The sequence below is a fragment of the Nocardioides sp. Z40_12 genome, assembly GCF_058215795.1.
Map to the genome: position 1 here is coordinate 332,257 of NZ_JBZAJA010000004.1, position 94,273 is coordinate 426,529.

At 72.3% G+C, this 94,273-nt stretch carries 98 protein-coding genes and 3 pseudogenes (1 of these 101 cut by a window edge); 55 read left to right on the plus strand and 46 right to left on the minus strand.

Annotated features, from left to right (window positions below; genetic code table 11):
- Nucleotides 1–1,824 carry the 3' portion of an FAD-dependent oxidoreductase gene (locus AC4BG9_RS10145; RefSeq protein ID WP_490570976.1) on the plus strand. Its footprint begins 249 nt before the window's first position, so only the last 1,824 of its 2,073 coding nucleotides appear in the window; the start codon falls outside the window, past its left edge; it ends in the stop codon at nucleotides 1,822–1,824.
- A gap of 18 nt (nucleotides 1,825–1,842) precedes the next feature.
- Here AC4BG9_RS10145 and AC4BG9_RS10150 read toward each other — a convergent pair whose 3' ends face one another.
- The 3 genes from AC4BG9_RS10150 to AC4BG9_RS10160 form a co-directional block, all read right to left on the minus strand.
- On the minus strand, nucleotides 1,843–2,403 hold the full coding sequence (locus AC4BG9_RS10150; RefSeq protein WP_490570977.1) for a hypothetical protein: 561 nt from the start codon (nucleotides 2,401–2,403) through the stop codon (nucleotides 1,843–1,845).
- Nucleotides 2,400–2,534 carry a hypothetical protein gene (locus AC4BG9_RS10155; RefSeq protein ID WP_490570978.1) on the minus strand — a complete coding sequence of 45 codons (135 nt, stop codon included), beginning with the start codon at nucleotides 2,532–2,534 and terminating at the stop codon, nucleotides 2,400–2,402. The genes AC4BG9_RS10150 and AC4BG9_RS10155 overlap by 4 nt, the downstream gene beginning before the upstream one ends.
- A 62-nt stretch (nucleotides 2,535–2,596) precedes the next feature.
- The gene (locus AC4BG9_RS10160; RefSeq protein WP_490570979.1) at nucleotides 2,597–3,358 is read right to left on the minus strand and encodes an N-acetyltransferase; all 762 of its coding nucleotides are present in this window, start codon (nucleotides 3,356–3,358) and stop codon (nucleotides 2,597–2,599) included.
- A gap of 119 nt (nucleotides 3,359–3,477) precedes the next feature.
- Between AC4BG9_RS10160 and AC4BG9_RS10165 the strand changes: the two genes are divergently transcribed.
- Genes AC4BG9_RS10165 through AC4BG9_RS10175 form a run of 3 tightly spaced genes read left to right on the plus strand, consistent with a single transcriptional unit; the run spans nucleotide 3,478 to nucleotide 6,166 of the window.
- Nucleotides 3,478–4,638 carry a nucleotide sugar dehydrogenase gene (locus tag AC4BG9_RS10165; RefSeq protein WP_490571074.1) on the plus strand — a complete coding sequence of 387 codons (1,161 nt, stop codon included), beginning with the start codon at nucleotides 3,478–3,480 and terminating at the stop codon, nucleotides 4,636–4,638.
- A 26-nt stretch (nucleotides 4,639–4,664) separates the two neighbouring features.
- Nucleotides 4,665–5,255: a dihydrofolate reductase family protein gene (locus AC4BG9_RS10170; RefSeq protein WP_490570980.1), complete on the plus strand. Its 591-nt coding sequence runs from the start codon at nucleotides 4,665–4,667 to the stop codon at nucleotides 5,253–5,255.
- Between the two features lie 53 nt (nucleotides 5,256–5,308).
- Nucleotides 5,309–6,166 carry an SCO6745 family protein gene (locus tag AC4BG9_RS10175; protein WP_490570981.1) on the plus strand — a complete coding sequence of 286 codons (858 nt, stop codon included), beginning with the start codon at nucleotides 5,309–5,311 and terminating at the stop codon, nucleotides 6,164–6,166.
- 14 nt (nucleotides 6,167–6,180) lie between these two features.
- On the opposite strand, the pseudogene AC4BG9_RS10180 reads toward AC4BG9_RS10175, so the two are convergent.
- A pseudogene (locus AC4BG9_RS10180) lies at nucleotides 6,181–6,378 on the minus strand (calcium-binding protein); the annotation flags it as partial.
- A gap of 39 nt (nucleotides 6,379–6,417) precedes the next feature.
- Here AC4BG9_RS10180 and AC4BG9_RS10185 point away from each other — a divergent pair.
- Both AC4BG9_RS10185 and AC4BG9_RS10190 read left to right on the plus strand, forming a co-directional pair.
- Entirely contained in the window at nucleotides 6,418–6,573 is a 156-nt protein-coding gene (locus tag AC4BG9_RS10185; protein WP_490570982.1) for a hypothetical protein, read from the plus strand.
- A gap of 25 nt (nucleotides 6,574–6,598) precedes the next feature.
- Nucleotides 6,599–7,387: an endonuclease/exonuclease/phosphatase family protein gene (locus AC4BG9_RS10190; protein ID WP_490570983.1), complete on the plus strand. Its 789-nt coding sequence runs from the start codon at nucleotides 6,599–6,601 to the stop codon at nucleotides 7,385–7,387.
- On the opposite strand, the gene AC4BG9_RS10195 is transcribed toward AC4BG9_RS10190, so the two are convergent.
- From AC4BG9_RS10195 to AC4BG9_RS10215, 5 genes are read right to left on the minus strand one after another with little or no spacing between them, the layout of a single operon-like run.
- The gene (locus tag AC4BG9_RS10195) at nucleotides 7,388–8,995 is read right to left on the minus strand and encodes a glycosyltransferase family 2 protein (protein ID WP_490570984.1); all 1,608 of its coding nucleotides are present in this window, start codon (nucleotides 8,993–8,995) and stop codon (nucleotides 7,388–7,390) included.
- Nucleotides 8,995–10,809, minus strand: a complete 1,815-nt coding sequence (locus AC4BG9_RS10200; protein ID WP_490570985.1) for a glycosyltransferase family 2 protein — start codon at nucleotides 10,807–10,809, stop codon at nucleotides 8,995–8,997. Before AC4BG9_RS10200 ends, AC4BG9_RS10195 begins: the two co-directional genes overlap by 1 nt.
- Nucleotides 10,806–11,774, minus strand: a complete 969-nt coding sequence (locus AC4BG9_RS10205; RefSeq protein ID WP_490570986.1) for a hypothetical protein — start codon at nucleotides 11,772–11,774, stop codon at nucleotides 10,806–10,808. The genes AC4BG9_RS10200 and AC4BG9_RS10205 overlap by 4 nt, the downstream gene beginning before the upstream one ends.
- On the minus strand, nucleotides 11,764–12,831 hold the full coding sequence (locus AC4BG9_RS10210; protein WP_490570987.1) for a sulfotransferase family protein: 1,068 nt from the start codon (nucleotides 12,829–12,831) through the stop codon (nucleotides 11,764–11,766). Before AC4BG9_RS10210 ends, AC4BG9_RS10205 begins: the two co-directional genes overlap by 11 nt.
- A gap of 37 nt (nucleotides 12,832–12,868) precedes the next feature.
- On the minus strand, nucleotides 12,869–14,236 hold the full coding sequence (locus AC4BG9_RS10215) for a GH1 family beta-glucosidase (RefSeq protein WP_490570988.1): 1,368 nt from the start codon (nucleotides 14,234–14,236) through the stop codon (nucleotides 12,869–12,871).
- A 17-nt stretch (nucleotides 14,237–14,253) separates the two neighbouring features.
- On the opposite strand from AC4BG9_RS10215, the gene AC4BG9_RS10220 reads away from it, so the two are divergent.
- A complete protein-coding gene (locus tag AC4BG9_RS10220; protein ID WP_490570989.1) occupies nucleotides 14,254–14,961 on the plus strand; it encodes a pirin family protein in 708 nt (235 codons plus the stop codon).
- A 29-nt stretch (nucleotides 14,962–14,990) separates the two neighbouring features.
- On the opposite strand, the gene AC4BG9_RS10225 is transcribed toward AC4BG9_RS10220, so the two are convergent.
- Both AC4BG9_RS10225 and AC4BG9_RS10230 read right to left on the minus strand, forming a co-directional pair.
- A complete protein-coding gene (locus AC4BG9_RS10225) occupies nucleotides 14,991–15,908 on the minus strand; it encodes a diacylglycerol/lipid kinase family protein (RefSeq protein ID WP_490570990.1) in 918 nt (305 codons plus the stop codon).
- Entirely contained in the window at nucleotides 15,905–17,500 is a 1,596-nt protein-coding gene (locus AC4BG9_RS10230; RefSeq protein WP_490570991.1) for an FAD-binding oxidoreductase, read from the minus strand. The genes AC4BG9_RS10225 and AC4BG9_RS10230 overlap by 4 nt, the downstream gene beginning before the upstream one ends.
- A 47-nt stretch (nucleotides 17,501–17,547) precedes the next feature.
- Between AC4BG9_RS10230 and AC4BG9_RS10235 the strand changes: the two genes are divergently transcribed.
- Together AC4BG9_RS10235 and AC4BG9_RS10240 are read left to right on the plus strand one after the other, a co-directional pair.
- Entirely contained in the window at nucleotides 17,548–18,156 is a 609-nt protein-coding gene (locus tag AC4BG9_RS10235) for a TetR/AcrR family transcriptional regulator (protein ID WP_490570992.1), read from the plus strand.
- A 16-nt stretch (nucleotides 18,157–18,172) separates the two neighbouring features.
- Nucleotides 18,173–19,744 (plus strand): glycerol-3-phosphate dehydrogenase/oxidase, encoded by a 1,572-nt coding sequence (locus AC4BG9_RS10240; RefSeq protein ID WP_490570993.1) that lies wholly within the window; start codon nucleotides 18,173–18,175, stop codon nucleotides 19,742–19,744.
- Nucleotides 19,745–19,758: 14 nt separating this feature from the next.
- Here the strand turns inward: AC4BG9_RS10240 and AC4BG9_RS10245 are convergent, their stop codons facing one another.
- The 3 genes from AC4BG9_RS10245 to AC4BG9_RS10255 all read right to left on the minus strand — a co-directional run bounded on the left by AC4BG9_RS10245 (nucleotide 19,759) and on the right by AC4BG9_RS10255 (nucleotide 23,550).
- The gene (locus tag AC4BG9_RS10245; RefSeq protein ID WP_490570994.1) at nucleotides 19,759–21,228 is read right to left on the minus strand and encodes an NAD-dependent succinate-semialdehyde dehydrogenase; all 1,470 of its coding nucleotides are present in this window, start codon (nucleotides 21,226–21,228) and stop codon (nucleotides 19,759–19,761) included.
- Between the two features lie 213 nt (nucleotides 21,229–21,441).
- On the minus strand, nucleotides 21,442–23,247 hold the full coding sequence (gene glmS / locus AC4BG9_RS10250) for a glutamine--fructose-6-phosphate transaminase (isomerizing) (protein ID WP_490570995.1): 1,806 nt from the start codon (nucleotides 23,245–23,247) through the stop codon (nucleotides 21,442–21,444).
- 27 nt (nucleotides 23,248–23,274) lie between these two features.
- Nucleotides 23,275–23,550 carry a hypothetical protein gene (locus tag AC4BG9_RS10255; protein WP_490570996.1) on the minus strand — a complete coding sequence of 92 codons (276 nt, stop codon included), beginning with the start codon at nucleotides 23,548–23,550 and terminating at the stop codon, nucleotides 23,275–23,277.
- 181 nt (nucleotides 23,551–23,731) lie between these two features.
- Between AC4BG9_RS10255 and AC4BG9_RS10260 the strand changes: the two genes are divergently transcribed.
- Nucleotides 23,732–24,328 carry a YceI family protein gene (locus AC4BG9_RS10260; RefSeq protein ID WP_490570997.1) on the plus strand — a complete coding sequence of 199 codons (597 nt, stop codon included), beginning with the start codon at nucleotides 23,732–23,734 and terminating at the stop codon, nucleotides 24,326–24,328.
- Nucleotides 24,329–24,441: 113 nt separating this feature from the next.
- On the opposite strand, the gene AC4BG9_RS10265 is transcribed toward AC4BG9_RS10260, so the two are convergent.
- Nucleotides 24,442–26,226, minus strand: coding sequence for a DEAD/DEAH box helicase (locus AC4BG9_RS10265; protein ID WP_490570998.1), 1,785 nt, complete (start codon nucleotides 26,224–26,226; stop codon nucleotides 24,442–24,444).
- Between the two features lie 254 nt (nucleotides 26,227–26,480).
- Between AC4BG9_RS10265 and AC4BG9_RS10270 the strand changes: the two genes are divergently transcribed.
- Nucleotides 26,481–28,298, plus strand: coding sequence for an FUSC family protein (locus tag AC4BG9_RS10270; protein WP_490570999.1), 1,818 nt, complete (start codon nucleotides 26,481–26,483; stop codon nucleotides 28,296–28,298).
- Nucleotides 28,299–28,308: 10 nt separating this feature from the next.
- Here the strand turns inward: AC4BG9_RS10270 and AC4BG9_RS10275 are convergent, their stop codons facing one another.
- Nucleotides 28,309–29,550, minus strand: a complete 1,242-nt coding sequence (locus AC4BG9_RS10275; protein WP_490571000.1) for a sulfite oxidase — start codon at nucleotides 29,548–29,550, stop codon at nucleotides 28,309–28,311.
- A 180-nt stretch (nucleotides 29,551–29,730) separates the two neighbouring features.
- Here AC4BG9_RS10275 and AC4BG9_RS10280 point away from each other — a divergent pair, with 180 nt between their 5' ends.
- The 4 genes from AC4BG9_RS10280 (at nucleotide 29,731) to AC4BG9_RS10295 (ending at nucleotide 31,866) form a co-directional block, all read left to right on the plus strand.
- Complete coding sequence (locus AC4BG9_RS10280; protein ID WP_490571001.1) at nucleotides 29,731–29,979, plus strand: glycine zipper domain-containing protein; 249 nt, start codon at nucleotides 29,731–29,733, stop codon at nucleotides 29,977–29,979.
- A 94-nt stretch (nucleotides 29,980–30,073) separates the two neighbouring features.
- The gene (locus AC4BG9_RS10285; RefSeq protein ID WP_490571002.1) at nucleotides 30,074–30,286 is read left to right on the plus strand and encodes a glycine zipper domain-containing protein; all 213 of its coding nucleotides are present in this window, start codon (nucleotides 30,074–30,076) and stop codon (nucleotides 30,284–30,286) included.
- Between the two features lie 25 nt (nucleotides 30,287–30,311).
- Nucleotides 30,312–30,833 carry a metallophosphoesterase family protein gene (locus tag AC4BG9_RS10290; protein WP_490571003.1) on the plus strand — a complete coding sequence of 174 codons (522 nt, stop codon included), beginning with the start codon at nucleotides 30,312–30,314 and terminating at the stop codon, nucleotides 30,831–30,833.
- A gap of 7 nt (nucleotides 30,834–30,840) precedes the next feature.
- Nucleotides 30,841–31,866, plus strand: coding sequence for an NAD-dependent epimerase/dehydratase family protein (locus tag AC4BG9_RS10295; protein WP_490571004.1), 1,026 nt, complete (start codon nucleotides 30,841–30,843; stop codon nucleotides 31,864–31,866).
- Nucleotides 31,867–31,884: 18 nt separating this feature from the next.
- Here AC4BG9_RS10295 and AC4BG9_RS10300 read toward each other — a convergent pair whose 3' ends face one another.
- The gene (locus tag AC4BG9_RS10300) at nucleotides 31,885–33,429 is read right to left on the minus strand and encodes an FAD-dependent monooxygenase (RefSeq protein ID WP_490571005.1); all 1,545 of its coding nucleotides are present in this window, start codon (nucleotides 33,427–33,429) and stop codon (nucleotides 31,885–31,887) included.
- A gap of 158 nt (nucleotides 33,430–33,587) precedes the next feature.
- Here AC4BG9_RS10300 and AC4BG9_RS10305 point away from each other — a divergent pair, with 158 nt between their 5' ends.
- Nucleotides 33,588–36,044 (plus strand): excinuclease ABC subunit UvrA, encoded by a 2,457-nt coding sequence (locus tag AC4BG9_RS10305; RefSeq protein WP_490571006.1) that lies wholly within the window; start codon nucleotides 33,588–33,590, stop codon nucleotides 36,042–36,044.
- A gap of 221 nt (nucleotides 36,045–36,265) precedes the next feature.
- On the opposite strand, the gene AC4BG9_RS10310 is transcribed toward AC4BG9_RS10305, so the two are convergent.
- The 3 genes from AC4BG9_RS10310 to AC4BG9_RS10320 all read right to left on the minus strand — a co-directional run bounded on the left by AC4BG9_RS10310 (nucleotide 36,266) and on the right by AC4BG9_RS10320 (nucleotide 41,812).
- Nucleotides 36,266–39,298, minus strand: a complete 3,033-nt coding sequence (locus AC4BG9_RS10310) for a TrlF family AAA-like ATPase (RefSeq protein WP_490571007.1) — start codon at nucleotides 39,296–39,298, stop codon at nucleotides 36,266–36,268.
- Between the two features lie 483 nt (nucleotides 39,299–39,781).
- Nucleotides 39,782–40,087, minus strand: coding sequence for a hypothetical protein (locus AC4BG9_RS10315; RefSeq protein WP_490571008.1), 306 nt, complete (start codon nucleotides 40,085–40,087; stop codon nucleotides 39,782–39,784).
- A gap of 873 nt (nucleotides 40,088–40,960) precedes the next feature.
- On the minus strand, nucleotides 40,961–41,812 hold the full coding sequence (locus tag AC4BG9_RS10320) for an Abi family protein (RefSeq protein ID WP_490571009.1): 852 nt from the start codon (nucleotides 41,810–41,812) through the stop codon (nucleotides 40,961–40,963).
- A gap of 363 nt (nucleotides 41,813–42,175) precedes the next feature.
- On the opposite strand from AC4BG9_RS10320, the pseudogene AC4BG9_RS10325 reads away from it, so the two are divergent.
- Nucleotides 42,176–42,407, plus strand: a pseudogene (locus AC4BG9_RS10325) (transposase); the annotation flags it as partial.
- A gap of 2 nt (nucleotides 42,408–42,409) precedes the next feature.
- On the plus strand, nucleotides 42,410–42,706 hold the full coding sequence (locus AC4BG9_RS10330) for a GNAT family N-acetyltransferase (protein ID WP_490571075.1): 297 nt from the start codon (nucleotides 42,410–42,412) through the stop codon (nucleotides 42,704–42,706).
- Between the two features lie 38 nt (nucleotides 42,707–42,744).
- Here the strand turns inward: AC4BG9_RS10330 and AC4BG9_RS10335 are convergent, their stop codons facing one another.
- Together AC4BG9_RS10335 and AC4BG9_RS10340 are read right to left on the minus strand one after the other, a co-directional pair.
- Nucleotides 42,745–43,284, minus strand: a complete 540-nt coding sequence (locus tag AC4BG9_RS10335) for a hypothetical protein (protein WP_490571010.1) — start codon at nucleotides 43,282–43,284, stop codon at nucleotides 42,745–42,747.
- 122 nt (nucleotides 43,285–43,406) lie between these two features.
- On the minus strand, nucleotides 43,407–43,772 hold the full coding sequence (locus tag AC4BG9_RS10340; protein WP_490571011.1) for a DoxX family protein: 366 nt from the start codon (nucleotides 43,770–43,772) through the stop codon (nucleotides 43,407–43,409).
- Between the two features lie 100 nt (nucleotides 43,773–43,872).
- Between AC4BG9_RS10340 and AC4BG9_RS10345 the strand changes: the two genes are divergently transcribed.
- Nucleotides 43,873–44,250, plus strand: coding sequence for a winged helix-turn-helix transcriptional regulator (locus AC4BG9_RS10345; protein WP_181309956.1), 378 nt, complete (start codon nucleotides 43,873–43,875; stop codon nucleotides 44,248–44,250).
- A 43-nt stretch (nucleotides 44,251–44,293) separates the two neighbouring features.
- On the opposite strand, the gene AC4BG9_RS10350 is transcribed toward AC4BG9_RS10345, so the two are convergent.
- The 4 genes from AC4BG9_RS10350 to AC4BG9_RS10365 all read right to left on the minus strand — a co-directional run bounded on the left by AC4BG9_RS10350 (nucleotide 44,294) and on the right by AC4BG9_RS10365 (nucleotide 46,206).
- On the minus strand, nucleotides 44,294–44,764 hold the full coding sequence (locus tag AC4BG9_RS10350) for a hypothetical protein (RefSeq protein WP_490571012.1): 471 nt from the start codon (nucleotides 44,762–44,764) through the stop codon (nucleotides 44,294–44,296).
- 142 nt (nucleotides 44,765–44,906) lie between these two features.
- The gene (locus AC4BG9_RS10355; protein WP_490571013.1) at nucleotides 44,907–45,344 is read right to left on the minus strand and encodes a hypothetical protein; all 438 of its coding nucleotides are present in this window, start codon (nucleotides 45,342–45,344) and stop codon (nucleotides 44,907–44,909) included.
- A gap of 205 nt (nucleotides 45,345–45,549) precedes the next feature.
- Nucleotides 45,550–45,933 (minus strand): VOC family protein, encoded by a 384-nt coding sequence (locus AC4BG9_RS10360; RefSeq protein ID WP_490571014.1) that lies wholly within the window; start codon nucleotides 45,931–45,933, stop codon nucleotides 45,550–45,552.
- A 90-nt stretch (nucleotides 45,934–46,023) separates the two neighbouring features.
- Nucleotides 46,024–46,206: a hypothetical protein gene (locus AC4BG9_RS10365; RefSeq protein ID WP_490571015.1), complete on the minus strand. Its 183-nt coding sequence runs from the start codon at nucleotides 46,204–46,206 to the stop codon at nucleotides 46,024–46,026.
- Nucleotides 46,207–46,235: 29 nt separating this feature from the next.
- On the opposite strand from AC4BG9_RS10365, the gene AC4BG9_RS10370 reads away from it, so the two are divergent.
- Both AC4BG9_RS10370 and AC4BG9_RS10375 read left to right on the plus strand, forming a co-directional pair.
- Nucleotides 46,236–46,940: a hypothetical protein gene (locus tag AC4BG9_RS10370; RefSeq protein WP_490571016.1), complete on the plus strand. Its 705-nt coding sequence runs from the start codon at nucleotides 46,236–46,238 to the stop codon at nucleotides 46,938–46,940.
- Between the two features lie 76 nt (nucleotides 46,941–47,016).
- On the plus strand, nucleotides 47,017–47,361 hold the full coding sequence (locus AC4BG9_RS10375) for a hypothetical protein (RefSeq protein ID WP_490571017.1): 345 nt from the start codon (nucleotides 47,017–47,019) through the stop codon (nucleotides 47,359–47,361).
- Between the two features lie 632 nt (nucleotides 47,362–47,993).
- Here AC4BG9_RS10375 and AC4BG9_RS10380 read toward each other — a convergent pair.
- The 3 genes from AC4BG9_RS10380 to AC4BG9_RS10390 form a co-directional block, all read right to left on the minus strand.
- On the minus strand, nucleotides 47,994–48,941 hold the full coding sequence (locus tag AC4BG9_RS10380; RefSeq protein ID WP_490571018.1) for a class II glutamine amidotransferase: 948 nt from the start codon (nucleotides 48,939–48,941) through the stop codon (nucleotides 47,994–47,996).
- A 123-nt stretch (nucleotides 48,942–49,064) separates the two neighbouring features.
- Nucleotides 49,065–49,520 (minus strand): hypothetical protein, encoded by a 456-nt coding sequence (locus AC4BG9_RS10385; protein ID WP_490571019.1) that lies wholly within the window; start codon nucleotides 49,518–49,520, stop codon nucleotides 49,065–49,067.
- Nucleotides 49,521–49,585: 65 nt separating this feature from the next.
- Complete coding sequence (locus tag AC4BG9_RS10390) at nucleotides 49,586–50,170, minus strand: hypothetical protein (protein WP_490571020.1); 585 nt, start codon at nucleotides 50,168–50,170, stop codon at nucleotides 49,586–49,588.
- A 132-nt stretch (nucleotides 50,171–50,302) separates the two neighbouring features.
- On the opposite strand from AC4BG9_RS10390, the gene AC4BG9_RS10395 reads away from it, so the two are divergent.
- Together AC4BG9_RS10395 and AC4BG9_RS10400 are read left to right on the plus strand one after the other, a co-directional pair.
- Complete coding sequence (locus tag AC4BG9_RS10395) at nucleotides 50,303–50,449, plus strand: hypothetical protein (RefSeq protein WP_490571021.1); 147 nt, start codon at nucleotides 50,303–50,305, stop codon at nucleotides 50,447–50,449.
- Between the two features lie 4 nt (nucleotides 50,450–50,453).
- Nucleotides 50,454–51,170, plus strand: a complete 717-nt coding sequence (locus AC4BG9_RS10400; RefSeq protein WP_490571022.1) for a glycoside hydrolase family 16 protein — start codon at nucleotides 50,454–50,456, stop codon at nucleotides 51,168–51,170.
- Between the two features lie 39 nt (nucleotides 51,171–51,209).
- Here AC4BG9_RS10400 and AC4BG9_RS10405 read toward each other — a convergent pair whose 3' ends face one another.
- A complete protein-coding gene (locus AC4BG9_RS10405) occupies nucleotides 51,210–51,773 on the minus strand; it encodes a hypothetical protein (RefSeq protein ID WP_490571023.1) in 564 nt (187 codons plus the stop codon).
- A 237-nt stretch (nucleotides 51,774–52,010) separates the two neighbouring features.
- On the opposite strand from AC4BG9_RS10405, the gene AC4BG9_RS10410 reads away from it, so the two are divergent.
- Nucleotides 52,011–52,469 (plus strand): hypothetical protein, encoded by a 459-nt coding sequence (locus AC4BG9_RS10410; RefSeq protein WP_490571024.1) that lies wholly within the window; start codon nucleotides 52,011–52,013, stop codon nucleotides 52,467–52,469.
- Nucleotides 52,470–52,549: 80 nt separating this feature from the next.
- Nucleotides 52,550–53,848 carry an oxygenase MpaB family protein gene (locus AC4BG9_RS10415; RefSeq protein ID WP_490571025.1) on the plus strand — a complete coding sequence of 433 codons (1,299 nt, stop codon included), beginning with the start codon at nucleotides 52,550–52,552 and terminating at the stop codon, nucleotides 53,846–53,848.
- Nucleotides 53,849–53,885: 37 nt separating this feature from the next.
- On the opposite strand, the gene AC4BG9_RS10420 is transcribed toward AC4BG9_RS10415, so the two are convergent.
- Nucleotides 53,886–54,938 (minus strand): tocopherol cyclase family protein, encoded by a 1,053-nt coding sequence (locus AC4BG9_RS10420; RefSeq protein WP_490571026.1) that lies wholly within the window; start codon nucleotides 54,936–54,938, stop codon nucleotides 53,886–53,888.
- A gap of 132 nt (nucleotides 54,939–55,070) precedes the next feature.
- Here AC4BG9_RS10420 and AC4BG9_RS10425 point away from each other — a divergent pair, with 132 nt between their 5' ends.
- Nucleotides 55,071–56,597 (plus strand): hypothetical protein, encoded by a 1,527-nt coding sequence (locus tag AC4BG9_RS10425; protein ID WP_490571027.1) that lies wholly within the window; start codon nucleotides 55,071–55,073, stop codon nucleotides 56,595–56,597.
- Between the two features lie 17 nt (nucleotides 56,598–56,614).
- Here the strand turns inward: AC4BG9_RS10425 and AC4BG9_RS10430 are convergent, their stop codons facing one another.
- Nucleotides 56,615–57,307 carry a GAF and ANTAR domain-containing protein gene (locus AC4BG9_RS10430; RefSeq protein ID WP_490571028.1) on the minus strand — a complete coding sequence of 231 codons (693 nt, stop codon included), beginning with the start codon at nucleotides 57,305–57,307 and terminating at the stop codon, nucleotides 56,615–56,617.
- Nucleotides 57,308–57,387: 80 nt separating this feature from the next.
- Entirely contained in the window at nucleotides 57,388–57,525 is a 138-nt protein-coding gene (locus tag AC4BG9_RS10435) for a hypothetical protein (protein WP_490571029.1), read from the minus strand.
- A gap of 190 nt (nucleotides 57,526–57,715) precedes the next feature.
- Between AC4BG9_RS10435 and AC4BG9_RS10440 the strand changes: the two genes are divergently transcribed.
- The 3 genes from AC4BG9_RS10440 (at nucleotide 57,716) to AC4BG9_RS10450 (ending at nucleotide 61,024) form a co-directional block, all read left to right on the plus strand.
- Nucleotides 57,716–59,305, plus strand: a complete 1,590-nt coding sequence (locus AC4BG9_RS10440; RefSeq protein ID WP_490571030.1) for a hypothetical protein — start codon at nucleotides 57,716–57,718, stop codon at nucleotides 59,303–59,305.
- A 310-nt stretch (nucleotides 59,306–59,615) separates the two neighbouring features.
- The gene (locus tag AC4BG9_RS10445; protein ID WP_490571031.1) at nucleotides 59,616–60,227 is read left to right on the plus strand and encodes an ArsR/SmtB family transcription factor; all 612 of its coding nucleotides are present in this window, start codon (nucleotides 59,616–59,618) and stop codon (nucleotides 60,225–60,227) included.
- The gene (locus tag AC4BG9_RS10450) at nucleotides 60,224–61,024 is read left to right on the plus strand and encodes an SRPBCC family protein (RefSeq protein WP_490571032.1); all 801 of its coding nucleotides are present in this window, start codon (nucleotides 60,224–60,226) and stop codon (nucleotides 61,022–61,024) included. Before AC4BG9_RS10445 ends, AC4BG9_RS10450 begins: the two co-directional genes overlap by 4 nt.
- Here the strand turns inward: AC4BG9_RS10450 and AC4BG9_RS10455 are convergent.
- Nucleotides 61,011–61,778: a DinB family protein gene (locus AC4BG9_RS10455; protein WP_490571033.1), complete on the minus strand. Its 768-nt coding sequence runs from the start codon at nucleotides 61,776–61,778 to the stop codon at nucleotides 61,011–61,013. The genes AC4BG9_RS10450 and AC4BG9_RS10455 overlap by 14 nt on opposite strands.
- A gap of 185 nt (nucleotides 61,779–61,963) precedes the next feature.
- Here AC4BG9_RS10455 and AC4BG9_RS10460 point away from each other — a divergent pair, with 185 nt between their 5' ends.
- The 3 genes from AC4BG9_RS10460 to AC4BG9_RS10470 all read left to right on the plus strand — a co-directional run bounded on the left by AC4BG9_RS10460 (nucleotide 61,964) and on the right by AC4BG9_RS10470 (nucleotide 65,400).
- Entirely contained in the window at nucleotides 61,964–63,706 is a 1,743-nt protein-coding gene (locus tag AC4BG9_RS10460) for a M28 family metallopeptidase (RefSeq protein ID WP_490571034.1), read from the plus strand.
- Nucleotides 63,707–64,001: 295 nt separating this feature from the next.
- Nucleotides 64,002–64,811, plus strand: a complete 810-nt coding sequence (locus tag AC4BG9_RS10465) for a DUF2510 domain-containing protein (protein WP_490571035.1) — start codon at nucleotides 64,002–64,004, stop codon at nucleotides 64,809–64,811.
- A 214-nt stretch (nucleotides 64,812–65,025) separates the two neighbouring features.
- Nucleotides 65,026–65,400: a hypothetical protein gene (locus tag AC4BG9_RS10470; protein WP_490571036.1), complete on the plus strand. Its 375-nt coding sequence runs from the start codon at nucleotides 65,026–65,028 to the stop codon at nucleotides 65,398–65,400.
- Between the two features lie 26 nt (nucleotides 65,401–65,426).
- Here the strand turns inward: AC4BG9_RS10470 and AC4BG9_RS10475 are convergent, their stop codons facing one another.
- Together AC4BG9_RS10475 and AC4BG9_RS10480 are read right to left on the minus strand one after the other, a co-directional pair.
- On the minus strand, nucleotides 65,427–65,789 hold the full coding sequence (locus tag AC4BG9_RS10475; protein WP_490571037.1) for an MmcQ/YjbR family DNA-binding protein: 363 nt from the start codon (nucleotides 65,787–65,789) through the stop codon (nucleotides 65,427–65,429).
- A 6-nt stretch (nucleotides 65,790–65,795) separates the two neighbouring features.
- The gene (locus AC4BG9_RS10480) at nucleotides 65,796–66,263 is read right to left on the minus strand and encodes an SAM-dependent methyltransferase (protein WP_490571038.1); all 468 of its coding nucleotides are present in this window, start codon (nucleotides 66,261–66,263) and stop codon (nucleotides 65,796–65,798) included.
- Nucleotides 66,264–66,503: 240 nt separating this feature from the next.
- Between AC4BG9_RS10480 and AC4BG9_RS10485 the strand changes: the two genes are divergently transcribed.
- On the plus strand, nucleotides 66,504–66,860 hold the full coding sequence (locus tag AC4BG9_RS10485) for a hypothetical protein (RefSeq protein ID WP_490571039.1): 357 nt from the start codon (nucleotides 66,504–66,506) through the stop codon (nucleotides 66,858–66,860).
- A 29-nt stretch (nucleotides 66,861–66,889) separates the two neighbouring features.
- On the opposite strand, the gene AC4BG9_RS10490 is transcribed toward AC4BG9_RS10485, so the two are convergent.
- Complete coding sequence (locus AC4BG9_RS10490; protein WP_490571040.1) at nucleotides 66,890–67,582, minus strand: MOSC domain-containing protein; 693 nt, start codon at nucleotides 67,580–67,582, stop codon at nucleotides 66,890–66,892.
- Nucleotides 67,583–67,751: 169 nt separating this feature from the next.
- Here AC4BG9_RS10490 and AC4BG9_RS10495 point away from each other — a divergent pair, with 169 nt between their 5' ends.
- Nucleotides 67,752–69,293, plus strand: coding sequence for a S8 family peptidase (locus AC4BG9_RS10495; protein WP_490571041.1), 1,542 nt, complete (start codon nucleotides 67,752–67,754; stop codon nucleotides 69,291–69,293).
- A gap of 74 nt (nucleotides 69,294–69,367) precedes the next feature.
- Here the strand turns inward: AC4BG9_RS10495 and AC4BG9_RS10500 are convergent, their stop codons facing one another.
- Nucleotides 69,368–70,675 carry a flagellar hook assembly protein FlgD gene (locus tag AC4BG9_RS10500; protein ID WP_490571042.1) on the minus strand — a complete coding sequence of 436 codons (1,308 nt, stop codon included), beginning with the start codon at nucleotides 70,673–70,675 and terminating at the stop codon, nucleotides 69,368–69,370.
- Nucleotides 70,676–70,838: 163 nt separating this feature from the next.
- On the opposite strand from AC4BG9_RS10500, the gene AC4BG9_RS10505 reads away from it, so the two are divergent.
- Nucleotides 70,839–72,293: a hypothetical protein gene (locus AC4BG9_RS10505; RefSeq protein WP_490571043.1), complete on the plus strand. Its 1,455-nt coding sequence runs from the start codon at nucleotides 70,839–70,841 to the stop codon at nucleotides 72,291–72,293.
- On the opposite strand, the gene AC4BG9_RS10510 is transcribed toward AC4BG9_RS10505, so the two are convergent.
- Entirely contained in the window at nucleotides 72,255–72,707 is a 453-nt protein-coding gene (locus AC4BG9_RS10510) for a hypothetical protein (protein WP_489965316.1), read from the minus strand. The two genes, AC4BG9_RS10505 and AC4BG9_RS10510, sit on opposite strands and share 39 nt — an antisense overlap.
- 62 nt (nucleotides 72,708–72,769) lie before the next feature.
- Between AC4BG9_RS10510 and AC4BG9_RS10515 the strand changes: the two genes are divergently transcribed.
- From AC4BG9_RS10515 to AC4BG9_RS10535, 5 genes and pseudogenes are all read left to right on the plus strand, one after another.
- On the plus strand, nucleotides 72,770–73,228 hold the full coding sequence (locus AC4BG9_RS10515; RefSeq protein ID WP_490571044.1) for a GNAT family N-acetyltransferase: 459 nt from the start codon (nucleotides 72,770–72,772) through the stop codon (nucleotides 73,226–73,228).
- Between the two features lie 117 nt (nucleotides 73,229–73,345).
- Nucleotides 73,346–73,708, plus strand: coding sequence for a YciI family protein (locus AC4BG9_RS10520; protein WP_490571045.1), 363 nt, complete (start codon nucleotides 73,346–73,348; stop codon nucleotides 73,706–73,708).
- A gap of 39 nt (nucleotides 73,709–73,747) precedes the next feature.
- Nucleotides 73,748–73,933 (plus strand): annotated as a pseudogene (locus AC4BG9_RS10525) (RNA polymerase subunit sigma-24); the annotation flags it as partial.
- A gap of 208 nt (nucleotides 73,934–74,141) precedes the next feature.
- Nucleotides 74,142–74,564, plus strand: coding sequence for a hypothetical protein (locus AC4BG9_RS10530; protein WP_490571076.1), 423 nt, complete (start codon nucleotides 74,142–74,144; stop codon nucleotides 74,562–74,564).
- Nucleotides 74,565–74,698: 134 nt separating this feature from the next.
- Entirely contained in the window at nucleotides 74,699–76,039 is a 1,341-nt protein-coding gene (locus AC4BG9_RS10535) for a dipeptidase (protein ID WP_490571046.1), read from the plus strand.
- A 24-nt stretch (nucleotides 76,040–76,063) separates the two neighbouring features.
- On the opposite strand, the gene AC4BG9_RS10540 is transcribed toward AC4BG9_RS10535, so the two are convergent.
- Nucleotides 76,064–77,053 (minus strand): LLM class flavin-dependent oxidoreductase, encoded by a 990-nt coding sequence (locus AC4BG9_RS10540; protein ID WP_490571047.1) that lies wholly within the window; start codon nucleotides 77,051–77,053, stop codon nucleotides 76,064–76,066.
- 132 nt (nucleotides 77,054–77,185) lie between these two features.
- Here AC4BG9_RS10540 and AC4BG9_RS10545 point away from each other — a divergent pair, with 132 nt between their 5' ends.
- Both AC4BG9_RS10545 and AC4BG9_RS10550 read left to right on the plus strand, forming a co-directional pair.
- Entirely contained in the window at nucleotides 77,186–77,857 is a 672-nt protein-coding gene (locus AC4BG9_RS10545; protein ID WP_490571048.1) for a DUF2238 domain-containing protein, read from the plus strand.
- Nucleotides 77,858–77,880: 23 nt separating this feature from the next.
- Complete coding sequence (locus AC4BG9_RS10550) at nucleotides 77,881–78,531, plus strand: sulfotransferase family protein (protein ID WP_490571049.1); 651 nt, start codon at nucleotides 77,881–77,883, stop codon at nucleotides 78,529–78,531.
- Between the two features lie 51 nt (nucleotides 78,532–78,582).
- On the opposite strand, the gene AC4BG9_RS10555 is transcribed toward AC4BG9_RS10550, so the two are convergent.
- The 4 genes from AC4BG9_RS10555 to AC4BG9_RS10570 form a co-directional block, all read right to left on the minus strand.
- The gene (locus AC4BG9_RS10555) at nucleotides 78,583–79,881 is read right to left on the minus strand and encodes an RNA polymerase sigma factor (RefSeq protein WP_490571050.1); all 1,299 of its coding nucleotides are present in this window, start codon (nucleotides 79,879–79,881) and stop codon (nucleotides 78,583–78,585) included.
- 40 nt (nucleotides 79,882–79,921) lie between these two features.
- Nucleotides 79,922–80,290: a YciI family protein gene (locus tag AC4BG9_RS10560; RefSeq protein ID WP_490571051.1), complete on the minus strand. Its 369-nt coding sequence runs from the start codon at nucleotides 80,288–80,290 to the stop codon at nucleotides 79,922–79,924.
- Nucleotides 80,291–80,431: 141 nt separating this feature from the next.
- Nucleotides 80,432–81,142, minus strand: coding sequence for a CPBP family intramembrane glutamic endopeptidase (locus AC4BG9_RS10565; protein ID WP_490571052.1), 711 nt, complete (start codon nucleotides 81,140–81,142; stop codon nucleotides 80,432–80,434).
- Between the two features lie 55 nt (nucleotides 81,143–81,197).
- Nucleotides 81,198–82,109 (minus strand): excalibur calcium-binding domain-containing protein, encoded by a 912-nt coding sequence (locus AC4BG9_RS10570; protein WP_490571053.1) that lies wholly within the window; start codon nucleotides 82,107–82,109, stop codon nucleotides 81,198–81,200.
- A gap of 206 nt (nucleotides 82,110–82,315) precedes the next feature.
- On the opposite strand from AC4BG9_RS10570, the gene AC4BG9_RS10575 reads away from it, so the two are divergent.
- From AC4BG9_RS10575 to AC4BG9_RS10605, 7 genes are all read left to right on the plus strand, one after another.
- A complete protein-coding gene (locus tag AC4BG9_RS10575; protein ID WP_490571054.1) occupies nucleotides 82,316–82,681 on the plus strand; it encodes a PadR family transcriptional regulator in 366 nt (121 codons plus the stop codon).
- Nucleotides 82,678–83,688, plus strand: a complete 1,011-nt coding sequence (locus AC4BG9_RS10580; RefSeq protein ID WP_490571055.1) for a hypothetical protein — start codon at nucleotides 82,678–82,680, stop codon at nucleotides 83,686–83,688. The genes AC4BG9_RS10575 and AC4BG9_RS10580 overlap by 4 nt, the downstream gene beginning before the upstream one ends.
- Before the next feature lie 25 nt (nucleotides 83,689–83,713).
- On the plus strand, nucleotides 83,714–83,836 hold the full coding sequence (locus AC4BG9_RS10585; RefSeq protein ID WP_490571056.1) for a hypothetical protein: 123 nt from the start codon (nucleotides 83,714–83,716) through the stop codon (nucleotides 83,834–83,836).
- Between the two features lie 3 nt (nucleotides 83,837–83,839).
- Nucleotides 83,840–85,030, plus strand: a complete 1,191-nt coding sequence (locus AC4BG9_RS10590) for a cysteine desulfurase family protein (RefSeq protein ID WP_490571057.1) — start codon at nucleotides 83,840–83,842, stop codon at nucleotides 85,028–85,030.
- Nucleotides 85,027–85,419: a DUF3099 domain-containing protein gene (locus tag AC4BG9_RS10595; RefSeq protein WP_490571058.1), complete on the plus strand. Its 393-nt coding sequence runs from the start codon at nucleotides 85,027–85,029 to the stop codon at nucleotides 85,417–85,419. Before AC4BG9_RS10590 ends, AC4BG9_RS10595 begins: the two co-directional genes overlap by 4 nt.
- A gap of 84 nt (nucleotides 85,420–85,503) precedes the next feature.
- Entirely contained in the window at nucleotides 85,504–86,988 is a 1,485-nt protein-coding gene (locus AC4BG9_RS10600; protein ID WP_490571059.1) for a SulP family inorganic anion transporter, read from the plus strand.
- Between the two features lie 55 nt (nucleotides 86,989–87,043).
- Nucleotides 87,044–87,646, plus strand: coding sequence for a dihydrofolate reductase family protein (locus AC4BG9_RS10605; RefSeq protein WP_490571060.1), 603 nt, complete (start codon nucleotides 87,044–87,046; stop codon nucleotides 87,644–87,646).
- A 9-nt stretch (nucleotides 87,647–87,655) separates the two neighbouring features.
- Here AC4BG9_RS10605 and AC4BG9_RS10610 read toward each other — a convergent pair whose 3' ends face one another.
- Complete coding sequence (locus AC4BG9_RS10610) at nucleotides 87,656–88,117, minus strand: hypothetical protein (protein WP_490571061.1); 462 nt, start codon at nucleotides 88,115–88,117, stop codon at nucleotides 87,656–87,658.
- A gap of 118 nt (nucleotides 88,118–88,235) precedes the next feature.
- On the opposite strand from AC4BG9_RS10610, the gene AC4BG9_RS10615 reads away from it, so the two are divergent.
- The gene (locus tag AC4BG9_RS10615; protein ID WP_490571062.1) at nucleotides 88,236–88,817 is read left to right on the plus strand and encodes a DinB family protein; all 582 of its coding nucleotides are present in this window, start codon (nucleotides 88,236–88,238) and stop codon (nucleotides 88,815–88,817) included.
- Nucleotides 88,818–88,858: 41 nt separating this feature from the next.
- Here AC4BG9_RS10615 and AC4BG9_RS10620 read toward each other — a convergent pair whose 3' ends face one another.
- Nucleotides 88,859–89,323, minus strand: a complete 465-nt coding sequence (locus tag AC4BG9_RS10620; protein WP_490571063.1) for an SRPBCC family protein — start codon at nucleotides 89,321–89,323, stop codon at nucleotides 88,859–88,861.
- A gap of 91 nt (nucleotides 89,324–89,414) precedes the next feature.
- Here AC4BG9_RS10620 and AC4BG9_RS10625 point away from each other — a divergent pair, with 91 nt between their 5' ends.
- The 5 genes from AC4BG9_RS10625 to AC4BG9_RS10645 form a co-directional block, all read left to right on the plus strand.
- Nucleotides 89,415–90,752, plus strand: a complete 1,338-nt coding sequence (locus AC4BG9_RS10625; RefSeq protein WP_490571064.1) for an APC family permease — start codon at nucleotides 89,415–89,417, stop codon at nucleotides 90,750–90,752.
- Nucleotides 90,749–91,141, plus strand: a complete 393-nt coding sequence (locus AC4BG9_RS10630) for a hypothetical protein (protein ID WP_490571065.1) — start codon at nucleotides 90,749–90,751, stop codon at nucleotides 91,139–91,141. Before AC4BG9_RS10625 ends, AC4BG9_RS10630 begins: the two co-directional genes overlap by 4 nt.
- A 27-nt stretch (nucleotides 91,142–91,168) precedes the next feature.
- Nucleotides 91,169–91,627, plus strand: a complete 459-nt coding sequence (locus AC4BG9_RS10635; protein WP_490571066.1) for a DUF350 domain-containing protein — start codon at nucleotides 91,169–91,171, stop codon at nucleotides 91,625–91,627.
- On the plus strand, nucleotides 91,627–92,892 hold the full coding sequence (locus AC4BG9_RS10640) for a glutathionylspermidine synthase family protein (protein ID WP_490571067.1): 1,266 nt from the start codon (nucleotides 91,627–91,629) through the stop codon (nucleotides 92,890–92,892). Before AC4BG9_RS10635 ends, AC4BG9_RS10640 begins: the two co-directional genes overlap by 1 nt.
- A gap of 94 nt (nucleotides 92,893–92,986) precedes the next feature.
- On the plus strand, nucleotides 92,987–94,273 hold a 1,287-nt coding region (locus tag AC4BG9_RS10645), incomplete at its 3' end, for a DUF222 domain-containing protein (protein ID WP_490571068.1).

The following is a 94,273-nucleotide window of genomic DNA, read 5'->3' on the forward strand; positions in this document are numbered from 1 at the left end:
CGGCACCAACAGGTCACCGAGGCGGTGCACGCCGAGGGCGGCGCGATCGCGATGCAGATCCTGCACGCCGGGCGCTACGCCTACCACCCGTTCAGCGCCGGCGCCTCGACGCGCAAGTCGCCGATCACCCCGTTCAAGCCCGCCGCGCTGTCGGCCAAGGCCGTCGACCGGACCGCGACCGACTTCGCCAAGTCCGTCGCGCTCGCCAAGAAGGCCGGCTACGACGCGGTCGAGATCATGGGCTCCGAGGGCTACCTGATCAACCAGTTCCTCGCCGCCCGCACCAACGACCGCACCGACGCCTGGGGCGGCAGCGCGGAGAAGCGGATGCGCTTCCCGATCGAGGTGGTGCGCCGCACCCGCGAGCTGGTCGGCGACTTCCCGGTGATGTACCGCATCTCGCTCCTCGACCTGGTCGAGGAGGGCCAGACGTGGGAGGAGACCACCGAGCTCGCGCTGCGCCTGGAGGAGGCCGGCGTCACCGCGTTCAACACCGGCATCGGCTGGCACGAGGCGCGGGTGCCGACGATCATCACCCAGGTGCCGCGGGCGGCGTGGCGCTCGCTCACCGCCCGGCTCAAGGCCGAGGTCTCGGTGCCGGTCTGCGCCTCCAACCGGATCAACACCCCCGAGGTTGCCGAGGAGATCCTGGCCGCCGGCGAGGCCGACCTCGTCTCCATGGCCCGCCCGCTGCTCGCCGACCCCGACTTCGTGGCCAAGGCCGCCGCGGGCCGCGCCGACGAGATCAACACCTGCATCGCCTGCAACCAGGCCTGCCTGGACCACACCTTCTCCAACAAGACGTCGTCCTGCCTGGTCAACCCCCGCGCCTGCCACGAGACCCTGCTGGTGCTCTCCCCCGCCCGCCGCAAGGAGTCGGTCGCCGTCGTCGGCGCCGGCCCCGCCGGCCTGGCCACCGCGGTCAGCGCCGCGGAGCGCGGGCTGGCGGTCACCGTCTTCGAGAAGGCCCCGCAGATCGGCGGGCAGTTCCGGCTGGCCATGCAGGTGCCCGGCAAGGAGGAGTTCGCCGAGACGCTGCGCTACTACGCCCGGCGCCTCGAGGTGCTCGGCGTCGACGTCCGGCTCTCCACCGAGGCCCGCCCCGACGACCTGGCCGGCTTCGACCACGTCGTGGTGGCCACCGGGGTGGAGCCCCGGGTGCCGCAGATCGACGGCATCGACCACCCCAAGGCGGTCTCCTACGCCGACGTGCTGGCCGGCCGGGTCACGGTCGGGCGCCGGGTGGCGGTGATCGGCGCCGGCGGCATCGGCGTAGACGTCTCGCACTTCCTCGCCCACGACCCGGGCGAGACCTTCGACGACTGGATGGCGCAGTGGGGCGTCGGCGACCCGTCGCTGCACCGCGGCGGGCTGACGGAGCGCAAGCCCCGGCCGGTGGTGCGGGAGGTGACGCTGGTCCAGCGCAAGGAGACCCCGATCGGGATCGGCCTGGGCAAGACCTCGGGCTGGGCCCACCGCGCGGTGCTCAAGCAGTCCGGCGTGCGCCAGGTCAGCGGGGCGACGTACGACCGGATCGACGACGCCGGCCTGCACCTGACCGTCGGCGGCGAGCCGGAGCTGCTCGAGGTCGACCACGTGGTGGTCTGCGCCGGGCAGGAGTCGGTGCGCGACCTGTACGACGCCCTGCAGCGCCCGGCCCAGCTCCCCGGCGGTGCCGCTCCGCACCGGGTCGGCGGAGCCACGGTGCATCTGGTCGGCGGAGCCACGGTGCATCTGGTCGGCGGAGCCGACGTCGCCGCCGAGCTCGACGCCAAGCGGGCGATCAAGCAGGGCACCGAGGTCGCGGCCGCGCTGGGCTCCTGACCCGACGCCCGGACCTGCTCAGCGGGTGAGCTCGGCGGTGACGTAGTCGTCGTTGCAGGGCTGGGAGCGGCCGCCCACGATCGGGCACTGCGGGCCGTGGTCCGCACCCTTGGTGACGGTGTAGACGTCGAGGCGCGCCTTGCGGTTGAAGGGCTTCGGGTCCTCGGCGCCGTCCAGCGAGATGGTGACCCGGTTCCTGGTCCGGTCCCACTGGGCCTGCGCGGGCAGCGAGACCCCCTCCTCCTCACCGGCGCGGGTGAAGGTGGCGCGGGTGACGACCTTGCCCGATCGGAAGCGGGTGCGCACCTTCACCGTGCTGCCGTCGGGGTAGTACACGCTGCCGAAGACCCGGGTGCTCTTGCGGTTGATCCGCTCCAACTTGGCCACGAAGACCGTCTCGGCCTCGTCGTAGGTCAGGGTGCCGCGCACCAGCTGGTTGGCTCGGTTCTGCAGACGGGGCCCCGACTCGTCGGTGACGGTCACGCTCTCGGCCCAGGCCGGCTGCGCGGCCGCGAGCAGACCCGCGGTCAGCACCGCGGCGACCGCGCCGGCGCGTCGCCGCCCGGCGGCGCCGCTCACCGCTTGCCCGCTCGCCTGGCCTTGGCCTTCTCTACGGCTGACCTGATCTTCGCCTGGTTGTGAGGCTTGCGCGCCTCGTCGTAGACCTTCTTGGCGACACCGGCCATGGCGAGCTTCCGCATGATCTTCATGGGCCCGTCGTACCCCTGATGCCCCCCTCCTCATGCGTCGGCCGTGCGAGGGCCATGCGTCGTCAGGCGCCGGTGGCGTGCCGGACCCACACGTTCGGCTCCACGTAGACCGCGGTGCCGTGCTCCGCGTCGCAGTGCACGGGCGTCAGGGCTCCCGGCACCTCCACCGGTCCGGTGCGGTCGAACGGCAGGCCGGTCCAGGCCCGCCACTGCGCCAGGGTCCCCGGGATCACCATCGAGCGCGGCGCGACCTTCTCGATCCGGCCACCCACGCGGGCGTGCACCCGCAGCCACGGGTCGACGGGCAGTCCGTCGTCGCGGGTGCGGAAGGCGTAGCGCGCCATCGGCTCGGCGGGGTCCTTCGTGCCGTTGGGTCGCACCGGGGCGAGCAGCTCGCCGAACCCGAGCCGGGCGGCGTTGTCGCGCAGCGCGAGCAGGACCGGACCCGACAGCCCACGGCCCTGCAGGTCGGGGCGGATCGCGATCTCGATCGCGGAGACGTGCGTGGCCGGCTCGCCGGTGAGCCCGGCCTGCACGGCCCGGCGGATCACCCCGTCCCAGCCGTCGTCCGGCAGCTCGTCGCCGGCCAGCGGGAACGGCACCGAGTGGGCCTTGGCCACCATCGCACCGTCCGCGTCGAGGCAGACCAGGACGAACTCGGCGAACCGCTCGAGGTTGCCGTAGTAGATGTTGCCGATCGGGTCGTGGAGCATGAACTCCGGCCACGAGCTCTCCATGTCCCAGAACCGGTCCATCAGGTCCGGGCGCTCGGCCAGGGTCACGATCCCGGCGATCCCGGCGATCCCGGCGATGTCGGCGTTCATGCCGCCATCCTCCCAACCTCCGCCTCGGACTCGGTCCGCGGGCTTCGCCCCTACACTCACTGCTCGTGAGCCAAGAGCCGAGCCGGACCGCCTCCCACGTCGTCGAGGACTGCCCCACGATCGCGGTCGTCGGTCTGGGCTACGTCGGCCTGTCGATCGCGGTGCTGCTCTCCCAGCACTGCGACGTGGTCGGCGTCGAGGTCGACCCCGCCAAGGTCGAGGCGCTCAACGCCCGCCGCTCGCCGATCCACGACGCCGAGATCTCCGACTTCCTGGCCACCCGCGACCTGCGGCTCACCTTCACCCTCGACGGCACCGAGGCCTACGCCGGCGCCGAGTACGTCGTGATCGCCACCCCCACCGACTACGACCCGGCCACCAACTACTTCGACACCTCCTCGGTCGAGACCGTCATCGCCCAGGTCCACGCCGCCAACCCCGACGCGGTGATGGTGATCAAGTCGACCATTCCCGTCGGTTTCGTCGACGACGTCCGGGCGCGCCTCGGCACCGACAACGTCATCTTCTCCCCCGAGTTCCTGCGCGAGGGCAAGGCCCTGCTCGACAACCTCCATCCCTCGCGGATCATCGTCGGGGAGCGCAGCGCGCGGGCCCGGCGCTTCGCCGACCTGCTGCTCGCCGGCTCCCTGGAGTCCGACGTCCCGGTGCTGCTCACCGACCCCACCGAGGCCGAGGCGATCAAGCTCTTCGCCAACACCTACCTCGCGATGCGGGTCGCCTACTTCAACGAGCTCGACTCCTTCGCCGTCACCCGCGGCCTCGACACCCGCGCGATCATCGACGGCGTCGGCCTCGACCCCCGGATCGGCACCCACTACAACAACCCGTCGTTCGGGTACGGCGGCTACTGCCTGCCCAAGGACACCAAGCAGCTGCTCGCCAACTACTCCGAGGTCCCGCAGACCCTGATCTCCGCGATCGTCGAGGCCAACCGCACCCGCAAGGACTTCATCGCCTTCGACATCCTCGACCGGAAGCCCTCCGTGGTCGGGATCCACCGCCTGATCATGAAGGCGGGCTCGGACAACTTCCGCTCCTCCTCGGTGCAGGGCATCATGAAGCGGATCAAGGCCAAGGGCGTGGAGGTCGTCGTCTACGAGCCCGAGCTCACCGACGACACCTTCTACGGCTCCCGGGTCATCCGTGACCTCGACACCTTCAAGGCCGAGGCCGACCTCATCGTCGCCAACCGCCTCACCAACGACATCAAGGACGTTGCCGACCGCGTCTACACCCGGGATCTCTTCGGCTCCGACTGAGGCGGGCGCCACCCGGGCGGCGGTGGATGACCAGGGAGATCAACGCGATGCGACCGCTCCGCTACTCGATCAACGTCACGCTCGACGGCTCCTGCCACCACGAGGCGGGCCTGCCCCCCGACGAGGAGTCGATGCGCTACTGGACCGACGCGATGGCGCGCGCCGACGCCCTGCTGCTCGGCCGGGTGACCTACGAGATGATGGAGTCGGCGTGGCGCCGGCCGGCCACGGGCACCTGGCCGGACTGGATGAGCGAGTGGGAGGTCCCGTTCGCCGAGGCCATGGACACCGCCAGGAAGTACGTCGTGTCGAGCACGCTGAGCGAGGCCGACTGGAACGCCGAGCTCGTGAGGGGCGACCTGGGCGAGACGGTCCGGCGGCTCAAGCAGGAGCCGGGCGAGGGCCTGTGGGTGGGCGGGGTGACGCTGCCCACCGCCCTGGCGGACCTGGGGCTCATCGACGAGTACGAGTTCGTGGTGCAGCCGGTCCTCGCCGGACACGGTCCGACGCTGCTCGCCGGCCTGCGCACGCCCACCCGGCTCGAGCTGGTGGACCGCCACGAGCTCGGGTCGGGGGCGGTCGCCCTGCGCTACCGACCCACGCCGGCTCCGGCCTGAGACGAGGCGCCGAGGCAGACCGGTCGCAGACGCCTGCTCAGTAGTGTCGCGCCATGACCGGTGCCGACGAGCTCGAGCTGACCAAGACCTCCCGCAAGGCCTGGGGTGCCCTGGAGGTGGTGCACGTCCTTGCCCACTTCGCGGCGCCCGTCACCCAGGCCTACGTCGACCTGGGGCTACGGCCCCGGCTCTCCTACTTCGCGGCGCGCTCCGCACCCTTCGGCGCGGTCGGCCCGGCGGTGCCGGCGGCCACCTTCTACGGCTTCGCCCCCTGGCTCTTCGACAAGACCCTGCCCTCCTCCTGGGAGATCGCCTCGCCCGAGGAGGTGCTCGACGCCCAGCGCCGGTCGATCACCGAGGTGATGGCGCAGGTGTCGGCTCCGATCGAGGAGGGGGACGTCGCCGAGCTCGCCGGCCTGCTCCGGACGGTCTGCGACGGCCTGACCGCCCCGGGACGTCCGCTCTACGCCGCCTACGCGGCCCTCCCCTGGCCCGAGGACCGCGGGCTCGCGCTCTGGCACGCGGCCACCCTCATCCGCGAGCACCGCGGCGACGGCCACCTCGCCCTGCTGGTCCGCGCCGAGCTCGACCCGGTGGAGGCGGGCGTCCTCAACGGCCTCTTCGCGGGCACCACGGAGTTCCTCCGGGCCACCCGCGGCTGGAGCGACGAGGAGTACGACGCCGCCCGGGCGCGGTTGGCGGCCCGGGGCCTGGTCGCCGACGGAGCGCTCACCGAGGAGGGCGTGCGCTTCCGCCGCGAGCTGGAGCGCGAGACCGACCGGCTGGCCCTGGAGGGCTGGCGCCACCTCGGCCTCGACGGCACCCGCCGGGTCCTGGAGCTGGCGGTGCCGCTGCGCGACGCCACGCTGGCCAGCGGATTCCTCCCCGACTGGATGACCGGGGGCCGCTGACCGCGCGGGTCAGGTCACGCGCCGGCGCGCTCCTCGGCCCGGAAGGAGTCCCGTCCGCGACCACCCGAGAGGTGGTCGCGCCGGCGGTCGGCCACCAGGACGTCGTTCCCACGCTGGCCGAACATCGAGTCCCGGCCGTAGCCACCCCGGAGCACGTCGTCGCCGGAGCCGCCGCAGAGCAGGTCCTTGCCCGCGCGGCCGGCGAGGATGTCGTCGCCTCATGCTGCGCACACCAGCGGGTACAGGACGCCATGACCACGACACCAGGCGAGCCCCTGACCGACCCCGAGATCGTCCCCAGCGGCGACCCCGCGCCGATCCCAGACCCCGGCGCCCCCATGCCCGGCGAGGACCCGGGAACGATCCCGGACCCCGACTCCCCGGAGACCGAGCCCGCACCGCTCTAGCGTGCTCCCCGGCGCGCTCAGGCTGGTGACCGCCAACGCCGCCGCCGGCCGCAGCGGGGAGGGTCCGCCCGACCTCGCGCCGTTCGCGGCGGCCGCGGCGGCGCTGGACCCTGACGTCCTCGCGGTCCAGGAGGTCGACCACCTGCTGCCGCGCTCCGGGGACGTCGACCAGACCGGACTGCTGGCCCGCACGCTGGCGGCAGGCGGACCGGAGTGGCACGCCCGCTTCGCAGCGGCGGTCCTCGGGTCACCGGGGAACGTCGCCACGATGCGGTCCGCTCCCGCCACCGACCTCGCCGAGCCGTCGTACGGCGTCGCGCTGCTGAGCCGGCACCCGGTGCAGGAGTGGTGGGAGCACCGAATGACGCCGTCGTCGGTGAAGGTGCCGGTGCGCAAGCCCTCGTGGACCGACGAGGAGCACGTCGTCGTCGGCGACGAGCAGCGGGTCGCGCTCGCGGCCCGGGTGGCGGCACCGGGCGGCCCGGTCACCGTGGTCACCACCCACCTCTCGTTCGTCCCGTGGCGGGCGGCGGGCCAGCTGCGCGAGCTGGTCGCCTGGGCCCGGGACCTGCCGCGGCCGCTGGTGCTGATGGGCGACCTCAACCTGCCGGCCGGCCTGGTCACCCGGTTGACCGGCTGGTCACGGGTGCCCTCGGGATCGACCTATCCGGCACACCGGCCGGTCGCCGCGCTCGACCACGTGCTGCTGGCGGCGGGATCCGCGCTGCGGCCGGTCACCGGGGCGACGACCCACCGGCTGGCGGGCAGCGACCACCTGGGCGTGCTGGTGGAGCTGGGCGCCGGGGGGCGCTGACTACCGGCGCCACCAGGGCTTGCGCCCGGCGTCGCCGGGCTCGCCGGCGTCGTCGGGCTCGCCGCCGGGCTGCGGCGCGGACGGCGGGGTCGCCTCGCCGAGCAGGATGGCGCGCGACTCCTCCGGGCTCATGGCGGGCTTCGGCTTGAGCACGAAGCGCGGCACCTCGCGCTCCTCGGTGGGCACGAAGCCGACCTGGGCGGCGTCGTACGAGGCCGTCCCGAAGGCCTGCTCCATCAGCTCGTCGCGGTCGTCGCCGACCTGGGCGACCCGCTCGACCCGCGCCAGCGCGGCGATCCGCTCCAGCCGCGCCTCGGCGCCGTCGGGGTAGACGATGACGCGCCGGCCGTGGTGGGTGCGCTCCAGGTCGTCGAGCAGGGCCTGGAGCGCGTGCGGCAGCGGGGCGTGGGAGGTGTCGGGCAGGGTCAGCCGGAACTCGGCGTCGGTGGCGTCGGGGGTGCCGGGCGGCAGCTCCTCCACCAGCCGGACGCGCGGCTCACCGCGGTAGGAGCGGTGCACGATCCGCAGCTCGAGGGTGGGGTCCTCCACCGGCTGGGTGCGCTCCTCGTGCACCCGGCTCCACGGAGCCGCCAGCAGCACCCGCAGGTCGGAGAACTCCGCGTCGAGCAGGGCGTCGACGCAGCCGATCACCTCGTCGGCGGCCTGCTCGAGCGAGCAGTCGGTGAGCCGTTCGGCCACCGGCACCACCACCTCGAGGTAGGGCACCTCGTAGTTGCGCCCGTGCACCCGGCGCTTGGGGCGCATCGCCGGGACCAGGTTGGCCAGGTAGGGGTCGTTGTAGCGGTTGACCTGGTCGGCGCGGCGCAGCACCTGCGACCGGCCCAGGTGCCACGACCGGGCCTCCCGGTCGACCACGAAGACGGCCCCGACCTGGGCCAGCTCGTGACCCAGCGCCATGTCCTCGCCGAGCCGCAGCGTCGGGTCGAAGCCGCGGGAGGCGCGGTAGAGGTCGCGGGTCACCGACCCGGTCATCCCGATGTGCACCCGCTGGGCCCGCGGCCCGGCCAGGGTGAGGTCGCGGGTGCGGCGCCAGTAGCCCTCCACCCACTTGTGCTCCTCGTGCGGCTGGCCAGGGAAGAAGTCGCCCGCCTCGCCGGCCGCGACCCGGTCGCGCACCAGCGCGGGGTCGAGCTCCAGGACCCACTCGGGGTCCACGAAGCGCTTGTCGCCGCCGGGCACCGCGTAGTCGAGGAGGTGGTGCCACCGCATGTGCGCCTCGACCTCCTCGCGGTAGGGGAGCATGTCGGCGTCGTACCAGTGCAGCACGTCGCCGTCGCTGCCCTCGAAGCCGAGGTGGCAGGCGTTGGCCCGGCCCCAGCCGGCCTCGACCCGCAGGATGCGGGTGTGCTCCGGCCGCACCTCCGGCAGCTCCAGCGGCGGGGTGGACTGGTCGTCGACCACCACCACCTCGAGCAGGTGACCCGGATAGCTCTGCCCGGCCAGCCCGGCCAGCACGTAGGGCAGCGTCCGGTGGTAGTTGAACGCCGGTACGACCACGGAGACCGACAGGCGCGGCTCCCACTCCCCCAGCCGCGGCGGCTCCAGGGAGCTGTAGTCGTTGTGCCGCACCAGCGGCTGTCGTGGCATCAGTCGACTCCCCCGTCGGCTCCTGACTCGATCTCGCTGCTGGGCCGGAAGCCCGACCACTCGGTGTCGATGATCTCGGGTCGCCGGAACTCGTCGTCGTCCCGGGTCCAGGTGTGGCCGTCGCCGACCCGGCGCAGCACGTAGCCGAGCCCGTGGGTGCGGTAGATCCGGCCCCCGGCCGCCTCCACGCCGCTGAGCAGCTGGGTGTCGACGAACCGGCGGACCCGGCGGAAGCCGCCGAGCGAGTCGAGCAGCTCGCGGCTCAGCAGGGTCGTGCCGCCGGCGACGAACCGGTTGAAGACCTCGGAGGGGTGGTTGCGCCGCACCGTGAGGTCGCGCTCGGCGAGGTAGACGAACTCGCTCGGCATCCCGACCACGTCGGCTCCGGAGAAGCGCCGCGCCATCAGCAGGTCGTGGACGGCGTTCGGGGAGTACCAGTCGTCGTCGTCGATCTTGAGCAGCAGCCCGGCCGAGGCGGCGTCCTTGGCGGCGTTGAGGACGTCACCGAAGTAGGCCTCCTCGGGGATCTCCAGCACCGTGGCCGGCACGTCGCCGAGCAGCTCGCGGACCCGGTCGCGGTCGGGCGAGAAGCCGTGGGCGGCGAGCACCAGCTCGACGTCCGCGCCGCGCTGACGGGCGACCTGGCCGAGCACGAACTCCAGCTGGTGCGGCCGGCGGGTGGCGAGCAGGATGCTGACCGGCGGGAGGGCGGAGCGGCTGCCCAGACCGGCCACGGCGGCCAGCCCCGCGCGCCACACCAGCGTGGAGTGGGCGTCGAAGGCGGCGCGCCGCACCCGCAGCGCGTGCTCCTCGCGGGCCAGCGGGTCCTCGAGGTCGCCGGCGCCGTCCAGGGTGGCCCGCAGCACCGGGTCCAGCCGGGGGGCCTCGTGCGGCTGCTGGCCGGTCGCCAGCAGCGGGACGCCGGCCATCGCCAGCCGCAGCACCTGGGCGGCGTCGTCGCGGGACAGGTCGACCCGGACGCCCTGGTGCGCACGGGCTGCGGCGACCACGGCCTCGGTGACGCCGGCCGGGCCGGGTGCGAGGTCGAAGAGGTCCACGACCGGCTTCTCCCACTGCTTGCGCCAGCCGATCGGGTTGAAGACCAGCTCGTCGACCGGGTCGAGCCCCGGGGAGCGGACCACCGTCGGGGCACGGTCGATCACGTGGTGGCTGGCCGGTACCGGCGCGCCCGACTCCACCGATCCGGCTGCCGCCGCGTCGGTCAGCACCACGTCGGGCGGCACGTCGCGCTCCGGGTCGCCGGCCTGCTCGGGGTCGCCCAGGTGCAGGGCGCGCGGGTCGAGGCCGGGCGCCGGCCCGCGGCCGGAGTAGGCCAGCACGAGGCCGTGGTGGGTGGGGTCCGCTGCCGGCACGGACTGGCGGGCCAGCTCGGCGATCACCAGGTGGGCACCGACCGGCTCGGCGAAGCGAGCCACCGTGAGGAAGCCGGCGTGGTCCTGCTCGCCCTTCTCACCGTGCAGCGGCCGCGCGTGCAGGCTGGTCATCAGCGGCCACTCGCCACGCGGGTGCAGCACCAGCGGCGCGCACCCCTCGGTGAGCCAGACGCCGACGGTGCGGCACTGGCCCAGCCGCGGCACCATCGAGGCGGCCCGGCGCAGCGCGGCGCGGTCGGAGGCGACCAGCAGCACGGTCTTCCAGCCCCGCTTGACCGGCTGCCCGGGCTCGACCTGCGACAGCGCGAGCAGCGAGCCCTCGAACCCGACGGGGAGCGCGGCCACCACCGGGTCGTCGCCGGCGACCACCAGCACGGGGGCCGGGGAGTTGGCGAAGAAGGAGTCGAGGGGGTGGGTCACCGGGTGGTCCTCTCACGCGGGGCCCGCTCCCGCAGGGCGGCGGGCAGGCTGTGCTTGACCAGGGGCCTGGGGGCCTGGCGGAGCCAAGTCTGGGTCACGTGGTCGATGACGTGCACGCCGGGCGGGGCGGTCACCTTCGTCAGCCCGCCCAGCTCCTCGGCGCGGCCCTCCCGGATCGCCCGGTCGACCTCGAACTCGCGGAGCTTGCGGTAGAGACGGGTGGAGGTGAAGTCGACCCCCTCGGTGCGCCAGTGGGCGTACTCGTCGGCGTCGAGCCACTTGACCTCCACGACCAGGCCCTGGGGCAGCACCACCCGCTCGATGCCGGGCGGGAACTCGCGCAGCTCCCAGTCGAAGGCCTTGACGAAGGTGAACTCCGGGCCCATCGGATAGACCCACGGCTCGAGGAAGCGCAGGCTCAGGTCGAGCCAGCCGGTGGAGTCGTCGACCACGGTCAGCGGGTGGCGCGGCATCGCCACGATCGCCTCGGTCGCCTGGAGCTGCCAGGAGAGGTCGGCCAGGATCCGCGAGCCCTCCGGGGTGAGCACCATGTCGCCGTCCCACTTCATCGAGTAGGTGGTACGGACCTGGCTGAAGGACCAGTTGTAGAAGTGGGTCAGGGAGTGCACCGAGGTGGCGGGGGTGGCCAGGTGCTCGCCGCCCGCCCGGGCGACCCGGTGGGGGTAGTCGAGCACGGTGAGCCGGTCGGCGGCGCCATGCTCGGCCGCCACCCGGCGGGCCACGTCGGCGGTGCCGTCGTCGGAGCCGTTGTCGACGACCAGCACGTGCTGGACCGCCGCCATGATCGGCGGCAGCACCCACGGCAGGTTGCGGGCCTCGTTGCGGAGCCGGAAGACGCAGGTCAGGCCGGGCTCGAGGGGGCGCGGGCGCCCCTGCTCGTCGTGCCAGGGCCAGTGCACGTCGAAGTCGGGGAGGCCCTCCAGGCAGGCGATGTCAGCGGGCACGCCCCATCGCCTTCCGGATCGTGCGCCGGGCGGAGGCCGGCACCATCGCGCGCACCCGGTGCGGCACCCGGTCGAGCCCGCCGCCCGGCTGCTCGGCTCGGCCCTCCTCGCGTCCCTGGCGCACCCCCTCGCGGCGGGCGGCCAGCACGCTGGAGGCCGCGAACGCCTCCGCCTCCTCGTACTGCTCGCCGTAGGCGGTGCGCAGCTGGTCGCAGGTCCGGTGCGCCTCGGGGGTGTCACCGCCGGGCTCGGCCATCGAGTCGAGCACCCGCCAGGTCTCGTCGGCGAGCTCGCGCAGTCGCGCCGGCACCTGGACGTCGTCCCAGGTGAGGGTGACGCGGCGCAGCGAGGGGTCGATGAAGGAGTGGACGGCGGCGATGTCGGTGGCCATCGCGGTCTTCACCGCGTGGAGGTCGAAGGCCTCGCCGAGGGCGAAGACCGGCACGGTCCAGTCGGCCAGCATGTCGGCGTACCGGACGAAGGCGCGCTGCTCCCCCCGGGTGGCCCGCTCGGTGCCGAGCATCATGTTGACCCACGCGGCGGTGCGGGTGGTGCCGCCCTGCTTGGCGTCGTAGTACTTCTGCTTGCTGCCGACCACCTCGGTGACCGGCCGCAGCATGGTCACGTAGGAGGTGGTGGCCCCGTTGCGCTCGGCCGCGGCGCGCCACAGGCCCAGGAACCAGGCGGCGCGGGGGTCCTTGAGCACCAGCTCGTCGGCGCCCCCGGACGCGGTGTCCAGCTGCTCGGCCAGCCACCCGGTGACCCGCTCGCGGACGGCGTGGTCGGCGCTCACCTGACCGGCGTCGAGCCAGGCACGGGGCCGGGCGTCGGAGACCTGCACCCCCGAGCGGCGCAGCAGCTCGTCGTGGAGGTCGACGAGCCACTGGGGCTCCCCGAACCCCTTGGGGTTGGTGGTGTCGGCGGCCACCTCGGGCTGCGGCACGTGCAGGCCCAGGGTGCGCAGCGTGCCGGCCATCGTGCTGGTGCCGCTGCGCCCCGACCCGACGACGTAGACGACACGACGGGGGCTGCTGGGCGCACTCGGCTCGGCACTCATGCGGGTCAGCGTAGTGGCCTGGCCGCCAGGCTCCGCGTCACCGGTCGGCGGGCTGCGAGGCGATCATGTCGGCGTACCAGCGGAAGGAGCGCTTCGGCGTGCGCCGCTGGGTCTCGAAGTCGACGTGCACCAGCCCGAAGCGGCGCTCCAGCCCCTTGGCCCACTCGAAGCAGTCCAGCAGCGACCAGGCGTAGAACGCGCGGACGTCGACGCCGCGGTTGACCGCCTCGGAGACGGCACGCAGGTGCGAGTCGTAGAAGTCGATCCGCGCCTGGTCGTCGACCACGCCGTCGGCGTCCGGGCCCGTGTCGTAGGCGCAGCCCGCCTCGGTGATGAAGATCGGCGGCAGCGCGGCCCGGTAGCGGGCCCGGAAGATGATCAGCCACTCGCGCAGCGCGTCGGGCACCACCGGGGAGCCGGCGTCGGTCTGCGGGTAGCCGACCACGTCGACGAACTCGAACGGGTTCTCCTGCTCCTCGGGAGCCGCCGCGATGCGCAGCGGGTAGTAGTAGTTGACGCCGTAGAAGTCGAGGGGCTGGCGGATGGTGGCCATGTCGCCGGGCTCGACGACGTCGTCCATCATCGGGGCCAGGTCGACCGGGTAGCGGCCGAGCAGCATCGGCTCCAGGAAGAGCCCGTTCCACATCTGGTCGAAGATCTTGCTCATCCCGGTGTCGGCCACGTCCTCGCTGGCCGGCCAGATGGGTGCGTGGTTGTTGGCGCACCCCACGCTCCGGGCGCCCGCGGCCCGCAGCGCGGAGGCGGCCCGGCCGTGGGCCAGCAGCTGGTGGTGGGCGGTGGGCAGCGAGTCGAAGAGGAGCCCCTTGCCGGGGGCGTGCCGGGTCTCGGCGTAGCCGAGCATGGTGACCACGTTGGGGTCGTTGATCGGCACCCAGTGGGTGACCCGGTCGGCGAGCCGCCCGGCCACCACGGCCGCGTAGTCGGCGAACCGGCCGGCGGTGGCCCGGTTGAGCCAGCCGCCGTCGTCCTCGAGCCCCTGGGGCAGGTCGTAGTGGTAGAGCGTCGCCATCGGCGAGAGGCCCTGCTCCAGCAGGCTGTCGACGAGCCGGTCGTAGAAGTCCAGGCCGGCGGCGTTGACCGGGCCGGAGCCGGTGGGCAGCACCCGGGACCAGGAGACGGAGAAGCGGTAGCCCGGGGCTCCCAGCTCGCCGAGCAGCGCGGCGTCCTCGGCGACCCGGTGGTAGTGGTCGGCCGCCCGGTCGCCGGTGCTGCCGTCGGCCACGTGGCCCGCCTCGTGGGTCCAGGTGTCCCAGACGCTCGGCCCGCGGCCGTCCTCGGCGACGGCGCCCTCGTGCTGGTAGGCGGCGGTGGCTGTCCCGAAGTGGAACCCGGCGGGCAGCAGGGGGAAGTCCCCCGACCCCCGGTTTTGGTTGGGACTGGTCACCCAGAGACGATATCTGGATGCAGATCAGCGTGTACGCCGGTTCGGAAAGGTTCGCCTCACGGCAGCCGGACCGCGTCACCCACCACTCGTTCTCGTTCGGGGAGTTCTACGACCCCGACAACGTCGCCTTCGGCCCGCTGATCGCCCACAACGACCACCACCTCGCCTGGGGGGCCGGCTACCCCGACCACCGCCACTTCGACGTCGAGCTGGTCACCTGGGTGCTGCACGGCGCGCTGGTCCACACCGACTCGCTGGGCACCACCTCCACCCTGCCGGCCGGGACCGTGCAGGTGCAGTCGGCCGGCTCCGGCATCACCCACGCGGAGATGGCCGCCACCGGCGCACAGCCGACCCGGTTCGTGCAGTCGTGGCTGCGGCCCGACGAGCCCGGGGAGCCGCCCGCCCGGTTCACCGCCGCCGGCCTGGCCGGCCCGGGCCTGGTCGCGGTGGCCGGCGAGGGTGGGCAGCTGCCGATCGGCACCCGCGGCGCCACCCTGTGGATCGGCAAGCTGGCCGCCGGCACCGACCACGGGCTCCCCACCAGCCCCCGCCACCACCTCTTCGTGGCCACGGGCACGGCGCGGCTGCTGCTGCCGGCCGGCGAGCCGACCCTGCTGGAGCCCGGCGACGCGGTCCGGCTGTGGGAGGCCGGCGACGAGCGCGACCTGGCGGTGGAGGCGGTCACCGACGCCGAGATCCTGCTCTGGACGTTGCCGGACTGAGGCCGACCCGGGGCCGCCGGGGCCAGGGTTCAGTGGATCAGGGCCAGCGCCTGGGGCTTGAGCTCGATCCGCAGCAGCTCGGCGTGGTCGGGGGCCAGCGTGCCGAGCGGCTCGCCGTCGCCGCCGAGCAGCACCCCGCCCGGACAGTGCGCGGAGAGCTCCACCCGGACCCCGCGCAGCCGGGTGACCTCGGGCAGCCGCACGTGGCCGCCGTCGTAGACCCGCGGCAGCGACCGGATCAGCTGCCAGCGCGAGGCGGCCTCGATCACCACCACGTCGAGCAGGCCGTCGTCGACCACGGAGTCGGGCGAGATCATCATCCCGTTGCCGTAGTAGCGGGAGTTGGCCACCACCACCGTGGCGGCCCGGAACTCGTGCTGCTCCCCGTCGACCCGGATCCGGTGGTGGACCGGGGTGTAGGCGGCCAGCGCCCGGACGGCGGCCAGGGGGTACTGCGCGCGCCGCGGGACGCGCCGCATCGCGGCCACGTGGGCGGCCGCCTGGGCGTCGACCCCGGCATAGACCGAGCCGGCGACGACCCGTCTCCCCTGGGGGCCGGAGACCTCGAGCAGGTCGACCCGGGCCGCCGGGGCGTGCAGCAGGACGTCGGCGACCCCGGCCGGGTCGGAGGGGAGCCCGACCATCCGGGCGAAGTCGTTGCCCCGCCCGACCGGGACGATCCCCAGGGTGCCGCCGGAGTCGGCGACCGGGCCGACCACGCACGAGAGCATCCCGTCGCCGCCGACGGCCACCACCACGTCGCCGCGGGCCACGGCGGCCACGACCAGGTCGCCCGTCGCGGCCGGTCCGGGCGAGTAGGTGATCTCCACCCGGGCCCCGGCCTCCCGGAGCAGCCCGGCGACCGGCAGCACCGCGGCGGGCGCGGCACCGCCGCCGGCAGCGGGGTTGACCAGCAGGCTGAAGCCCCGCGGCGCGTCGTCGTTCACGGGATCAGTATCCCGGGGTTGAGGATGCCCGCCGGATCGAGGCAGTCCTTGACGGCCCGCAGCGCCCGCACCCCCACCGCGCCGACCTCGTCGCCCAGCCAGGGTCGGTGGTCGGTGCCGACGGCGTGGTGGTGGGTGATGGTCGCGCCGGCCGCCACCATCGCGTCGGTGGCCCGCTCCTTGGCCGCCTGCCACTGGGACAGCGGGTCGGGGCCCTGCCGGACGGCGACGGTGAAGTAGAGCGAGGCGCCGGTCTCGTAGACGTGCGAGACGTGGCAGAGCACCAGGGCGCCCTCTCCCAGCGCCCCGGTCAGGGCGCTGCGGACGGCCTCGTGGACCGCGCCGATCCGCGACCAGTAGGTGGCGGTCTCCAGCGTCTCGACGAGCACGCCGGCGTCGAGCAGCGAGTCGCGCAGGTAGGGCGCGTCGAAGCGACCACCGGCCCACCGCTCGCCCGGCTCGGACCCGGCGGGCGCCCCGCCGAGCTCGTCGGCCAGGCCGGAGAGCAGCGCGGTGAGAGCGGTACGCCGGGCGGCGACGGCCTCGGTGCTGCCCTCCTGGCCGACGATCATCAGGCAGCCCGCCCCGTCCCCGCCCCCGACGGCGGCGGGGTCGGCGAGGTTGATCGCGGTCTCGGTCTCGTCGGAGAGGCGCAGCACCGTGGGGAGCAGCCCGGCCTGCACCACCCGGCGCACCGCCTCGGTGCCGGCCGCGAACGAGGGCCACCGCCACCCCTCGTACTCCTTGACCTCGGGCACCGGGCGGACCCGGACGGTGACCGAGGTGATCACGCCCAGCGTGCCCTCGGAGCCCAGCAGCAGCTGGCGCAGGTCGGGTCCCGCGGCGCTGGCCGGAGCCACCCCGAGGTCGAGCGGACCCACGGGGGTGACCGCGGTCAGCCCGGTGACCAGGGAGTCGAAGCGGCCGTAGCCCGCCGACGACTGCCCCGAGGAGCGGGTGGCGGCGAACCCGCCGATCGAGCCGTGCTCGAAGCTCTGCGGGAAGTGGCCCAGCGTCAGCCCGTGCTCGGCCAGCAGCGCCTCGGCCTCGGGGCCGCGCAGCCCGGGCTCCAGGGTGGCGGTCCGCGAGACCGGGTCGACGGCGAGCAGGCGCTTCATCCGGACCAGGTCGAGCGAGACGGCGGCGGTCAGCGGGGCGCCCCGGCCGGCCCCGAGGTCGGCGACCAGACCCCCGGTCACGCAGGTGCCGCCGCCGAAGGGCACCACGGCGACCCGGTGCTCGCCGGCCCAGGCCAGGACCGCGGCCACCTGGTCGGCGTCGGCGGGGCGGACGACGGCGTCCGGGGCCTCCTCGAAGCGGCCGAGCCGGGCCTTGAGCAGGTCGGGGGTCGACTTGCCGCGAGTGCGGAGCCGGCGGGTCTCGTCGTCGACCAGGACGTGCCCGGGCCCGACGAGTGTCCGCAGTTCGTGCAGGCGCGCGGGGTCCAGGCGGATCGGTGGCAGGATCGCCCCGGAGGCGTCGGGGTCGGCGCTGGCCCGGTCCTGGTGACCGAAGGCCAGCTCGACGAGCCCGCGGGCGGATTCCGGCAGGGCTGCGGCACGATCGGGATCGCCCCACCGTGTGGGATGCATCTCATTGAGCCCTACGGGCGGGGTGGTCATGTGACACAATGTGACACATGACGTCACTCCGTCACAATGGTCGGCTGGAGGCCTCGCTGGCCCGCGCCGCCGGGCTCGACCCGCGGCTGGACCCCTACCTCGACGCCGCCCGCGCCTGCATCCTCGACGTCGGGTGGCGGCGTACCACGCTCACCGAGGTCGCCCGCCGTGCCGGGGTGAGCCGGATGACGATCTATCGGGCGTGGCCCGACATGCGGGCGCTGATGGCCGACCTGATGACCCGCGAGTGGGGAGCCGTGGTGGCCGCTGGGGTGGCCACCGGCACCATCGCCGACGGCGTCATCGCCGTCGTGCAGCAGCTGCGCGACAACGAGTTCTTCGCCCGGATCGTCGAGCTCGACCCCGACCTGCTGCTGCCCTACCTGCTCGACCGCCGGGGTCGCAGCCAGCAGGCGATCCTGGAGTCGCTGAGCGCCCGGATCGCCAGGCACCAGGCCACCGGGGAGGTCCGCGCGGGCGACCCCGAGGCGATGGCCCGCGCGCTGCTGCTGATGGGCCACGGGTTCGTGCTGAGCCTGCACACCATGGTCGACGACGACGGCACCGCCGAGGCGGGGATCCTGGCCGAGCTCCACACCATGGTCACCCGGTTCCTGGCACCGTGATCCGGATGCCGGCGCGATGACCCCCGGCGGCCGGCTCGGCCACGGCACCGAAGGCCTGCCCGAGCGGGTCGACGTGCTGGTGGTCGGCCTCGGGGTCACCGGCGCCGGCTGCGCCCTGGACGCCGCCTCCCGCGGGCTGGAGGTGCTCGCCGTCGACGCCCACGACGTCGCCTTCGGCACCTCCCGCTGGTCCTCCAAGCTGGTCCACGGCGGGCTGCGCTACCTGGCCCGGGGGCAGCTCGGCGTCGCCCACGAGAGCGCGGTCGAGCGCGGCATCCTGATGGAGACCACCGCGCCGCACCTGACCCACCCGCAGCCGATGCTGATCCCCCTGACCACGGCCACCCCCCGGCTCCAGGAGCGGCTGACCCGCCTCGGCCTGGCCGGGGGCGACCTGCTGCGCCGGGGCGCCCGCACCGGCCGCGAGACGCTGCCCCCGCCGCGGCGGCTGACGGCGACCGAGACCGCGGCGATGGCGCCCGGCCTGCGCGCCGACGGCCTCCGCGGCGGGCTGCTCTCCTGGGACGGCCGGCTCGAGGACGACGCCCGCCTGGTCCTCACCCTCGCCCGGACCGCCGCGCAGCAGGGCGCCGTGGTGCGCAGCCGGGCGCGGGTCCTCGAGCTCGCCGGCGGTCAGGGGCCGGTCGCGGCCCGGCTGCTCGACACGCTCACCGGCCGTCGCCGGACGGTGCACGCCGCCGCCGTGGTCAACGCCACCGGCGTGTGGGCCGACACCCTGGCCCCCGAGGTCCGGCTCCGCCCCAGCCGCGGCAGCCACCTGGTGCTCCGCGGCGAGACGCTGCCCGGCCTCGGCGCCGCGGTCACCGTGCCGGTGCCCGGCAGCCTCAACCGCTTCGTGCTGGTGCTGCCCCAGCCCGACGGCACCTTCTACGTCGGGCTCACCGACGAGCCGGTCGAGGGCCCGGTGCCCGACGTGCCTGAGCCGACCGAGGCCGAGATCGGCTTCCTGCTCGACGTGGTCTCGGCCGCCTTCGCCCGGCCGCTGCGGCGCGAGGACGTGGTCGGCTCCTTCGCCGGGCTGCGCCCGCTGCTCGAGGTCGACCAGGCGGGGGGCCGGGTCACCGCCGACCTCTCCCGGCGGCACGCGGTGCTGACCGGCGCCGGGCCTTGCGGCCGGGTGGTGACGGTGGTCGGCGGCAAGCTCACCACCTACCGGCGGATGGCCGAGGACGCCGTGGACGCCGCCGTCCGCGCCGGCGGGCTGGAGGCGGCTCCGTGCCGCACCCGGACGCTCCCTCTCACCGGGGCGGCGCCGCGGGCCGCGCTGGCCCGCCTGGAGGCACCGGCCCGGCTGGTACGCCGCTTCGGCACCGACGCCGCGCTGGTGCTGGCCACCGCGCGCGAGGTCACCGGCCTGGACGAGGAGGAGCTGCTCGCCCCGGTCTCCGCCGCGGTGCCGACGACCCTGGCCGAGCTGGTCTTCGGGGTCACCCACGAGGGTGCGCTCGACGTCGACGACCTGCTCGACCGGCGTACCCGGGTGGGGCTGGTGCCCGCCGACCGGGCCGCCGCGGTGCCGCTGGCCGAGCGCGCCCTGGCGCTGGTGGCCGCGGCCGGGGACCGGTAGGTCGGGGAGCGCGGTCAGCGCGGGATGGCCACGTAGGTGGTGTCGAGGTACTCCTCGATCCCCTCGAAGCCGCCCTCGCGGCCGAACCCGCTGGACTTCACGCCCCCGAAGGGGGCCGCGGCGTTGGAGACGATCCCGGTGTTGAGCCCGACCATCCCGAAGGCCAGCGCCTCGCTGACCCGCAGCGAGCGGTCCAGGTCGCGGGTCCAGACGTAGGCGACCAGCCCGTACTCGCTGGAGTTCGCCGCCGTCAGCGCCTCCTCCTCGGTGGTGAACCGGCTGACGGGGGCGACCGGGCCGAAGATCTCCTGCCGGTTGATCTCGGCCTCCGCCGGGACGTCGACCAGCACCGTCGGGGGGTAGAACCAGCCGGGCCCGGCCAGCGGGCTGCCGCCGGTGAGCACCTTGGCGCCGTCGTGGACCGCGTCGGTGACCAGCTGCGCGACCGACTCCACGGCGTCCTGGTCGATCAGCGGCCCGACGTCGACGCCTTCGTCCTGACCCCGGCCCACGGTCAGCGCACCCATCCGGGCCGCCAGCCGCTCGGCGAACTCGTCGGCGACGGAGTCGTGGACCAGGAAGCGGTTCGCGGCGGTGCAGGCCTCCCCCATGTTGCGCATCTTGGCCACCATCGCGCCGTCGACCGCCGCGTCGAGGTCGGCGTCCTCGAAGACGAGGAAGGGGGCGTTGCCGCCCAGCTCCATCGAGACCCGCTGGAGGTGTTCGGCCGACTGCCCGACCAGGCCGCGGCCCACTGGGGTGGAGCCGGTGAAGCTGACCTTGCGGAGGCGCTCGTCGCCCATCAGCGCCGCGCCCACCTCGCGGGAGGAGGTCGTGGTGACGATGTTGACCACGCCCGGCGGGACGCCGACCTCGGTGAGCACCTGGGCCAGCATCAGCATGGTCAGCGGGGTCTGGCTGGCCGGCTTGACCACGCAGGTGCAGCCGGCGGCGAGGGCGGCGCCGATCTTGCGGGTGCCCATCGCCAGCGGGAAGTTCCAGGGGGTGATCATCAGGCAGGGGCCGACCGGCTTCTTCATGGTCAGCATCCGGCTGCCGCCAGCCGGGTTGTCCATCCAGCGGCCGTGGACCCGGACGGCCTCCTCGGAGAACCAGCGCAGGAACTCGTTGCCGTAGGCGACCTCGCCGCGCGCCTCGGTCAGCGGCTTGCCCATCTCCAGGCTCATCACCCGGGCGAAGTCGTCGGCGCGCGCGGCGACCAGCTCGAAGGCCGCGCGCAGCAGCTCGCCGCGCTCGCGCGAGGGGGTGGCCGCCCAGGCGGCCTGCGCGCCGGCGGCCGCGTCGAGGGCCTCGAGGGCCTCACCCGTCCCCGCGTCCGCGACCCGCGCCAGCACCGACCCGTCGGCCGGGTCCAGCACCTCGAAGGTGGCGCCGTCGTCGGCCTCGCGCCACGTCCCGTCGATGAGCAGACGGGTCTCCACGCCCTTCAGGTCGTCGGTGCGCTCGGGCTGCTGGTGCGACATCTTGATCTCCTGGTCCGGACACGTCGGTAAAACCTTGCGTACCACCACAACGGGCGGGGAGCCCGCGGGTAGGGTCCTCCCAGACCCCGTGCTGACCCCATGCAGCACGGGGTCTTCCCATCCTTGCGCGGCTCTCCGGGCAGCCTAGGCGGCGCCGCGCCCGAGGTCGTCGGGCGCAGCGCACAAGGCTGGTGCCCGGGTCGTCGGCAGGCCTCACTCGACGGTGACCGACTTGGCCAGGTTGCGGGGCTTGTCGATGTCGTGGCCCAGCGTCGTGGCCGCGTGGTAGGCCAGCAGCTGGAGCGGGACGGTGAGCAGCAGCGGGTCGAGCTCGGGCTCGGTGCGCGGGACGTCGATGCGGGTGACCTCCAGGTCGCCCAGGTCGACCTCCGCGTGGGTGACGACCACCAGCGGGCCGCCGCGGGCCGCCACCTCGTGGAGGGCGGCCACGTTGCGCTCGGTCAGCTCGTCGTGGGGGACGATCGCCACCGTCGGCAGGGTCGGACTGATCAGCGCCAACGGGCCGTGCTTGAGCTCCGAGGTCTGGTAGGCCTCCGCGTGCCGGTAGCTGATCTCCTTGAACTTCTGCGCCCCCTCCCGGGCCACCGGGAACCCGCGCACCCGCCCGATGAAGAAGAGCGACTCGGCGGTGGCCAGCTCGGCGGCCACCTCGGCGATCCACGGCTCCAGCGCGAGCACCTCCCCGATCTGCTCGGGCAGCCGCTCCAGGGCCTGGACCAACCTGCGGCCGTCGGCGACTGAGAGGTCGCGGACCCGGCCGAGCTGGAGGGCGAGCAGGGCGAAGCCGAGGAACATGTTGGTCAGCGCCTTGGTGCTGGCGACCGCGACCTCGGGGCCGGCGTGCAGGTAGATGCCGCCGTCGCACTCCCGGGCGATCGCGCTGCCGACCACGTTGACCAGGCCGATCACCCGGCCGCCCTTGCGCCGGATCTCCTGCACGGCGAGCAGGGTGTCGATCGTCTCCCCCGACTGGCTCACGGCGATGTAGAGGGTGTCGGGCTCGATGATCGGGTTGCGGTAGCGGAACTCGCTGGCCGGCTCGGCGTCGGCGGGGATCCGGGCCAGCTCCTCGATCAGCCCGGCCCCCATCTGGCCCACGTAGTAGGCGGAGCCGCAGCCGAGGATCTTGACCCGGCGCACGGCCCGGGTCTCCCGGGCGTCCATGTTGAGCCCGCCGAGGTGGGCGGTGCCGAAGCGCGTGTCGAGGCGCCCCTGCAGCATCCGGGCGGCGGTCTGCGGCTGCTCCAGCATCTCCTTCTGCATGAACGAGTCGTGCTCACCGGCCTCGTAGGACTCCGGGTCGATGTCGATGTGGGAGGCCACCTTGCCGGTGGTGGTGGTGAAGCCGGTGGCGGTCACCGAGGCCATCTCGCCGTCGTCGAGCATCACCACCGAGGTGGTGTGGCGGATCAGGGCGGCCAGGTCGGAGGCGACGTACATCTCGCCGTGGCCGACGCCGAGGATCAGCGGGCTGCCGTTGCGCGCCACCACGATCTCGCCGGGGTGGTCGACGTGCAGGACGGCCAGGCCCCAGGTGCCGGAGACCTGGGCGAGCGCCTCGCCGACCTTGTCCTCCAGGGTCTTCGCGGTGGAGCGGGCGACGAGGTGGGCGATGACCTCGGTGTCGGTGTCGCTGGCCAGCTCGACCCCCTCGTCGGCCAGCCGAGCGCGCAGGTCGTGGGCGTTGTCGAGGATCCCGTTGTGGACCACCGCGACCAGCCCCTTGCCGTCGGTGTGCGGGTGGGCGTTGACGTCGTTGGGCGGGCCGTGGGTGGCCCAGCGGGTGTGACCGATGCCGGTGTGCCCGGTGAACCGCTTGGGCAGCGTGGCGGCCAGGTCGCGGACCCGCCCCGCCCGCTTCTCGACGCGCAGCGTGCCGCGGTCGCTGATCACGGCCAGTCCGGCCGAGTCGTAGCCGCGGTGCTCGAGCCGGGCCAGGCCCTCGACGAGCAGCGGCGTGGCGTCCTGCGGTCCCACGTAGCCGACGATTCCGCACATGGTGGTTCTCCTGGGGTTGGACGGCGTTCAGCCGTAGACGATCCGGCGCAGCTGGCGCTCGGTGAGCCGAGGTGCGGCCACCACGCGGGTGGCCAGCTCGGCGGCGATGAGGGGGAAGATCTCGGCGTTCTTGGCGCCGTACGTCTTGAGCTGGGCATGACGGCGACGCACGAGGTCTTCGACGGGCTCGTCGAAGAAGGCGAGCACGTCGCCGACCACCCGACGTACCTGCGACTCGGGGAGTCCGGTGGTCGCCCGTAGGTGACGGACCAGAGCCTCGTCGTGGTTCCCCGGCGTCCGCACCTGACCAGATTCCCTCGCCCACTCGTCCAGGGCAACTTCCTGCCCGAAATCGGGCAGGAATCTCTCGTGATCCAGGTCACATCACGCGACGGAATGTTGCGCGGGCGCATTCGCTTCTAATAGTTGAAGACTTAATCAACTCCAGGCTCGCCGCCTGGCCACCGATCCCAGGGAGTCCCGCATGAGCATCTTCAGCCGCAAGGCCGACAAGTCCGAGTCCTTCGACGCCCCCACCACCGTCCTCGACGACGTGACCGGCGACTACACGATCGACGCGAGCCACTCGCGCCTCGGGTTCTCCGCCCGCCACGCCATGGTCACCACGGTCCGCGGCGCCTTCAAGGAGTTCGAGGGCACCGCCCACGTCGACACCGCCGACCCGGCCGCCTCGTCGGTCAAGGTCACCATCAAGACCGCCAGCATCGACACCGGCTCCGAGGACCGCGACGGCCACCTGCGCTCGGCCGACTTCTTCGACGCCGAGGCCAACCCCGAGATCACCTTCGTCTCCACCCGGGTCGCGCGCGACGGCGCCGACTGGTCCGTCACCGGCGACCTCACCATCAAGGGCGTCACCAAGCCGGTCACCATCGAGTTCGAGGAGACCGGCTCCGCGCAGGACCCCTTCGGCAACACCCGGATCGGCTTCGAGGGCGGCACCACCCTCAACCGCAAGGAGTGGGACCTGACCTGGAACGCCGCGCTGGAGACCGGCGGCGTGCTCGTCTCGGAGAAGATCAAGCTCGAGTTCGACATCTCGGCGATCAAGACCGCCTGAGCCCCGCGCCACCAGGCGCCACCGAGGCGCCACCGAGGCGCACCAAAGAAGAAACTGGTGGGTTGGTGCGCCGGAGGACCCCTCCGGCGACACCTTCCCACCAGTTTCTTGTGTCAGTCCTTGTGCCGCGGCTTCTTCCGCTTGTCGAACCCGCCGTCGCGCTTCTCGTAGCCTCCCTCGCGGGGGGCCGACGAGCGCCGGGGACCGTTGTCCTTGGCCAGCTCGATCAGCTTGCCGGAGATCCGGGTCTCCTTGAGCGCCTCCCAGGTGCCCGGGGGCAGGGTGGCGGGGAGGTCGACCAGCGAGAAGTCGGGCCGGATGTCGATCTTGCCGAAGTCGTTGCGGCCCAGGCCGCCCTCGTTGGCCAGGGCGCCGACGATCTGCCGCGGCTCGACCTTGTGCCGCTTGCCCACCGAGATCCGGTACGTCGCCAGGTCGGCGTCCGAGCCCGCCCGGCGGGGGCCCTTGCCCTCGCGGCTCGGACGCGCGCCACGGTCGCTGCGACCGCCCCGGTCGTCGTGCTCCTTGGGGGCGTGCAGCACCTCGGCCTTGGGGTCGAGCAGCAGCGGCTGGGCGCCGTACATCACCGCGGCGAGGGCGGCGGCGACGTCGACCTCGGGCACGTCGTACTCGTTGACGTAGTGGTTGACCACGTCGCGGAAGAAGTCGATCCGCTCGGTGTCGGCCAGCGCCTGCGTGATCTGGTCGTCGAACCGGGAGAGCCGGGTGGAGTTGACGTCCTCGACGCTCGGCAGCTGCATCTGGGTCAGCGGCTGGCGGGTGGCCTTCTCGATCGCCCGCAGCAGGTGGCGCTCGCGCGGGGTGACGAAGGCGATCGAGTCGCCCTTGCGGCCGGCGCGGCCGGTGCGGCCGATCCGGTGCACGTAGGACTCGGTGTCGGTGGGGATGTCGAAGTTGACGACGTGGCTGATCCGCTCGACGTCGAGACCGCGGGCCGCCACGTCGGTGGCGACCAGGATGTCGAGCTTGGCGTCGCGCAGCTGGTTGATGGTGCGCTCGCGCACCGGCTGGGAGACGTCGCCGTTGATCGCCTGGGCGGAGAAGCCGCGGGCGCGCAGCTTCTCGGCGAGCGCCTCGGTGACCTGCTTGGTCCGGACGAAGACGATCATCCCCTCGAAGTTCTCGACCTCGAGGATGCGGGTCAGCGCGTCGACCTTCTGCGGGTAGCTGACCATCAGGTAGCGCTGGGTGATGTTGGCCGAGGTGGTCGTCTTGTTCTTGACCGTGACCTCGACGGGGTCGTTGAGGTGCTTCTTGGAGATGCGGCGGATCTGCGCCGGCATCGTCGCGGAGAAGAGCGCGACCTGCTTGGTCGCCGGGGTGTCGGCGAGGATCGTCTCGACGTCCTCGGCGAAGCCCATCTTGAGCATCTCGTCGGCCTCGTCGAGCACCAGGAAGCGCAGCTCGGAGAGGTCGAGGGTGCCCTTCTCGAGGTGGTCCATGATCCGGCCGGGGGTGCCCACGACCACGTGGACGCCGCGGCGCAGCGCGGAGAGCTGCACGCCGTAGCCCTGGCCGCCGTAGACCGGGAGCACCCGGACGTTCTTCTGGTGGGCGGCGTAGCGCTCGAACGCCTCGGAGACCTGGAGCGCGAGCTCACGGGTCGGCGCGAGCACCAGGGCCTGCGGCGTCTTCTGCGCGGGGTCGAGGTTGGAGAGGATCGGCAGCGCGAAGGCCGCCGTCTTGCCGGTCCCGGTCTGGGCCAGGCCGACGACGTCGCGGCCCGCCAGCAGCGGCGGGATGGTCGCGGCCTGGATCGGCGAGGGGCGCTCGTAGCCGACCTCGCGGAGGGTCTTCAGGACCGACGGGTCGAGCCCCAGCTCCTCGAACGTGGGTACTTCCGGGCTCGCCTGATCTGCCGGCACTTCGTCACTCATGGTTGACACGGTAGTCGCACGCGTGCCTGAGTGAGGATTTCGGGTCCGCGCGACCTCGGTCACCACGCGGCGGAAAGGCACGCGACAGCACCTCGGGCGCGGTGGCCCGTACCCGGATGGCGGCCCAGGAGCTGGCTGACCTGGGCCGGGTGGTGCGCCCATGACCCTGCCCATGACGAAGGCCTCTGGCCGGGCCATGTCTCCCGGCCTACCGTCGGCCTGACCGGACGCCGTCCTGCCTCGGGAGACCTGCCATGGGAAATGGTGACGCCGCGGGGAGCGACGCCGCCACGAAGCGCCCCGGCGGCAGCCCGGTGCTGATCGTGCTGATGCTCCTCGTGGTCGTCCCGGCCGTCCTGCTCTCCGACGCGTGGGGGGCCGGGCCGGCGGCTGTGGTGGGCGGCCTGACCGGCCTCTTCGCGCTGGTGGCCTTCATGGGCGGGCCGCTGCGGGCCGACCTGCGCGTCGCCGCCGTGCTGGGTCCGCTGCTGGTCTTCGGCGCCGTCGTCCCCCGGACGGTGGCCGAGGCCTGGCGCCCCGCGGGGATCGCCCTGGTGGTGCTGCTCGGCTTCGTGGCGGCGCTGCTCCCGCTGCTGGGGCCCCGCTTCGCCAACGCCGGCCTGGGGCTCGGCATGACCACGGTCTACGGCTACGCCTACGCGATCAGGGGGTCCGCGGACCTCCAGCAGCTGGTCGCGGCCACCCTCGCGGGCGTCGCGGTGGCGCTGGCGCTGCGCCTGCTGCTGGGCGTCTCGGACCCGTCGAAGCCGACCCGCGAGCAGGTGGCCGAGGTGCTCGTCGCCGACGACCCCGGCGCGGCCACCACCACCGCCTTCGGCACCTGGCTCAGCGACGGCAGGCAGCGCTGGCTGGCCGACGCCCTGGATGCGGCGTCGCGCTACCGCCTCGCCCTGCGCTCCCTGGAGCTCTCCGGCGCGGCCGGCGATCAGGCGGACGAGGTCGCCGGGCTGCGCCGGCGCGCCGACGAGCTCGCCGACCGGTTGCGGGCCAAGCCCGTCCGCGACGGGTCTGCCGGCACCGCGAGCGCGGCCTCCCCGAGCCGCGTCCCCGACGCCGCGACGGCGGCGCAGCAGGCCGCGGCCGCGCTGGAGGCCGTCGAGCACGCGATCACCGAGCACGACACCAGCGCCGTGGAGCTCGACCGGGACGGGCGGCGCCGCTTCAAGGACGCGGTGCTGCACCCGTCGGCCCGGCTGCGGTCGGTCCAGGTCCGCCACGCGCTGCGCACGGCGTTCGGGCTGCTGGTGATGCTGCTGGTCACCGCACCGCTGGGCTCCGGCGACCCGCTGGTGGCCACCGTGCTGCTCACCACCTTCTCGATCCTCCAGGCCAGCTGGCGCGACACCTTCGTGAAGGCCCGCGCCAAGGTCGTCGGCGTCTCGGCCGGCTCGCTCGCGGTCGCGCTGATCCTGCTGCTGGTGCCGTCACGGCACCTGGTCGAGGTCGCGGCCGTGGCCCTGTGCCTGGGGCTCTGGTTCATCGTCACCCGCCCGGCGCTGGGGGCGGCGTTCATGGTGATGGTCAGCGTCGGGCTCAACGCCGTGACCCGCGACCTCGACCCGGTCACCCTGCTGGTGCAGTACGTCGCGCTGACCGCCTGCGCGGTGGCGGTGGGGCTCGTCGGGGGCTTCGTCGTGATCCCGGCGTTCCGCCCGCCGCCCCTGCGCCGGCGCATCGAGGAGGCCACCGAGGCGACGACCGCCGCACTCCGGGCCGCCACCGGAGAGCGGAGGCCGCTCTCGGAGACGGTGGCGCTCCACCTGGACGCCGCGCAGAAGCAGGACGAGCTGGTCCCCGACCACGACGACCTCGACGCCCGCCAGCTCGACGAGCTCGACCGGCTGCGGACCGGGCTGCAGGACCTGACGACGCTGGTCGACGCGCGGCGACCCGACCCGGTGGCGCTGGGCCAGGTCGTCCGGGCGCTGGAGTCCGGCGACCCACCCGCGGCCGATGGGCTGCCCGGCTCGGCCTCCTCCACTCTCTGGGACCTCGCCATGCAGGCCGGGGACGCGCGGCGCGACCTGCTGCGGACGCTGCCCGCGGCCTGACCGGCATCCCTCAGAGGACCGTGACCGGGTGGGAGGCGACCGCGCCGAAGAGGTAGCCCTGCTCGTTGAACGGCACGCTGTCGGGCTGGACGTTGCCCCGGTCGTCGCGGGCGCGGATCCGGATCCGGTGCTCGCCGGGCCTGGCGTGCCACAGGAAGCTCCACTGCCGCCACGCCTTCTCGTCGTTGCGCCACGACAGCTGCGCCGGGCGCCACGGGCCGTCGTCCACCGAGACGTCGACCCCGACGATCCGGCCCAGGCCGGACCAGGAGCGGCCGCTGAGGAGCCGGAGGCCCCGGCCCACGGTGGCGGGGAACGGCAACTCCAGGGCGCTCTTGACCACCTGGGTGGTCACCAGCGGGGTGTCGGGGTAGTCGGGGCCGAAGAGGCGGTAGCTGGTGGTGTTCCACTGGGAGAGCAGCGGCGTGGTGGAGACCTCGATCTCGCCGACCCACTTCACGTGGGAGATGCCGACCCAGCCCGGCACGAGCAGCCGCACCGGGTAGCCGTGGTCGGGCGGCAGGGTGCGCCCGTTCATCCCGATCACCAGCAGGGTGTCGGAGGCGAGCGCCTTCTCCACCGGGATCGGGCGGCGGACGGCCATCGAGTCGAGCCCGACGGGCATGACGTCGAGGGCGGCGCGGTCGAGGCCGGCCCGGTCGAGGACGTCGGAGAGCCGGACGCCGGTCCAGGTCGCCACCCCGATCGCGCCGAGGCCCCAGGTGGTGCCGGCGGCCGGCGTGCCCTGCTGGCTGCCGAAGAGGTTGCGGGCGTTGCCGGCGCACTCCACCGCTCGGGTGACGGTGACCCGGGGCAGGCGCAGCAGGTCGTCGTAGGAGAGCGAGACCTCGCGGCGTACGCCGCTGCCGTGGATCCGCAGCCGCCAGGTGGCCACGTCGATCCGCGGGGTGGTGGTGTGGTTGCGGACGAAGAACCGGTCGGCCGGCGTCAGGTAGCCCTGGCCGCGCATCGCCTCCCAGCGCATCTCGGCGTTGGTGCCGCGCGGGGTGAAGAGCTCGGCCGGGAGCGGCTTCACGATCCCCGGCACGGGCGAGGGGGTGGGCGTGGGTGTCGGGGTCGGCAGCGCGGGATGCGCCCACGCCGGCGACGGTCCGAACACCCCGCCCACCTGGGCGGCGGCCACTCCCCCCGAAGCCGCCGCCGCCCAGCTCAGGAGACGGCGTCGGCTGAGACCTGCCCGCTCCGCGCGCTCGGCGTCGTACTCGCCCTCGCGCATCAGACCACGTTCCATGCCGCCACCCCGTCCCAAAGTCATGTAATGAAGTCAAGAATAGGGAGATTCTCGGTCCTGGCAAGAGTGGACGGCTACCCAACCGTCGCGCGGGCGTAATGCTCGACGCACCGTCCTGAGGGCGTGCGGGACGCGCAGACGGCCTTCCCACCCCGCGTGCGCTGGGTGAGAATCCCGGACATGACCGACTCGACGGACGACCCGACCCCGGAGGCCGACGGCCCCGACGCACCTGACGAGCCCGGGGCACAGGGGCCCGACCGGAACAGGCGGATGGCGCTGGGGGTGGTGCTGGGCCTGTTGCTCGGGGTCGCACTCTCGGTGGTGTTCGAGAGCTGGGCGTACCTCGGCTTCGGCATCGCCCTGGGTGTGGCGTTCGGGGTGACCCCACAGGGGGCGGGGGACGCGAAGGGCGAAACCGAGGAGTAGGGACCGCGAGCCGCACCGCTTGAGGCGCCGTGATCGCTGCGCATCCTGATCAGGATCCTTGCCCGAGGGATCGCCCCGTGGCACCGTCGCGGACATGACTGACGAGCAGAGCCACCCTGCCGACGGCGAGAAGAGCAAGGACGACGAGAAGGCGACGAGGGTCGCGATGGGGGTCTCCCTCGGGCTCGCGTTCGGTGTCGCCCTCTCCCTGATCTTCGACAGCTGGGCGCTGCTCGGCGTCGGCCTCGTGCTGGGGCTCGCCTTCGCCGCGGCCCCCTGGAGCGGTAGCTGGAGCGGAAAGAAGTAGCCCTGCTTCTAGTTGACTGGGCCTCATGACGACCCGGCTCCTCCTCCTGGCCGACACCCACCTGCCCAAGCGCGCCCGCGACCTGCCCGCGCAGGTGTGGGCGGCCGTCAACGAGGCCGACGTGGTGCTGCACGCGGGCGACTGGGTCGACGTATCCCTCCTCGACGAGCTCGAGGCGCGCTCGCGCCGGCTGGTCGGCTGCTACGGCAACAACGACCACGGCGTGCTGCGCGAGCGGCTGCCGGAGGTGGCGCGGGTCGAGCTGGACGGCGTCCGGCTCGGGGTGGTCCACGAGACCGGGCAGGCGAAGGGGCGCGAGGAGCGGTGCGCCGCGGCGTACGACGACCTGGACGTGCTGGTCTTCGGCCACAGCCACATCCCCTGGGACACCACCGCCGCGACCGGGCTGCGGCTGCTCAACCCGGGCTCGCCGACCGACCGGCGACGTCAGCCGTTCTGCACCTACATGACCGCGGTCGCCGAGGCCGGCGAGCTGCGCGACGTGGCGCTGCACAGGCTTCCCCCGCGCCACCACGATCCCTCATAGTCGGGACATGAAGGTCCTGGTGCTGGGAGGGACGAGGTTCGTCGGGCGCGCCCTCGTCGAGGAGGCGGTGCGTCGCGGCGACGAGGTGACCGTGGTCAACCGCGGGAGCGCCGGCCCGCCCGACGGGGTGCGGGCACTGCGAGCCGACCGGCGGGTCCCCGGCTCGCTCGCCGCCGCCCTCGACGAGGCCACCGGCGACGGGTGGGACGCCGTCCTCGACACCTGGTCGGCGGAGCCCACGGCGGTCCGCGACGCCGTCCGCCTGCTGCGCGACCGGGTCGGCCACTACGGCTACGTCTCCAGCCGCTCGGTCTACCGCTGGCCGCTGCCGGTCGGTCTCGACGAGGCCGCGCCGGTGGTCGACGGCGACCCTGCCGGCACCGACCAGGCCGACTACGCCGCCGCCAAGCGCGGCGGCGAGCTCGCGGTGCTGGAGGGCTTCGACGACCGCTCCCTGCTGGCCCGCGCCGGCCTCATCCTCGGGCCCCACGAGGACGTCGGCCGGCTGCCGTGGTGGCTCGACCGGATCGCCCGCGGCGGCCGGGTGCCCGCGCCCGGCCCGGCCGAGCGGCCCCTGCAGTACGTCGACGCGCGCGACCTCGCCCGGTGGATGCTCGACGCCGCCGAGCGCGGGGTGACGGGCGCGTTCAACACGGTGAGCCGGCCCGGTCACGCCACCATGGGCAGCCTGCTCGAGGCGTGCCGCGCGGCCATCAGCGCCGACCGGCCGGAGCGCGCCGCGGGCGAGCTGGTGTGGCTCTCCCCCGAGGCGGTCGCGGCGGCGGGGGCGACCGGGTGGAACGACCTGCCGATCTGGGTGCCGCCCACCGGGGAGCTGGCGGGGCTGCACGACGGCGACGTCTCCGCGGCGTACGCCGCCGGGCTCACGTGCCGCCCGGTCGAGGAGACCGTCGCCGACACCTGGCTCTGGCTGCGCACCCTGGGCGGGCTGCCGACGCGCACCGACCGGTCGCCGCTGGGGCTCAGCCCCGAGGTGGAGGCGGCGCTGGTCGCGGCGGCAGGCGGCTCCTGAGCCGAGGAGCCTCCGGACTCAGCCGGCGCGGTGGGTAGGGCTCCCGCACCACGCGGTGAGCGCGTCGCGCAGCGCCGGGAGCGCGGTGGCGTCGGGCTCGCCGGTGGGCACGGCGGCGACGACGACGCCGTCCGGGCGGAGCAGCAACGCGTCGGCCGGCGGCCGGTCGACCCGGATCCCGACCACCCGCGCCCGGCCCGCCCATCCGGCCGCGGCCGCGCGCAGGGCGGGCCGGTCGGCCAGGTCCAGCAGCACGGGGCCGGCGGCGAGCAGGCCGCGGGTGCGCTCGTCGTCCTGCGGCAGGCCGAGCAGCCGGTCGGTGAGGAAGTCGCCGACGAGCGGACGGTCGGGCGCGGCGGGGACGCCGACGTCGGTGCCGGCCATCAGGGCGCCGAGGCGCAGCAGCGGCTGCTCGTCGCAGGCGAGCTCGGCGACCAGCGACCGCAGCGCGTCGCCGTCCGGGCCGTGGATCCGCCGCAGCGCGACCTGGGCGCGGGTGTGCAGCAGGGTCCGCTCCGCGGCGGCGCGCCGCTCCTCGGTGTAGGTGTCGAGCAGCCCGGCCGGCGCCCACCCCTGGAGGTCCGCAACGAGCTTCCAGGCGAGGTTGGCCGCGTCGAGCATCCCGGCGTTGACCGCCACCCCGCCCGCGGGGAAGAGGTGGGCGGCGTCGCCGGCGACCAGCACCCGGCCGGCGCGATAGCGGTCGGCCTGCCGCGCGGAGTAGCCGAAGCGGGTCATCCGCAGCGGCTCACCCAGTGGCAGGTCGACGCCCGTCACCCGCCGGATGCTGGCGGCCAGCTCGTCGACGCTCATCGGCGTCGCGTCGTCGTACCGGGTCTCCTCCACCTCCGCGGTGTAGACCCCGAGCGTGTCGCCGACCGCGTAGCAGGCGAAGACGCCGCGCTCGGTCGCGGTGTAGCCGAAGGGAAGCGTGCCGACGCCCTCGACCTCGACCGCCCCGTCGTCCCGGGCCCGCACCCCGGCCGGGAGGGTGGTGGAGGCGAGCCGCTCCACCTCGGGGAGGGTGTCGCCGGCGAAGTGGATGCCGGCGAGCTCGCGGACGCGGCTGCGGCCGCCGTCGCAGCCGACGACGTACCGGGCACGGACCCGCGCGGGCCCGGCGGGGCCGCGCACCTCGACGGTGACGGCGTCGGCCTCCTGGCTCAGCCCGACCACCTCGTGGCCGCGCCTCAGCTCGGCGTCGCGCCTGCCCGCGCGCTCGGCGAGCGCCGCCTCGAGCTGCGGCTGCGGCAGCACCAGGGCGCGCATCGGTGACGCGGTCAGCCGGGTGAAGTCCAGGTGCAGGCCCCCGAACGGGAAGCGCGGCGCCGGCTCGGGGGCGGGGCTCAGGGCTTGGAGCGGCTCGAGCTCGCCGCGGTGGTGGAGCAGCTGGATCACCTGCCCGGCCAGCCCCCCGGCCCGGGCCACCTGGGAGGGCTCGGCGCGGCGCTCCAGCAGCAGCGTCCGGACGCCGGCGCTGGCCAGCTCGCCGGCCAGCATCAGGCCGGTCGGACCGGCCCCCACTACGACGACGTCCACGTCGTCCACGTTGCTCCCGACCATCGTCGTCCCCTTCTGGATGGGAGCCCCGGACGGCTCCGAGCGCCGAGTGTGAGGGGTCACCGGGGCCTTGCCGCAAGCCCCCGGTGCGCGTATACCTTGAAGAGGGAGAGGTCGACCGCGGCGTGTGAGGTGTGGCGCGCTCGGGTAGGGAGTGCCCGATGGCTACTCCTGAACCTGACGGCTGCGTCCGCGTCCGCGGCGCCCGTGAGCACAACCTCCGCGACGTCGACGTCGACCTGCCCCGCGACGCGATCGTCGCCTTCACCGGCGTCTCTGGGTCCGGCAAGTCGTCGCTGGCCTTCGGCACCTTGTACGCCGAGGCGCAGCGCCGCTACTTCGAGTCGGTCGCTCCCTATGCCCGGCGCCTGCTCCAGCAGGTCGGCGTCCCGCACGTGGAGGAGATCACCGGGCTGCCCCCGGCGGTGGCCCTCCAGCAGCGCCGCGGCGCGGCCAGCTCGCGCTCCACGGTCGGCACCATCACCACGCTCTCGAACCTGCTGCGCATCCTCTACTCCCGCGCCGGCTGCTACCCCGAGGGTGCTGAGCACCTGGCCGCCGAGGCGTTCTCCCCCAACACCGCGGCGGGTGCCTGCCCGACCTGCCACGGCCTCGGGGTGGTGCACGACGTCGCCGAGGAGCTGCTGGTCCCGGACCCCTCGCTGAGCATCCGCGAGGGCGCGATTGCCGCGTGGCCGGGCGCCTGGCAGGCGCACAACCTGCGGCGGATCGTGAAGAACCTCGGCATCGACATCGACCGCCCCTGGCGCGATTTGAACCGGCGTGACCAGGAGTGGCTGCTCTTCACCGACGAGCAGCCACGGGTGCTGATCCGCCCGCAGGACAAGGACGGCGGCGGGGGCCGCGACTACATGGGCACCTTCCGCAGCGCCCGGCGGCACGTGCGCCAGGTGCTGACCGGATCGGGCAGCGAGAAGATGCGCGCCGACATGCAGCGGTTCGTGCGCAGCACGCCGTGCCACGACTGCTTCGGCAGCGGGATCCGGCCCGACGCCCTGCGGGTGATGTTTGCCGGCATGTCGATCGCGGAGGCCAACGCGCTGCCGCTGACCGAGCTGGTGGAGCGGCTGCGGCCGGCCGCCGCGGGCCACGAGGACGACGCCGCCACCCGGCTGGGCGGCGACCTGGTCGCCCGGATCGAGGTGCTGCTCGGGCTGGGGCTGGGCTACCTGGCGCTGGGGCGCAGCTCGACCACGCTGTCGCCGGGTGAGGGGCAGCGGCTGCGGATCGCCACCCAGCTGCGCTCGGGGCTCTTCGGGGTCGTCTACGTGCTCGACGAGCCGTCGGCGGGGCTGCACCCGGCCGACGCCGAACCGCTGCTCGCGCTGCTCGACGACCTCAAGGCCGCGGGCAACACGCTGTTCGTGGTGGAGCACGACATGGACGTCGTACGCCGTGCCGACTGGGTTGTCGACATCGGCCCGGGTGCCGGGGAGAAGGGCGGTCAGGTGCTCTACTCCGGTCCGGTCGCCGGGCTGGAGGCGGTGGCCGAGTCGGCCACCTCGGAGTACCTCTTCGGGCGGGCGCCTCGGCTCGCGCGGGAGCCTCGCGAGCCGTCGGGGTGGCTGCACCTGGTCGGGGTCTCCCGGCACAACCTGCGCGACGTCTCCCTGGACCTGCCGCTGGGCGCGATGACCGCCGTCACCGGGGTGTCGGGCTCGGGCAAGTCGACACTCGCCGTGCAGGTGCTCGGCGAGGTCGTACGCCGTCACCTGGGGCTGGCTCCGCTCTCGGTCTCGTCTGGAGAGGACGACGAGGAGGAGGTCTTCACCGGGGAGGTCGACGTGCGCGAGGCCCGCGGGGTCGACGCCTTCGACCGGCTGGTGGTGGTGGACCAGAAGCCGATCGGCCGGACGCCGCGGTCCAACCTGGCGACGTACACCGGGCTCTTCGACGCGGTGCGCAAGGTCTTCGCGGCGACGCCGCTGGCGAAGGAGCGCGGGTACGGCGCCGGCCGGTTCTCCTTCAACGTCGCTGAGGGGCGGTGCGAGAAGTGCCAGGGCGAGGGGTTCGTCTCTGTCGAGCTGGTCTTCTTGCCCAGCACCTACGCGCCGTGCCCGGAGTGCGGCGGGGCGCGCTACAACCCCGAGACGCTCGAGGTCACCTACCGGGACCGGAGCATCGCCGACGTGCTCGGGATGCCGGTCGACGAGGCTGCTGCCTTCCTCGCCGACGTGCCGGCGGCGGCGCGCGGACTGGCCGCGCTGCAGTCGGTGGGGCTCGGCTACTTGCGGCTCGGGCAGCCGGCGACCGAGCTGAGTGGCGGGGAGGCGCAGCGGATCAAGCTCGCCACCGAGCTGCAGCGGGCCAACCGCGGCCACACCCTCTACCTGCTCGACGAGCCCACGTCAGGCCTGCACCCCTCCGACACCGCGCTGCTGGTGCGGCAGCTGCACCGGCTCGTGGACGCCGGGAACACCGTGGTGCTGGTGGAGCACGACCTGGACACGATCGCGTCCGCGGACTGGGTGGTGGACCTGGGGCCGGGTGGTGGGGACGCCGGTGGGCAGGTGGTGGCGACGGGGACGCCGGCGGAGGTGGCTGCGGCGGGGGCCGGGGTCACGGCGAAGTACCTCGCCTCGCGGTCCGCCGGGTGACGCCGGACGGGTGGCCCCTTCCACCCAGACAGACGCAGATGGGACGCCGACTGGCCATGATCGCGGCCAAGCTCTATCACGTCGTCCTTGCCCGGTCGGCCCTGCCGCTGACTGGGGCAGCGGAGCCTCAGTGCCCGGTCGAACCCCCAAGGCGACTGGGGCTGCAGATGCTGCCAATCATTCGTAACGAACTCGCCTGGCAATCTGAAGAGCGCAGAGGGCTAGTGGGGTTTCCCGACGACGTCGGTGTACTTGGTGCTGCGGCTGGCGAACGCCTCCCGGGTTCCCTCCAGGACGTCAATTGTCGATTGTCCGATCTGCAATTCGGCTAGGGACCCAGAACGATAACTGAACTGCCCATCGAAGCTGGCGACGACAATCTGGTCCGCATCACCGACGACAGCAAAGTTTGGATTGTGGGTGACTGCGATTATCTGTCGGCGTCGAACCGCCTCTTGAAGCGCCGGAACAAGGACGTTGCGGACGGTTTGATTGTCCAAGTTCTCTTCCGGCTGGTCGAGCAGGAGAGGGCGCTCTGACTTGTCCACGAGCAGGTAGAACAGTAGGAGAACCAGCCCGCGTTGCCCAGGTGAGAGTTCGGACAACTCGGCCCCGTCCGCGCGGATAATGTATTGACTCTGGAGCCATTCCAGCCCGTAGATGGCAGTCAACAACTCCGCGGGCGCGTGGCCGCTTCGCATAATGACATCTAGGGAGCGAGAGGCACCGTCGAGCCGCCCCCCGTCTCGACCTAGTCGGTCGACTAGCCCGTCCAACGCCTTCAGGACCTTGTCAGCGTCGTCGAGGTCGACGTCTCCCAGGAGCGTGGCATCGCGGTCGGGCGCTGTCATGTCGGGGAATTGGCCGAGTCTCTGGCGATTGACCATGTCCGCCCAGCGATTCGCGAAGTCGCGTACGCGGAACTCGACGTCGAACGCCAAGCGCGCATCCATCGCTAGTTTGTTGGACTCTACGAACTGCGTAGCGGGTTGGTACGCGGCACGTTGAAGTTCCTTAATCGACGACAGTGCTGCGTGAACCTCGTTGAAGGCCGCTCGCAACGCCGTTGTGGCCGACTCAATCGCGTCAGGGATGCTTGCGAGTTCGGACTCTAGCGCTGCAACGCCACGGACGCTTTCCGGTTCTCCGGGCTCACCTAGCAGGCCTTCCTGCTGTGCACGAAGGTCAGACTGCTGAATCAGTAGCGCTTGCGCCTCGTCGTTCAACGATTGCAGTGCGGCTTGTTTCTCGGACACAACTCTCGTGACGACTGCAAGTTGGTCCTCTAGCCCTCCGGACTGCGCCTGTGCCCCTTGTAGAGCGGTCATCTCTTCCGATCGGGCAGTGATCCAGGACGTGATAGCTGAGTCCTCGAAGCCGATTTCGAGCAGAGTGTCCACCGCGACACCGATCCGCGTCCCAACGTCAACGGCGATGGAACGCGCTGTGTCGATGGCTCCTTGCAGACGCTTGTGGAGATCGCCAACCTCCTCGACACTGGTCGAGATGGCCTCGCGGCGAAGGCGTAAGTCCTCGACAGCATCGAGGAGTTTCTGTTGCTCCTCCCGCACAGAGCGAAGCTCCGCCGCTTGCACTTGCTGCTCGACCGACCCACTAGACTCAATTTCAAGCGACACCGCTTCAAGAGACGCGGACACCTCCGTCAACCGCGCGTCTAGGGCCGCCCTCCGCGTCGATAGGTCCAGCAGTTCGAGTTCCACTCGTCGGTGTTGCAGCGTGGACAAAGCTTCGGCGCTTGTGGCGATCTCGGCGCGCGATTCTTTGAGCGTCGCCTGGTGCGCGACACCCTGCGCATGAAGTAGTTGATTCAGGCTTGTTGCTGACCCGCGGTCCGCGTCATCAATGTGGCGGAAAACGACCCGCTCAATTTCCCTCTCGAAGTCTTGCTTCGTCGCGCTGTTCGGGTCCGCGGAGCACACCTTCTCGATCAAAGACTGCGGCAGATAGTCGACGCGGATGGCTGATGCGGGATCGAAGCCATCGTTAAGGCGGGCAGTCGACGTCGACCCGTCAGCCCACTTCACCTCGGCGCGATAGGCGCTCGCGACCCCGCGTTGAGCTCTGAAGCGCTTAGCGTTTAGGAAGGAGAAATCGTCGTGACGGTCGCTGTTCGCCGCTAATGCAATGCTGTCAAGTAGTGCGGACTTGCCCTGTCCCTTGTTTCCGATGACTACGATGAAGCCCGGGTTCAGCGGGATATGAGAATGAAACAGCGGATCGGCGATCTCACCGTCCACTGGGGCGATACAGACATTGGTAATCGAGGATCGGGGCGCGTGCGCTACTCGGGTCAGCACGTCGGGACGTTCCGCCGTGCTGACGCGATGATCGTATTCCTGAAGGGCTTGGCGAAGTCCCTTGAAGGTTGGGTCTGCGTTGATCCAGGTGAAGCAGTACCCGAGTCGCGTGTGCGAATCCGAGTTGGCCCAGGTGTGGGCATCGCTGCAGTCGAGAAGATGGTGTCGAACCTGGGCGCTCCGTAAGGAGGCAAGCGACTTATCGAACGCCTCTCGCGTCTTCGCGGCGGTGAATACGGCGTGCACGCTGTTCACGAAGGTCTTCTTGTGCGCGATCGATCCAGCGTTCCACTTGATGGTGTCCCACTCGACCTTACCGAGGGCGAGGATGACGTGTTGGCGTAAGTAGGAGTTGTCGGCAATGCCCTTTCGGAGGGCTTCGAAACTTACGTTGAGATTGTTGAAGCCGATTTCCAGTTCGGACTTGTGAGCGAACTCGCCTCGTTTCTCGGGCGGAGTGGACTCGATGATCTTCTTACCGAGACGTGCCATAGATGCGCGCGTGGGCACCTCTGTCCAATCAACGGGCTCTAAGCTCGGGGTCAACTGGTACCGACCGCGCAGAAGTGCAGAAAGTTGCTGCATTAGATCATCCACGGGCTCCGCGGGATCGAGGATCAGGTGGAGATTGAGGCGCTTGAGACTGCTCTCACTCCCACTGAAAGTGTCGCAACGAACTTCGATGACCGGGAACACCTCATCGATATTGGCTAGCCGTCCCGACTCCTTGGCTTGTCGAACCTTCGTGTAGCCGTCTAGAAACCAGTAGTCGTTGATGCCCAAGACCCGTACGTCACTGGGCAGTCCTTCCAGTTCGTCCAGGAATCGGGGCCATCGTTCGGCCTCCGCGCCCTTGTAATCCTGGATGATGGAGTCGGGCGTGTGCACATGCAGGTCCCACATCCGCCATTCGGAGCCTCGTTCATACGCGGTCATTCTTGGCATCCCTTCCCCGATGTGACGGCCGCTCCGAAGACTAGAGGTAGACGCCCTCCTTCGCAGAGTGAATCGAACACGGGAGGCGCGGTGGCAAGCCACGAGCGGTGGGGCTAAACACTTCACACTCGGTTCAGGCCAACATCCCTCCAATCATTCGCGCCCACCTCCCTAGCGAGAACGCTCGTTGGGGAGGGCCGATGCCCACGTTTGAGCAACCGCCGTCCGACACCGAGGAAGCACGGCGCGCTCTGCGCGGCCCAGCGCACGCGTCGCTAACGAATCTGGACCCGGCCCAGATCTATCCGATACTCGGTGCGCTTTCGGCAGCCGCGGACTCAAGGAGCCAGTCGCTGCGTCAGCTCGCGGCCTTGGGTCTGCTGCACGGACAGTTGACATTGCGGTGCGTCCCTTCGCCGCCTGCCGGCATCGCGACCTGCGGGACGCGTTGCTCGACGCGAACGGAGCAAAACGGGGATCAGGTTATGCAGGCTGCCAGCGGTCGAAACAGCGGCGGGTCTCTGTGTGCCAAGGGGTCTTGCCGGCGCGAAACCCGGGTCCGGGCTCACCGGACTTCTCGTTGACGACCAAGACTGCAAGAGAAGGTTCCTTGCGATCCATGCAGTCCTGGCTGAGCCGATCCAGCACTCGACGAATGTGGTGGGAGAGCGGGACGTTGGGGTCGAGGTCGATGGCGCGGGCGAGCTCGCCGTACGTCATCGTGGAGCGGCGCATCGAAGCGGTGATGAGCGCGGGCCTGGCCTTAGCCGCCAAGTGGTCGTAATCCATGCCGGGCAGCCTGCCAGACGCAGCGTCAGCCCGGATCCGCTACGGCGGGCGCCAGAGTGGCCCATACCGCCGCGAATGTGACACAGAGTTTCCATCGCTCGCTGGAGTTCATCCGTGCCTCTGACAAGCGAGTCAATGCATCAACGACAGGACGACGATCTCTGGCCGTCCCGCACGGCGCGGTCGCACGCATCCACCGCTTCGCTTCTCCACTGCGCACGTATGTCTAGTTGTCGCACCTTCCTCCGTTCTCGGATCGCTGACAGTGACAAGACTCCGCGGGAGCGTGAAGCGACCGACAAGCAATGCACAGCGCTCGGTTTGGTTCACGCGCCGGCGTCGGCACGGACATGGGCTCGGGAGCTCGGATACTCGTCCGATCTCGCTCTTCGAGCTTGGCCTCCCGTAAGAGGCGGATAGCATCCTTCTGGATTCTCTTTAGTTGTTGAGGACCGGCGTATGTAGCGGATGCGGGCGCACTCTCCCCCTCCTGCCTCGCCACTCGAAGCCACAACTGGGGATCCAGGAATCCTCGAGCGCTGATCACTCGCCTAGCCGTCGTGCGCCAACACCCTTCAGGAAGCTGGGACAGGCGCCGCAGAGCCTGCAGGTCTGCTGGTCGGTCAGATTCAGGCATCGGATGACCAAGGGCCTGCTCCGCCACCCGTAGGAGTCTGGCGAGTAACTCGTAATTCCCCGCGGGGTCCCACATTGCCATCCAACGATGATCGTCGGAAGCGGGGTCACCCGCGCAGCATATTCAGAAGGCGCGGCCTCTTAGTGTGGCTCCGCGGAACTCATCGGACGTCGATGTGTGACCGGACCGAGCTGTCTCCGCTGACACTTGCGGCGGGTTCAGGGACGTATCCTTCCCTAGGTTCTCTGGCCCGGGGATGGGTGTAGATATCCCGCAACTAGGGGGCAGTCGGAGCCCAGATACTGCAGTACCTCAGCCAAGCCCTCGGCTGCTTGCGTGGCTGGAGCGTGGACCTTGAGCATCTTCTCCAGAGCCAGCAATGTGGGAAAGAGGCTGTTGGCCGACCACCTCGGTAGGCGCTTGCGATCCGTGTTCTTGCCGGTGAACGGGCAAGGGAGCTTGTTGTAGCGATGCCAGAGCTGAGCGTGGTGAGCGCAACTGTTGCGAAGGTAGCGCAAGGAGTTGATGACGCTCGGGAATTCCTTGCGCTTGAATCCGAGGGTCTCCGCGACTGAGTGGGCCGCGGTTTCATCGACGAGACACTCAATCAGCTGGGCTACGGTTCCGAACGAGGCATCTTCGATCGCGACCCAGATCGGGACAGCAGAGCAGTCCCCGTCCTGGATGTAGTGCCGCACCGCCGGATGCTTCGATGCCAACAGAGACTGTGTCCAGTCATCCGGAATACGTTGTGCACGTGCAAGATTGGCTTTGTAGGCCTGCTTCTGGAGGTAGAAGGCTCCGCTGCCGTGCGTCTGGGAGAGGTTATGAGCCAGTGGGCCGCGGATCAACCGCTCGGCCGCGAGTAGGGCCGGAAGCGTCTTGGCGCGAACCCAGTCGTCGCGCTCCATCGCGCCAGTGACATCCTCGAAAGTCACGCCATTTTGGAAGTCGTTCATGCCCGAGGTGGGGCGGATCTGAAACTCTCGCGCGTATCCGGACAGGCGGTAGTAGTTGTCGCGCCGGAGGTACGCCTCGGCTGCGGCCTTGTCAGAAACCTTCAGCTTGCGCTGCACCAGCAGCTGCACCTGTTGGGCGACGCTCAGGTGCGGCTTCGACGTGGAGAAAGCTGCGGGGGGTTTAAAAGACATTGGCCCTGCCGATTTGAGGGTTTCCGCTAACGCTGTGCGCCATCTAAGCGCGGAGGTGCGAACGGAACTTTAACCTTGGCAGGGCACTGATGGACGTAAGTTAGCACGAAGGGCCCGTCGTAGGGAAAGCCTTGACAGGATCCCGCGGCCACCCGCGTGGACACCTGGCTGTGTCCAGCTGGATCGGGACTGCCGTGACGGCTTCGGTCACGGCGAGGTTGAGGTAGGTGGCCCTTCCAGGGCACGCAGGATCGAACAGTGAGGCCACGACAGCCCGCAACTGGGCTGGCGGCGCCCATCATCAACGCCTTGTTGTCCGCTGACGCCGATGCGGTGGTCGGCGCCGAGTACGGCCGCCCGGATCCTGCGCGGACCGCGCAACGCAACGGCTATCGTCACCGTCCGCTGGACACCCGCGTGGGCACGATCGACGTGGCGATCCCAAAGCTGCGCAAGGGCACCTACTTCCCCGAGTGGCTCCTCGAGCGCCAAGCGCTCGAAGGCCGCGCTGATCACGGTGGTGGCTGATTGCAGATCGGACGAGTAGGGCTGCATCCGTGGCCGGAGTGGGACGAGCTCGAGCTCGGCTGGGTCCTGGCCCGGCGGAGCCAAGGTCGTGGACTGGCCCAGGAGGCTGCCCAGGCCTGGCTCACGTGGGCATCGGTCGCGCGCCCGGCGCCGTACCTCACGGCCGTCATCCACCCGGACAACCACGCGAGCATCCGGCTGGCCGAGCGGCTCTCCTTCACCTTCTTGCGGCCCGACGTGACGCCGTGGAGCGACGCCGTGATCTATCGCCATGACTTCTCCGCGAGGCCGGGCGCCACCTGATCAGCGGCGGCTACGCCGTCGGATCGATGCAGGCCTCCTCAGCGTCCCGGCCGCGTCAAGCCTTCCTCCTCGTCAGGCTCCGCCGAGCCGAACGCGTCCGCCGTGATGACGGCGATCATCACGATCCCGGCGACCACAGCCGCGGCCGACGCCGCGGCATCGGCGTACACCCAGCCGGCACCCAGGCCGATCGCACCGATCCCCGCCATGACCGCCCCCAGCCTGGTGAACATGGGCGTGGCGAAGGCCGCGGCGAAGGGCAGGAAATGCAGGCCCACGGCCACGACGATGAGGGCGGGGCGCAGCTCGTCGCGACCCGCCTCGTCCAGGAGCGCACTGCCGAGGCCGATCAGGAGCAGCATCCCGACGACGCTGCCCACGTAGACCAGGCCGGCGTACCTGCCGATTGGAGCAGGCGCCTCGAACCACCGGGGGGCGACGAGCACGAACCACAGGTAGGCGGCGAAGGCCACCAGCCAGACCAGGGCCGCGACGGTCGTCCACGGGTCGCCGAGCTCGCCGCGGTTGACCATCACGAAGACGGTGCCGCCGGCAGCTCCGATGGTCGTGCCCCACACCCGCGGGTCCCACAGCCGCTGCGCTCCGCGTTGCCGCGTGGGACGAGAGGTCTCCTGCGGGGTGGCTCTGCGCATCCGCAGACACTGGCACGTCGACTCCGAAGCCGCCAGCCTGAACGATGTCAGAGCGAGGTTGCCAGCCACGTCGCGGCTGCGGCGAGGACGATCAGTGCCACGTTCATCCCCGACTCCCGCTGCTCCCCGCGGCGCAGGTGCACGCCCATCGCCATCACCTGGAGGACGGTCAACCCGAGAGCGGCCGCCATGGCAAGCTCCACCGCCACGCCAGTCAGTGGAGGCAACACGAGACCGAGGGCGCCGAGCACCTCGACGGTGCCGATGAACCTCACCACCGGCATCGGCACGTCGGTCCCGGCCCAGGCCATCATGGGCTGCAGCTGCTCCTGACTACGAAGGATCTTCAGTGCCCCGGCGTAGGCATAGAACGCAGCGAGCAAGGCGGCGATGATCCAGTAGGCGATCTGCATGATGGGCTCCTTGGTTATCGTTAGTAACGGACCCCATCATGGGTAACCTGATCGAGGCCTACAAAAGGCACATCGGTGTCAGTGACGAACAGGGAAGTCCGTGTCGAAGTACGAGAAGTCATGCCTGATCCGCGGCGACGGTGGTCGCGCGATCCGCGGGATCCTCGACCGGATCGGCGACAAGTGGACCCTGCTGGTCGTAGCGACCTTGGACGGACCGCCGCTGCGGTTCTCCGAGCTGCAGACTCGGATCCCCGGCATCTCGCAACGGATGCTGACCCGGACGGTGCGCAACCTGGAGCGCGACGGCCTGGTGTCCCGGACGGTCTACGCCGAGGTCCCGCCGCGCGTCGAGTACGAGCTGACCGCGACCGGGCGGACCCTGATCGAGCCCGCAGTGGCGCTCGCCGAATGGGCCGTCGACCACAACCCGGAGATCGAGCAGAACCAATCTGCCTACGATGCGCGCAGCGAATAGGTCGCCGGCCCACGCAACCTGCGGTCAGGCCAGAAGGACGGCGTCAGTTCTCGGCGAAGTACCGCCGCAACCGGCGCTGGCGGTGCCGGAAGAACGCGTCGACCACCCACGCGAGCAGAGCGGCGAGACCCGGGACCGGCAGTCGCGGCTGCAGGGTCACCCGGTCGTGCACCCGCGTCCCGCCTGCGACGGGGGTCAAGGTGCGCTCGTGCTCCCAGCGCCGCATGCTCACCATGGTGGAGCTCTCCCGGAACCGCACGCCGGGCTCGACCTCGACCAGGGTGAGGTGGTCGAAGTCGAACGGGACGAGGCCGAAGAGCCGCAGCCAGGCCCGGCCGACCGGTCGTCCCAGCGGGATCGTCTCGATGGTCAGCCCCGACGCCTGGCGCGGCATGGTCATCGTCATCCAGGGGCGCATCTCGTGGTTGATGCCGTCGGGGTGGACGACTCGTTCCCACACCCGTGCGGGCTCAGCCGGCACGTCGACCTGCTGCTCGATGACTCTGTGCTGCACGCCGCCCCCTTGGCTCATGAAGTGATCGCGCAGTTTCGTCCAGACCTGTGCAGCCCGACCGGAGCTCGGGCCAAGACGGTGCGTCCGCTCACGTAGCCCGAGGACGAGCCCCCAGCACGTGAAGCACGGACCGAAGTGTGCCCTAGCTGTCGGTCCAGACCCGCGGCTCTCCCGGTGTGACGCTCATGTCCCTGAAGGTCGGGACCCTCTTCCGCGTTGCGGGCTTGTAGGGCACCCACACGACGATTGCGATGCCGTCACGATGCTCGAGCTCGACCTGGACTGCGTCGGACCCGTCGATGAGGACGTCGGAGACGAAGGCAACTGCGCGGTTCTCACGCGCGGTCGCACGTGCTCCGTCGTACACGCTGGCCAGGACCTGGTCCGGCTGCGGGTGTTCTCCCAACCTCTCGGCGGACGCGGTGAGCGACGCCTCCCCGTCAGTCGACACCGTGGCGCCGAAGGGGTAGAACTGCCCGTTCTTGCCGAGGAGCTCCTGGGCCAGCGGCAGCACGAGGTTGAGGAGACCGTCGAGGTCTTCCTGAGCCGCAGCGGATGCTGTGTCGCGCCAAGAGGTCATGATGAAACTCTGGCACACCGCCCGCCGCACCGACCCCGCCGGCATGGGCCTCGGTGGTGACGCCGGCCTAGTTCTGCGCCAGGACCAGGTCCAGCATGTGCGGCACGATGCCGTAGGTGGGCGTCCGAGGAGGACGCGTGGAGCCTGCACCCACGAGTCCGGGGACGCGCTCCACGCGCGCGGGATCGGCGACGAGCGGTCCTGATCAGGACCGCTGGTTGAGGAACCAGCGGTGGCCGAAGGGATCGCGGAAGACGGCCACGCGGCCGGCCGGCGGACTGTCCTCGGGTCCGCGGTCGAGGGTCACACCCGAGCCCGTCACCCGCTGGCACAGCGCGTCGACGTCGTTCACCTCGAGGTGCAGCGAGACGGCAGCGCCGCGGGACGTGTCGGGCGCCGCGACGCCGGCCGAGTCGAACTCGTCCGACATCATCCAGCGACCGTCATCGACGGCGAGCTCGACGTGGCCGACCCGCCCGTCCTCCATGAGGATCGGCTCGAAGACAACCTGAGCACCCAGCACGTCGACGTACCACTGGATGGCGCGGCCTGCGTCGGCGACGCAGATGTACGGCGTCAACTCACCCATGCCTCACTGCACCATGCGGGCGGACGCCTGTCCACCCATGGCGCGCCCGCAGACGAGGCTCGACCTGATCCAGGGCTGCCGCCCCCGGCGTCACGCCTCGGCCGTCGACGTCTCCTGCTCGATCTCCTCGTACCGCTGGCGCAGCCGGTCGCGGACCTGCTCGGGCGTGTACGACTGCCGCTTCCGCTCTCCGCGGGTGACCACGACACCGGTCGCCACCACCCCGGCCATGCCGGCCAGCCCGAGAACCTTCCACCACGTCGCCGCGCGCATACGGGCGACCCTAGCCGCCATGCGGCACGATGCCTCGCGTGAGTGACACACGCGCCGAGGGCATCTCCGTCGAGGAGGCCGCCGGCCTGACCCGCACCGGCGACCTCTGGCTGTTCCGGGGCCGCACCACCGCCGACCGCGCCATCCGCACCCTCACCAACGCCCCCGTCAACCACGTCGGCATGGCCGTGGTCCTCGACGACCTGCCGCCGCTGCTGTGGCACGCCGAGATGGGCAAGGCGCTCGTCGACCACTGGTCCGGCGACTTCCACCGGGGCGTGCAGCTACACGACCTCGGCGACGCGGTGACCCGGTGGCGCGAGACCTACGGCCAAGCGGCGTGGATGCGCCAGCTCACCCCGGAGGCGGGTCGGGAGCAGGAGGACGGCGCCCTGCGCGCGGTCGCCCGCCTCGACGGGGTCTCGTTCCCCAGCACCGCCCGCCTCGCCGCCCGATGGCTGCGCGGGCGCGACGCCCACCAGCCGCGCCGCAAGCGCGGGCAGCGGGCTCGTCCCGAGGCGGCGTTCTGCGCGGAGGCCGTGGCGCTGACCCTCCAGGAGATGGGGATCGTCGAGGACGGCTGGAAGCCGACGTGGTTCGACCCCGGCACCTTCTGGAGCGGTGAGTTCCTGCCGTTGCTCCCCGGGTGGTCCTACGGCGAGGAGATCCAGGTCGGCCCGCTCCCGCCCAGGACCGCGAAGGTCCCGAGCGGCCGGCGGCGCTGGCGCTCGTGACATGGCCCGAGGGAACGTGGTGCAATCGGCCATGTCCGACTTGATGGCACTTCCCCCCGGCCTCTACCGCGGAACGGTGAGCGGCCAGGAGAGCGGTGACTGCCAGTGCCGGATCGAAGTCCGCCGCTTGACCGAGCACGCACTGAGCCTCGACTACGAGGCCGTCGGCCTGGACGGTCTCCAGCACGTCGAGCACACCATCGTGACCCCCACGGCTCTGCACGTGGCCACAAGCGAGTTCCCTGACGTCGCCATCCTGCGGGCGACAGCAACCGGACACTACGTCGCTGAGGACGCCTTGTTCCCCATGGAGATCCGTGCGGGGTGGGACGGCAGCACCCTGACCTGGGCGTGGCACTGGGCGCTTCCCGGTGAGACCTTGCGGGAACAGTCCCGCGCGACCGCGCAGCCGGTGCGCTGATCGCCCAACGCCGTGAACTGCCTGCGGATCGGGGGTCGGCGACGTCGGCGACGTCGGCGGCAGAGCTCCTCGTCGCCCCGCACGGCGGGGTCGACAGCCATCCGCAGCAGTCCGTCGGGTCCATCCAGCAGTCCGAGCGCGAGGATCCTCACGCGAGCTCTGGCCAAGGTCATGGCGACTCCGCCATCTTGACACCATGCCGCATCAGCGCAGACGAGACCATCGCCACGTCGTCCCATCCGAGAGCTCGGGCTCGCACACGCGCTGGCGACCTCACGAGGAGCTGCGCTCCATCGCTGGTCCGTGTCTCGTGCTCGGTCTCACGGCCACTGCGATCTTCGGGGGCCTGTGTCTCTACTACCTGCCACGCGCGTACGAGTGGAATCGGGTCGGTCTATGGATCGCCCAGGTGGGACTGCTGGCATCGGTCTTATGGGCGCTGCCGCACGCATCAGCACTCTGGTGGCTGCGCGGCGGTGGAGGCGGGCGCTACTTGACCTTCATCGGGTCCGGGCTCGCAAGCGCGATCGGCATCGCAGCGATCGTGTGGGGCGTGACCTCACACGTCGTGGGAGCGATCGCCGGTCTCGTCGTCGGGGGCTGGGTGTTCGTCGTTGAGCTTCGAGTGGGGGCTACACCTTCAAGCGGTCGACGGTCCGGGTGATGCTCTCGCCGTCCTTCTCCAGGAACACGATCTCCCCGAACTCCAGCGTCGACCAGTCGTCGGTGTCCTCACTGAGCGGCTCGGAGGCGAAGATGGCGGACGTCGCGTCCTCGACGTGGCAGTCCTCGAAGCCGTACGTCGAGTCGTTGTGGAAGTTCTTCCCCATCAGCAGGTACATCGGCTCCAGGAGCATCCCGAGGGCGAAGTCGTCGGTGCCCGGCTCGGCCTTGAGCAGCTCCCGCCAGTCGCCCTCCGGCTCGGTCTCGCCCTGGTGGCCGGTGCCGACGTTGACCCCGATGATCCGGTCCGGGGAGACCAGGGCCATCTTCAGCTTGGTCAGGGCCGGCAGGTCGAGGTCCTTCATCGCCTGCACGAGCAGCCTCATCAGCTCCTCGAACGCGCGCTTCACGTCCTCGTCGCTGTCGCTCTCGAGCAGGGACAGCAGGAGCACGTAGAGGAACTCGGTGTCGGTGTTGCCCCGCATCTGCTTCAGGTACTCGTCCTTGCAGTGCTTCAGCAGCTCGCGCTGCAACAGCTGCCAGTTCGGCACGTCACCGTTCTGCGCGACGATCCACGGGGTGCCGGTGTAGGAGAAGGGGTGGCAGTTCTCGTCGGCCAGCACGGTCTTCGCGTTGTAGTCCGCCGCCCGCACGTGAGCAAGCATCGTGCTGACCTGGAGGCTCGGCACGATGCCGGCGACGTTGTCGTCGTAGAAGGCAGCCATCGGGCGGTGGTAGAGGAACGGCTCCTCCTGCTTGAGCAGGTGCTCGCCCCACGCTCCGAATCCCCACCCGGCCAGCTGGAGCTGCGGGTGACGCTCCGGGTCGAGGGTCTGGTTGACCAGGCTGTTCTCCGGCTTGAGCAGCAGGTTCTCCAGGGGGATCTCCGACCCGATGTAGGCGAGGACTCGGCACATAGGTTTCCTTCACTGAGCTCGGTGCGGCCCGCGGCAGGCGGGCGAGGTCGGCGTAGCAGTACCCGTCGGCGGCTGGAGTAGCCCTGTGAGTCCGGCGACCCGAGCGTCTGCAGCCCCACGCCGCTAGGCCGCGGCGCCGCCCGACTCGGCGTACCGGTCCAGCGCGGAGGCCCACATCCGGGAGACGATCCGGCCCATCGGGCCGCGATGGATCAGGGTCAGCAGCGCCTTCTGCCAGAGGGTGGCGGCGCCGGTGTTCTCCCACTCCACGAGCAGGTGGCTGCCGCCGTCCTCCCGCGGCACGATGCGGAACGCCCCGTCGCCCGCCCCGCCATAACTGCTCTCCTGGACCGACAACCGGATCACCTCCGGGTCCGACCAGTCGTAGCGGGCGATCACCCAGAACGGCGAGCCGGGCGTGGCCTCCCGCGCCACCGCCCACGTCTCACCCTGGTCGAAGACCTCGTAACGCTTCGGGTCCAGCGTCCTGTTCCAGATCTGGAGGCGACGGCTCGAGAAGTCGGTCAAGGCCTGCCGCACCAGCTCCGGGGACGCCACGGTGTCGACCTCGAACTGCACCCCTCCAGTGCAGCACCGGGACGAGGCAGCGTCCAGAGTGGCGGTCTGCGCGTCTGCGCTGTGACTCAGGGCTTCCAGGTGAAGAAGGAGTTGTCGCTCGCCCCGAGCGGATCGTACGAACCGTCCCCGGTCCCTTGCGGGGTGGGGACGTAGGTGCCGGCCCTCCACTTCACCACCTTGGTGCCCTTCATGACCTGCTTGCGCTTCAGCACCACGCGCAAGGTCTTCTCGTCGACGTGCGAGAGCTTCACCGGCTTGCAGCCCGTGCGGTCCGTCACCACGCCGTTCTTGTCCAGGCGGTAGGTGCAGAAGACGGACTCGAACGCCCCGTCACGCGCGCCGAGCTGCACGGCGCGACCCGTTCGCGTGCCCACGCTGAAGTCCACCGTCAGGAGGCTCCCCGGCACGGCGAAGTCGTCGACCGTCAGCGGGTTGTGCAGGCGCACGGTGATCTCGATCTTCTGCTTCCCCTTCGTCCGCAGGGTGCCTCCTGCCAGGTCGAGCGTCGACGGATCGCCGATGTGGTCCCCGGCCGGGTCCTTCTTGCTCGTCGACGACGCCTGGGCCGGGGCGGCGACGAGCGCCACCGCCATCCCCAGGGCCAACGGCGCGGTCGTCAGCGCCAGCGCGCGACTCCTGATGCGGTTCATGAGATCTCCCCCTCGCGTGTGGTGTCCGGGCGCCTCCTACCCGTCCCGGGCTCTACCCAACCACCCGAGCGGGGCACTCGTCGCCGGTGTTCACGTCTGCCCACGGCGCATCCCGTGTGCCACGATCCCTCCGTGGCCACTCGGATCGTCGTCGGCGAAGCCGACGCCTCGCTCGACGAGGGCGGCTACCGCGAGATCTTCCGCTGGGACGACGTGCCCGTCGAGGGACAGGCGGACGTGCACTTCCGCAAGGACCTGCTCGAGCAGAGACGAGACTGAGCCCATGTGGGTCCAGGACTTCGCAGGGCCGGCAGGCACGCCGCCCGATCCGCGGGTCTGGACGCACGACCTCGGTGGCGGAGGCTGGGGTGATCGGCAGCGGCAGGTCTACACCGACGACCCGGCGAACGCCGCCCTCGACGGCGCCGGACACCTCCAGATCACTGCCCGGCGTGAGGCCGACGGCACCATCACCTCGGCGCGCCTGACGACGCGGGCCGGCTTCGCCGCCAGCTACGGCCGGGTGGAGGCACGCCTCAAGGTCCCCGGTGGCCGCGGCACCTGGCCCGCCTTCTGGATGCTCGGCGCCGACCTCGACGAGGTCGGCTGGCCGGCCTGCGGCGAGATCGACGTGATGGAGCACGTCGGGACGGATCCCCGACGCTGCCACGGGACGATCCACGGTCCCGGGTACGCCGGCCTCGGTGGCGGCGTCGGCAGGGCCATCGACGCGGGCGCGGACCTGGCGGCCGACTTCCACGAGTACGCCGTCGCCTGGGACGACTCCGGGATCACCTGGCTCCTCGACGGCCAGGAGCACCACCGACTCACACCGTCCGACGTGCCGGGGCCGTGGCCCTTCGACCATCCGTTCTTCCTGGTCGTCAACCTGGCGATCGGGGGTGACTGGCCGGGCCAGGCCACTGACGACCCCGACCTCCCGGCTGTGCTGCTGGTGGATCGGATCCGCGTGGACCCACCCGGGACGGCCACGCCGTAGCCAGGACCCGGGTGGGTCTCGATGCGACCGCGCCGCGGCTCAGAGCTTCCAGGTGAAGGGCTTCTTGACCGACCCCAACGGGTCCAGGGACGTCCCAGCTGCCTGGAAGGCGGACGCCGTCCACTTCAGCACCTTCGCGCCCTTCTTTACCTGGTTCCGCTTCAGCTCGACCCGGAAGGTCTTCGCGTCGACCTGGGTGAGCGCGAGTGGGCTGCACTTCGTCGCCGGCGGGAGCTCCTCCTTGCGGGTGTCGTAGGTGCAGACGTTGCTCTCGATCACTCCGTCACGGGCAAAGACCTGCACGGCCCGCACGATCTTCTTCTCGACGGTGAAATTGACACCCATCGCGCCAGGAAGGGCGAGGTGCTCAGCGGTGGTGTCGTTGTGCAGTGCGAAGGTGATCTGGATCTTCTGCTTGCCCTTGGTCCGCATCGAGACCTTCGCCAGGTCGAGGGTGCCCCCCGAACCCATGACGTGGTCCCCGGCCGGGTCGCTCTTGCTCGTCGACGACGCCTGGGCCGGGGCGGCGACGAGCGCCACCGCCATCCCCAGCGCCACCGGTGCCGTCGTCAGCGCCAGCGCGCGACTCTTGATCCGGTTCATGAGATCTCCCCTCGTGTGTGGTGTCCGGGCGCCTCCTACCCGTCCCGGGCGCTACCCAACCACGCGGCTTCCGCCGATGACCCGGGCGCTCAGATTCACGTCGACTACCCGAAATCAGCGACTCGCTCCTGTCCCGCGCGGCCCTACCCTCGATCGAGACGTCCGACGCAGCCGAGAAGACGCAGTCGAGGAGGAGCAACGATGGGGCGCACGATCACAGTGACCCGACCGTCTCTGGTGAGCTCCTCGCTCCGGCTCGTCGACGACAGCGGCCACCAGGGGACCATCACGTTCCACGGCGTCCTCACGCGGTCGGCCCACCTGAGCCTGGGGCCCGATCGGCTGACCTTCTCCACGTCGGGCCTGCTCGGCCGCACCGTGCTCGCCGAGACCGCGGAGGGAAAGGCGGTCGGTGAGTTCCGTGAGACCGGCCTGCTGGGCCGAGGTGATGCCGAGGTGGGCGGCCGTCGTTACCGACTCAGGATCAGTGGGGTGTTCGCACGGCAGCTCTCCTGGGAGGACGTCGACGGCGCCCAGGCGATGTCGCTGAAGCTCGGCGGCCTGCTGCGGACCAGTGGCACCATCGAGGTCTCCGCCACGGCCGTCCCCGAGGATGTCGCCATCCTGATCGGTCTGGGAGTGATGGCGCACCGCGCCGCGGAGCGGGACTCCTCTGCCGGGGCGGCCGCGGTCTGAGGCGGCACGCCCGCGACGTATCCCGCGCACGATGCCCTGCCTCCCCCTAGGCTGGAGCGCACCGACCGGGAGGAGCGGCCATGACGCAGCAGGCACTGTCGCAGCGAGTCCTGCGGCAGCGGGAGCTGCTCCCTGCCCTGTACGCCGCCTTCGACCCCGAGCACCTGCCCGAGCGCCTCGCGCTGGGGCTCGACGATCCCAACGACCTGGACGACGTCGAGGGCGCGGACCGCGCCGAGCTGCTCGCCGACACCGAGCTGATGGACCTGATGGTGACCGCCACCCGGTTGGGGGACGCCGTCGCCGACGCCTACGCCATGCTCCTGCCGGAGCACGGGATGCGGGGCCTGATCACCATGCTCCAGACGGCGTGCCGCGAGGGCGTCGACGCCGTGCCCGACGCCCCGCCGCAGCTGCGCGCGCTGATGGCCGCGATGGAGGAGCGACCCGCGTGGATCGACCCCACCCTCCTCGAGGAGGGCGCCCGCTGGGAGCGGATCGACGCCGCCCTGGTGACGCCCTTCGTGATCCGCGGCGCGTTCCTGGCCACCTTCCTCAACGCCTACGCCGCGCTGCCGATGGCGCTGACCGGCGCGCTGACCGGCGAGACCTCGGCACGCCGGGTGAAGGAGACCGCGTCGTTCTTCGCCGCGACCGTGCTGCCCGGCGGGACCGACCGCCGCGGCCCCGGCTTCGAGGCGGCCGCCATGGTGCGGCTCATGCACTCCACCGTCCGCGTGCACGCGCTGCGGTCGGGCAAGTGGAACCACGCCACCCACGGCACCCCCATCCCCCAGGTCGACCAGATGCCGGCGGGGCTGATCAGCAGCTTCCTCATCTCCGTCAAGGCGGTGAAGGCCGGCCGGGATGAGTTCGACACGCGCGAGCGGGCGATGATCGAGCTGGCGCGCTACCGCTGCTTCCTGCTCGGCCTGCCCGCCGAGCTGCTGCCCGAGGACCCGAAAGGGGTCATCCGGGTCTTCAAGGCGCGCGCCGCGACCCTGCGCAGCTCCTTCGACGACGAGACCTGCGGGGCGCTGGTCCGCTCCACCCTGGCCGCCCGGCTCCACCCCGACGCGGGCCGCTGGGGCCGGATCGTCGAGCAGTTCGAGCGCAGCTTCGCGACCATCACCTTCGTGAAGGCCTTCCTCCAGGGCGACTTCGACCGGGCCGCCCGGATGGGCGTCCACGTGACCCGGGCCGACCAGCTCCGGGCCTCGGTGATGCTGCCGTTCCTGATCGGCCGGGTGCTGCTGGTCCGCCGGATCTCCGGCGTCCGGGTCCTCTCCAAGGTCACCGACCGCTACGTGGTGGCGACGCTGCGTCGCCGGCTCCGCGGCTACGGGCACCCGGAGTACACCGCACAGGTCCCCGCCTGACACCGCCCGCTCAGAGCCCTGCCAACGGCACCGGCGACTAGCGGCTCAGCGGCGGGGCGTCCACCGCGTCGGGGCCGTGGCCACGGCGGGCCACCTCGGCCTGCGCCCGGTCGATGCCGCCGTGCTCGAGCGCGGCGAGCTGGGACTCGCCCTGCCAGACCAGGCGCCCCCGACGTCGTACCGAGACCCGCATGCTCGCCCCGAGGTGCTCGATGGCGCCGGCGATGTTGCGTCGCTCGGCCGGCAGCGGGACCGGGAGCACGTGTGCCTGGGCCAGGCTGCCGATCCCCTCGATCTCGACCGCCCACTGGGCGCTGCGCCCGCGCAGCAGCCAGCGCTCGTCGGTGACCTCCGCGCGGACCGGGGAGACCACCGGGTCGCCCAGCCGGAGGAGCCGCCCGTCGGGGAGGAGGACCACGACCGCCGTCACCGTGGTGCGCAGCGGTCCGGCGCTCACCTCTCCGCCCGCGAAGGCCACGCAGACCGACGGCTCGGCGAAGCCCTGCGCCTGCCCCCACCACCACGAGTCGGGGAAGCCGCCCTTCCCCCAGTTCTTCTCCGCGTAGACCGACCAGCCGTCGAGCTCCCAGGTCTCGTCCCCGACGACCGCCTTGCCGTGCGCGGTGCCGCCGAGGAGCCACGGGTGCCAGTACTGGTTGAGCCCCGGCACGGCCTGGAAGACGCTCGACCCGCCGAAGCTGCGCCGGGGCCACGGGGTGGCGTCACTGACGGTCACCTCGAGCTGAGCCTGCGGTCCGAGGTCGACGCGGACGCCGTCGGGGGTCCCGTGGAACGCCTCCCCGGAGAAGACGCCCAGCGCGTCCACACCGGCTGCGCCGGTCGGGTGAGCCACCGTCCGCAGGAAGCCGTGGGGGTGCGCCGCGAGACCGATCGTCGACCAGACCCCGTCGGCGGCCCGGTTCACCCCGTTGAGGGTGATCAGGACCCGCCCCGAGTCCGGGTCGGTGAACCGCCAGAAGTAGCCCTCCATCGCCACGTCGTGCGCGGGCAGCGGGTCGCCGAAGGGCCGGTCGGCCCCGCTCGCCCGATAGGCCCGCCGTACCGCCGCCACTGGTCCTGAGATCCGCATCCCCGCACTATGGCAGCCCCGGCGGACTGCAGCCCGGGATCCTTGCCGGGCCCGCGCGGGTGTGGTCGGATGTGGAGCCGCCGTACGACGGGGACGACGGCTCGACACGAAGCACCGCGGGGGTCCTGAGTGATGCGTGCACGTCTTGTCTGGTCCGCGACGGTCGCACTGGCGACCGTCGTCCCCGGTCTCGCTCTCGCGGGGGCGCACGCGCCGGCCGCCGCGAGCGCCGCGACGACCTGCCAGGGCAAGGCGGTGACGATCGTCGCCACGACGGAGGTCACCACCGGCACCGAGGGCGACGACGTGGTGGCGATGACGCCCGGGGCGTGGGAGACGTTCGACGCCCCGGGCGGCGACGACACCATCTGCCTGGCCGTCGGCCGCTCCCGGGAGGGGTCGGGCTCGTTCGGCCTGGTGAACGCCGGGCCCGGCGACGACGTGGTGGTCAACGAGTCGCGCGCCGACCCGTCCGACCCCATGATGACGGTCTACCTCGGCGAGGGCGACGACACGTTCACCGGCGCCCCGATGGTCGAGGAGGTCTTCGCAGACTCCGACGAGTCGGGGGACGCCGTCACGGCACCGGCGGGCAGCCAGCGCGACGTGATCGACATGGGGGGCGCCCCCCGGCGGGCGGCGGCGGGCGAGGACACGGTCTGGTCCGTCCCACCCGTCGACGGGCTGAACGCCGACGACCTCACCTTCGGGCCCGGCGGCGCGAGGGTCGAATACCGCGGCGCGATGGCCCCGTCGGGGCGCCTGGACGTCTCCGCGGCCACCTCGACCCGGCTGGTCCTCCCGGCCGTCCCGGCCGCGTCGACCCCGGGCAGCGACAGCGAGCTCGTGATCGACGCCGTCGCCGGACGCGCCACCCTGAACGGCGTCCAGGTGCTGGCGTGGACGGGTCCGGTCCGCTCGTGGGATCTCGGCGAGCAGCGAGCCGCGTCGTGGCAGAGCGCCGTCTCCTTCGTGGGCTCCGACGCCGACGAGCACCTCTGGCTGACCTCCGGCGGCTACCGCGACGTGCGGCTGGGAGGCGGCGACGACAGCGTGGCGGGCGGGTCCCGCGCCTGGTACCGGGTGCGCTCCCTCGACGGCGGTCCCGGCCGGGACCGCCTCTACTTCCGGCGGGGGTGCGGGCACCTCACGGTCCGCGTCGCGACCCGGATGACGTGCGACGAGGGCACCATCGCGTTCACCGGTTTCGACGACGTCTACGTCAGCAACATGGCGAAGAACGGCGTCCTGGTCGTTGTCGGGACCGACGCCGACGACCACGTCGTCGCCACCGCGGAGCGGGTGACGTTCCGCGGACGGGACGGGGCCGACCGGGCGTTCGCCGGGGGCCGGACCGTCCGGGTCGAGGGAGGTCCGGGAGCCGACATCCTCGGCGCCCGCGGCGTGAACGTCGTGCTGCGGGGGCAGGGCGGCGCCGACCGCCTCAGGCTCGAGTCCGGCGCGAGCATGAAACGCCTTCCCGCCTCGTCGTTCCGCCGGGTCGCCCTGGGCGGTCCTGGCCCGGACGAGCTGCGCGGGGCGACCGACGAGCACGGCGACCGACTGGTCGGCGGCGCCGGGCGTGACAGTGCCGACGGACGCGAAGGCGCCCGCGACCACTGCGACGCCGAGGTCACCCGACGCTGCGAGCGCGGCTGACCAGCGGCCGCGCGCCCCTAGTCGTGGGGCAGCGCCCGCGTCTCCAGGATCTGCTCGGCCACCTTGCGCAGCTTCACGTTCCGCTGCTGCGACATCCGGGTGAGGGCGCCGAACGCTCGGTCCGCGGTCAGGTCGAAGCGCTCCATCAGGATGCCGGTGGCCTGGCCGATGATCGTCCGGCTCACGAGCGCCTTCTCCAGGTTCTCGACCTCCTGCGCGCCGGCCAGGGCGACCCCGACGTGCGCGGCCAGCGCGATGCCGTCGTTGATGTCGTCGCTGCTGAAGGCTGACTTCTCCGTGCCGTAGAGGTTCAGCGCGCCGAGGCTGTTGCCCGTGGAGAACAGGCGGTAGCTGACGATGCTGAGGTATCCGGACTCCTCGGCGACGCGAGTCCCCCATCGGGGCCACCGCGCGTCGGTGGCGAGGTTGTCGCTGACCACCGTGTCGTGCTCCTGCAACGCGTCGATGCACGGACCCTCCGCCAGCTCGTGCTGCAGCGCGTCGACCCGGCGAAGCGCGTCGGTGCTCGTGGCGTGGGTGTCGACCCGCTCGCCGCGGTGGACGACGCAGACGCCTGCGGCCTCGCAACCGGGCAGGATCTCGGTGGCGATCGTCACCGCCCGCTCCATCGCCTGCTGGCTGCTGTCCTCGCCTTGCATGCCGCGCGCAGCGGCAGCCAGCTCCCGGTTGAAGTCGTCGTCGTCGGCCATGGTCGCATCATGACTGCCGCCGGAGCGCGGGCGCAAAATTGCCTCCGCTCCAGGTGTGACGCCCCGCGGCACGCCTGCGCTCACACCACGACGGACACCTCGGACACATCCTCCGCGTGAGCGGGGCGAGACGCCGAGTGCGACCTGCCGCGAGGGCCGGTCAGCGTCGCGACGAGGAGGACCAGGAAGTCGGCCACCGACCGGGGGTAGAGGCTCATCGACGCCCCTTGACGGGGTGGTGGCTGGTGCAGGCGGGCATGTGCTGACTCCTCGAGGTGGGATCCACGATGTGCCCGCTGGCTCGAGGCGCGCGGCTGCGTACCCCCGCGGCCGGGGGCGCATGCCGAACGTGCGCAGAATGCGCGTCACCGGCCTCCTGACCCGGAGCCCGACCGCTAGCCTCTCGCCATGACGGGGACCCTGAACGACCTGGCCGAGCGTGTCCTCCTCCCGGCGGTCGCGCTCGCGGCCGCCGTCCCCATGCTCGCGCTCGGCGCGGCGCTCGCCCCGGCCGGTGCGACGGTGGCCTCGACCTGCCTGGGCAAGCCGGTGACGATCGTCGCCACGACCGAGGTCACCAAGGGAACCGAGGGCGACGACGTGGTCGCCATGACCCCCGAGAGCTGGAACGGCTTCGACGCGCTGGGCGGGAACGACACCCTCTGCCTGGCCCTCCCCCGCGCCGTGAACGGCCGGGACCCGATCGGCCGGGTCGGGTACGTCCACGGCGGCGCCGGCGACGACGTCGTCGTCAACGAGGCCGTGACAGGCGAGGGCCGGGTGACGGTCTTCCTGGGCACCGGGAACGACACGTTCACCGGCGGCGCCGCGATGGTCGAGGTCGTGTACGCCGACGGCGACGAGGAGGACGACCTCGGGCGGCCGCCGGCGGGCGGGCAGCGGGACGTGATCTCCATGGGCGGAGGGCGCACGACACCCCCCGAGGAACTCGAGCTCTCCTCCGGCGACCTCCCGCTCGACACCGTCCACTCCGCAGCACCCCTCGGCGAGCTCAACGGCGACGAGATCACCTTCGGCCCCGGGTCGGCGGTCGTGCACTACCGGGGCGCGATGGCTCCCGAGGGTCGCCTCGACTTCTCCGCCGCCTCCACGGCCGCGCTCTACCTGCCCTACCCGGGCGAGGGCGACCCGTTGCCGTGCGGGGAACTGCTGATCGACAACGCCGCCCGCCGCGCCACCGTCGGCGACGCGCAGGTGATGACCTGGACGGGGCACGTCCGCACGTTCGAGCTGGGACTGGACGAGGACGTGCCGGGAGGGGACAGCGTGCCGCAGTGGCCCTACCCGGTGTCGTTCGTCGGCTCGGACGCCGACGAGGTGGTGGCGTTCCCCAACGGCCGCTTCGGCGACGTCCGGCTGGGCGGCGGCGAGGACCGGCTGGGACGGCGGAGTCCCTACCGCGACGAGGAGCTGGTGCAGGTCCGCTCCGCGGACGGAGGGCCGGGCACCGACACCTTCGCCGCCCGGGTCTCGTGCCGGACCCTGACCATCCGGATGGCGAGTCGGTCGACCTGCGACGGCACGACCACGCCGTTCGAGGGGTTCGAGGATCTGCTGGTGGACAACCAGGCGCGGAGCGACCGCGTGCTGGTGCTCGGCACGCCCGGAGCCGACACCGTGGGAGTGGCGGGCGACCGGGTGACCTTCCGCGGGCGGGGCGGCGCCGACGCCGCCTGGGGCAGGGGGCGGGTCGTGCGGCTCGACGGCGGCCCCGGACCCGACCGGCTGACCGGCGTGGGCCACGACGTGGTGGTGCGCGGGGGCAGCGGCGCTGACCGGATCCGGCTCGACGGACCCCGCCGCTCACCGCGCCGGCTCGTGGGCTTGGGTGGTCCCGGGCGGGACGTGCTGCGTGGCTCCGACCACGATCGCGGCGACCGGCTCGTCGGCGGCCCCGGCCGCGACCGCGCCGACGGGGGTGGCGGCGGGCGGGACCACTGCGACGCCGAGGTCACCCGGCGCTGCAAGCAGGGCTGAGCCACCCTCCAAGCCGACGGGGACGGCCCGTCAGGCGCTGGCCGGCCCAGCCCGACGTGCCCCCGGACTCGCACCAGCTGACGGAGACCTGGACCCGGCCGACGACCGGCCGCCCCGGCCGGAACCTCATCACGAGCCGGGTGAAGACCGTCGTGTCCGACCCCATGTAGTCCGTCCACGTCCCCTCGACCCTGCCCTTCTTGATCTTGAGGCTCGCGAGTCCTGGGTTTGCGCGGCCTCAGGGTCACGGGGTGACCTCCAGCCCGCACAAACCCTTGACAAGAAATCTTGTCAGGGCCACGCTGGAGACATGCAGGACATCGAGGTCATCGAGGCACCCGAGGCGGCGTCCGTCGCGCTCGACCCGGTGCGAGCCCGGTTGCTCGCCGAGTTGGCCGAGCCCGCCTCGGCGGCCGGGCTGGCCGCCCGGGTGGGCATCGCACGCCAGAAGGTCAACTACCACCTCAAGGCGCTGGAGGCCCACGGGCTGGTCGAGCTGGCCGAGGAGCGGCGCCACGGCGGCATCACCGAGCGGGTGCTGCGCGCCTCCGCCGCGTCGTACGTCGTCTCGCCGGCGGCGGTCAGCGCCTCGGCCGCCGACCCGGACGCCAACGGCGACCACCTCTCCGCCGGCTACCTCGTCGCGCTGGCGGGTCGGCTGGTCCGCGAGGTCGGCGCACTGGCCCGCCGGGCCGGCGCCTCCGGCAAGCGGCTGCCGACGCTGACCATCGACACCCGGATCGGCTTCCGCTCCGCCGAGGACCGGGCCACCTTCGCCGACGAGCTCACCGCCGCGGTGCTCGACCTGGCCGCGCGCTACCACCACGACGACGGGCGCCCCCACCGGCTCATCGTCGCCGCCCACCCCCTGCCCGAGAGCACCGAGAACACCACAGAGACCAGCACCCAGGAGAAGCCATGACCGCCACCCCCGACGTCCCCTACCGCCTCGAGTTCAGCATCGAGGTGCCCGGCACTCCCGAGCAGGTCTGGGAGGCCGTCGCCACCGCCAAGGGCATCAGCGCCTGGTTCCTGCCCACCGAGCTGGAGGAGCGCGAGGGCGGTGCGGTGCACTTCACCATGGGCCCCGAGATGGGCTCCGACGGCCACGTCACCGCCTGGGAGCCGCCCCACCGCCTCGTCTACGACGAGGACTGGGCGGCGCTGATGGGCAAGAAGCCCGACGAGCTCAGCCCGATGACCTCGGAGTTCCTGGTCGAGGCCCGCTCCGGCGGCACCTGCGTGGTCCGGGTGACCACCAGCGGGTTCGGCACCGGAGCCGACTGGGAGTCGGAGTTCTGGGACGACATGGGGCTCAACTGGAAGCCCTTCTTCGACAACCTGCGGCTCTACCTGACCCACTTCCCCGGCCAGGAGGCGACCCAGCTGGAGGTCGGCGTCGAGCTGCCCGGCGACGCCGACGCCCTCTGGGCCCGGCTGCACGACGAGCTGGGGCTGGGCCCCGTGGGTGCGGCCGTCGACGTGCGCGGCGTGCCCGGCGTCGTCGAGCGGCTCGGGGTGCGGATGGCGATGCTCCGGCTCACCGGCTCGGTTCCGGGGCTGCTCAGCGTCTACGTCTTCGACTACGCCGAGGCCGCCGGCTCGGCGACCGCCGGCGTGCGCGCCTACCTGTTCTCCGACGAGGCGGCCGACTACACCAAGCGCGAGGAGCCGGCCTGGCGGGAGTGGCTGGAGGGGCTGGCGGTCAGCTCGTCCTGACCCCAGCGGCCCCGGCCGACTGCTCGGCGAGCTTCGCCAGGTCGCGGCGGACGTAGCGCAGGTGCGCCCACTCCTCCTCCAGGATCACCCGGACGCAGTCGCCGACGGTGGGGTGCCAGTCGTCGCTACCCCACGGGTCGTCGCGCTCCTCGGCGAGCTGCTCGGGCGTGACCGTCGCCAGGAAGTCGGTGACGCGCTGCTGCCGCTCGCCGCGCACGGCCAGGACCTCGTCGTAGGAGGGCGGGTCGGCGCGGAAGACGGAGGTGTCGAAGCCCATCCGCTCGGCTCCGGTGAAGACCAGGCCGATCTCGTGGAAGGGCTGGTCGACCCGTTGGATCCCGCCGCCCAGCCAGGCGTCGGTCGCCAGGACCAGGTGGCGCAGCGTCTGCACGAGGGACCACTCGTCCTCCACGTGGGCGTCGACCAGCTCCGGCGGCGTACCGGCCACCGTCTCCGCCCAGGCGGCCTGTACGGCGACCCAGCCCTCACGCAGTCCCTCGGGGGTCTGGGCCTTCTGCAGCTCGCGGCCGGGGAACCGCCGGTTCAGCTCGGCCTCGACGAACGGCACCACGTCGACGCCGTTGACCAACAGGCTGCCGAAGAAGAGGTCGTGGCTGTCGATGTCGAGGCCGTCCACGTCGACACCGCGCATGGTCACGCCGCTGACGTCGGAGAAGCGCAGGGTGGCTCCCTTGAGGCTGGCGCGCAGGAAGGTCGCGCCGGCGAACTCGTCCGTGCCTGAGTACGTCGTCATCGCCCCATCATGGCGCCGACGCCCGTCGCCGCGTCCGGGAAAGCCCTGGCCCACCTGTTGATCTTTGATCAAGATCATCAATTTGAGGCACACCCTGGGCGGCCCTCGCGCTCGTAGAGTCGGAAGGCGGCCGACCGCTCGGCACGGCGCCGAACCCGTTCGTCGGCTGCTCCCAGGAGAAGCCCATGAACACAGCGTCCAAGCTGGTGGCGGCAGGCGCGACCGGCGTCCTGCTCGCCGGGGTGACCGTGTCGTCCGGAACTGCCACCGCAGGTCCCGACCGGCCCCAGGTCAGTGCCTCCAAGGCGTCGAAGCACGGCGTCACTCCCCGCGACCCGTCGGCGAGAAGGTTCGTGCGCGGGGTCTCCTTGTCGGAGATCACCGAGCACCAGATCGCGCTCCAGCGGATCGCGTCGCTAAACGACGACACCCGCGAGGTGTTCTCCCCCGGCTACCAGGAGTCGATCGACTACGTGGTCGACACGCTCCGCGACGCGGGTCTGCGGGTGCGCATCGACCAGTTCAACTACCCGATCTGGGAGGAGACGCAGCCGCCGGTGCTCAACCAGGTCTCCCCGACCCCGACGACGTACACCCCGGGTGACGCCGAGGACGACAACTCGCCGTCGGTCGACTTCATCACGATGGCCAACTCCCCCACGGTCGAGCTCACGGGCGCGCCGGTCTTCCCGGTCGGCGGCATCCTCGACCCGCCCACCGGCGGCTCGACCAGCGGCTGCGCGGCCGCGGACTACGCCGGGGTGGAGGGCAAGGTCGCGCTCGTCCAGCGCGGCACCTGCGCGTTCGTCGACAAGTGGGCGCTGGCCCAGGCGGCCGGCGCCACCGGGGTGATCATCTACAACGAGGGCAACACCCCGGAGCGGCAGAACCCGGTCTTCGTCGACAACCTGCCCGACGTCCCCGCGACGATCGCGGCGGTGGTCTCGAGCTACAGGGTGGGCAACGAGCTGCTCCAGGCCTACAAGGCGGGCGAGAACCCGACGGTCGACCTCAAGGTCTACGGCACCTTCACCGACCGCTTCCTGCCCCAGGTGATCGCCGAGACCCGCGGCGGCGACCCGAACCACGTGGTCGTGGTCGGTGCGCACCTCGACTCCGTGCCCGCGGGGCCGGGCATCAACGACGACGGCTCGGGGGTGGCGACGCTGCTCGCCCAGGCCGAGGAGCTCAGTGAGGGCCGGCACCGGCTGCGCAACAAGATCCGCTTCGGCTTCTGGGGAGCCGAGGAGAACGGCCTGGTCGGGTCGATCGAGTACGCGTTCGGCCTCAGCGACGCCGAGGTGGACAAGATCGACGTGATGCTCGACTACGACATGCTCGCCTCGTCGAACTACGTCCGGTTCGTCTACGACGGTGACGGCAACGCCGCCCCCGGCAACCCGGCCGGGCCCGAGGGCTCGGGCAAGGTCGAGCAGGTGCACGACGACTGGTTCCGCTCCCAGGGGCTGACCAGCGACCGGGTGCCGTTCGACGGCCGTTCGGACTACGTGGGCTTCACCCTCCGCGGGATCCCCGCGGGCGGTGTCTTCGCCGGCGCCGAGGGCATCAAGACGCCCGAGCAGGCCCAGGAGTACGGCGGCGCGGCCGGCTCCTGGTACGACCCCTGCTACCACCAGCTCTGCGACAACCTGAACACGTTGTTCACCGGGGTGCCGCCGCTGGACGCCGAGGGTCTGGCGCCCGAGGGTGACGACGCCGCCAAGCGCGCCGCCCAGCGGCAGCTGGCCGGCGGGGCGCTGCAGGGCCTGGACGAGATGTCGGACGCGGCCAGCTATGCCGTGTACTACTTCGGCGCCTCGAAGGACCCGTTCGGCACCCGCGGTGGTCACCACAGCGGCAAGTCGAAGAGCAAGGCGAGGGCCGGGGCCAGCTACCCGTGGCGAGGACACCAGCGCATACGCCGCTGAGCGAGACCGGACGCCCCTGCACCCGACGCGCATCGGGTGCAGGGGCGTCCTTCGTCAGGGGGTCTCCGCCGACCACGTGCCGGGCGCGGTCACGTCGAGCACCCAGCTCGGCGGAGGCGGAGGCCACCTGCCCCCACATCACCTGGTCGGCCTCGGCCGGGTCGGTGACGGCCCCCGCGTCGCGGTAGGTGACGGCCGTGAGGGCGCCGCCGACTGACGCGGGTCGGCCTGCTTGTTCGGTCTCGCGCGAGCCCTCCGGCTAACCTCACGGGCAGGCGACACTGGGGGGAGCAGGATGAGCACGCACGCTGCCGGGTGGTACCCGGATCCGGTCGACAGATCCAAGCAGCGCTACTGGGACGGGACGGCCTGGACGGCGCAGCGCGCCGCCCCTGCGCTCCTTCCTCCGCCGCCTCCGGCGCCGGCTGCCCCGGCCAAGGGAGGGCGCGGGTGGTGGTACTTCGTCCTCACGATCGCCTCCGCCGGCCTGTTCTCGGCGGTGCCGTTCTTCCACGCGGCCTCCCGGTTGGACCGGCCCCACCTGCGCAAGGTCGGCGCGGCCTTCGCCGCGGCAGGTCTCGTGTCCTTCATCCTGCTGGGCACCTCGCCCGAGGACGCCGAGGGCACACCGACCGGCTGGGCCGCCGACGCGGGCGGAATGATGGCGCTCGCGGTGATGCTCGTCGCGACGATCCTGCTCATCGGCCTCCGCCGCGAGGTCTACCTCCCGCGGGTCGTCTCGGCCCCGCCGGTCGGCAACGCCGGCGCGATGGCAGCCGTCGAGGAGGCCCGTCGCCGGAGGGCCGAGGCGCGCCAGCTCGCCGCGCGGGACCCGCTGATGGCACGCGAGCTCGGGATCGGCCGCCCGGAGTCACGGCACGGCTACGACGACGGCGGCCTGATCGACCTCAACGAGGTCAGCGCCCAGCAGCTGAGTGCCGTCTGCGGACTGCCCCCGGACGTCGCCGCCCAGGTCATCGAGTCGCGCGAGGCGCTGGGCCGTTTCACGCAGGTGGAGGACGCGATCGTCTTCGGGCAGGTCAGCGAGGTGCACGCCCCGGTGCTTCGGGAGCGCGCCATCGTGATCACCGACCCGGTCGGCTGACGAGGCCCCTCAGCCGGAAGTCACCGGCGCCTCGAGCGCCCCGGCCGCACAGGTCACCACCTCGAGCACCCAGCGCCAGGTCTCCGGGTCCGTCCCCACGGTCTCGGCAGCGGGAAGCGACCGCGCCCGGTCGGTGTGCGGGGGTGCGCACCGCAGCCCAGGCGGCGGGACCCGGCGCCCGTGGCGTGTCGGTGGGCACTGCGATGCTGACGCCGTGAGCACCCAGATCCGTCCCAGCTATCCGGTGGTCCTGCTCGTCGGGCGGGAGGACTTCACCCCGCCCACCACGTTCGGCGACGCCAACGTCGTGGCCACCCGCGACTGCCTCGCGGTCGGCCTGCGCGACACCCAGCTCGGGGCGGTCCAGGTGCAGGTCGTGCCCTCGACCGAGTCCGCGATCGTCGACCGGCACGACCTCGACCACCTGGGCGACTTCGAGCTGGAGTCCGAGGGCCAGCTGGCCGTCCGCGACGTCCACGGGCGTGAGTACGACGCCATCGGCGTCGAGCCCGGCACCCACCGGGTGACCGTGCTCGGCACCGACCCGGCCGAGCCGGACGACGTGGTCTTCGTGGTCGCCGTCGGCTAGGAGCGGCGCCGTCGTCGTCGGAAGTGCTACGCACCCGGGCCGTCGGGATGGGTGAGGTCGTAGGCGCGAGACAGCTTCTGCGGCACGACCATCCGCCACGCGTCGACCACGAGCTCCCTCGCCTCGCCCGGGTCCAGTGCCGCCAGGTCGGCCTCGACCCAGTTGAACCACAGGTCGCCCTGCGAGGGCATCCGGAACTTCTTCGGGTCGCTCGCGACGAGCGCCGGCCGTTCCTCCCGGGGGAACGCGAACCCGATCACCGTCTCGTCCAGGGAGAAGGCGACGTAGACGAGCTGGCCGACCCGGAACTTCAGCCGCCGGTGCACGTAGACCTCGTACGAGCGCTCGAGCTCGGAGCCGAGATGCCGTACGTCGTCGACCACCGCCATGTCGTCTCAGGCTCTGAAGTAGTCCGAGAGCACGGCCGTGACCCAGTCCGGCTGCTGGGCGTTGTCTGGCAAGAACTGGGCGATCACCGGCTTGAGGTCGATCACCGGTGTGCCGTCGACGGCGTCCAGCCCCACGACGGTGAGCTCGCGGCCGCGGGCCGACTCGATCCGGCAGACGCTCACGCCGATCCGGTTGGGCCGTCGAGGCCCGCGCCCGGCGAAGACGCCCATCGGCGGGAGGTGGACGATTCCCCGGTAGGGACGCGGCTCCTGGTGGCCGTCGACCTCGGGGATCCGGTCGAAGACGAAGAGCACCTCGGCGTGGGAGAAGCCGTCCAGGCCCTGAAGGCACGCGTCACCGAACCGCTCGTCGACGACGATCGTGCTGCGGACCTTGCCCCAGTGGTCGGAGTCCTGGATGTCGGTGCGGGAGTTCTGGACCGTGCCGATCGCGGTGATCTCGAAGGTGGGCATGGTCGGGCCCTCTCGTCCGGTGGCACGGTCTGCGTGCGCTCTAGACCCACGTTGTCCTCGCACGAACGCCTCGTCAAGCCGCTATCTCCCGCCGGTCTCGCGCCCGCACTCGCCCAAGCCCTCGCGTCGGCTGACAGACCACGACGGACGGCGGCACATCACCACGATTCGGGAGGGCGCTCGGCCCTTCCCTCGTGCCACGATGAGCAGCCCGGTCCGGTCGAGAAGCTCGAGGTCCCCATGGCGCGCTACGCGGTCAACGAAGCAGCGGTCGCGAAGGCGCGCGACCTGATCGCCGCCCGGCAGTACGTCCTCGACAGCGATTGGGGCGACGTGCAACCCGACGCGGACGCCGGCAACGCCTTCCTCGAGCGGCACGGCTGGGGCGACTACGCCGCCTGGCACCTCGGGCTCAGGGTGGGCGTGAAGGACGGGACGAAGGGGCGCTGCGCGTTCGTCTACGGCGACTTCCGTCGCGTCCACCGCAGCGGCCTGATCGCCTGCATCTACCGGGCCGCGGAGTGGCGGCACAAGCAGGCCGAGACCGCCGCCCACGACCTGCTCCAGGAGCTCGACAGGGCCGCGGGCATCGAGTAGCGCGACCCGGACGGAAGCGCCGGCCCCGCTCAGCGCGTGCCGCCCGGCACCACCTCGTCGCCGACGCTGATCGACCCCGGCGCCGCGACGTCGGCGTACATCGCCAGCGACATGTCCCGCTCCTGGGCCAGCGGCTTGAGCCACCGGCCGTCCGCGGCCGCGCCGTCCTGGGCGACGTCGATCATCCGGCAGCGCGGGATGCGCTCGACGACGCGGAGCGCCGCGTCGCCGACGGTGATCGTGGTGCCCGCCCACTGCTCCTCGATGAACGGCTCGGTCGAGGAGAACACGATGTTCACCCGAAGCCGGCGGGGGTCGGGGTCGATGCCCCAGCGGGCGGCGCACCAGTCGAGGGTGGCCGTGCCGACCAGCGACACCGCACCGTCGTCCTGGTGCGGGACGCCTCCCTCGGGCAGGACCCGGACATCGGCCCCCATGGCCCGGCTCAGCTCGCCGTCGAGCGCCCGGTCGCCGACCATCCACCTGCCCGACCCGCCGGTCACCAGCACCTCGCCGGAGTCAGCCGTGCTGCTCGCGTAGTCGAAGACCTCGTCGTGCCGGCGGAAGCGTCGGCTGTCCTTGCCCGACGCGAGGTGGCCGTCCGCGTCCACGACGGCGTACCAGCGGTCACCCGCCAGCCCCCGGGGGTCGAGCGTCACGGCAGGGAGCGACTCGCCACCCATCGACTTGACCGGGTAGCGGCGAAGGGAGACCACCCTCATCTGCACCCCTCGACCCTAGCCGGACCCGGAGGGCGCCGCCCGCGCCCGCGTGAGCGACTCCTCGGCGACGTGGGCGTGGCACCCCGCCAGTGACGCCGCTCACCCCGGCGTTGCAAGATGACGCCCTGCGTCCGCTCGGGCGCTCGCTCACCACTCGGAAGGATCCCCCATGGCCCCTCGGCCCATGCGGCGCATGCCTGCGCTCGCCCTCGCCACCTCCGGAGTTCTCGCCGCGGCGCTCGTCGCGGTCTCCGGTGCCAACCTCGGCGCCAGCGCCGCCCCCACCGCCGCCGACCAGCCCGTCTCGACGCCGGTGCCGATCGCCACCCCCGACGGGGTGCTGTCCAGCTACGTGCTCAACGCCCGCAACGCCAACCCGGGCCACACCAAGCAGCTCGAGCGCGCGGTCGAGAAGGCCGGCGGGGTCGTCGTCCAGAGCTGGCCGCAGATCGGCGTCGTCGTCGCGCACGCCGCCGTCGCCTCCTTCCGCGACGACGTCCGCAAGGCCGCGGGCAACAAGCTGGAGTCGGTGGGCGCCACCCGCACCGTCCCGGTCTCCGAGGGCACCCCGTCCGAGCTGGGCGTGAGCTGGGGCCCGGGCGCGTCCGGCTACAAGAAGGGGGGGAAGAAGCCCGCCAACGGCGACATCGGCGCCGAGGCGACCGTGGCCACGGTCGCCGACCCGCGTGAGAACGAGCAGTGGGACCTGCAGATGATCAAGGCCGACCAGGCCCACCGGATCACCGAGGGCAACCGCAACGTGCTCGTCGGCGTCCTCGACTCCGGCATCGACGCCGACCACCCCGACCTCGTCGCCAACCTCGACGTCTCCGAGTCGGTCAACTGCGCCGACGCCGGCCGGCCCGACCAGTCGCCCGAGGCGTGGGCGCCCACCACCAGCGACCACGGCACCCACGTGGCCGGCACCATCGCCGCCGCCCGCAACGGCGTCGGCATCGTCGGCGTCGCCCCCAACGTGCGGATGGCCTCGGTCAAGGTCGTCAACGACGACGGCTACATCTACCCGGAGTACGCCGTCTGCGGCTTCGTGTGGGCCGGTCAGCGCAACATGGACGTCACGAACAACAGCTACTACGTCGACCCGTTCCAGTTCTGGTGCGGCGACCAGCCCGACCAGTACGCCGCGATGGAGGCGGTCCGCCGCGCCGTCGCCTGGTCGACCGACCGGGGCGTCGTGCACGCCGCCGCCGCCGGCAACTCCTCCTACGACCTGGCCAACAAGACCGTCGACACCAGCGCACCCAACGACAGCACCCCGATCACCCGGACCCTCAACGACACCTGCAAGAAGGTGCCGGGCGAGTTCGACGGCGTCGTCACCGTCTCCTCGGTGCAGCGGTTCCCGGCCGGCACCATGGACAGCCGGCTGTCCAGCTTCTCCAACCGCGGCCTCGGCTCCATCGACGTGGCCGCCCCGGGCTCGACCATCCTCTCCACGATCGTGCGCGACAACGGCTACGGCACCAAGAGCGGCACCTCGATGGCCTCCCCGCACGTCGCCGGGGTGCTGGCCCTGATGAAGTCCGCCCACCCCGGGCTCACGCCGGCTCAGATGATCGAGCGGCTGCGCGCGCAGGCCGACGACAAGCCGTGCGGCACCACCACCGCGGGCGCGCCGTGCGTCGGCACGGACGCGGACAACAGCTACTTCGGTGAGGGCATGGTCGACGCCCTCGACGCGGTGAGCTGACGCGGCATCCCCTGCACGCCGACCGGCGTCGATCCCTTCGGGGGTCGGCGCCGGTCGTGCGTTCCGGGCTCCGGCTACTTCTTCTTCTCGACGACCAGGTAGCGCAGGTCCAGGGTGAAGGTGGCGACGTCGAAGGCGTCGTCCCCCTCGGTCCAGAACTCCCACCAGGCGCCGGGAGGCAGACGCTTCGTGCGGCTGCTCCACCCCTGGCCGTCGCCGAAGACCGGGTCCTCGTCCCACTGGGTCTGCGCCGCGCTGCTGGAGGACACCACGGTGGCGTCCGTCCGGGAGGAGTGGACGGTCAGATGTGCGCGGTCGGTCTCGCCGGGATTGGTCGGCTCCCCGGCGAAGGCGACCCGGACGGCATCCACCCCGCGCACCGCCTTTGGCACCGGGACGAAGTAGCTGGACTCCGCCGCCCCGAAGACGTCGTCGTCGGGGTCGGCCCGGTGGGTCAGCCCGCCGGGGAACCGGACGCTGGGCGTCACCTCGCCCTGCGGGAGGTATGCCCAGCACTCCGGCCACGTGCTGCCGAAGCAACCCGGAGCCCAGGCCTCCTGCGCGGCCATCGTCCGCGTCTCCTCCCGCCACACCAGCGCGTCTTGGGAGACCCACAGCTTCAGTGGCTTGGTGGCACCCCGGTTGCCGACCCTGTCCGTGCCCGACAGGGTGGCGACGTAGCGCCCCGGCGGCAGCGGGACCCCGCGGGCGTCACGCCCCTCCCACGCCACGTCGGTGTGCCACTTCGGTCGGAAACGGACCTCGCGTCGCAGCACGACCCTGCCGGCGTCGTCGCGGAAGGTCACGACCCCGCGCTTCATGCCGTCGGTCCACCCGCCGGCGCCCAGCAGCACCCGGTCGCGGACGTCGACCGAGCGCGGGTAGACCTTGGGCACCACGTCCTTCTTCGCGCCGTACCGCTCCTGGACGCCGAGGTAGCCCTCGAACTTCAGATCGGCTGAGGCGGAAGCGTCGTCGCGACCCTGCGGCGTGATGACCTCGACGCGGTAGTACCCGTGAGGCACCAGCCTGCCCTGCGGGGTGCGACCGTTCCAGGTCCAGGTGTGGCGGCCTGCCGGCTTCCGCCCGAGCACGCGGGTGAACGGCGCGATCTTCTCGTCGAAAGGGGCCACCCGGATCCGCACCGTCGTGGCGACGGGCAGCTCGAACCGGACGGCGAGCCGGTCGCGGACCCCGTCGCCGTTCGGCGAGAACGTCATGCCGCGCTCGGCGAGCACCTGTGGCTCCTGACCCGGCGGAGCCGCGGCCTCGGAGGAGGTCGCCGCGGCGACCGGTCCCCCCAGCGCAGTCGTCACCAGCACCGTCGTCACCAGCGCCGCGGACAGCGCCGCCGCCTGCAGTCCCATCCCCCGTGCGTACATGCACGAAGCGTAGGGGTAGATCGCCCGGACGTGCGTCGACCGGCGGGACGTCTCAGTGACGAGCACGGCACACCGCACCCCTTGCCCGCGCCACCCGGGCGTGGTCGGATGTGACGCCGTCGCACGAGCAGCCGACGGCAAGACACGTACGACGGGGGTCCTTGTGAAGCGTCCGCACCTTGCCCTGCTCCCAGCCGTCGCTCTGGCGAGCGTCGCGTCCGCGCTGCCCCTGGCGCCACCGCCGGCCGGCGCCCAGGCCGCCGCGACCTGCCTGGGCAAGCCGGTCACCATCGTCGCTTCGTTAGACGTCCTGACCGGGACGGAGGGGGACGACGTGGTCGCCATGGAGCCGGAAAACTGGGCCAGGTTCGACGCCCTGGGCGGGGACGACACGATCTGCCTGACCCTGCCCTACTGGACCGTCAACTCCCGCGACTCCCAGCTGCCCTTCGGCTGGCTCGACGCCGGGCCGGGCGACGACGTCGTGGTCAACGAGGCGACCACCTACAGGCACCAGTCCATGTGGGTGGAGCTCGGCACCGGCAACGACACCTTCCAGGGCAACGCGACTCCCGAGACGGTCCACGCGGAGGAGGAGGGGAAGCGGCAGCCCGCCGGTGTCCCCCACCGCGACGTCATCGACACCGGCGACGGGAGGGACACCGTGTCCTCGTTCGTACCCGGCGGGGAGCTCAACGCCGACCGGATCACGCTCGGACGTGGCGGTCTGGCGGTCTCCTACGGCGGCCCGATGGCACCCGACGGGCTGATCGACGTCTCGGCGGCCGCCGACGCCACGCTGTGGCTGGACGCACCGCAGCCGCCGATGACCGGCGAGTTCGTGCTCGACAACACCGCTCGCCGCGGCACCGTGGACGGCGAGCAGGTGCTCACCTGGACCGGCACGGTGCGCCGGTTCCGTTTCTGGTACGCCGCCGCCCCCTCGCCGACGATCTCGTTCATCGGCTCGGCGGACCGCGAGGTCGTCGAGATCGACCGGCCCACGATCGGAGACGTGCGACTCGGCGGCGGCAACGACCGGCTCGTGCTGAACGTGAACACCGGCACGAGCCGCGCCGGCCTCCGGCTCCGCTCCCTGGACGGCGGGCCGGGCACCGACGGGATCACCCTGACCACCGAGTGCCGCGACGCGGTCGTCCGGATGGGTCGCGACCTGCGCTGCGCCACCAGCACGGCGTCCCTGTTCGACTTCGAGCGGCTCCGGGTCAAGAGCCTCCGGCCGGGCGGCACCCTCAGGCTGGTCGGCACCCGGGGCCCCGACCGCTTGAGCGCCACCGGCGACTCGGTGACCGTCCACGCCCGCGGCGGGGCGGACGACGTCCAGGTCGTGGCCAGCAGGCGGGTCCTGGTGACCGGCGGCGCCGGCACCGACCGGATCTTCACCCGGGCCCACGCCGCCGCCGTCCACGGTCAGGCGGGCGCCGACAGCATCACCATGGCCACCCTGAGCGAGAAGGTCTTCGACCACCCGCCGCCCACCCGCACGCGACAGGTCGCCGACGGCGGCCAGGGCCGGGACACCTGCCGTGCCTCGGTGCGTCGCAGCTGCGAGCGAGGGTCAGCGCCGGCGCGCGATCAAGGCCGCGACGCCCAGTAGCCCGGTCAGCGCCGCCCCGCCGCCGACGACCAGCAGCACCAGCCCGACGGCCCACAGGCCGGAGTCGTCGGAGGAGGCGGCCTCGGCCGCCCAGGGCACCGCGAAGCCGAAGACGGCAGCAGGCGAGAGCGCCACGGCCGCCGCGGCTCCTCCGCCCCGCCTGTCCGGTCCGGCCGCTCGCACCCACAGCAGGGCCAGCACCGAGGCGACCGCGATCGAGGCACCGCACCCGATCACCTGCCACGGACGGTAGGGGCCCTGCCGCTCGCCGTCGACCAGGTAGTACTCCTGGTCCCAGCCGAGCCAGGCGAACCACATCCCCGCCGCGACCAGGGCGAGCACCAGCGCCGCCACGCCCAGGCGGGCGGCGTACGAGGAGGTCCTGGTGGGGGTGCTCGTCTGCGGGGAGGTCATGGCACGCAGTCTCCCCGCCCGGGCGAAATCCGGGCGAAACACGGGTCGGGCACGATCGCGCCGTGCAGATCCGGCCAGCAGACTTCGACGACCCCGTGCTCGGGACTTTCCTCCAGCAACACCTGGACGACATGGCGCCCACCGCTCCGGCCGAGAGCCGGCACGCGCTCGCCCTCGACAGCCTCCGGGCGCCTGGGGTCCGGCTCCGGGTGGCGTACGACGACTCCGGCTCGATCGTGGCGACCGGCGCCCTTGCGGCACTGGCACCGGACCACGAGGAGCTCAAGAGCATGCGCACCGATCCTCGGCTCCGGGGTCAGGGGATCGCCGGCCAGGTGCTTGCGCACCTGCTTGCCGATGCTCGAGCACGCGGGGTCGCGCAGGTGTCCCTGGAGACGGGCAGCATGGACTTCTTCGCCCCCGCGCGGGCGCTGTACCGCAAGGCCGGGTTCGTGCCGTGCGGTCCCTTCGGAAGCTACCGGGAGGACCCGCACAGCGTCTTTCTGACGCTGCTCCTGTAGCCGGCGAAGAAGGTCCGGAGCCGATGTCGGATCCCTCCGTGCCCGTTCGACGTCCTGCTGAGAGGTGCGCAAGCACCACCAGCCGAGAGACGAGAGAAGGACACGACGATGCGCTACATGGGATTCGTACAGATGGACCCGTCCAAGGACGTCGACCCGCCCGAGGCCCTGATGAAGGCCATGGAGGAGCACATCTCCCAGGCGGTCGCCGCCGGGGTCTTCCTCGACGGCGGCGGGCTCGACGGCGGCCAGCAGTGCACGGGGGTGCGCCTGGCCGACGGCAAGGTCACCACCACCGACGGGCCGTACGCCGAGGCGAAGGAGATCGTCGGCGGCTACTCCGTCCTGGAGTTCCGGGACCACGCGGAGGCGGTCGAGGAGGCGCGCCGCCTGGTCGAGCTGCACCAGCAGCACTGGCCCGGGTGGCAGGGCTCGGTCGTCGTGCGCCGGATCTGGGACGCCCCGCCCCCGCAGGCCTGATCCTGAGTGGGCTCCGCGTCGCTCCCCTACGCTGCCTGGATGGGGAGCGACGCGGACCCGGTCGTCCACGCGCGCGTCACCGCTGTCTGGCGGCGGGAGTCGACGCAGCTGGTCGCCGCGCTCGTGCGGGTCACCCGCGACCTCGACCTGGTCGAGGACCTCGCCCAGGACGCCCTGGTCGCTGCCCTCGAGCAGTGGCCGGACGCCGGGATCCCGGCGAACCCAGGGGCCTGGCTGATGACGGTGGCCAAGCGCCGCGCGGTCGACACCTTCCGCCGCAACGCCGCGCTGCGCACGAAGACCGCCGAGCTGGGCCACGCGATGCCCGAGGGGAGCCGGACCGCGCTGACCCTGCGGCTGGTCGCCGGCCTGACCACCGCCGAGATCGCCCGCGCCCGGCCCGACCTGTGCCACGAGGGGATCCGGCTGTCCGGTGCTGCTCGAGGCCCAGGACCGGACCCGGTGGGACCAACTGCTGCGGCGACGCGGCCTGGCCGCCCTCGACCGGGCGCTGGCGGTGGCCCGCGAGCGCAGCCTGCCGATCGGGCCGGTCACGGTGCAGGCCCAGATCGCGGCCTGTCACGCCCGGGCGCGGACCGCCGAGGAGACCGACTGGCCCCGGATCGCCGGCTGGTACGACGCCCTCGCGGCGTCTGCTCCCGGACCTGTGGTCGAGGTCAACCGGGCGGTGGCGCACGGACGGGCCTTCGGCCCGGAGGCCGGGATGGCCGTGCTCGACGCGGTCGACCCGGCCGCCCTGCCGGGCTCACACCTGCTCCCCAGCGTTCGCGGCGACCTGCTGGCCCGCGCGGGCCGGCACCGGGCGGCGCGACGAGTGCCTGCGCGCTGCCCGTGATGGGTGATGACCGATGTCCCTGGACGACACCGCGCAGCGCGAGGCACGCTGGAAGACGCCGCCGCGTTCCTGGCGCCGTCCACCAGCGACGGCCACATGACAAGGGGACGACCACCTGAAAGGTGAGTGGCCAGATGGACCTCAAGACCCGGATCACCGAGCTGATGCCCCAGGCGCGTGCCGAGCTGGCCGAGCTGGTCTCGATCCCGTCGGTGTTCGACCCACGACAGTTCCCGGTCGAGGAGTGCACGCGGGCTGCGGAGTGGGTCCGCGACGCGTTCGCCGCGGTCGGGTTCGAGGACGCGCGGCTCGAGGAGACGCCGGACGGAAGCATGGCGGTGGTGGGCTCGCGGCCAGGTCCCGGCCCCGCTGCGCCGACGGTGCTGCTCTACAGCCACTACGACGTGCAGCCACCGCTCGACGACGCCGCGTGGCGGACGCCTCCGTTCGAGCTGACCGAGGTGGACGGGCGCTGGTACGGACGCGGCGCCGCAGACTGCAAGGGCAACATCGTCAGTCACCTGGCGGCGCTGCGGGCCCTAGGCGACGACGTGCCGGTCAACCTCAAGCTGGTCGTGGAGGGGTCCGAGGAGCTGGGCGACGGCGGGCTGGAGCGGTACGTGCCCGAGCACGCGGACCTGCTCCGCGCCGACGCCATCCTGGTCTGCGACACCGGCAACGCGGCGGTCGGGCAGCCGGCGATCACCGCCAGCCTGCGGGGCCTGGTCGAGATGGTGGTGCGGGTGGACGCGCTGCCGACCGAGCTGCACTCGGGGGTGTTCGGGGGAGCCGCCCCCGACGCCCTGGCCGCGTTGGTCGCCATGCTGGCCTCGCTGCGCAACGCGGCCGGGGACACCACGGTCGCCGGCCTGCCCCACGACGAGGTCTGGGACGGGGCGCCGTACTCGGAGGAGGCGTTCCGCAGCGACATCGGGATCGGGGACGAGGAGTCCCTGCTGGGGTCCGGGAGCGTGTCGGACATGCTGTGGGCCCGACCGGCGCTCACCGTCGTGGGGATCGACTGCCCGCCCGTGGTGGGGTCCAGCGCCTCCATCACCCCCACGGCGAGCGCCCGCCTGAACCTCCGCATCCCGCCGGGCACCGACCCCGACCAGGCCGAGCGTGCCCTGGCCAACCACCTGCGCGCGGCCGCTCCGTGGGGTGTCTCGGTCGAGTGCATCACCGAGTTCACCGGGGCGCCGTTCCGGGCCCGCACCGACGGGCCCGCCTACCGGACGATGCGCGCCGCGATGAGCCAGGCCTACGGGCGGGATCCCGTCCTCCTCGGGCAGGGTGGATCGATCCCGCTGTGCAACGTGTTCGAGGAGACCTACCCCGACGCCGAACAGGTGCTGATGGGCGTCGAGGAGCCGCAGACGCTGATCCACGCCCCCAACGAGAGCGTCGATCCCTCCGAGATCGAGCGGATGGCGCTGGTCCTGGCGCTCTTCCTGCAGGACTACACCGGTTCCTAGCCGTCGCCGAGGGCGGTCAGCGGGTCACCCCGCCAGCTCCATCACCTGCGCGACCATCTCGAAGGAGCGCAGCGTCGCCTCGGTGCTGCGCGCCATCGAGGCCACGATCAGCTCGTCGGCGTCGGCGTGCACGGTGAACTTGTCGAGGTAGTCGCGCACCTCCGCGGGGTCGCCCACCGCGGTGTAGTGGCTCATCTGCTTGATCTGCTGCCCCGACGGGGAGTCGAGGACGGCGTCGGCCTCGGCGTCGCTGAAGGTGCGGCCCCGGCCGACGAGCTGGCTGACCCGCAGCCGCTGGGACTCACGCAGCAGCGCGTGCGCCTCCTCGCTGGAGTCGCACGCGACCACGTTGACCCCGGCGATCACGTAGGGCTCGGCCAGCTGCTCCGACGGCTGGAAGCTGCGACGGTAGGTCGCCACCGCCTGGGTCAGCGCCTGGGGGGCGAAGTGCGAGGCGAACGCGTAGGGCAGGCCCAGGGCGGCGGCCAGCTGCGCCCCGAACAGCGACGAACCGAGGATGTAGAGGGGCACGTCCGTCCCCTTGCCGGGGATGGCGTCCACGCCCGGGATCTTCGAGTGGCCCGTCAGGTAGCCCTGGAGCTCCTGCACGTCGGTGGGGAAGGAGTCGGCCGACCTCGGGTCCCGGCGCAGGGCGCGCATCGTGTTCTGGTCGCTGCCGGGCGCGCGACCCAGGCCCAGGTCGATCCGGTCGGGGTGCAGCGTGGCCAGGGTGCCGAACTGCTCGGCGATCACCAGCGGGGAGTGGTTGGGCAGCATCACCCCGCCGGCGCCGAGCCGGATCGTCGAGGTGTGGGCGGCGACGTGGGCGATCAGGACGGCGGTCGCCGAGGAGGCGATGGTCGGCATGTTGTGGTGCTCGGCGTACCAGACGCGGCGATAGCCGGTGCGCTCCGCGAGCCGAGCGATCTCGACGCTGGCGCGGAAGCTGTCCGCCGCGGTGTCTCCGGCTCCTACTTGGGCAAGGTCGAGGATCGAGATCGGGGTGGCGGTCATGACGGGGCAACGGTCCGGCGCGGGGGGACTATTCCGGTCCGCCCCGGCGAGTGCGTCCGACGCACCGCGCCGGCCCGTGCGGTGCAGCGCGTCGGAGGCCCGCATTGGTCGCATCTGGCTAGCGTGGGTCGTGTGAGCGAACTCACCTCCCTCTCGGTCCGAACCCCCGTGCCGGGTCCGGTCGCCGTCATCGTCCTGGACGTCGCGGCCAAGGTGATGCTGGTGGGTCTGCTGATCACCGCGCTCCGCTACCCCGAGCTCGGCCACCTCGAGGGCAAGGGCTCCACCGCCCGGGCGGTCGGCTACCCGCTGGCGGCGTTCGTCGTCCCGGCCCTCTGGTTCCTGCGCTGGCGCCACTGGGTGACGTTCCCGTGGGTCGTGGACCTGATGGTCACGCTGACCTGCTTCACCGACACCCTCGGCAACCGGATGGACCTCTACGACACGGTGCGTTGGTTCGACGACCTGATGCACTTCGTCAACACCGGCGTGCTGACCGCCGCCTTCATCCTCCTCACCCTGCCGCCGCGGGCGACCCGCGGCCAGGTGCTCGAGCGCTCCCTCGCCTTCGGCGTCACCGCGGCGCTCGGCTGGGAGATCGCCGAGTACTACGCCTTCCTCAGCACCTCGGGCGCCGTCGACAGGTACGCCGACACGCTGGGCGACCTCGCGCTCGGCTCGCTCGGCTCGGTGACCGCCGGTCTGCTCGTGCACTGGGCCTGGCGGCACCACCACCTCCTGACGGCCGGGCCCCAGCCCCTGCTGCCCGGCGTGCACCCGCCGGGCTGGCGACCGCGGCGGTGACCCGGAAGCCCTACGCTCGCCGGGTGACCCTGCGACTGATCGGCGCCGGCCTGCCGCGCACCGGCACCTCGTCGCTCCGCGAGGCGCTGCGGCACCTGCTGGGCGCACCCGTGCACCACATGAGCGAGGTCTTCGCCCACCCGGAGCAGGCGCCCGTCTGGGTCGCGGCGATCGCGGGCCGGCCGCCGGTCTGGGACGACTTCCTCGCGGGGTACGCCGCCGCCGTCGACTTCCCGGCGTCGAGCTGCTGGCGCGACCTGGCCGCTGCCTTCCCGGACGCACCCGTGCTGCTCTCCACCCGCAGCAGCGCGGAGGCCTGGCACCGCAGCATGGCGGCCACCGTCGTCCCGCGGACCCGGGAGATCCTCGGCCGGCCGGAGACCGACCCGATGGTGCCGCTCTTCCGCGCGATCTTCCGCGACCTGCTCCCCGACGCCGGCGCCCCGGGCGACGTGGTGGCCGGCTACGACCGGTGGAACGCCGAGGTCCGCGCGGAGGTGCCGCCCGAGCGGCTGGTCGAGTGGCAGCCGGGCGACGGCTGGGAGCCGCTCAGCCGCGCGCTCGGCGTCCCCGTCCCGGACCTGCCGTTCCCCCACGAGAACAGCACCGCGGCGTACCGGTCGCGCGCCGGGCTGCGCACCCGGCGCGACGAGGCACGGACCCCGTCCGGCTGACGCGCGGCCTCGGTTCCAGGCGACCGGTGGCTCAGACCTCGGGTCCGTCCGTCAGCCGCTTCGCGGGGCGTGCGGCCCGCCACGCAGGTTGTGCTGCGCCCGCCCGTGCAGGAGCGCCCGCTCGCGCTCGTTCTGGGTGAGTGCGGCAGCCCGGGTGAACGCCGCGGCCGCCTCGGCGTGGCGCCCCGCCCGCTCCAGCAGGTCGCCGCGGACGCTCGGGATGAGGGCGGAGCCGCCGAGCGCGTCGTCGCCCAACCGCCCGACCACGGCCAGGCCGGCGTCGGGGCCGAAGGCGCGACCGTGCGCGACGGCGCGGTTCACCTCCACGACCGGGCCGGGGGCGGCGTCGGCCAGCACGTCGTAGAGGGCGGCGATGCGCCGCCAGTCGGTCTCCTGCGCCCGCTCCGCGCGGGCGTGCTGCACGGCGATCGAGGCCTGCAGGAAGTACTTCCCGACCGGTCTGCCGCCCGCGGCCAGGCGCTCGGCCCGGCGCAGGGCCTCGCTCCCGCTCCGGATCAGCGACTGGTCCCAGCGGGCCCGGTCCTGCGCCTCCAGCAGCACCGGGGCGCCGGAGTCGTCGACCCGGGCGGCCGCCCGCGAGGCCTGCAGCTCCAGCAGCGCCTGCAGCCCCAGCACCTCCGGGTCGTCCGGGGTCAGCGCCGCCAGCATCCGCGCCAGCCGGATCGCCTCGTGGGAGAGGTCGGGCCGCATCCAGTCCTCGCCGGCGGTGGCGGTGTAGCCCTCGTTGAAGATCAGGTAGATCACGGTCATCACGTCGTCGAGGCGCTTGGCCCGCTCCGCTCCGGTGGGCAGGTCGAACTCGGCGCGCACCTCGGCGAGGGTCCTCTTGGCCCGCGAGATCCGCTGTCCCATCGCCTTCTCCGACGCCAGGAACCCTCGCGCGACCTCGGCGGTGGTGAGCCCTCCCACCAGCCGGAGCGTCAGCGCCGCGCGCGACTCGGCCGTGAGCACGGGGTGGCAGGTGAGGAAGACCAGCCGCAGGACGTCGTCCTCGACGTGGTCGATCTGGGAGTCGAGATCGGGCATCGCCTCCTCCTCCCCCACGCCGGCGCGCCCGAGCTCGGCGACCCGTCGGCGCAGCACCTCGGCGCGCCGGAAGTGGTCGATGCCCCGTCGCTTCGCGGCCGTCATCAACCAGGCGCCCGGGTTGTCGGGCACGCCGCTCTCGGGCCACTGCTCGAGCGCGGCGACGAGCGCGTCCTGGGCGAGATCCTCCGCGAGGTCGACGTCGCGGGTCATCCGGGTCAGCGCGCCGACGAGGCGGGCCGACTCGGCCCGCCACGCGGCGACGACGGCCTGCTGGGGGTCGTCGGTCTGCTCTGCCGGCACCTGTGCAGCGTAGTGAACCCCCGTCGCGACCACCCGCTGCTCAGTCGCCCGGCGCCTCCGAGACCTGGCGCAGCGTCGCGACCACGGTCATCTCCGGCCAGTGCTTGGCGTGCAGGTCGGCGAAGAGCTGCTGGTCGGCGACGGCCTCCTCGAGGGTGTCGTACTGCAGGAGGGACCACCCGCCGACGACCTCCTTGGCCTCGGCGTACGGCCCGTCGACCCGGCTGACCTCGCCCTGGCGGACCACGAAGTTGACGGCGTCCTCGGTGCCGTAGAGCCCGCCACCGTCGAGGAACACCCCCTTCGCGGCGCGCTCACCGATGTATCCCTCCATCGCGGTGAACAGCGACTGCGGGGGCGGCGTGCTGACGCCCTCCTCCATCCTCACGAACCCCATGAAACGCGGCATCTCGATCACTCCTACTGGTTGCTGGAAGATGCTTCTCGCACACACGTCGAACGACCGGGCGCTCCTTCGACAACGAACCTCGAGTTTTTTCCCACCGCGTCCACGGCGAGGGGCCGGCCCTCGCCCGCGCCGCTGTCCGACCTATCCGCCGACGCGCTGGGCGATCGTCGGGATGAGGATCGGGAGGTTGAGACACAGGTGCAGCAGCATGCAGGCCGGCAGGTTCCGCGTCCGCGCGTAGAGGACGTAGAGCGCAAGGGTTCCGACGCCGCTCGTCCAGAGCCATGCGGGACCGAAGAACGCCACGTGCGGGGCGATGAAGAGCGGCATCGTGAGCGCGAAGGCGACCCAGCGACGTCCGGTCAGCTCGGTGAGGCGTTCGATCGGATAGCCGCGATAGACGATCTCCTCGCAGACGGCCGCGGAGACGATCATTGCCAGGACGGCGATGATCGGCAGCGAGGTGATCGATGCCGTGCCGGAGTCCTCCTCCGGAGGCCAGAAGGTCAGGACGACCCACTGCCACGTCATGGCGAAGCCGAACAGGTAGAGCGCCCACTCGACCTCCTTCCCCTGCGGACGCCGCAGGCCGATCGAGGCGAGGGGACGACGCTCGACGAGCAGCACGTAGGCGAGCAGGCACGCGACCGCCAGCACGTTCCACGGGATCGACGACGCGGGACCGGGTAGCGGTGGCTCGACGCCGACCGCCCGGCTCAGCCGCGGCAGCCACATCGGCGAGTAGGCGATGACGAGGCCCACCACCCCGACCAGCCAGGGCAGCCACCCCCGCCGGCCAGCCGTGCGGCCAGGCGGTGCGGAGGACGGGATGGTCCGCGGCGAGCGATTCATAGAGTGGCCACTCTAGAGTAGTCACTCGCCTGATGCACGCAAGGTGCTCGACGGCCTATTCGCAGGCCACGCCGTCGCCGTCGCCGTCCAGGTGCGGGCCGTAGCCGGGGTCGCCGCGGCGGACCGGCGCGAGCCCGGCCGCTCGCGCCGCGGTGCAGTTCTCCAGGTGGAGGGCGCCCCCGGGGGCGGGCGGGGCCGGGGCGCCCGGGTCGGTGAGGTCGTGGTCGACGCGCACCGGCGCCCCCGAGTCAGGAGTGGCAGGCTGCTCCGGACAGCCGGTCAGCACCCGCTCGATCGCCGCGCGCTCGGCCGGGGTGACCCACAGCTCGTACTTCGCCTTCACACTCACCTGACGGGCCACGTAGTCGCAGCGGACTGCTCGGCGCGGCGGCAGCCAGGTGGCGGCGTCGCCGTCCCGCTTCTGGCGGTTGGCCCCCGCGTCGACGGGCAGCAGGTTGAGCGGGTCGTTGGCCAGCGCCGCCCGCTTCCGGACGTCCCAGTCGAAGGCGCCGGTGGCCCAGGCGTTGCCGAGCGCCACCACGTGGTCGACGTCGACCAGGGCACCGTGGCCGAGGACGAAGTCGATCCGGCTCCCGGTGTAGGGATCCGCGAGCGTCCCGGAGGTGACAACGCAGTCGCGGGTCCCGGGCTCGAAGGCGAGGTCGACCAGGTGCGCGGCGAGCACGTCGTTGCGGGTGTCGCACCCGTTGCGGTCGGCGTCGAGCCAGGCCGGGCCGAACCGGGCCCGGTCGTATCCGGTCATCGGCGCCCGGCCCTTGGTCTCCAGGGTCGCCAGCAGCGCGGACGCCGTGCCGTGCGGTGCCACCGACGCGGCGGGCAGGGGCGGCGCCTGGGTGGCCCTCGTGGGCTCCGCCGTCGAGGGACCGGGCTCGACGAGGGTGCAGCCGCCCAGCGCGACCAGTGCGACTGCCGCCTGCGCCGCGCGTCTCGTCAGCCCCCTCGTCATGGCGTGACCATAAGCCGAGGACCGGCCCGGTCGTGGGCGTTGCGACGGGTCGACGCTGTCTGGGCCCACGTCGAGCGTGCTGACATGGAGTCAGGCCGAGCCGGCGACCGGGCCCGGCGCAGACGCCGCCGAGGATCCCCTGGCCGACCCCTGACCGGAGATCCTGAGTGCTGACATCTATCTAGATATGCTGCATACTTAGATACGTGACCGACACCCCTCGCTGGCCGATGCCCTGGATCCGGGCCGGGCTGGATCTGGCCGTGCTGGGCAGCCTGACCGGGGGGCCCCGGCACGGGTATGCCATCGCCCAGGAGCTGGCGGCGCACGGCCTCGGGGTGCTCAAGGGCGGCTCCCTCTACCCGGTCCTCAACCGGCTGGAGGAGGCCGGCAGCGTCGAGGCCGCCTGGGTCGAGGGCACGGGGGGCCCGGGGAAGCGGGAGTACCACCTGACCGCGGCCGGTCGCGCCCGACTCCACGAGGAGCTCACCTTGTGGCGCGAGCTCGCGGAGACGTTGAGCGCCATGGCCGGCGACGGCACCGGATCGACCACGACGGGGGAGACACGATGAACGAGACCGACGAGCGATCCGCGGACCTGGAGCACTGGCTCGACGAAGCCCGGCTCGGACTGGTGCTCGCACACGTGGCGGCACCGGTGCGCGACGAGATCCTCCAGGAGGCCCGCGTGCTGATCGACCAGACCGGCGACTCCCCCGTCGAGCTCTTCGGCGAGCCTCGTGAGTGGGTGGACGGGCAGCTCGCCGAGCGCCGGAGCCAGGGCCTGCCCTCCGTCATCCCCGAACCGAGCAGCAGGTGGCGCGACGTCGCCGTGATCGGCATGTACCTGGCCGCCGGGCTCGCCGTCACCTTCCTCGTCGTGGGGGTGGCCCAGGAGGGCTGGGGGCTCGACTACGAACTCGGACTCCTCGGCTTCCCCGTCCTCGGCGGGCTGGTGATGGTCAGCGCCCTCACCGCCTGGGAGAAGACGCTGGCCCGACGTCCGGTCGGCGTCGCGATCGCCGTCGGTGGGACGGTCATGGTGGGCGGGAGCCTCCTCACCGCCCTGCTGATCTGGTGGAGCAGGGAGCACCCCATCGGGCAGGCCGGCGCCTGGCAGCTCGTCCTGCTGGCACTGGCGTGCGCGCTGGCGGGCCGGGTCCTGGACAGCCTGCTCCCGGGCAAGGAGCCCGCCACCTGGCGCGCGCCGCGGGACGACGAGGAGTGGCTGCGGGTGCTGGCCGGCGTCCTGCGTCTGCGCGCCGACATGCCCGAGTCGCGGGTGCGCACCCTGGTGGCCGAGGCACAGGCCCACGCCCTCGAGGCCGGCACCACGCTGCAGGAGGAGTTCGGACGCCCCGAGGACTACGCGGCGCACTTCCCCGTGGACCGGGCCAACCGCACCCGGCGCAAGGCGTGGCTCCACTCGGGGCTGGCCGTGCTCGCCGGCTCCCTCGCCCTTCCGCCCGACGGCAGCTGGAGCAGCCGGGTCCTGACCGTGCTGTGGGCCTCCCTGGCCGCCTGGGAGTGGCGGCGGGTCCGGCGCTCCGCGGGATCGCCCGCCACCGGGGGCCGATGAGGGTCCGCGGTGTCAGGATGGCGGTATGCCCACGCCCCGCGTCGTCGCTGTCAGCCGCGACGAGACCCACCGCTTCAGCAAGGTGCCGGCTGAGTCGATCACCGTGACCCTGCCCGAGGGCCCCCACCGCCCGCTGGCGCCGGTGTAGGTCATGACCCGGCCCCACGAAGCGCCCCGCCGCACGGTCTACCTGGATCACAACGCCACGACGCCGGTCGATCCGGCGGTGACCGAGGCGGCCCTGCCCTACCTCCAGGACCACTTCGGCAACCCGTCGAGCTCGCACGAATTCGGGGCCGAGCCGCAGCGGGCCGTGGCACGGGCCCGCGCGGAGGTGGCCGCGCTGATCGGCGCCCGAGAGCGGGGAGGGACGGTGGTGTTCACCGGCTCCGGCTCCGAGGCGAACCTGCTGGCCCTGCGCGGCAGCGTGCTCTCCGCGTCGGCACCGCGGACCCACGTCATCACCCAGGCCACCGAGCACCCGTCGGTCCTCAGCACCTGCGAGGCGCTCGCACGACACCACCGCACCCGGGTCTCGCTCCTGCCGGTCGCCGACGACGGCGTCGTGGAGCCGGCCCTGCTGGCCCGGCTGCTGGAGCAGCCCTCTTCCGGGGCGAGGGCCGGCGAGCGGACGCTGGTCTCGGTGATGGCCGCCAACAACGAGACCGGTGCCCTGCAGCCGATCGCGGAGCTGGCGGCGATCGCCCACGAGCACGGCGCGCTCCTCCACTGCGACGCGGCCCAGGCGGCCGGGAAGATCCCGCTGGACGTGGAAGGGCTGGACGTGGACCTGCTCACCGTCGTCGGACACAAGATGTACGCCCCCAAGGGGATCGCGGCGCTCTACGTGCGTGCCGGGATCGACCTCGAGCCGGTGGTCTACGGCGGTGGGCAGGAGGCGGGACTCCGAGCGGGGACCGAGAGCGTGGCCCTCATCGTCGCCCTGGGGACGGCGGCACGGCTGGCCGCCGAGGACCTGGCCTCAGGCTCCGAGCAGCGACTCGCGGCGCTGCGCGACCGGCTGCACCACGCACTCGAGCACGGGCTGCCGGGCCGGGTCCGGCTCAACGGACCCGAGCGCGAGCGGCTGCCGAACACGCTCAACGTCAGCGTGAGCGGCGTGCTGGGCCACGAGCTGCTCGACTCGGCGCCGACGGTGGCGGCCTCGACCGGGTCGGCGTGCCACAGCGGTGAGCACACTCCGTCGCCGGTGCTGACCGCGATGGGAGCCGACCGGGACCGTGCCCTGGGCGCGCTGCGGCTCTCGCTGGGGCGCTGGACCACGACGGAGGAGATCGACCTCGCCGCGGCGGAGCTGGTGCGCGCGGCCTCCCGAGCGTGACCGACCCCTGGCGCGTCGCAACGGCGCAGCGTCAGGAGGTCAGCACCGAGTTCCCCGGCACCGCCGAGCGCGAGGAGCCGGCCTGGCGGGCCTGGCTGGAGGAGCTCGCCGTCACCTCGCCGGAGACGCAGACCGCGTGGCAAGGTGGACCGATGGGACCGGACCGCCCCCGCTTCACGGTCAGCACCGCCCGCGAGGCCCAGAGTGCGCGCCTGCGGCGGCGCCGGCGCTGGTACCTCGCACTGATGGGCACCTGCCTCGTGCTGATCCTGCTGGCGTGGAACCTGGTCCGGCTCTGGTCCACGTCCGCGGCCGTCGCCATGTCCGTGGTCGCCGCGGTGCTGCCGCCGGTGGCGGTGCTGGTCGCCAACTGGGGCGAGGACCACTGAGGGCGGTACGGCGGCAGACCCGCTCCCGGTCGCCTCGTACCCTGCCCGACGGGCCTGTCCGCCCTGTCCTCGAAACGGAGCCACGTGAGCACCACCCTCTCCCCCGCCGCCGACGTCACCGTCCGCACCGCCCTGCGCTCCCCACGCCTGCTGCGCACCGAGGCGCTGGGCGGGCTGGTCGTGGCGCTGGCGCTGATCCCCGAGGCGATCTCCTTCTCGATCATCGCCGGCGTCGACCCGCGGGTGGGGCTCTTCGCCTCGGTCACCATGGCGATCTCGATCTCGTTCCTGGGCGGGCGGCCGGCGATGATCTCCGCGGCCACCGGGGCGGTGGCGCTGGTGATCGCGCCGGTGATGCGCGACCACGGCCTGGACCACCTGATCGCCACCGTGCTGCTCGGCGGCGTGCTGCAGATCGCCTTCGCCGTGGCCGGGGTGGCGAAGCTGATGCGGTTCATCCCGCGCCAGGTGATGGTCGGCTTCGTCAACGCCCTGGCGATCCTGATCCTGGTGGCGCAGCTGCCCCACCTGGTCGACGTGCCGTGGCCGGTCTACCCGATGGTCGCCGTCGGCCTGGCCGTGATCGTCGGCCTGCCCCGGCTCACCACGGCCGTTCCCGCGCCGCTGGTCGCCATCGCGCTGCTCACCGCCTTCACCGTGCTGGCCGCGGTCGACGTCCCGGACGTCGGCGACGAGGGCGAGCTGCCCGACAGCCTGCCGTCGCTCTTCCTGCCCGACGTCCCGTTCACCTTCGAGACGCTGCAGCTCATCGCGCCGTACGCGCTGGCGATGGCCCTGGTCGGCCTGCTGGAGTCGCTGCTCACCGCCAAGCTGGTCGACGACGTCACCGACACCGGCTCCGACAAGACCCGGGAGGCGTGGGGCCAGGGCGGCGCCAACCTGATCACCGGGCTCTTCGGCGGCATGGGCGGCTGCGCGATGATCGGCCAGACGATGATCAACGTGAAGGTCTCCGGGGCTCGCACCCGGATCTCCACCTTCCTCGCGGGCTTCTTCCTGCTGGTGCTGGTCGTCGGGTTCGGCGACCTCGTCGCCCTGATCCCGATGGCCGCGCTGGTGGCGGTGATGATCATGGTCGCCGTCGGCTCCTTCGACTGGCACAGCGTCGCGCCGGCGACGCTGCGCCGGATGCCGCTCTCGGAGACCCTGGTGATGGTCGCCACGGTGGTGGTCACCGTGTGGACCCACAACCTGGCGATCGGCGTCGGGGTCGGCGTCCTGGTGGCGATGACCCTCTTCGCCCGGCGGGTGGCGCACCTGACCGAGACCCACCGCACCCTCGACGAGGGCGGCGCCGTCGCCGTCTACCGGGTCACCGGCGAGCTCTTCTTCGCCTCCAGCAACGACCTTTACACCCAGTTCGACTACGCCGGCGACCCGGCGCGGGTGGTGATCGACCTCTCCGCCGCGCACGTCTGGGACGCCTCCACCGTCGCCGCGCTCGACGCCATCACCACCAAGTACGAGCGGCGTGGCAAGGCGGTGGAGATCATCGGCCTCGACGAGGCCAGCGCCGCCCGGCACGGCCGGCTCACCGGCCGGCTGTAGCCCTCCCGGCCTCAGGGGGTGGCGCCGCCGGCCGCGGGGCCCCTAGCGTCTCTTCATGGGCATCGTGACCGCGGACATGGCCGTCTCCCTCGACCTGGTCGGGGCCGGCCGAGACCAGTCGCTGGAGCACCCCTTCGGACCGCACGTGGGCCACCGGCTGCACACCTGGATGTTCGAGCACCACGACGAGAGCGCCGCGGAGATCGAGGCGATCGTGCAGGCCCGCGCCTACGTGATGGGCCGGCACATGTTCGGGCCCGACCGCGGCGAGTGGGACCTGGGGTGGACGGGCTGGTGGGGCGACGAGCCGCCGTACCACGCCCCGGTCTTCGTGCTCTCCTCCCGGCCGCGGGAGCCGGTGCGGATGAAGGGCGGCACCACCTTCCACTTCGTCACCGACGGCTACGACGCCGCGCTCGCGCTGGCCCGCGAGGCCGCCGGGGAGGGCGATGTGTCCATCGCCGGCGGGGTGAGCACGCTCAACGCCTACCTGGCCGCCGGCGACGTCGACGAGCTGCGCCTGCACGTCGTGCCGTTCACGGTCGGCGCCGGCCTGCGGGTCCTCGACGGGGTCGACGACCTGGCGATGACGCCGGTCTCGGCCCGGACGACGCCGCACGTCACTCACCTGGTCTACCGGCACGACCCGCTGGACTGAGACGTCCGGTCAGGACGTCGCCGGGTCGACCTGCGGCCACCCCAGCACCAGCGCGTCCAGCTGGGCGAGGGTGAGGAACGACGGGTTGCTGCCGGCGGGCATCCGGATCACCTCGGCGCCGCGGAGCGCGGGGTGCGCGAGCAGCTCGTCGCGGCCCACCGGCCGGGGCAGGGCCCGGAGGGTGACCGGCATGACGAGCCCGCCCTCGTCGTCGAGCGTCGCCGGCCCCGTGGTGCGGCCCTGGGCGTAGAGGCCGGCGCGATGGCGCCGGTCGCCGCCGCTGACCCACAGCAGCACCGCCTGCCCGGGGGCGATCAGGTCGGTCCGGTAGCTGCGGCGTACGCACCTGGTGGCGACGGCGGCGAACCCGCTCGCCAGCAGGTCGTCGACGGGGGTCACCCGCGGGTCGGTCTTGAGCAGCCAGGCGCCCAGCGACCCGGCGTGGATCGCGCGCGGACTCGCCGGGCTCATCGGGCTCGCTGCTCTCCGCCGGTCCTCACCGACCACATGGTGGCGGGTGTCGCGGACGACCGCCAGGTGGGGGGCGCGCCCTGGACAGCACGCCCCCGGATCCGCCACAGTCAGGAGGATGGAAGCCACCCCCGCACAGAGCACGGTGCGGGCCGAGTCCGGCCTGAGCGACGACGACTTCGCGCCGGGCTGGGCCGACGACGACCGGCCCCGGATCCCTCGGGTCGCCGGTGAGCGGGAGGCGCTGACCGCCTACCTGGAGTACTACCGCGCCACGATCGAGCTGAAGTGCCGGGGCGTGAGCGACGAGGACGCACGGTCCCGTCCGATGCCGCCCTCCACCCTGTCGTTGCACGGGATCGTGCGACACCTGGCCGACTGCGAGCGCTGGTGGTTCCAGCAGAACTTCGAGCGCCGCGACGTCTCGCTCCTCTTCCCCGTCACCGACGGTGTCGAGCTCGACTTCGAGCCGCCTCCCGACGCCGACCTGGAGACCGACCTCGCCCGCTGGCGCGCGGAGTGCGACGTCTCCCGCGAGATCCTCGCCGCCCACGACCTCGACGACCGCGCCCGGCCGCTGGACTGGGACGAGGAGGTCGACCTGCGCTGGCTGGTGCTGCGGATGGTCACCGAGTATGCCCGGCACTGCGGCCACGTCGACCTGCTGCGCGAGGGCATCGACGGCCGCATCGGCGCGTGAGCGCCGCGCCGAGCTGACCGGCGACCCGGCCGGGACCCCGGCTACGCCTCCGGTCGGGACTCCAGGGTGCTCGCCAGCCAGCCGTTGCGCGAGGCCACCAGGCGGCGCAGGTAGCGCCCCAGGACCAGCGCGTCGACCGCCCGGCCGACCGGCCCCAGGGGGGAGCGGAAGCAGATCTCGTCGGTCATCGTCGTCCCGCCGCGCCCGTCCGGCTCGAAACGATGACGGTGACGCCACACCGCGAACGGCCCCCGGACCTGGACGTCGACGAACTCCTCGGGCCGTCGGTGCTCGACGACTCGCACCGTCATGCGGAACGGCAGTCCGAAGTGCCGCGCCTGCCACGTCACCCACTCCCCCGGACCCAGGAGACCCTCCGTCCGGCCGGCCACGGCACGCTCGCCCGAGCGGCCCATCGAGGCGGTGTGGGCGTCCACGGAGAGCGACAGGTCGAAGCACCGGGACGGCGGAGCCGCGACGTGGGTCGTCAGGCGGAAGCAGGGCACGCGACGATGCTAGGGCCGGGGACTACCCTGAACCCGCTGCAGTGGCGCGTCGAGTGACGAACGGACCGCAGCCCGTCGAGAGGACGCGCGCATGTCCGGGAGCCTCGCCCCGCGCTCGGTGGGGTTGACCGTCTCGACGGTCTTCTCGCTGGCCTCCACCGCCCCGGCCTACTCCCTGGCCGTCACGGTCGGGCTGCTCGCCGCGATGGTCGGCGACGCGGCCCCGCTGCTGCTCGCCCTCGCCGCGCTCCCGGTGGTGCTCGTCATCCTCGCCTTCGCCGAGCTCAACGCCGTCGAGCCCGACTGCGGCACCTGCTACGCCTGGACCTCCAAGCCGTTCGGGCGGCGGGCCGGCGTCCTGGCCGGCTGGATGGTGATCGCCGCCTGCGTGCTGGTGATGAGCAACCTGATGCAGGCGGCGGCGATCTACGGCTACACGGTGGTCGGGCTCGACGGCCTGGCCGACTCCCGCCTCGCCCAGGCGGGCGCCGGGATCGTGCTGCTGGTCGCGATGGCGGCGCTGGCCGCGCGCGGCATCACCCTGGCCGCGCGCACCCAGCTGACCCTCTTCACCGTGGAGGCGCTGCTGCTGGTCGTCTTCGCCGTCCGGGCCGCGCTGGCGACACCGCTGCCGCCCACGGCCGGGGTGGCGAACCCCGACCTGAGCGCCTCGGGCGTGGTCGCCGCCTTCCTGGTCGCGGTCTTCCTCTACTGGGGGTGGGACTCCTCCTTCTCGGTCAACGAGGAGTCCGAGGACCCGGTGGCCACCCCGGTCCGCGCCGCCCTGACCGCGATGGGGCTCCTGGTCGTCCTCTACGCCGGGTTCGCCTGGGCGATCACCTCCTACGCCGGGGTCGACCGGCTGGCCGCGGTCGGCGAGGGGGACGTGCTGGCCGAGTTCGGCAGCCGGCTGATGGGCTCGACCGGCGGCACGATCCTGGCCGGCGCCGTCCTCGTCTCGGCCCTGGCCAGCGCCCAGACCACGATCCTCCCGTCGGCCCGGGCGATGTTCTCGATGTCGCGGCGCGGCGACCTGCCCGCCGTGCTCTCCCGGGTCACCTCGACCGGCTCCCCGGCGACCGCGACGTGGGTCTTCACCGGGCTCGCCGCTGCCACCTACGCCGTCCTGGTCGTCACCAGCGACGCGGTCCTGGCCGACTCGGTCGCGGCCACCGCGCTGCTCGTCTCGGCGTACTACGCCCTGACCTGCGCCGCCGTCCCGTTCTACTTCGGCCGACGCGACAGCGCCGAGCGGCCGGTACGCCGCATCGTTCTTCCCACAGCCGCAGCGGGTACGTTCATCTCAGCCCTGGTCCTCAGCGCGCGGGACAGCTCCACGACCTCCCTGGTCGCCGCCGCCCTGGTCCTCGGCACCGGGCTCGCCTACCCCAGCCTGACCCGTCACTCCCAGCAGAGGCAGGACCGATGACCACCACGCCACGTCGACGCATGCGCTCCGCCTCGGTCGCGCTCGGCGTCACTGCCCTGGCGGCGTCCGGACTGACCGGCTGCGCCACCACCTCCGCCGACTACGCCGCGGTCTGCGTCGACCCCGACACCCAGGAGCGGGTCGACGACGACCAGTGCGACACCAGCCGCGACTACAGCGGCGTCGGTACCGGCTTCTTCTGGTACTACCTCGGCGCCAGCTCGCGGGTCCCGCCCGTGGGCGGCCTGGCCACCGGAGGTACCTGGCGCGGCAGCGGCCTCAACGGCAGCGTGCAGCGCGGCGGGCTGCCGGCCACCGGCGGCTCCAGCGTGAAGTCCACGACCACCAAGGGCGGGTTCGGGGTCTCCAACCGCGGCTTCTCGTCCTGACCTGCCCATCCCCGACCAGGAGAACCCGTGACCGACCTGCTCAACGCCGTCTTCCACGCCATCGTCTACGCGCTGGTGTCGGGGGTGATCCTCATCGTCGCCTACTACGTCCTCGACCTGGTGACCCCCGGCCACCTGGGCAGCCACCTGCACGGCACCGACGAGTCCGGCAAGGCCTCGGTCCACCTGCAGTCGCGCTCGGCCGGACTGGTCGCCTCGGCGTGGATGATCTCCAACGCGCTGGTGCTCTTCACCGCGATCTGGGTCAACGGGGCGACCGACCTGGGGTGGCCGCTGGCCTGGACGGTCTCCTTCGCCATCCTCGGCGTCGCGCTCAACGCGGCGATGCTCTTCGCCATCGACGCGGTGACGCCCGGCAACCTGCGCCAGATCGTCACCGAGCCGGGGCCGGTCCGCCCGCTGGCCTGGCTGGCCGCCGCCTCCGCACTCTCGGTGGCCGCCATCGTCTGCGCCAGCATCGCCTGATGTGGCGCCATGAGATCAAGCCGCGCCCCGACTGGCAGCGGATCGTCACCGAGCAGGGCCTCGTCTTCCCGGTCACCGAGCTGCCCGACGGCACCACGCGGCCCTACTGGAACGAGTCCGCCTGGTACGAGGTGACCGGCGACGAGGTCGACGCCCTCGAGGCGGCCACCGAGGAGCTCTGGGCGATGTGCGTCGACGCCGCCGGGCACATGGCCGCGACGATGTCGGATGAGCGGCTCGGGCTGCCGCCGGGCACCATGGAGGTCGTACGCCGCTCGATCGCGCGGCAGGACCCGTCGCTCTACTCCCGGTTCGACCTCGTCTACGGCGCCGACGCCTCGATCAAGATGCTGGAGATCAACGGCGACACCCCCACCGGGCTGGTGGAGACCGGCGTCGCCCAGTGGCGCTGGCTCGAGGACCGGATGCCCGAGCTCGACCAGTGGAACAGCGTCCACGAGCGGCTCGTCGGCGGGTGGCAGCGGCTGCGCACCTCCGGCGCCACCGACGGCGACGAGCTGCACTTCTTCTACGACCTCGGGGAGGGCGAGAACTACGACGACGGCGAGATGGAGATGACCGCCCACTACCTGATGGACACCGCCGTCCAGGCCGGCTTCGCCACCCTCGCCCACCCGATGGCCGAGATCGGGTGGAACCCGGACGCCCGCGAGTTCCGCGACGCCCACGACTACCGCGTCCGCAACGCCTTCAAGCTCTACGCCTGGGAGCAGATGCTGGCCGAGCCGTTCGGGCGCCACATCGTCGAGGAGCGCGAGGCCCGTCCGGTCAACTGGTTCGAGCCCGCCTGGAAGGCGATGCTCTCCACCAAGGCGCTGCTGCCGGTGCTGTGGGAGCGCAACCCGGGCCACCGGCTGCTGCTCCCCGCCTACTTCGACGACCCGGGCGACCTGGAGGACTGGGTCGCCAAGCCGCTGCACGGCCGGGAGGGCGACAACATCCGCATCCACCTCGCCGACGCGCTCGAGGACATCGAGATGCCCGGCTCCTACGGCGCCGAGGGCTACGTCTACCAGGCCTACACCGACGTGCCGGTCTTCGACGGCAACTACGTGGTGATCGGCTCGTGGGTGATCGACGGCGAGGCGGCCGGGATGCTGGTGCGCGAGTCCGACGGCCCGATCACCGACTACTTCGGGCGGGTCTGCCCGCACGTCATCTCCGACGCCCTCTCCCCGGACGACGCGCAGCGGCAGGCGTGGCTGGCCGAGCGGGTGGGACCGAGCGCGCCGACGCTGCGCTGAGCCTTCTACGACTTTTTTCGAACTGGTGTTCGCACTCTGAGACGGGGCCTGCGGCAGGGGTGGAAGTGTCGGTGGCGACTGGTTGGGTTGACTCATGTCGACCACCCGCCCCGCCACTGCGGCACCCGGTGCCGCCGGTGCCCCCGGTGGGTTCGGTGGGTTCGGGGTGCCCTCGCGGGTCGGGGCCCTGGTCGCCGCCGCCCGGGAGGCGGTCCGCTCCGCCGGCACCCTCGACACCTCCACCGTCCCGCTCACCGAGCTCGGTGAGGTGATCCAGACCGTCGCCGAGCTCGAGTCCGCAGCCACGGCCCTGCGGCTGGCACTCTCCGCCGAGGCCGACGCCCGCCAGATCGCCGACGACCCCGACGTCGGTGGCGCCGCCACCGGCACCGACGCCTGGCTCGCCGGGCTGCTGGGCTCCACCCGCGCCTCCCAAGCCGCCGGCGTGCGGTTGGGAGAGCTGCTGAAGACCACATACACCGCGACCCGCGAGGCGTTCGCCGCCGGACGGCTCCGCGCCGACCAGGTCCGCGTCATCGTCGAGGCCGCCGAACAGGCCCCCGACACCGCCACCCCCGAGCAGGTCGCCGAAGCCGAGGAGCACCTGGTCGCCAAAGCCACCGGCGACGCCACCCGCTCCGGCCGGCCGATGAACGCCAAAAGGCTCCGCCAAGCCGCCCGCCGCATGTTCGACCCCGTCGACCGCGACCTCGCCGACGCCCACGAACACAAGATGCTCACCCGCGAGAAGCACGGCGCCGACCAAGAAACCTTCTTGTCGCTGCACGACAACGGCGACGGCACCTGGAGCGGGAAGTTCCGCATCCCCGAGCTCCACGGCCACCTCCTCGACACCGTCCTGGGCCACCTCACCTCCCCCCGCCGGCTCGCCGCCAAGCGCGCCGCCGACGGGACCCGTCAGAGCGTGATCGACGAGTCCGCCCCGTCGTCGCAGTCCTACCTCCTCACCCAGGGCCAGGCCCTGTGCGAGCTCATCGAGCACCTCCCCACCACCGGCCTGGCCACCTCCCAGGCCACCGTCCTGGTCACTCTCAGTCTCGACGCCCTCCTGACCGGGATCGGCGCCGCCAAGCTCGACACCGGCACCACCATCACCGCCGGCGAGGCCCGCCGCCTGGCGTGTGGGGCCGGGCTGGTCCCGGCCGTGCTGGGGAGCCGCTCCGAACCCCTCGACCTGGGCCGACTGACCCGACTCCACACCGCCACCCAGCGCCGCGCGCTCTCCCTGGTCTACGACAGCTGCGCCGTCAGCGGCTGTGAACGCCCCTTCGCCTGGTGCGAGATGGTCTTCCCCCGGTCTCGTGGACACCGTCACAGTGGTCGAAAGACCACGGAGAGGTGTCTAGATGACGACCTATTC

Bases quoted from the DNA above. Each gene is read 5' to 3' on its own strand.
- AC4BG9_RS10185 (WP_490570982.1), top strand. From the start codon at position 6,418: ATGACCACGACACCAGGCGAGCCCCTGACCGACCCCGAGATCGTCCCC.
- AC4BG9_RS10405 (WP_490571023.1), bottom strand. From the start codon at position 51,773: ATGAACCGGATCAAGAGTCGCGCGCTGGCGCTGACGACGGCACCGGTG.
- AC4BG9_RS10565 (WP_490571052.1), bottom strand. From the start codon at position 81,142: ATGAATCGCTCGCCGCGGACCATCCCGTCCTCCGCACCGCCTGGCCGC.
- AC4BG9_RS10365 (WP_490571015.1), bottom strand. From the start codon at position 46,206: ATGCGCGCGGCGACGTGGTGGAAGGTTCTCGGGCTGGCCGGCATGGCC.
- AC4BG9_RS10400 (WP_490571022.1), top strand. From the start codon at position 50,454: ATGTGGGTCCAGGACTTCGCAGGGCCGGCAGGCACGCCGCCCGATCCG.
- AC4BG9_RS10390 (WP_490571020.1), bottom strand. From the start codon at position 50,170: ATGAACCGCATCAGGAGTCGCGCGCTGGCGCTGACGACCGCGCCGTTG.
- AC4BG9_RS10455 (WP_490571033.1), bottom strand. From the start codon at position 61,778: ATGACGACGTACTCAGGCACGGACGAGTTCGCCGGCGCGACCTTCCTG.
- AC4BG9_RS10510 (WP_489965316.1), bottom strand. From the start codon at position 72,707: ATGACCTCCCCGCAGACGAGCACCCCCACCAGGACCTCCTCGTACGCC.
- AC4BG9_RS10435 (WP_490571029.1), bottom strand. From the start codon at position 57,525: ATGAGCCTCTACCCCCGGTCGGTGGCCGACTTCCTGGTCCTCCTCGTC.
- AC4BG9_RS10495 (WP_490571041.1), top strand. From the start codon at position 67,752: ATGGCCCCTCGGCCCATGCGGCGCATGCCTGCGCTCGCCCTCGCCACC.
- AC4BG9_RS10370 (WP_490571016.1), top strand. From the start codon at position 46,236: ATGCCTCGCGTGAGTGACACACGCGCCGAGGGCATCTCCGTCGAGGAG.
- AC4BG9_RS10270 (WP_490570999.1), top strand. From the start codon at position 26,481: ATGGGAAATGGTGACGCCGCGGGGAGCGACGCCGCCACGAAGCGCCCC.
- AC4BG9_RS10485 (WP_490571039.1), top strand. From the start codon at position 66,504: ATGGCGCGCTACGCGGTCAACGAAGCAGCGGTCGCGAAGGCGCGCGAC.
- AC4BG9_RS10500 (WP_490571042.1), bottom strand. From the start codon at position 70,675: ATGTACGCACGGGGGATGGGACTGCAGGCGGCGGCGCTGTCCGCGGCG.
- AC4BG9_RS10305 (WP_490571006.1), top strand. From the start codon at position 33,588: ATGGCTACTCCTGAACCTGACGGCTGCGTCCGCGTCCGCGGCGCCCGT.
- AC4BG9_RS10340 (WP_490571011.1), bottom strand. From the start codon at position 43,772: ATGCAGATCGCCTACTGGATCATCGCCGCCTTGCTCGCTGCGTTCTAT.
- AC4BG9_RS10290 (WP_490571003.1), top strand. From the start codon at position 30,312: ATGACGACCCGGCTCCTCCTCCTGGCCGACACCCACCTGCCCAAGCGC.
- AC4BG9_RS10425 (WP_490571027.1), top strand. From the start codon at position 55,071: ATGCGTGCACGTCTTGTCTGGTCCGCGACGGTCGCACTGGCGACCGTC.
- AC4BG9_RS10280 (WP_490571001.1), top strand. From the start codon at position 29,731: ATGACCGACTCGACGGACGACCCGACCCCGGAGGCCGACGGCCCCGAC.
- AC4BG9_RS10520 (WP_490571045.1), top strand. From the start codon at position 73,346: ATGGGATTCGTACAGATGGACCCGTCCAAGGACGTCGACCCGCCCGAG.
- AC4BG9_RS10240 (WP_490570993.1), top strand. From the start codon at position 18,173: ATGACCCCCGGCGGCCGGCTCGGCCACGGCACCGAAGGCCTGCCCGAG.
- AC4BG9_RS10640 (WP_490571067.1), top strand. From the start codon at position 91,627: ATGTGGCGCCATGAGATCAAGCCGCGCCCCGACTGGCAGCGGATCGTC.
- AC4BG9_RS10625 (WP_490571064.1), top strand. From the start codon at position 89,415: ATGTCCGGGAGCCTCGCCCCGCGCTCGGTGGGGTTGACCGTCTCGACG.
- AC4BG9_RS10260 (WP_490570997.1), top strand. From the start codon at position 23,732: ATGAGCATCTTCAGCCGCAAGGCCGACAAGTCCGAGTCCTTCGACGCC.
- glmS (WP_490570995.1), bottom strand. From the start codon at position 23,247: ATGTGCGGAATCGTCGGCTACGTGGGACCGCAGGACGCCACGCCGCTG.
- AC4BG9_RS10570 (WP_490571053.1), bottom strand. From the start codon at position 82,109: ATGACGAGGGGGCTGACGAGACGCGCGGCGCAGGCGGCAGTCGCACTG.
- AC4BG9_RS10380 (WP_490571018.1), bottom strand. From the start codon at position 48,941: ATGTGCCGAGTCCTCGCCTACATCGGGTCGGAGATCCCCCTGGAGAAC.
- AC4BG9_RS10415 (WP_490571025.1), top strand. From the start codon at position 52,550: ATGACGCAGCAGGCACTGTCGCAGCGAGTCCTGCGGCAGCGGGAGCTG.
- AC4BG9_RS10220 (WP_490570989.1), top strand. From the start codon at position 14,254: ATGCAGATCAGCGTGTACGCCGGTTCGGAAAGGTTCGCCTCACGGCAG.
- AC4BG9_RS10175 (WP_490570981.1), top strand. From the start codon at position 5,309: ATGACCGGTGCCGACGAGCTCGAGCTGACCAAGACCTCCCGCAAGGCC.
- AC4BG9_RS10300 (WP_490571005.1), bottom strand. From the start codon at position 33,429: ATGGTCGGGAGCAACGTGGACGACGTGGACGTCGTCGTAGTGGGGGCC.
- AC4BG9_RS10315 (WP_490571008.1), bottom strand. From the start codon at position 40,087: ATGGATTACGACCACTTGGCGGCTAAGGCCAGGCCCGCGCTCATCACC.
- AC4BG9_RS10490 (WP_490571040.1), bottom strand. From the start codon at position 67,582: ATGAGGGTGGTCTCCCTTCGCCGCTACCCGGTCAAGTCGATGGGTGGC.
- AC4BG9_RS10155 (WP_490570978.1), bottom strand. From the start codon at position 2,534: ATGAAGATCATGCGGAAGCTCGCCATGGCCGGTGTCGCCAAGAAGGTC.
- AC4BG9_RS10275 (WP_490571000.1), bottom strand. From the start codon at position 29,550: ATGGAACGTGGTCTGATGCGCGAGGGCGAGTACGACGCCGAGCGCGCG.
- AC4BG9_RS10285 (WP_490571002.1), top strand. From the start codon at position 30,074: ATGACTGACGAGCAGAGCCACCCTGCCGACGGCGAGAAGAGCAAGGAC.
- AC4BG9_RS10615 (WP_490571062.1), top strand. From the start codon at position 88,236: ATGGAAGCCACCCCCGCACAGAGCACGGTGCGGGCCGAGTCCGGCCTG.
- AC4BG9_RS10195 (WP_490570984.1), bottom strand. From the start codon at position 8,995: ATGCCACGACAGCCGCTGGTGCGGCACAACGACTACAGCTCCCTGGAG.
- AC4BG9_RS10480 (WP_490571038.1), bottom strand. From the start codon at position 66,263: ATGCCCACCTTCGAGATCACCGCGATCGGCACGGTCCAGAACTCCCGC.
- AC4BG9_RS10460 (WP_490571034.1), top strand. From the start codon at position 61,964: ATGAACACAGCGTCCAAGCTGGTGGCGGCAGGCGCGACCGGCGTCCTG.
- AC4BG9_RS10355 (WP_490571013.1), bottom strand. From the start codon at position 45,344: ATGACCTCTTGGCGCGACACAGCATCCGCTGCGGCTCAGGAAGACCTC.
- AC4BG9_RS10235 (WP_490570992.1), top strand. From the start codon at position 17,548: ATGACGTCACTCCGTCACAATGGTCGGCTGGAGGCCTCGCTGGCCCGC.
- AC4BG9_RS10540 (WP_490571047.1), bottom strand. From the start codon at position 77,053: ATGACCGCCACCCCGATCTCGATCCTCGACCTTGCCCAAGTAGGAGCC.
- AC4BG9_RS10295 (WP_490571004.1), top strand. From the start codon at position 30,841: ATGAAGGTCCTGGTGCTGGGAGGGACGAGGTTCGTCGGGCGCGCCCTC.
- AC4BG9_RS10630 (WP_490571065.1), top strand. From the start codon at position 90,749: ATGACCACCACGCCACGTCGACGCATGCGCTCCGCCTCGGTCGCGCTC.
- AC4BG9_RS10360 (WP_490571014.1), bottom strand. From the start codon at position 45,933: ATGGGTGAGTTGACGCCGTACATCTGCGTCGCCGACGCAGGCCGCGCC.
- AC4BG9_RS10440 (WP_490571030.1), top strand. From the start codon at position 57,716: ATGACGGGGACCCTGAACGACCTGGCCGAGCGTGTCCTCCTCCCGGCG.
- AC4BG9_RS10210 (WP_490570987.1), bottom strand. From the start codon at position 12,831: ATGAGTGCCGAGCCGAGTGCGCCCAGCAGCCCCCGTCGTGTCGTCTAC.
- AC4BG9_RS10170 (WP_490570980.1), top strand. From the start codon at position 4,665: ATGACCAGGGAGATCAACGCGATGCGACCGCTCCGCTACTCGATCAAC.
- AC4BG9_RS10605 (WP_490571060.1), top strand. From the start codon at position 87,044: ATGGGCATCGTGACCGCGGACATGGCCGTCTCCCTCGACCTGGTCGGG.
- AC4BG9_RS10160 (WP_490570979.1), bottom strand. From the start codon at position 3,358: ATGAACGCCGACATCGCCGGGATCGCCGGGATCGCCGGGATCGTGACC.
- AC4BG9_RS10560 (WP_490571051.1), bottom strand. From the start codon at position 80,290: ATGCCGCGTTTCATGGGGTTCGTGAGGATGGAGGAGGGCGTCAGCACG.
- AC4BG9_RS10445 (WP_490571031.1), top strand. From the start codon at position 59,616: ATGCAGGACATCGAGGTCATCGAGGCACCCGAGGCGGCGTCCGTCGCG.
- AC4BG9_RS10420 (WP_490571026.1), bottom strand. From the start codon at position 54,938: ATGCGGATCTCAGGACCAGTGGCGGCGGTACGGCGGGCCTATCGGGCG.
- AC4BG9_RS10310 (WP_490571007.1), bottom strand. From the start codon at position 39,298: ATGACCGCGTATGAACGAGGCTCCGAATGGCGGATGTGGGACCTGCAT.
- AC4BG9_RS10610 (WP_490571061.1), bottom strand. From the start codon at position 88,117: ATGAGCCCGGCGAGTCCGCGCGCGATCCACGCCGGGTCGCTGGGCGCC.
- AC4BG9_RS10450 (WP_490571032.1), top strand. From the start codon at position 60,224: ATGACCGCCACCCCCGACGTCCCCTACCGCCTCGAGTTCAGCATCGAG.
- AC4BG9_RS10265 (WP_490570998.1), bottom strand. From the start codon at position 26,226: ATGAGTGACGAAGTGCCGGCAGATCAGGCGAGCCCGGAAGTACCCACG.
- AC4BG9_RS10585 (WP_490571056.1), top strand. From the start codon at position 83,714: ATGCCCACGCCCCGCGTCGTCGCTGTCAGCCGCGACGAGACCCACCGC.
- AC4BG9_RS10535 (WP_490571046.1), top strand. From the start codon at position 74,699: ATGGACCTCAAGACCCGGATCACCGAGCTGATGCCCCAGGCGCGTGCC.
- AC4BG9_RS10475 (WP_490571037.1), bottom strand. From the start codon at position 65,789: ATGGCGGTGGTCGACGACGTACGGCATCTCGGCTCCGAGCTCGAGCGC.
- AC4BG9_RS10230 (WP_490570991.1), bottom strand. From the start codon at position 17,500: ATGCATCCCACACGGTGGGGCGATCCCGATCGTGCCGCAGCCCTGCCG.
- AC4BG9_RS10465 (WP_490571035.1), top strand. From the start codon at position 64,002: ATGAGCACGCACGCTGCCGGGTGGTACCCGGATCCGGTCGACAGATCC.
- AC4BG9_RS10590 (WP_490571057.1), top strand. From the start codon at position 83,840: ATGACCCGGCCCCACGAAGCGCCCCGCCGCACGGTCTACCTGGATCAC.
- AC4BG9_RS10430 (WP_490571028.1), bottom strand. From the start codon at position 57,307: ATGGCCGACGACGACGACTTCAACCGGGAGCTGGCTGCCGCTGCGCGC.
- AC4BG9_RS10580 (WP_490571055.1), top strand. From the start codon at position 82,678: ATGAACGAGACCGACGAGCGATCCGCGGACCTGGAGCACTGGCTCGAC.
- AC4BG9_RS10245 (WP_490570994.1), bottom strand. From the start codon at position 21,228: ATGTCGCACCAGCAGCCCGAGCGCACCGACGACCTGAAGGGCGTGGAG.